The organism is Mesorhizobium sp. WSM4814, assembly GCF_055811595.1.
Genome location: NZ_JBVVQT010000014.1, coordinates 1 through 110,443, shown reverse-complemented (window position 1 = coordinate 110,443; position 110,443 = coordinate 1). Strand labels below are relative to the sequence as shown.

Here is a 110,443-nt window from a genome sequence, read left to right as displayed (position 1 = left end):
CCCGGCATGTGCTCGACCTTGACCGGCAGGCGGCCGCCCCGCCATTCGAAGCCGGCACGCCTGAAGAGGCGCGCCGCGCCTATGAGGAGGGCTTTCCGGCACTCCAGGGCGAGCGCGAGCCGGTCGGCTCATTGACCGAGCGCACCATCACCGGACCCGGCGGCCCGTTGACGCTCAGAATCTATCGCGGACAGGGCGCGGTCGGGGCCGCTGCCCCGGCGCTGCTCTATCTGCATGGCGGCGGCTGGGTGATCGGCAATCTCGAGTCGCATGACGAGATCTGCCGCTGGCTTGCGAATATGGCGGCCTGCGTCGTCGTCTGTCCCGACTACCGGCTGGCGCCGGAACACAAATTTCCGGCGGCCATTGAAGATTGCCGCGCCGTACTTTCCTTCATGCAGGACGGCGCGGGCGATCTCGGCATCGACGCCGAACGGATCGCTGTCGCCGGCGACAGCGCCGGCGGCAATCTCGCTACCGTCCTTTGCCTGCTTGCGCGCGGCGACAAGAAGCCGCCGGCGGCGCAGCTGCTGTTCTATCCGAACACGGACGCCTCGCAGACGGCGGACAGCTATCGCCGCTTTGCCCACGGTTATGGCCTGACTTCGGCGACCATGGCCTGGTTCCGCGACCACTATATCAACCATGCTGGCGATATTGATGACTGGCGCGTGTCGCCGCTCAAGGCCGCAAGCCTTGCCGGCGCAGCGCCGGCTTTTGTCGCAATCGCCGGCCATGATATCCTCGCCGACGAAGCCGAGGCCTACGCGAAGCGTCTGGAAGATGACGAGGTGCCGGTCGTCCTGCGGCGCTGGCCCGGCCAGATCCACGGCTTCGTTTCGATGGGCCGCCATGGTCCGGCGGCGCGGCTAGCGGTCAGCGCGGCAGTTGCCGCATGGCGCGGCTTCGATCCTGTGTTTGGAAACGCTCAGGCCGACTGACGCATGACCAGCGTCGCGTCGAGACTGACCTTGGGGGCAACTGCCGCGTCGTCCTCGTCCAGCAAGGCCAGCAGCGTCTCGACGCTGCGTCCGGCCATCGAAGCGAAGTCCTGCGCCATGGTGGTGAGGGCAGGACAGGTGTAGCGGCTCAGCGGATGGTCGTCATGGGCTGCGATCCGCAGGTCGCAATCGCCCTTGCGGCCGACCTTGCGACCTTGCGAGTAGGCGGCAGCCATCACGCCGAACGCGAGACGGTCGTTGGCGCACAGAATGGTCTTGCCCGGCAGACCGCCACGGGCGAGCATCGCTTCCATCTGCTCATAGCCGATCCGTTCGAAATCCCAGCTGTAGTCATAAGGGGTGCCGATGAGCACCGGCTCATGCCCGAGCCGCTGCATGGCGCCGACATAGCTGTTCAGGCGCTCGCGCGAATTGTGGTTGACGTGCGGGATATCGAAATAGACCGGAGCATCGCCGGAGCGGCAGAGATAATCGACGATGGTCGAGACGCTCTGGCTGTTGTTGTTGCCGACGAATGGCGTGTCGCCCTCGAGATAAGTGTCGAAATAGACGATCGGTATGGTCTGTGTCAGCTTCTCCAGCGTGCGCTCTTCGGAGCGTAGGCCGAGCGGCGCGATCAGCGCGCCGGAAACTTTTAGCGAAAGAATGGTTCGCGTCGCTTCCACTTCGAGCTCGCGCGAGCCGTGCGAGGAGATCACGATCGGCCAGTAGCCTTCGTCGCGCAGCCTGAGTTCGATGCGGCTCACCATTTCCGAATAGAAGGGATCGGCGAGCGTCGGCACGACAATGCCGATGCTGCGGGTCCGCTTGCGGTTGAGGTTGCGTGCAAACAGATTGGGCTGGTAGTCGGACGAGCGCAGCGCCACTTCGATCCGCTGACGTGTCGCCGGCTTGACGCTGCTCGGATCGTCGAAATATTTCGACAGTGTCGGCCTGGAGACGCCGCAAGAGCGAGCAAAATCCTCCATCGTCTTGTGCGTCATCGACATCAAAGCCCTCGAATGCAAGGTGAAATTTTACAGTAAAATTGTGTAGTTTCCATGCGTAAATTTATTAATTGACGGGAAAAAGCACAAGCCGTATTCACTTGCAGTGGGCGAATTCGAGGATTCCGCGAGATGAAGAAGCTGGTCAGTGCCGGCGAGATTCTGGTCGAGATCATGGCCGAGCGGATTGGTCAGAGCTTTCTCAAGCCTGGTCCGCTGCTTGGGCCCTACCCGTCAGGCGCGCCCGCGATCTTCATCGGCCAGGCGGCGGCGCTCGGCCAGCCGGCCGGTCTCATCGGCGCCGTCGGCGACGACGATTTCGGCAGGCTGAACATCGATCGGCTGCGGGCACTTGGCGCCGACGTGTCGGCGATCGCGGTTCACCCGGGTCATGCGACGGGCACGGCCTTCGTCACCTACCGGGCCGACGCCAGCCGGCATTTCGTCTTCAACATCCGCAACAGCGCCGCCGGCCTGATCGAGACAAACGCGGCGGCGACAAAGCTGCTCGCCGGTGCCGATCATGTCCATGTTATGGGCTCGTCGCTGATTTCCGACCGCGCTATCGTGGTGGCGCTATCGGCGATCGAGACGGTCAAGGCCAGAGGTGGAACCGTGTCCTTCGATCCGAACATCCGCCGCGAGATAATGCAGGCATCCGGCATACGCGAAGCACTCGACCAAGTGCTGGCGCGAACCGACATCTTCCTGCCGAGCGGCGAGGAGCTCTTCCTGTTTTCATCCGCCAGGGACGAGAAGGGCGCAGTCGACGAACTGCTGGCCCGCGGCCTGTCCTGCATCGTCCTGAAGAAGGGCGCCGCCGGCGCCGTCTATCATGATCATCACGGTGCGGTCGCCTCGTCCGGCTTTACCGTCGACGAGGTCGATCCGACCGGCGCGGGCGATTGCTTCGGTGCTGCTTTCGTCTCGTTCTGGCTGCGCGGGACGGCTCCTGCCGAAGCCCTGCGGATCGCCAATGCCTGCGGCGCGCTTGCCGTCACCCGCAAGGGGCCGATGGAAGGCATTTTCCCGCTTGAAGCGGTCGAGGCGTTCATTGCCACGGGGAACACGCAGTGAGTGACGCGACGCGAAGGTTTGCGAACATTGCGGCCCGACGCGCCGCAGGCGAGAGAAGCGGCATCGCCTCGGTCTGCTCGGCGCATCCGCTGGTCATCGAGGCTGCCCTACGCCATGGTGCGGCGCGGCGCGCGGATGTGCTGATCGAGGCCACCTGCAACCAGGTCAACCACGACGGCGGCTACACCGGGATGACACCTGCGGGGTTCCGCAGCTTCGTCGAGGCGCAAGCGCACAAAGTCGGCTTCCCCGTCGATCGCCTGATCCTCGGCGGCGATCATCTCGGGCCCAATCCGTGGAAGCACATGGCTGCGGCCGCTGCGATGAAGAAGGCTGCGGCGATGATCGATGCCTATGCGAGCGCCGGCTTCACCAAAATGCATCTGGATACGAGCATGGCCTGCGCCGACGATCCAGCCGTGCTTGCCGAGGAAACGATCGCCGCGCGCGCGGCTGAACTTGCTGAAATCGCCGAGGCGGCGGTCGAGCGGGCAGGCGGCGAAAAACCGGTCTACGTCATTGGCACCGAAGTGCCGGTGCCGGGCGGGGCGCTGGAGGCGCTGGACCACCTGCATGTGACGGCGCCCGGGGATGCCTTGCGCACCGTAGAAATCCACGCCCGAGCGTTTTCCCGCGTCGGCCTCGAAGCCGCTTTTGGCCGTGCGGTCGGTGTCGTCGTCCAGCCCGGCGTCGAGTTCGGCAACACCGAGATCGTGCCCTATGCACCGGCCAAGGCGACTGAACTGGTGGCTGTGCTCGACCGTATGCCGCAATTGGTTTTTGAGGCGCATTCGACCGACTACCAGCCGGCCGAAGCGCTCAATGCTCTCGTCCGCGACGGTTTTGCCATCCTCAAGGTCGGCCCCTGGCTGACCTTCGCGCTTCGCGAAGCGCTGTATGGGCTCAGCCATATCGCCGATATCCTGGCGCCGGACTTTTCGCGCGAAAGCCTGCCTGCCGCGATGGAACGCATCATGCTGGCGTCGCCGGACAATTGGCAGCAATACTATCCGGGCACGCCGGACGAGCAGCGCATGCAGCGGCATTTCTCGTTCAGCGACCGCATCCGCTATTATTGGCCGACGCCGGAGGCGCAGCGCGCAACACGGACGCTGCTGGACGTATTGGGCGAGAAGGATATACCCCGACCGCTGATCAGCCAGTATCTGGGGCAGCTCGACGCCGAGGTTGCCGCACGCCGGGTCAAGCCCCTCGCTCACGAGCTTCTGATCGGCAGCATCACCCGTGTCCTCGATATCTACGCGGACGCGACGGGACAGTAGGGATCGCGCTGCCGGAAAGACGGCAGCCGCCCAAATCCGCATCATATATTCGTCCGATGTCGACGCCGTTTCGAAAAGGTGGGCGCCGGAATTTACAACTAACATGTTAGTGTGTTAGTACTGATTGCACATCGACATCTGGAGAAAATAGTGGTCTCGCGCTTTGGTCTTTCGGTTGCTCTCGCCACGCCTTTCGATGCGTCCGGGCAAATCGCCATCCTTCCCATGGTCACGCAGGCCCGGGCTTGCCTTGGCGCCGGCTGCAGCAGCGCCACGCTCTTCGGCACCACCGGGGAAGGCGCTTCCGTGGGCACGGCAGAGCGGCGGATTGTTACCGAGGCCATGCTGGCCGCCGGCATTCCGGCACATCGGCTCGTTGCCGGCGTGCTGGTCGATGCGGCCGAAGACGCCGCCGAACAGGCGCGGCATGCCTTGCAGTGCGGCGTCCGCAACATCCTGCTGGCTCCGCCGAGCTACTTCAAGAATGTTGGCGAGGACGGGCTGTTCGGATGGTTTTCTGCCGTCTTCGCTGCGCTCGGGCCGCTGGCTCGCGGCATCCTCCTCTACAACATCCCCTCTGTCACCATGGTGCCGCTCCCGCTTGCCCTGATCGGTCGGCTGTGTGCGGCCTTCCCCGGCGTGATCGCCGGTGTCAAGGATTCGGGTGGCGACTGGAGTTACAGCGAGGCGCTGCTAAGAGCCCATGGCGACATGGTGATCCTGATCGGCGACGAGCGGCACCTGGCCAGAAGCGTGCGCCAGGGCGGGCAGGGCGCCATTTCCGGCATGGCCAATTTCGTCACCGGCGAAATCCGCGCCATGGCCGAGGATGGGCGCGACGATGCCCGTGTCGAGAGCTTCGTGCTCGAATTGCTTAGATATCCGGTCATCCCGGCGGTGAAGGTCATGGTGGCGCGCAAAACCGGCGACGAGCGCTGGCTGGCGGTCCGTCCGCCGCTGGAGCCCATCGGTTCGCAGGGGCGGCAACAGCTTGCTGCCGCCTATGACAGGCTGTTTGCGACAGAGCCGGCCTGACCGGCAAAGGGAAGCGCGCTGAAATGGACGACAGCAGCGAACCGGCAACCCTCAGGGAAAGAGCTTATGCCAGCTTCACGCGGCATTTGCTGGCCCGCGATCTCAAGCCGGGACAGTTCGTGTCGCAGCGCGAACTGGTTGCCTTTACCGGGCTGCCGCTTGGCGCCATCCGTGAGATCGTGCCGCGCCTCGAGGCCGAGGGGCTTTTGACGACCATCCCGCAGCGCGGCATGCAGATCGCCCATATCGACATCAACCTGATCCGCGAGGCCTTCCAGTTTCGCCTGTTCATGGAGCGCGAGGCGGTGGCGCTGTTCACCGTCAACGCCTCAGACGCCGTGCTCGCCGGCCTGCGGCGCGAACATGAGGACATGCTGGCTCAAGCCTTGTCGCAGGCGCCGACGCCGGAAATGGAAGCCAGGGCCCAGAACATCGATTGGGCCATGCACGACACCTTCATCGATGCGCTGGGCAACGAGATCATCGCCAAGGCGTATCTGGTCAATTCGGTAAAGATCAGGCTGATCCACCAGGAGCGTTTCCGCATCGATGGGCGCGTCGTGCCGGTGATGCAGGAGCACCTGACGGTGATCGAAGCGCTCGAGAGCCGCGATCCGCAAAAGGCGGTCGAGGCGATCAGCCGGCATATCGACAATGCGCGCCGGTTGGCGCTCCAGATCTGAGGACGTATGGTTCGCGGCTGCCGCGACACTATCCACAACGACAGCAACCCAAGGGAGGAAGAAATGTCGTCCAATCCGTTCAAGCCAACAAGAAGGCAAGTCCTTGCAGGAACCACGGCGCTCGCAGCCGCGGGCCTGGCCGGCCTTCGCCCGAGCTTTTCCGCCGGCGTCGACTGGAAGCGCTTTGCCGGCACCACGCTCGACGTCAATCTGGTGAAAAGCCCGCGCAGCGACACCATCCTGAAATACATCGCCGAATTCGAGGAACTGACCGGCATCAAGGTCAATGCCGAGGCGACGCCGGAACAGCAGCAGCGGCAGAAGACGGTGATCGAGCTGAGCTCCGGCAAGCCGAGCTTCGATGTCGTGCATCTGAGCTATCACGTGCAGAAGCGCCAGTTCGAAAAGGGTGGCTGGCTGGCCGACATCGCCGGCTATCTCGCCGATCCGACGCTGACCGATCCCGGCCTGGTCGAAAGCGATTTCGCCGAGGCCGGCATGCTTTTCGCCAAGGACAACCAGGGCGTGCTGCGTTCGCTGCCGTTCTCGGTGGACTACTGGATCGTCTACTGGAACAAGGAGCTGTTCGAGGCCAAGGGCGTAAAGTACCCTGAATCATTCGAGCAGCTGGTGGCCGCCGCCGAAGCGCTGACCGATCCATCGACCAACACGTTCGGCTTCGTCGCCCGCGGCCTCAAGAATGCCAACACGCCGGTGTGGACGTCGCTGATGCTCGGCTACGACATGACGCCGCTCGACGACAAGGGAAAGCTGCGCACCGAAACGCCCGAGGCGATTGAGGCCGCTGCCCTCTACCAGAGGCTGATGACCAAGTCCGCCCCTCCGGGCGTCACCGGCTTCAATTGGGCGGAAGCGCAGTCCGCCTTCCTGCAAGGCAAGATCGGCATGTGGTTCGATGGCGTCGGTTTTGCCCCGCCGATGGAAAATCCCGAAAAGTCGCGCGTGGTCGGCAAGGTCGGCTACGGCGTCATGCCCAAGGGGCCCAAGGCGCATGCCTCCGGGACGTTTGGCGACGGCCTCGGCGTGACCGCCTCCAGTGAAAAGAAGGAGGCCGCCTATCTGTTCTGTCAGTGGGCGGTTTCCCCGGCGATGGGCGCACGCCTGCTCCAGGCCGGCGCCGGCGTGCCGTTCCGCAAGTCGGTGCTGGAAGATCCCAAGGTGCGCGAAGGCGTCACCATGCCGGCAAGCTGGCTCGATGCAGTGGTTCAGTCCGGCAATATCAGCAGGCTGGCGCTGCCGGTGATCATCCCGGTCACCGAGTTCCGCGACATCTACGGCGTGGCGTTGACCAACATGATTGCCGGTGCCGATCCTGCCGAAGAACTGAAGAAGGCCACCGCGCAGTTCCAGCCGGTTCTAGACAGGAGCGAGCAGGGCTGATGTCCGCCATCGCCCCTGAACGCACCCGGGTGACGACAGGTCGCACCGAGGTGACGACTGAACAAGCCATCGAAGGGAGCCAGACGATCCGGCTGGCTCCCAACTACTGGCCCTTCGTCGTTCCGGCGCTCGTCGTCGTTAGCGCCGTGATCGTCTTTCCCTGGGCGTTCACGCTCTGGATGAGCGTCAACCGCTGGACGCTCGGCCAGTCGCGGAGCTTTGCCGGGATGGAAAACTATCTCCGTCTGGCCAGCGACCCGCGATTCTGGGAATCGCTTGTTCACACATTGACCTACACCTCGCTGTCGGTGGCAGCGCCGATGTTGTTGGGGACCGTCGCCGCCCTGATCTTCGACGCCAGGTTTCCGCTGCGCGGCCTGCTGCGCGGCGTCTTCGTCATGCCGATGATGGCAACGCCGGTTGCCGTGGCGCTGGTCTGGACCATGATGTTCCATCCCCAGCTCGGTGTGCTCAACTACCTTCTGTCGCTGGTCGGCATCCCGGCGCAGGAATGGATATTCAACGCCAACACGGTCATTCCTTCGCTGGTCGCGGTCGAGACCTGGCAGTGGACGCCGCTGGTGATGCTGATCGTGCTGGGCGGGCTGGCCTCGGTGCCGCGCGAGCCGTTCGAGAGCGCCGAGATCGACGGCGCCAATGCCTGGCAGCAATTCCGCTACCTCACCTTGCCGATGATTGCGCCGTTCCTGATGATTGCGTTGATCATCCGCACCATCGATGCGCTGAAGAGTTTTGACATCATCTATGCGATGACCCAGGGCGGACCGGGCACGGCGTCCGAAACCATCAACATCTATCTCTACAACACCGCCTTCTCCTATTACGACATCGGCTATGGCTCTGCCATGGCCGTGGTGTTCTTCATTGTCATCGTGGCGCTGTCCTTCATCCTCCTGATGCTGCGCCAGCGCTCGCAGTGGAACGACGCGGAGGGCAAATAGATGAGCTCACGATTGCTCAACCAGGTCGGCCTGTTTTTCGCGGCACTGGTCATCGTCTCGCCGGCGATTCTTTTCTTTCTCTGGATGATCTCGCTTTCGCTGAAATTCGAGATCGACAACGGCGCCTATCCGCCGATCCTGATCCCCGAACGCTTCGCCTGGTCGAACTATGTAAAAGTGTTCGAGGAGAACAATTTCCTGCTCTATCTCTGGAATTCGGTTCTGGTCACCGGCACGGCGACACTGCTGGCGCTGCTGATCGGCGTACCGGCCGGCTATGGCATAGCGCGGCTCAAGGCCGAAAAATCGGCGGTCGTCATCATGATCGCCCGCATGACGCCGGGGCTGTCCTATCTCATCCCGCTGTTTCTGCTGTTCCAATGGATCGGGATACTCGGCACGCTCTGGCCGCAGATCATCATCCACCTGGTGGTGACGGTGCCGATCGTGGTCTGGGTGATGATCGGCTATTTCGAGACCACGCCGATGGAACTGGAAGAGGCGGCCAACATCGACGGGGCCAGCTCCTGGCAGGTGTTCCGGCTGGTCGCCCTGCCCATCGCCAAGCCGGGCATCGTTGTCGCCTTCATCCTGTCGGTTATCTTTTCGTGGAACAATTTCGTCTTCGGCGTGGTGCTCGCCAGCCGCGAGACGCGGACGCTGCCGGTCGCCGTCTACAACATGCTTTCCTATGAGCAGGTGAGCTGGGGGCCGCTCGCCGCCGCCGCACTGGTGGTGACGCTGCCGGTGCTGGTGCTGACCATGTTCGCGCAAAAGCAGATCGTCGCCGGGCTGACCGCCGGCGCGGTCAAGGGCGGCTGAAGACGCATTCCAGCTCGACATCACTCTTCTCCCGGAGAAATCCAATGGCATCGGTAACCATCAACAACGTGCAGAAGGCTTTCGGAGCCACCAAGATCATTCACGACGTCAGCGTCGACATCGCCGACGGCGAGTTCGTCATCCTGGTCGGCCCGTCGGGATGCGGAAAGTCGACGCTGCTGCGCATGATCGCCGGACTTGAAACGATCTCGGGCGGGAAGATCACCATTGGCGAACGCATGGTCAACAATCTGCGGGCGCGGGACCGCAACATCGCCATGGTGTTCCAGAATTACGCGCTCTATCCGCATATGACCGTGGCCGACAACATGGGCTTTGCGCTCAAGATCAAGAAAGCCGATCCTGCCGATACCGCCGGCCGCGTCAGGAATGCCGCCAGCATCCTCGGCCTGGAAAAACTGCTTGAGCGCTACCCGCGTCAGCTCTCCGGCGGCCAGCGCCAGCGCGTCGCCATGGGCCGCGCCATCGTGCGCGACCCGCAGGTTTTCCTGTTCGACGAGCCGCTCTCCAATCTCGACGCCAAGCTGCGCGTCCAGATGCGCGGCGAGATCAAGGCGCTGCACCAGCGGCTCGGCACCACAACCATCTACGTCACGCATGACCAGATCGAAGCCATGACGATGGCCGACAAGATCGTCGTGCTGCATGACGGCCTGGTCGAGCAGATCGGCGCGCCGCTCGACCTCTACGACCAGCCGGCCAACCTCTTCGTTGCCGGCTTTATCGGCTCGCCCGCCATGAATTTTATTGCCGGCCGCATCGAGGAAGGCGTGTTCCGCAGCGCTGGTGGGCTGATCCTGCCGCTGCCGGAAGGCGCCCGTCCGACCGACGCTGCAGGACGCGAACTTGTCTACGGCATCCGTCCCGAGCACATCCGCGCAACTGCCCAGGGCATGCCGGGCACGGTCACGCTTCTGGAAGCCACGGGTTCGGAAATCTTCGCCAAGGTCGACTGCGCCGGCGAGGAAATTGCCTGCCTGTTCCGCGAGCGGCTGCCGCTCAAGCAGGGCGCGGCGATAGGGATCGAAGTCGATCGCGCCTGCGCCCACCTGTTCGACGCGAAAACAGGTCGACGTATGTGATGGCGTGGCCTGCGCGGCGGGTGCGCCGACGCCAAGACGATATTCACGCAAAAGCGCCGTAGTACCAATTGCGGCGCCTGTCGCCAAACGCGTTTCCACCGACAATAACGTGCCCGATGGCACCGGACAGAACGGTGTTGCGCGAACTATCGGCCGCTCGAGAGCCTTGTGAGAAGCGCGACCAGCTCCGACTGCCGATGCGTCTGCGTCTTCGCGAAGACCGATTTCAGCTGGTTGCGCCCGGTCTCATAGGAAACGCCAAGTTCGTCGGCTGCCGCTTCAACGCCGTGTCCCGAGCAAATCTTTCTCGCCAGCCTCGCTTCGGACGCTGTCAGCCTGAAGCAGGACTGCAGCACGGCTTCGGCAGGAGGAGGTCTCGCGTCAGGATCAATGAGGATGACGATTGCCTGGCACGGCGCCAGCGCGTTGTAGGAGACTGTCGGCAGTCGCAACGGATAGGCAAGGAGCGGCCGCCCTTGCAGTCTGGGCAGTGGCACGGGTGGCATCGATGCGGCCGTGTCCGGCGAACACAGCAGCGCTTTCAGCGATCGGTCGAGAGCATCGGTCGCGGTTCGGTCAAAGGAGACCAAACGTCGGCGCGTAATCTGCAGACCCCGCCCCAGAAGCCTTTCCGCCGGAGCGTTGGACCGGAGGACATTGCCGCTCCTGTCCAACATGACCGCAGGCGTTTCGGTGGCGCTAAACGCATCCAGTGCCGCTTCGGCCCTCCCGAAACCTATTGCCCGCGCAACTGCGGCCACAGAGCCCAGCTGTTTCGAAAGGTCCGCCAGCTGTCTCATCTCGTCTGGCGTGAACGGACCCTGCTGGATCGACCGTTGCAGCGACAGCGCCCAGAAGTCGTCTCCGGCGGCGATCTTGACGGCCGCGCACCATCGCAGGCCGAAAGATGCGAGGAATTCCTGGTAGTATGGATGCTTGGCGATATCGTCTGACGTCAGGAGGTCGAACTCCGAGGTGACCCCTTTCCGATCGAGGAAGTTGATGAGGCGATACCGCTCGTCCCGGTTTATCCAGCCGTCGCGGACGTAGGATTCGAGAGCAGGGGCCATGGTGCGGCTGCAAGGCACGAGTGGCAGATGCCCTTTTATGTCGAAGAGCAGCGCTCCGGCGCTCCCGGTGGCCTTTTCTGCCACCTCCATCGCGGAATCCCAGCGTGATGGATCGAGGGCTGCCTCGACAAAGGCAACACCAATCGCGTCAAAATCGAAAGCAGCGCCCACCGCCAGCCCCTTGGTAGGCACCTATCTAAACATACCGAATCTTGGATAGCGAGTCGGACCGTCTCGGGGCCGCCCGCGATCGTGATGCAGCTTGCCGGCGCTTGCCGCCAGGGAATTAGTGTTTTTTGGGCGATGTTGAAGAGCGATGCCTGAACCGGAACGGCGACCTCATCTGCTTTGGCGACCTTATCGCCGCAGCCCGCTGCATTTCTGGCCCTCGCCACTGCTCCTCCGCCGCCGCGGTGAACTGCGGGGCCTGCATCCGTCCAATGCACCCAGTCTTCAGCTTGTGTCTGGGGTTGGCCAGGAAATCGGCGACAACCTCAGATCCGCAAGGGTCGGAATCGATCACATCGTGCCCAATCCCGCGAAGCACGACGACCTGCCCAAAAGGAAGGCTTTTGGCCGCACGATATGCCCAGTGAGTTGGTGTTGCCGGATCATACTCTCCCGACAACAGCAGGGTCGGGATATCCAGGCGGCGGGGATGCTTTTGCGAAACCGTCATTCCCCGGGGAAACCAAAGCGGGCAAACCCAGGTATAGTCGGCCTCTCCGATCCACTTCGTCCAGTATTCGAGGCGCTTGTCAGGCAGCTCGGATCTGTTGGTCTCGGAGCAAGTGACCGAAAAATCCATACCCTGGGCAATCTCGGTAGCGTCACCTTCAAAGATCATATCCGCAAGCGGTCTGAAATCGTTTTCGTATGTTTTCTCGACGAGCTTTGGAATATCTTCGATAGCGTAACGATCATATAGCAACCCGAATACAAGTTCGAGAAAATCCGCTCCGGAGACATATCTGTACTGAGCGGGAGCGTTTTCTCCGTCATCGCTCCGCAAAAGCACCGGCTGTTTGTCCAATTGCTTTACGATCGCTCGCACCGCGTCTCCCAGTTCGCGCATGCAATTTTTTGATTTTTGGCAATCTCGTTCCAGCAGTCGCAAAGAACGATCCAGATTTTTTCCGTCTTCCTTGAGGTAGTCGATATCAAGGGGAAGAACGGAATCCAGAATGCTCGCCGAGATGCCCTCTGGATGCTCGTTCATCACTTCCAAGGCAACTCTTGTGCCGTAAGAGACGCCGTAGAGTACCCACTTCTTTATGCCAAGAGCCTTCCGAACGTCGTTGATATCTGCTGCATTTTCGGTGGTGTTGTAGGCGGAAAGATCAATGCCCTTTGCTATCAGCGCGCTTCGGCACGCGGCCACCTCATCTCTCATGAGCTTGTCAAAGCTGATTTCAGCATCGACGCTTAACGAAATGGAGTTCCAATGATCGGCCTTGAAGTATCGCGAACAGCTCAGCCTGGGAATTGACTTTCCTATCCCTCGTTGGTCGACCACGACCACTCGGCGCCCGATCATCCAATTTTGATCACTTATGAACTGCCACCATGCCTCGATGTCTTCCCTGTCGCCAATATCGGTGGGCTGGCCCGGCCCGCCCGTGAGAAACACAATGGGCTCATGCCGCTCGCGGTCGGGTTCGAAGACCACCACCGATAGAGTGATTTCAGTCCCAGAAGCTTTTTTGCGGTTTTCAGGGACACTGAGAGTCCCGCACGTCATTCCACGGTCGCGCGGAACCTCGAACCAGCAATTCGTTTTCTTGAACTCTCCTGCCTTGAGCTCTCTGGCATGGATATCCCCGCTCCACGCGCAAAAGAGAAGTACAGCTGACGCGAGCTTAAGGAGTACTCGATCCAGATTGATGAACATACGTCGAAAAGAGGCGCGCATGTTGCCCTCCAGCATGAAGCAAGGCCTGAGGCATTCGCTCGCCACCACTGAGCTTTGACATCAGCGCGGTCGTAGGAATGATCGTAGTTTCCCCCTGCCCCACCAATTGCCAAGTGCGATTTTGCTCGCAGCAAGCTACCCCTCATCGATAATAGAGTGGTTCCATGGGCCGCGCATGACCCATTTGGGTATAGGATCATGGCGACCGTGGCGTCAGGGCAGTTGTCACCGTTGCAGTACCCCTGAGCCTGTGGAGCGCGCCGACTTACTCCGTCGGGCCGCGGCAGCAATCCAGTTCTATCGTGATGAGATCGCCGTCGCGTTCGGGCTGGCGTCATGCCGACGAGATCGTCGGCATGCGCGCGATTGCCGAATCCCACAATGCGCTTTGCCTGGAACGCTATCGCGACGGGCGTAAGAAGAAGATATGCCGCAGCGATGGAACGACCAACAATTATCGTGATCACAACCGTTTCACGTTAACCGTTAGGAAACGACGGGCTTGTTAAATGAGTTTCCCCACGGGGCATAAATATGGCACTTCACCTTTCGGCGGATGCAGTTCCTGTGGCGGCGGCCCCACAGAAGTATCTTTTTGGTCCGGTCGCTGACTTTCTCATGCTTGGCGGGAGCGCGTTGCTCATCCTTCCGGTCTTGTTTTTTGTCCCTCTTAAGTACGAAGGTTTCGTGGGCGCAACGATGTTGTTGCTGGCTCATCTGATAAACCATCCGCACTTTGCCCACTCGTATCAACTTTTCTATCGCAATTTCGGGCGGAAGGTGCGCGGAGACGGATATGACAAGAACCTTCAGGTCCGTTACATCTTCGCGGGCATTGTCGTCCCGCTGATCATGGGCGGTTTTTTTGCTTACGGTTCAATAGCGGGGAATGCGCGCCTGCTGGGGTATGCTGGCAATGCGATGGCCTTTTTTGTGGGCTGGCACTATGTCAAGCAAGGCTACGGCATGCTGATGGTGGACGCCGTATTGAAGCGCAGGTTCTTCAACGAGCAAGACAAGAAAGTGCTGCTGTTCAACGGCTATGCCGTATGGCTGTTCGCCTGGCTTCAGACAAACGCGGTGATCACCGAAAGGCAATTCTGGGGCTTGGACTACTACACATTTGCCGCCCCCTCATGGGTCACCAATATTGCCGTATTTGCCGCCGCTGCTTCCACGGCAGCCACGGTCGTGATGCTGATCAATCGCTGGCGCAAGCATGGTGGCATGCTACCGTACAACGGCGTCGTCGCTTACGTCGTGTCCCTATACGCCTGGATTCTATTTGTGAGGATAAACCCGCTCTGGCTGCTTGTGGTGCCGGCGCTCCATTCGTTGCAGTACCTGGCGGTGGTCTGGCGTTATCAGACCAATGTAGAGCTCGACCGTTCAGATGCTGTTATAGAACCCGAATTCAAGGTCCTGTCCATTATTGGCCCGATGTATAGGTTGCGAGTGCTGGGCTTTATCATCATTGGCAGTATTCTCGGGATTCTCGGTTTCTGGCTGGTCCCGATCGCGTTGTCTGCTTTGATTCCTTATAATAAAGAGGTGCTCGGCTCGTCGCTGTTCCTCTTCATAGCGTGGATATTCATCAACGTGCACCACTACTTTCTGGATAACGTTATGTGGCGACGAGGCAATCCAGAGGTATCAAAATATCTGTTCCGCTAGTCACTTGCCGCGGCAATCTTGTGATGGCCACAGATAGCCGGCCGGACCGCTCGCCACGCGGAGGCCAGCGTCGGAAAACGGTTCGGCCATACCTGCGTCAGCCGCTTGGTGGGCTTCAATAATGTTTGAAATAATCGATCTGAAAGCGATTCTGATCGTTTTTATGATCTTCGTTCCGCTGGAGCATCTGGTGCCGCTGCATGAGGGGCGACGGTACCTGCGACGGGCGTTCGTAACCGACCTCCTTCACCTGCTGGTGACCGGACTGCTGTTCAAGATCGGATTTCTGATCTTTGTCGGCGCCTGTATAATGGCCATCAATTCAGCCGTTCCGAGTATCATCGGCGAAACGGTGCGGGCGCAGCCCATATGGCTCCAGACGATCGAGGTGATCGTTATCTCGGACGTTGGTTTCTACGTCGCCCACAGGACGCTCCACTCTGTGCCGTTCCTTTGGCGTTTTCACGCGATCCACCACAGCATCGGAGAACTGGACGCCCTGGCTGCCCACCGTGTTCATCCCCTCGACCAACTCTTCGTCAAGGCGACGTCGCTCCTACCGATCTACGCCCTCGGCTTTTCGGTCTGGCCAATCATCATCGCTGGGCTGATCTACCAATGGCAGGCGCTACTAATTCACTCGAACATCAGGATCGGGCTTGGGCCGTTCAAGTGGGTGGTCGCCTCACCGCTCTTTCATCATTGGCACCATGCTAACGAGCCAGCGGCCATCGACAAGAACTTCGCCGGCCAGCTTTCTATCATCGATGCGATATTCGGCACGATGTACATGCCCAAAGCGATGCCGACGAAATACGGGACCGACGAGCCGGTGCCAGATGCCTATTTGGGACAACTCGCCTATCCGTTCACCACGCCTAAAAGGCCCATCGCATCAGACTTGCAAATGGCGGAGCTGAATCATGACCAGTCGAATTGAAGACTTCGCCGGCCAGGCCGCGATCCTGGCTATTTTCTCGGCGCTGGTAGTGCTGGAAACAGGTACAATTGGCGGCATATTCAATGCGCGCGAGAGTCTCGAAGGATGGTCGCTAGTATTGATCTCTCGGATCGCTGCCTTGATCTTCATGGCTATGTCGCTCTTTTTCACGCTGGTGAGGCTGCCGGCCAAGGCCAGCGCGTCGGGCCTTGCACCGCGCATAGTCTCGATCGCGGGAACCTTTGTGATGTTCTTGCTGGTCGTACTCCCGGTCGGAACCGTTCCAACAGAAGTTCGACTGTTTGGAACCGCGATGATCGTGGTGGGCACGATCCTTTCAGCCTACTGCCTGCTTTGGCTTGGACGGTCATTTTCTATAATGGCGACAGCTCGAAAGCTCGTGATCGCCGGCCCCTATAGCATCGTCAGACACCCGCTTTATGTTGCGGAGGCGATCACAATCAGCGGTGTTATCATCGCCAACTGGTCGATCTCGTCGGTTGCGGTCGGTGCGTGCTGGTTTATGCTTCAGTTCCGGCGGGCAGTGAACGAAGAGCGCGTGCTGCGCGCCGCGTTCCCCGAATACCAGGAATACGAACGGCGAGTGCCAATGCTGCTACCATTTCGAGTGGTCAAGGGAGCCCGCTGATCGTTTCCGGCGCCACCTGGTTAGGATCGAGATAGAGTATCTTGTCGGGCAACGGCGTCAGACCATATTGCCGTGCGGAATTTCCCGTTGTGGCGCTTCTTTCGACGCTCGCCTGAGGACATGAGCTACAAGGCGTTCCCTTCTAGTTCTTCTGACGAATTGAAGCGCTGCGACCGGAACGGAAACAGGCGTGATGACGTAGCGTGTCTCGAAGCAGGGCGTGGTCCAGGAGCCAGGGGTTTGGCAAACTATTTGGTCTCGTCATCTGCTGAGTGCACTGCACGTTGTGTATGAAAACGGTGTCTGGCTGGCACCAAGCGCACACAAAGCGCGCTACGACCACAACGTGTACAAAGTTCGCCATACAAAATCGCAGAAAAAAGTACGGCGATGGCTCCCTAAGTAATTGAAAACTATGGTGATCCCGACAGGAATCGAACCTGTGACCTACAGATTAGGAATCTGCCGCTCTATCCTACTGAGCTACGGGACCACGCGGCCCGACACATAGCCGCTTCGGACCGTTTCGCCAAGAGGCAAGCTTGACGCAATCGGCCGGTCACGAGTGGACCGCAAAGATGAGCCGGAAATAGCGGAACTTCGGACCACCGCCGCGCTTTAGTGTGCCGAAGGAGAGACCCGCATGAGTGCCACGAAAGAGTTCTTCGAAACCTGGCTCCAGGAGAACGTCGGTAACCTGCCCGCGGAAAGCGAAGTGAGCGTGGCCGTCCTGGTTCAGCAATTCGAGCAGGATGCCGATGCGGCCGGCTATGGTCACGAGGTGCGCCAAGACGAGATCGGCGACATCGAAGAGGCCATTGAGAAAGCTCTGAACAGGGCCCGGACAGGCGAACAGCCGCAGGCTGACGATCCGGCCGAAGAGAGTGATCTGGCGCCCGTCATGGAGGCGCTGGAGGTCGACGACCCGAAGAGCGGGCCGTAGCGATCCCAGACAACATCGGATGGCAGCCTACCAGCGGTTGCAGCTCTCCCCTTCCACCCTAGATGACCCGGCATGATGGATGCCAAACACATCACACTCGGCGTTGTGATCGGCGTGGCTATCGGCGTCGCGTCGGACAATATTATTGCGGGTATCGGAATCGGTATCGCCCTGGGCATTGCCTTGGGTCTTGCGCGGAGGCGGTCCGGTCGGAAGTGACGATCGGAGCATCGCCACGTCCCGCGCCCGACCGCCTTGCAGCCATCCCAAATCGCGGCGCACCCCTCGGATCAAGCCGCAGGGCGGTTTATGGCCGATGCATCAAGCGGCCAGCGCCGTCTCCGCGAGCTTCACCCAATAGCTCATGCCGTGCGGGATGACCTCGTCGTTGAAGTCGTAGGCAGGGTTGTGGAGACCGGCGGTGTCGCCATTGCCGATGAAGATGAAGGCGCCCGGTCGCGCTTCCAGCATGTAGGAGAAATCCTCGCCGCCCATCACCGGCTGGATGGCGCGTTGCACCTGTGCCTCGCCGGCGATTTCAGCGGCGACATCGCTGGCAAAGACCGTCTCCTCCGGATGGTTGAAGGTGACGGGATAATTGGCTTTGTAATCGACCTCGATCGTTGCGCCGAAGGCCGCGCCCACGCCCTCGCAGATGGCGCGCACACGCTGCTCAGCCTTCCTGGCGACCTCCTTCTTCAGCGTGCGCACGGTGCCTGCGATCTCGGCGCTCTCGGGAATGACATTGTAGGCGTCGCCGGCGTGGAATTTCGTCACCGACACCACGACAGCCTCGACCGGATCGGTGCTGCGCGAGGCGATCGTCTGCAGAGCACCGACGAGCTGGCTGGTGATGACGATCGGGTCGATCGTGCCGTGCGGCATCGCCGCATGCCCGCCCTTGCCCTTGACGGTGATGGTGAATTCGGCTGTCGCCGCCATGATCGGGCCAGGCTTGATGGCGAATTGTCCGACCGGCAGGCCCGGCATGTTGTGCATGCCGAACACCTTGGAGATGCCGAAGCGCTCCATCATGCCGTCCTTGACCATCTCGTTGCCGCCGCCGCCGCCTTCTTCGGCCGGCTGGAAGATCACTGCGACGGAGCCGGCGAAATTGCGCGTCTCGGCAAGATATTTGGCGGCACCAAGCAGCATCGCGGTGTGGCCGTCATGGCCGCAGGCGTGCATCTTGCCCGGAATGGTCGAGGCGTAGGGTTTGCCGGTGATCTCGTTGAGCGGCAGCGCATCCATGTCGGCGCGCAGGCCGATGCTCGTGCCTTCGCCCAGGCGGCCGCGGATGATGCCGACGACACCGGTCTTGCCGAGCCCGGTCACCACGTCGTCGCAACCGAAGGCCTGCAGCTTCTCGGTGACGAAGGCGGCGGTCTCGAAGACGTCGAAATTCAGCTCTGGCGTCTGGTGCAGATGGCGGCGCCAGCCGGCGACCTCGTCTTGCATTTCGGCGGCGCGGTTCAGGATCGGCATGATGTTCCATCTCGCTGTTGGAGCAGACGGATTCAGCCTGCTGCTTTGCAATTGTGCCTGCTGTATTAGAATTGTCATTCAGGCACTTTGCCATCTTGACGTCACATAGGCTAAATAGCACCGCAAGATAGTGATCCGGATAGAGGGACCGGATCACCATGCTGGCGATCGCGTAACAAATCTTACGGAGCCAGAGGCGACTGCGGCAAGAGGCGATTTCGGATTCCACCATGCGGTACAGGCGTTTCCTCAAATTGTTGCTCGCGGGCGCCGTGGCGCTTGCGGCGCTGGCCGGCCCGACTCTCGCCAATCCGACGATCGTGTTCGACCTGGAGAATGGCAAGATCCTCCAACACCAGGAGGCATTCAAGCGCTGGTATCCTGCCTCGCTGACCAAGCTGATGACCGCCTATGTGGCGTTTCGTGCGATTGCCGCCGGCGAGGTCCAGGTCGATTCGCCGATCAAGGTGACGAAGCGTTCCGCCAGCGAGCCGCCGAGCAAGATGGGCTTCAAACCCGGCTCGGTCATGCGGCTCGATAACGCGCTGAAGATGATACTGGTAAAATCGGCCAACGACGTCGCCATGGCCATCGGCGAGAACATCGGCGGTTCGCAGGCCGCTTTCGCCGAGCGCATGAACGCCGAGGCGCGCCGGCTCGGCATGACCGGAACGCATTTCGTCAACCCGAACGGGCTGTTTTCGCCGGACCAGTATACGACGGCGCGCGATCTCGGCTTGCTGGTGATGGCGATCCGCACGGAATTTCCACAATATGCCCCATGGTTCTCGATCGAGGGCCTGGCCGTCGGCAAGAAGAAGATCTCGAATTACAATCTTCTGATCGGCCGCTATCCCGGCGCCGACGGCATGAAGACCGGCTTCGTCTGTCCGTCGGGCTTCAACATGATCGGCTCGGCAACACGCGACGGGCGCACGCTGGTGGCGGTGGTGCTTGGCGAGAAGTCGGCCATCACCCGCGCCGAGACCGTCGCCAGGCTGCTCGACCACGGCTTTGCCACGCCGACACCGGGCTGGCTGACGGTGGCCGCGCTGCCTTCCTATGGCGACACCACATCGATCAACAACCTGAATGACGAGATTTGCAGGAAGAAGCCGGCTAAGGAGCAGTCGGAAGCTCCCCCGGTCGGCGATAAGAATGCGGCAAAATCTCTCTATCGAAAAAAACTCGATCACGCGCCGACATTGGTCGCAGTCGGCCTTGGCGGCGCCACCGGGCCGATACCGAAAGCCATGCTCGATGCATCGGGCCAGGAATATGCCGACGTGCCGCTGCCGAGTTGGCGGCCCGACCTGCCGCCGCCGCCCGGCGCCGAGCCGGCAGTGATCGGTTCCGCCACTGCGGCCCAGGAGCCCGCCAAGGCGGTGAACTAGCTGATGAGCAGCGGCTTTCCCATCGCCGTCTCGGTGCTGACCGGTTTTCTCGGCGCCGGCAAGACGACGCTGCTCAACCGGCTGCTCAGGGATCCCGCGCTCGCCGACACCGCGGTCATCATCAACGAGTTCGGTGAGGTGGCGATCGACCATCTCCTGGTCGAACAGGCCTCCGACGGGATCATCCAGCTTTCCGACGGCTGTCTCTGCTGCACGGTGCGCGGCGAACTGGTCGACACGTTGGCCGATCTCGTCGACCGGCTGCAGACCGGCCGCATCGCCCGGCTTGCCCGCGTCGTCATCGAAACCACCGGCCTCGCCGATCCGGCGCCGGTGCTGCAGTCGATCATGGCCCATCCGGCGCTGGTCGAGGCCTTCCGGCTCGACGGCGTCATCACGCTGGTCGACGCGGTCAACGGCGATGCGACGCTTGACGCCCATGTCGAGGCAGTGAAGCAGGCGGCGGTCGCCGACCGCATCGTGCTGACGAAAGCCGATCTCGCCACCGATCCGCGCGACGTCGAGGCCTTGCAGGCGCGGCTGCTGCAGATCAATCCGGGTGCCGAGCTGCTCGATGCGGCTGACAGAAGGACCGATGCAGCGGCGCTGTTCGATTGCGGCCTCTACAACCCAGCCACCAAGTCCGCCGACGTGCGGCGCTGGCTGGGCGAGGAAGCCGCCCATAGTCACCACCACCACCGTGGTGACCACGGCGACCATGACCACGATCATGACCATCGGCACGATTCCCGGGTGCGCTCCTACTCGCTCGTTCATGACGGGCCGGTGCCGTTTTCGGCGATCGAGATGTTCCTCGACCTGTTGCGATCAGCACATGGCGAGCGCCTGTTGCGCATGAAGGGCGTCATCGAATTGCTGGAAGACCCGTCGCGGCCACTGGTCGTCCACGGCGTCCAGAAGATCCTGCATCCGCCGGCGCGGCTGCCGTCCTGGCCGGACGGCCAACGCGGCACAAGGCTGGTGCTGATCACGCTCGACATGCCGGAAGATTACGTCCGCCGGCTGTTTGCCGCCTTCACCAACCGGCCGTCGATCGACTCACCGGACCGCGCAGCGCTGGAAAACAACCCGCTGGCCATCGCCGGGCGGTAGGCTTCTCGTCTTGCAGACGTAGCGCTGCCCCTCACCTGCCTGCCGGCACCCTCTCCCCGTATAGTGACGGGGAGAGGGGGCGCTCTCACCGACGCTTTCGCCAATCAGCAACTTTGCAGAAAGAGCGCCAAGGTTGCGGCCAGCTTCTTTCTCCCCGTTTACGGGGAGAAATGTCCGGCAGGACAATGAGGGGCAGCGCAGACAGAGCGAAATTGCTCTCAGCCGCCGCCGCGCTCGACCAGAAAGCGATGGCCGCCGGAAACCGCTGCCGTTTCGATCAACCGATGGCCGCTCTCGGTGCAGAAGGCGGGAATGTCGATGGCGGCGAGGGGGTCAGTGGTTTCGAGCCATAGCCAGCTGCCCGGCTGCATTGTGGCCAACCGCTTTTTTGCCTTGAGCACGGGCAACGGGCAGTTCAGGCCTTTGAGGTCGTAGACGGGGGCGGGGGCGGGGCTGGTTGAGGGCCTGTCTTCCTGGCCCCCATCTTCTTGTTCAGGCATGAAGCTCAGCCGCCGAACATGCCGAGCAGCTTCTTCTTCAGCCTTGTCGTCCTGCTTTCACCGGCATTCGCCGCCTGCGTTGCGGCCGGGGCGGCATCGGGGGACGACGCGATTGTCGCGGTAGCGACAGGCGCTTCGGCAGCGGCCCTGGCCTCCTCCTCTTCGGCCAGCGAATTGATCCTGGCGGTTTGCTTTTCGGCCAGAGCCTGAGTCTTGGCTGCCAGAGCCTTGGCCGCCGCTTTCTCGGCCTTGGCCGCTTCTATAGCGGCAAGCCTTTGCTCCTCGGCCTTCTGCTTGGCGGCCTTCTCGGCGTCGAGCGCGGCCATCTTGCGGCCCGCCGGCGAATCGATGCGGCCCATGCGCGCCGTCGCCGTCACCGAGCCGTCGGCGTTGAACGACGGCGGATCGATCGGCACGCGTTCGCCACGGGCGCGTTTCTTCGACCACTCGGAGACGATGCTGGCTTCCTTGATCCCGCCGATGGTCGGCTTGGGAGCCGGCACGCTGGCCTTGACCGCGCCATTGAAAGCCGCCTCGTAGGTGCTCTGGTAGGCATTGAAGGCGCTCTTCAGCGAATCCGGCTGTGTCGTCGCGGGGCAGGCGCCGGTCGGATCGAAGGTCTCGCCGTCAGGCGCGACCTGGTTGAAGACATAGCGCTTCTCGCAGACATCGACCTTCGGCGGCACTTTCGTGATCTCGAAATTGTCGTAGCCGACCTTCAGCATCTTCCAGAATTCGTAGTTCGGATCTTTGTGATAGCGCGCCATGTTGGCGGCGGTCATGCGGAACGGAAAGGCCTGGATCTGGAACTCGGTCTGCCCGCCCTGGAAAGCGTCGCGGCCGAAGGCGTAGATCTGCTCGATCTGCGCGTCGGTCATCGAATAACAGCCCGACGACGAGCAGGCGCCATGGACCATCAGATGGGAACCGGTGCGGCCATTGGCGCGGTCGTAGACGTTGGGATAGCCGATGTTGAAGGCAAGGTGGTAGCTCGACCGCGGATTCATCTGCGCCGGACGGACCGTATAGAAGCCCTCCGGCGCCTGGCGGTCGCCTTCGGTGTATTTGGGCCCTAGCTTGCCCGACCATTTGCAGATGTCGTAGCTGGCGACCAAGTCATAGCGACCGTTGGTCTTGGCCTTCCAGATTTCGAGCTTGCCCTCTTCCTTGAAGATGCGGGCCATCACCGGCGAGGTGCGGGTCATGCCCTTGGCCTTCATGCTGGCCAGGATTTTTTCGGGCAACGGCTTGTTGGCGTGGGGGGCAAAATCCTTCATCGAAGAATCGTTGCAGCCAGCGACGCCTATCGCGGCAATCACAAGTGCGGTGCGGGCAAGCTTGGCAAACATGGCTATGTCTTTTCTTTCGGACCGCAGGCATCAGGGCCGACAGGCCCAACCCTAAGCCCGTTAACCTTGAAAATTCCTTACCGCAGCACCGGGCCTTACGGCAATCCGATTGAAACGAGCGCAGCGGCATTTTTGTGGCGAAGGTGCTTAATCTCGCCACATTGCGGCGTCGAAACCGTCCGGCGGTCCGTCCGACTGAAATCGGCCGGCCTGAATCCTCTTGTTCGACCACGCCTTTTGCGAAAACCGGTACCCACTTTTTGCTGCGCTGAGCCTCGGTTCGGGATCATAGTCTAGAGGTTTCGCCCCATAGCCAGATATTTCTCGCGGCGCTGCTCACGAAAATCGGTGTTGGCGCCGGAGAATTCCTTCATCGTTTTGGCAATGAGATCGCCGGTGGCGGCAATCACCGTATCCGGGCCACGATGGGCGCCGCCGAGCGGTTCGGGAACGATGGCGTCGATGATCTTCAGCTCCAGCAGATCCTGAGCGGTGATCTTCATGTTGGTCGCCGCATCCTTCGAGCGGGTGGTGTCGCGCCACAGGATCGAGGCGGCGCCCTCCGGCGAGATCACCGAATAGATGGCGTGCTCGAGCATATAGACGCGGTTGGCGGTGGCGATCGCGATGGCACCGCCGGAGCCGCCTTCGCCGATGACCACCGAGATCGACGGCACCTTCAGGCGAAGACAGGCCGAGGTCGAGCGGGCGATGGCTTCGGCCTGGCCGCGCTCCTCGGCATTGACGCCCGGATAGGCGCCGGCCGTGTCGACCAGCGTCAGCAACGGGATATTGAAGCGGTCGGCGAGTTCCATCAGCCGCACCGCCTTGCGATAGCCCTCCGGCCGCACCGAGCCGAAATTATGCCTCAGCCGGCTGGCCGTGTCCGAGCCCTTTTCCTGGCCGATGATCGCCACCGGCTCGCCGCGGAAGCGGGCGAAGCCGCCGACGATCGCCTGGTCCTCGCCAAAATTGCGATCGCCGGCAAGCGGCGTGAAATCGTTGAACAGCCCCTTGATGTAGTCGACACAATGCGGCCTGTCCGGATGGCGCGCCACCTGCACCTTCTGCCACGGGGTCAGTGCCTTGTAAGTGTCGCGCAATGCGTCGCGCACGCGTTTCTCGAGCCGGCTGATCTCATCGCCGACATCGACCGCCTCGCCATTCTCGGCGAGCTTCTTCAACTCGATGATCTTGCCTTCGAGATCGGCGACCGGCTTTTCGAAATCGAGGTAATTGTACATTCTTGAGCGGACCGATAAGCCGGGAGGCAATGACAAGCCGGGAGGCAATGACTGGCGGAACCTGGGAAATAGAGGCTCCGGGCGGTGGAACGTCGTCCTCACATAGCGATATGACGCCTAGTCGGCAAGCGGATGATGATCGTTGACCAGCCGCACCAGCCGCTCCTCCAGAACATGTGTGTAAATCTGCGTCGTTGAAATATCGGCATGGCCAAGCAACTGCTGCACCGCCCTGAGATCGGCGCCGTTCTGCAGGAGATGGCTGGCAAAAGCATGGCGCAGCACATGCGGCGATATTTTCGCCGAGGCGATGCCGGCCCGCGCGGCAAGGCCCTTCAGGTCGCGGGCGAAGACCTGCCTGGAGAGATAGCCGCTGTCGCTTGCCGCCGGAAACAGGAACGGGCTGTCTGCCAAAGCCGGCACCGTTGCCCGGGCAGCGAGCCAGGCCCGCATGGCCACGCGCGCCTTTGCCGATAGCGGCACCATGCGTTCCTTGTCACCCTTGCCGCGCACCATGAAGAAACGATCGTCGCGCAGCGCCACCGTCACCGGCAGGCCGACCAGTTCGGAAACCCGCAGGCCGGTGGCGTAGAGCACCTCGACCAGCGCATGCAGGCGCAGCGCCGCCAGGCCGTCGCCATCGTTCAGCGAGGCGCCAGCTGCCTCCTGCGCCGCACGGTCGATCAGCCGGCCGGTATCGGCCTCGCTCATCGTCTTCGGCAGCGGCCGGCCCTTCTTCGGACTGTCCAGGGTTCCGGTCGGGTCGTCGCCGCGCAGACCCTCGGCGTAGAGGAACTTGAAGAACTGGCGCATAGCCGACAGCTTGCGTGCCTGCGAGGTGGCGGCAAAACCGCGTGCGGCTATATCGTCGAGATAGTTGCGGATATCGGTGGCGGCGGCACCAGCGAGCCCGCCGTCGATCTCCGCTGATGCGTCTTCGAGGTCGCGGCGATAGCTGGAAAGCGTGTTTTCGGCAGCGCCGCGCTCGGCGCTCATCATTTCCAGAAAGGCTTCGATGCGGGCCGCGCTGTTCATGTCTCTCAGTTTTTCTTGGGAATGAGCTTTTCGGGAGGGATGCGCACGCTCATTTCGGCCTTTCTCGGCTCGACGAACATCGCCAGAGCGAACATCGCGCCATAGACAATGCCGGCCAGAATCGTGAGCGTCACGACAAAGCGGAACAGTGTCGGCATCAATTCTCGCCCGTCTTGTTGTTCTGCGTTTCCAAACCCAGTGCCCTTATGAGACGCCAATCCGGCCAATTCAAGGGCGAAGCGCGGACGACGTGCGGCGGCGCCACGCTTGACGCAATCAGGCTTTTGATGTCGATACGCCGGCAAAGAGGGGTCTAAGCAGGCATTCGTGGGCTAGCCCGAAAATGCCTGCCTGGATTCTTTGGCTTGTCGCAGGTTCTGTCGCAAATCCTGGGATAGATTTGCGGAACCTGCTTAGAAACATCATGGTGTCATGAACGCGTTGCCAGCCAATCCTCCCGATGAGAGCCATGCCGCGCTGCTCGGCCGGCTGGGCAGCCGTTCCATTGTCTTTGTCGGCCTGATGGGCGCCGGCAAGACGGCGATCGGCCGCAAGGTGGCGGGGATGCTGGGACTGCCTTTCATGGACAGTGATCAGGAAATCGAAAGCGTGTCGCGGATGAGCGTCCCGGAACTGTTCGAACGCTATGGCGAGCCCGAGTTCCGGGCGCTGGAGCAGCGCGTCATCCTGCGCATATTGGAACACGGCCCGCAGGTGCTGTCGACGGGCGGGGGCGCCTTCATGAGCGCGCCGACGCGGGAGGCCATTGCCGGCCATGGCGTGTCGGTATGGCTGAAGGCCGAGATCGACCTGTTGATGGACCGCGTTTCCAAGAAGCAGAACCGGCCGCTCCTGAAAAGCGCCGATCCCCGTGCCGTGATCGAGCGGTTGATGGCCGAGCGCTATCCGGTCTACGCAACCGCCGATGTTACCGTGCCGACCCGCGACGATCGCAAGGAGGTCATCGCCGCCGAGGTGGTGAACGCGCTTTGCGGGTATTTCGGCGTGGCAGCCGCGACAGGCGAGGTGGGCTCGTGAAAAGCAACGCGACAGTCACCGTCGAAGTCGGGCTCGGCGATCGCGCCTATGACATATTGATCGGCTCCGGCCTGCTGTTGCGCGCCGGCACCGAGATTTCGCGCCGCCTGCCCGGCACGCGCGCCGCGGTGGTCACCGACGTCAATGTCGCCGCCGCCCACCTCGAGACGTTGAGGGCCGGCCTTGAAAAGGGCGGCATCCGGCCCGCCGTCATCACGCTGCCGGCGGGGGAAAAGACCAAGAGTTTCGCGCATCTCGAAGAGGTGGTGGACGGCGTGCTCGCCGCAAGACTGGAACGCGGCGATGTCGTCGTCGCGCTCGGTGGCGGTGTCATCGGCGATCTGGCCGGATTTGCCGCCGGCATCGTGCGCCGCGGCATGAATTTCGTGCAGATCCCGACCTCGCTGCTGGCGCAGGTCGACTCTTCCGTCGGCGGCAAGACCGGCATCAACAGTGCGCGTGGCAAGAACCTCGTCGGCGTCTTCCATCAGCCGAAACTGGTGCTGGCCGACACCGAAGTGCTCGACACGCTGCCGATACGGGAATTCCGCGCGGGTTATGCCGAACTCGCCAAATACGGGCTCATCGATCGCCCCGACTTCTTCGCCTGGCTGGAGGAAAACTGGGGCAAGGTGTTCGCCGGCGGCCCGCAGCGGGCCGAGGCCATCGCCGAGGCCTGCCGCGCTAAGGCCGATGTCGTCGGCCGCGACGAGTTCGAGACCGGCGACCGCGCGCTGCTCAATCTCGGCCACACGTTCGGCCACGCGCTCGAGGGCGCCACCCAATATGACAGCGCCCGTCTCGTCCACGGCGAGGGCGTCGCCATCGGCATGGCGCTGGCTTATCGCTTTTCGTCACGCCTCAACCTGGCAAGTCCCGACGATGCGGCGCGCGTCGAGGCGCATCTTCGCGCCGTTGGCCTGCCCTGGCGCATGGCCGATATTCCGGGTGAATTGCCTGACGCCGAAGCGCTGCTTGCCTTCATCACCCAGGACAAGAAGGTGTCGCGCGGCGCGCTGACCTTCATCCTGACGCGCGGCATCGGCCAGGCCTTCATCGCCAAGGACGTGCCGGCGTCGGAAGTGCTGTCGTTTCTGAGGGAGAACCATCCGGGTCAGCCGAGAGGCCGACCGGGTCAGCCGAGAGGCCGACCGGGTCAGCAGAACAGCCGACCGGGATGAGCGAGGCCGGCTGGATTGTCGCTGCTGTCCTTGCCGGGCTCGGCCTGCTCGCCTGTGTCTTTCGCGCGCGCCTGCTCGCTGCATTCGGCTATGAACTGCAGCGCATCGAGCCGCAGCATTCGAACCATGACGAATCGCGCAGCGCCGTCGACGATTTTCGACGCGACGGCCAGGTGGTGCGCGAGGGTCGCGCCCGCATCGGCCGCCTGTCCGATCTCGACGAGCTCGAAGTGTCCGATGTCATGGTCCACCGCACCAACATGCGCTCGGTCAATGCCGACAATGGGCCGGAGGCAGTGGTGCGCGAGATCCTGCAGAGCCCGCATACCCGCATGCCCTTGTGGAAGGGCTCGCTCGACAACATCGTCGGCGTGCTGCACGCCAAGGACCTGCTGCGTGCGCTGAACGATGTCGGCAACGACTTTTCCAAGATCGACGTGATGAAGATCGCTTCAAAACCGTGGTTCGTGCCCGATACCACGACGCTGCAGGAACAGCTCAACGCCTTCCTGCGGCGCAAGGCGCATTTCGCTATCGTCGTCGACGAGTATGGCGAGGTCGAGGGGCTGGTGACGCTGGAGGACATCATCGAGGAGATCGTCGGCGAGATCGCCGACGAGCACGATATCGACATGCAGGGCGTCAAGCAGGAAGCCGACGGCTCCGTCGTCGTCGACGGCACTGTGTCGATCCGCGACCTGAACCGGGCGCTCGACTGGGACCTGCCGGACGAAGAAGCCACCACCATTGCCGGTCTCGTCATTCACGAGACGCAATTGATCCCGGACGAGAAGCAGGCTTTCACCTTTCACGGCAAGCGCTTCGTCGTCATGAAGCGCGACAAGAACCGGATTGCAAGGCTGAGGATCAGGCCGGCCGGCGAGATTTAGTTCTGATAGGTTCTTTCGCGGCTAATCAATCCTGGACGCTCGCCGCGCCGGCGTGCACTTTCGACCGGGCTGTCTGGAGGTGACGGTGATCGATCGGCGAACCCTGCTTTTGATGTCGATGGCTTTGTTGACGGCCAGCGCTTCGGCGGCGTCGCGCCGGCTTTCGCCATCTCCGCAAACTATCGACTACGGTCCGGCCAGGCTCGATATCTACGCGCGCGCCGGCGCCAACTCCCTGCCTGTGATCGTTTTCATCCATGGCGGTGCCTGGCGAGCCGGCAATCGCACCAACGTCGACGTCAAGCCGGACTTCCTGCTCGACAATGGCTTCTGCTTCGTCTCGATCGACTACCGGATGCTGCCTGAGGCTGATGTCGCCACCCAGGCCAACGATGTCGAGCAGGCCTATCGCTACGTGCGCGCCAACATCGCCGGATACGGCGGCGATCCGAACCGGATTGCGGTGATGGGCCATTCGGCCGGCAGCCATCTCGCCGCACTGACCGGGCTGCGCGGCGGTCTGCCCGGCGTCGCGGCGCTGGTTCTGAACGATACCAGGGCTTATGACCTGGAGGCGCTTGCGAGGAGCGGCGGCATGACACGGGCCTATGCAAAGGCCTTTCCCGACCCGGCGCAGTGGCGAATGCTGTCGCCTGCCACCCATGTCGGGAGCCGCAAACATCCGGCGACCTTCATCGCCTATTCGCGCGCAGCGGGTCGTGCGGCAGCCTCATGGGCCTTCGCCGAGCGCCTGCGGGCGACTGGAACGGAGGTGACACTGTTCGATGGCAGCGCCTATTCGCACATGTCGATCAACCGCGATTTCGGCGACGAAGGCGACGCGTTGACCCGTGCGGTGATGATTTTCCTGAAGGCAGCGCTCGGATAGAGCGGTTCATCGTTTCACGGAAACGCCGAACCGCTCTATCTCTTTGTTTTTGCGCAATTCCCTAGGGAAAGCGCTATGCGCTTTTCCCGGGAAAACCGTTTCACACTTTTCCTGGAATTGCTCTGAGGTCTACCACCTGGTCTTTTCGTCCGGCGCGGCCGGCTCGATCGCCAGCGCATGGACACCAGCCTTCAATTCGTCGGCCAGCAATGCGTTGACCGCGCGGTGGCGCTCGATGCGACTCATGCCGGCAAAGGCTGAGGAGACGATGCGGACGCGGAAATGCGTCTCACCGGTGCCGTCATAGGTGCCGTGATGATCGGAGTCCTGATGGTGATGGCCGGCATGGAGATGGCTTTCGTTGATGATGACCAGCCGCTCCGGCAAAAACGCCTTCTTCAACTTGCCTTCCATCGTCGACTGTATGGACATTCGTACTTCCCTTCACCACATATGGCTGGCGCATGACCCCCGAAAATCGGTGCCGTTTGCGCGTCCGGAAGGACGCGCGGCGCCGCCGTCGCGACAAAATTCGCCGATCGCCCGCTTTATGCCGCGATTCAGCGGTTAGGGCGATCATCGCGAAAATGTCAATTCTTGTTTCGCACCGGCGAACAGCCCATAAATGGGTGAGATGAAACCGTACCCCAAATATTTCGAGAAAATCCGCATCCGCCCGGAGAAGGATGCGGAGCTGAAGTCTCGTTCGCCGATCTGCCAGTGGGACGGTTGCAAGGAGGCCGGCACCCATCGGGCGCCGGTCGGGCGCATGAAGGAGGGCGAGTATTTTCAGTTCTGCTTCGATCATGTGCGCGAGTACAACAAGGGCTTCAATTATTTCTCCGGTGTCCCCGATACCGAGATCGCCCGCTTCCAGAAGGAAGCGATGACCGGCCACCGGCCGACATGGAAGATGGGCGTCAACGGCGCCTCGACGCGCTCCTCGCCCGATTTCGCCCAGCAGCGTTCCGGCCGCGCCGGCTACTACAACCGCATGCGCGATCCGTTCGACCTGTTCAAAGGCCCAAAAGATCCGCGCGAGGCGCGTGAGCGCAAGGCCAAGCCGCTTGAGGCCAAGGCGCTGGAAACGCTTGGCCTTGATACAAAGGCGACTGGCAAGGACATAAAGGCGCGTTATAAGGAACTGGTGAAACGCCACCATCCGGATGCGAATGGCGGCGACAGAGGTTCGGAAGACCGGTTCCGCGATGTGCTCCAGGCCTATCGCGTGCTCAAGCAGGCAGGATTGTGCTGAGCGACCTCCGTGTCGTTTTCCAACTTTCATAAGGTTGGAAAAGGCTCTAAGACCGCCCCCGGACAAAATCGATTGCCGGCGAAATCAGGCGCTTCGCCCGTGGAGACGTTGATAAAGATGAACAAGGTCGATCGCGACATCGCCAACCTGCCCGACACCACCGTGCCGGTGAAGGAGAAATTCGGCTTCGAGTCCAAGATGGTGGTGCCGGCCTATTCCGTGACGAGCGAGCATGTGCCCGACATCGATCCGGACTATCTGTTCGACAAGAACACAACGATGGCGATCCTCGCAGGCTTTGCCTACAACCGCCGCGTCATGGTGTCGGGCTATCACGGCACCGGCAAGTCGACGCATATCGAGCAGGTCGCCGCCCGCCTCAACTGGCCTATGGTGCGTGTCAATCTCGACAGTCATGTCAGCCGCATCGACCTCGTCGGCAAGGACGCCATCGTCGTCAAGGAAGGGCTGCAGATCACCGAATTCCGCGACGGCATCCTGCCCTGGGCCTACCAGCACAATGTCGCGCTGTGCTTCGACGAGTACGATGCCGGCCGTCCGGACGTGATGTTCGTCATCCAGCGCGTGCTGGAATCGTCGGGACGGCTGACGCTGCTCGACCAGAGCCGGGTCATCCGCCCGCATCCGGCGTTCCGGCTGTTCTCGACCGCCAACACCGTCGGTCTCGGCGATACCACCGGCCTCTATCACGGCACCCAGCAGATCAATCAGGCGCAGATGGACCGCTGGTCGATCGTCACCACGCTGAACTATCTGCCGCACGACAATGAGGTGAACATCGTGCTGGCCAAGGCCAAGCACTATCGCGATGCCAAGGGCAAGGAGATCGTCAGCAAGATGGTGCGTGTCGCCGATATGACGCGTTCGGCCTTCATCAATGGCGACCTGTCGACCGTCATGAGCCCGCGCACGGTCATCACCTGGGCCGAGAATGCCGAGATCTTCGGCGATATCGGCATGGCGTTCAGGCTGACCTTCCTCAACAAGTGCGACGAGCTGGAACGCTCGCTGGTCGCCGAGTTCTACCAGCGCGCCTTCGGCCAGGACCTGCCGGAGAGCGCCGCCAACGTGGTCCTGGGCTAAGCATGGCTCGATTCCGATTTTCGGGGTCATGCTCCAAGGAATGATCGATGGCGGGTCCAGGCGACAACACGCGCAACAAGTCGAAGACGGGGTCTGAAGCCGACAGCTTCAAGCGCGCCGTCACCGTCTGCATGCGCGCGATTGCCGGCGACAAGGACCTCGAAGTCGGTTTCGCCAAGGATCGGCCGGCGCTCGCCGGCAGCCGCGCCCGGCTGCCTGAACTGCCGAAGAAAGCCTCGAAGGCCGACATCGCCATCACCCGCGGGCTCGGCGATTCCATGGCGCTGAAGCGCGCCTGCCACGACACGCGCATCCACACCAGGCTGGCGCCGGAGGGCAAACAGGCCCGCGCCATCTACGATGCGGTCGAGCAGGCCCGCGTCGAGGCGATCGGCTCCCGCGCCATGCAGGGTGTCGCCGACAATATCGGCTCGATGCTCGAGGACAAATACGCCAGGGCCAACCTCATCGATGTCAAGGACAAGGCCGATGCGCCGATCGAGGAGGCGCTGGCCCTGATGGTGCGCGAAAAGCTGACCGGCCGCACTGTCCCGAAGAGCGGCGAGCGGCTGGTCGACCTCTGGCGCCCTTGGGTCGAGGAGAAGGCAAGTGCCGATCTCGACGGACTGTCGGCAAAGCTCGACGACCAGCAGGCCTTCGCCCGCGTCGTGCGCGAGATGCTGGCTTCCATGGAAATGGCCGAGGAACTCGGTGACGACCAGGAGACCGAAGACTCCGAAGACAACGACGAAAACCAGCCGCAAGGCGAGGACCAGAGCGAAGAGGGCGGCGAGGACGATTCCGGCTCCGAGCAGTCGCAGTCGGACGACACCGAGGCGTCGTCCGACGACGAGCAATCGGCCGAGACGGAGGCATCCGATGCTACCGCCGACGACCTGTCCGACGATGACGACGCCGATGCCGAGACACCCGGCGAGGCGCGCCGCAACGACAATCCCTTCACCAATCTGTCGAAGGAGATCGACTACAAGGTCTTCACCACCGCCTTCGACGAGACAGTGGGTGCGGAGGATTTGTGCGAAGAGGAAGAGCTGGATCGGCTGCGCGCCTTCCTCGACAAGCAGCTTGCCAACCTGTCCGGCGTCGTCGGCCGGCTGGCCAACCGGCTGCAGCGCCGCCTGATGGCGCAGCAGAACCGGTCCTGGGATTTCGATCTCGAGGAGGGTTATCTCGATCCGGCGCGGCTGGTGCGCGTCGTCATCGACCCGATGCAGCCGCTGTCCTTCAAGCAGGAGCGCGACACCAAATTCCGCGACACGGTGGTGACGCTGGTGCTCGACAATTCGGGCTCGATGCGCGGCCGGCCGATCACCGTCGCCGCCACCTGCGCCGACATTCTGGCGCGCACGCTGGAACGCTGCGGCGTCTCGGTCGAGATCCTCGGCTTCACCACCCGCGCCTGGAAGGGCGGGCAGGCACGCGAGAAATGGCTGAAGGAAGGCAAGCCGCCCAATCCTGGGCGGCTCAACGATCTGCGCCACATCATCTACAAATCCGCCGACCATCCATGGCGGCGGGCGCGGCGCAATCTCGGCCTGATGATGCGCGAGGGCCTGCTCAAGGAAAACATCGACGGCGAGGCACTGCTGTGGGCCCACAACCGCCTGATCGCCCGGCCGGAGCAGCGCAAGATCCTGATGATGATCTCGGACGGCGCGCCGGTCGACGATTCGACGCTGTCGGTCAATCCGGGCAACTATCTCGAACGGCATCTGCGCGCGGTGATCGAATTGATAGAGACGCGCTCGCCGGTCGAGCTCCTGGCCATCGGCATCGGCCACGACGTGACCCGCTACTATCGCCGCGCCGTCACCATCGTCGATGCCGAGGAACTGGCCGGCGCCATGACCGAGCAACTGGCCTCGCTGTTTGGCGAGGAAAGCATGCGCGACACGCGACGCGGCGGCATGCGGCGCGCCGGATGATTTTTTCGCGGGGCGGCTTTCGGCAGACGCTTTTCGCCGCCACAGCCCTGTTCGTTGCCGGCATCGCCTTGTCGCCTCCCATCGCTGCCGGCACCGTTGCGGTCGAGCCGATCGAAATCTCGGCACGGCTGATAGACCGGTTTCATATCGGCGGTGACGAAAAGCGGTTCGGCCCGCTCGAATTCGTCGGCGGGCTGGAAATGACCTCGCCGTCACGCGATTTCGGCGCGCTGTCGGCGTTTCGTTTCCGCAAGCCCGGCAGTGATTTCATCGGCGTCGCGGACACCGGTTTCTGGTTCTTCGGCACCGTCACCCATGATGCCGACAAGCGCCCATCCGGCATCCGGAATTTCCGTATGCAGCAGATGGCCGACGAGGGGGGCCAGCTGATCGCCGAGAAATGGGAGGTCGACGCCGAAGGCCTTGCGCTCAAGGACGGCATTGCCACAGTCGGCTTCGAGCGCGATCACCGCATTGCACAGTTCAAGATCGAACCGGGCGACATGAAGCCGCCGTTCAGGCAACTCGACTTCCTGATTCCAGCCTGGGAGCTTCGCCGCAATCGCGGCTTTGAGACCGTCACCCACGCCAATCCTGACGGCCAGCACCAAGGCGGGCTGGTCGTGGTCTCGGAAAAGAGCCTCGACAAGGCAGGCAACATCTATGCGGCCGTTATCGAAGGGCCGCACAAGGGCGTCTTCACCGTCAAGCGCAACGGCAATTTCGACATTGCCGACGGCGCCTTCCTGCCGGACGGCGACCTCTTGCTTTTGGAGCGCAGCTTTTCGATGGCCGGCGGCGTCAAGATGCGGCTGCGGCGCATCTATGGCGAAAGCGTCGAGAAGGGCGCGGTTGCCGACGGGCCGATGCTGATGGAAGCCGACATGGGCTACCAGATCGACAATATGGAAGGGCTCGACGTCTGGACCCGCGACGACGGCGCGCTGATGGTGTCGCTGGTCTCGGACGACAACCACTCGATGCTACAGCGTAATCTGTATCTGGAATTTGTGCTGCACGAGGATTGAGAGGCGGTCGGCAAAGGACGGCCGATAACAAGCTACAGCTTGGCGCCGGTTGCGGCAGGCCGGGCCCCGTTGGTCGCGATCCAGATGATTTGGCGTGCGCCGCGCTTGCCATTGGCTCGCACCTTGGCCTCCTCGACCGCGAAGCCCGCCTGCTTGAGCCGGCGGGTAAAGCCGCTGTCGGGTCCCTGCGACCAGACCGCCAGCACGCCGCCGGGCTTGAGCGCTGCTCTCGCGCTGATCAGCCCGGCTACACTGTAAAGGGCATCGTTGGCCCTGTGGACGATCCCTTCCGGCCCATTGTCGACGTCGAGCAGGATGGCATCCCAGGCCGAGGGTTCCGATCGTATGATCTGCCCGACATCCGCCTCGCGAATGGTCACGCGCGGATCGTCGAGACAGCCGCCGAACAGCGAGGCCATCGGGCCGCGCGCCCACGCCACCACGGCGGGCACCAACTCGGCGACAACGATGCCGGCATCGGCGCCAAGCTCGGCAATCGCGGCGCGCAGCGTGAAACCCATGCCCAGCCCGCCGATCAGGATTTTCGGCTGCCTGCGGCCGGCAATCCTGTGGCAGGACAGCCTCGCCAGCGCTTCCTCAGAACCGCTGAGGCGGCTGTTCATCAGCTCGTTCGAGCCGAGCATGATCGAGAATTCGGCGCCGCGTTGTTTCAGGCGCAGCGCATGGTCGCCGCCAGGCGTTTTCGCGGTATCGAGTTGGACCCACGGGATCATGCTCGAGAACCTGTGGGCATGATCTTTTCTCTATGCCGCCAGTGCCGGCTGGCTCCAGCGGGCGGCAAGCAGTCGGTAGGGGATCAGCGCCACCACGGCGATGATCAGCTTCACGCCGAGGTCGCCGAGCGCCCATGACACCCAGCGCATGGCCTCGACCGGCAGCACGCCGATCAGCGGCGCGGTTTCGAGCGCAAAGCCATCGTTCGGGCCAGCGAAGGCAAAAGCCGCCGAAAAGGCGATCGTGAAGAACACCGCGGTGTCGAACACCGAGCCGACCAGCGTGCCGACGATCGGCGCCCGCCACCAGCTCTGCCGGCGCAACCGGTTGAACACGGTCACGTCGAGCAGCTGCGCGATCAGGAACGCGGTGCCGGAAGCCGCCGCAATGCGCACCAGCCGGTCGGCAGCCGTCTCGAATTCGATCAGGCCGTAGCGGAACAGCAAGGGCGGGATGACGACCGAGCAGATCACTGCCGCCGTGAAGCCGACAAACACGATCCGGCGCGCCACAGCCGGGCCGTAGCGGCGATTGGCAAGGTCGGTGACCAGGAAGGAGAACGGGTAGGTGAAGGCGCCCCAGGTCAGAATGTCGGCCAGCGACAGGCCGCCGATTGCACCCTGCAGCGGGAACTGCACGAGGACGTTCGACGCCACCACGACAAGCGCCATGGCCGCAACAAAGGGCAGATATCGGGAGAAAAAGCTCATTTTTTTATCCTGGGTAATGGAACCAGCGGGGTGTCATGCCGAGTTCGGACGACACTCCATTGCTGTTTGGCCATCGGATTTCTCCGAAAACCGCTTCGCACTTTTCGGTCCGATGCCGAAGGCGGCTGCCTGAAAAATTAAGCGGCCGGCTGTTCGGCGAGCTTCTTGGCGATCTGCTTCTTCAGCAGCCGCGCGCGCTGCGACAGCTCCTTGGCGTCGGCCTTGGCCAGGAACGCATCAAGGCCGCCGCGATGCTCGACCGAACGCAGCGCGTTGGCCGAAATGCGCAGGCGCACATTCTGGTTCAACGCTTCCGAGATCAGCGTCACATTGACGAGATTGGGCAGGAAGCGACGCTTGCTCTTGTTGTTGGCGTGGCTCACATTGTTGCCGGACATGACTGCCTTGGCAGTGAGTTCGCAGGTGCGGGACATGGTTCTAAACCTTCAGTTCTCGGTCTGGCCAAACATTCAACCCGCGCCGGGTGGCGCGCGGTTTCGGTCAGGCGGCCTTATGGAAAAAGTTGGCGTTCCATAGTTGCATTTCGGCGATGCGTCAAGCTCCGGCTTGCGCCCGGGTGTGACGACGTCTTTCACATAAAGGCCGAAATTCAGTCTATAAGCGGTCGCACAAGGAGATGCCAGGCTGGAGTTGCGCGCTTCTGCTGAAATCGAGGATCGATCCCGCCATGCTTCGTTCGTCTCATGCTCTCCTTGCATCGCTCGCCGTGGCGCTGCCGACGGCAATTTCTGCCGCCACGCAACAATCCTTCAAGGGCGAGTATACGGTTTCGGTCCACGGCTTCTCGGTGGCCAAGGCAAGCTTTTCCAGCAGTTACGAAGGCGATACCTATTCGATCGAAGGCAGCGTCTCCAGCGCCGGCCTCGCCACAATATTCGACGACACGCGTGGCACGGTCTCGTCGAAGGGCAAGATTTTGGGCAAGCAATTGCAGCCGCAGGCGTTCCGCGCCGACTACAAATCGGGCGACAAGGCATCGATGATCGACATCCAGTTCGCCAACGGCACTGTTACCGCGACCAAGGTCGTGCCTGCGCCGAAGAAGCGCAATTCCAAGAAATGGATACCGCTGGCCGCCAGCCATCTCGCCTCGGTGCTCGATCCGATGGCCGCCACCGTCATCCATGCCGATAGCCTCGACAAGGTCTGCGGGCGCACGGTGAAGCTCTATGACGGCGAGATGCGCGCCGATCTCAGGCTGACCTACGAGTCGAAAGGCTCGACCTCGGTGCGCGGCTACGAGGGCGATACCGTCACTTGCCGGCTGGATTTTGAGCCGGTGGCGGGTTATCGCAAGAACCGCAAATCCCTGGATTACCTGAGAAAGCGCAGCCGCATCATGGTGACGTTTGCACCGGTCGGCCAAACCGGCGTATATGCGCCGATCCACGCCACGGTCGGCACGAAAATCGGCACCCTCACCGTCAGCGCGGAGCGGTTCGAAGCGACAGAATAGGCGCGATCGCGCGCCGCCGGAGACGGACATGGGGCGCGCAACACTGATCGGCTTCTCGGCGGTCGCCATGTGGGCGCTGCTGGCGCTGCTTACGGACGCTTCCGGCAAGGTGCCGCCATTCCTGCTCTCGGCGATCACCTTCACGATCGGCACTGGCGTCGGGCTCGTCGCGCGGCTGTTCATGCCGGCCACCGCCGGGAGCGAGAAGAAGATACCGCCGCAAGTGTGGCTGATCGGTATTGCCGGCCTGTTCGGCTATCACTTCTTCTATTTCACTGCGCTGCGCAACGCACCGGCGGTGGAGGCGAGCCTCATCGCCTATCTGTGGCCGCTGCTGATCGTGCTCGGATCGGCGCTGATGCCGGGCGAGCGCCTGGCCTGGAACCATGTCGTCGGCGCACTGCTCGGCCTTGCCGGCACTTTTCTGATCGTCACCAAGGGCGGCGGGATTGCCTTCGACGCGCGCTATGCCTTCGGCTATGCGATGGCCGGCGTCTGCGCCGTGCTGTGGTCGTCCTATTCGCTGTTGTCGCGCCGCTTTCCGTCGGTGCCGACCAGCATCGTCACCTGGTTCTGTGCGGCCACGGCAGCGCTTTCGCTTGTCTGCCATCTGATGCTGGAAGAAACGGTGCTGCCTGTCGGCGCCGGCCAGTGGCTGGCCGTGCTCGGCCTCGGCCTGATGCCGGTGGGCGCGGCCTTCTACGCCTGGGATATCGGCGTCAAGCGCGGCAACATCCAGGTGCTGGGCGCGGCAAGCTATGCCGCGCCGCTGCTGTCGACGCTGGTGCTGATATCAGCCGGTTTCGCCGAACCGTCCCTGCGCATCCTCGCCGCCTGCGTGCTGATCACCGGCGGCGCAGCGCTTGCGGCGAAATCGCTGTTCTTGCGCAAGAGGGCTGCGAGCGAGGCAGGGGCGTGATGCCGTTTCCCGGCGGCATCGACGCCGACGCCAATGCGACGCTGCTGTTTTCGCTGGCCGCCGCGGTGATCTACGCCTTCACCATCGACATGCCACAGACGCTTGCGCGTTCCGCGGTCAAGACGCTGGCCGTGGCGATGCTTGCTGTGCTGGCATCGCTGCAGGGCGGTCCGTGGCTGCTGATCGCGGCGCTGGCGCTCAGCGCCATCGGCGACGCATTGCTGTCGCGCGACGGTGAAAAGGCTTTTGTCGGCGGGCTGGCCAGTTTTCTCGTGGCGCATGGGCTTTACATCGCGCTGTTCCTGCGCTCCGGCGAGGGGGTCGGGCTGCTCTCGGCCGAGCCGTGGCGCGCGGCGATTGCCGTGGCAATGGCCGTGTTGGCGCTCGCCATGCTTTTTGCGCTCTGGCGCCGTGTCGGCCCCGCCCTGCGCCTTCCCATCAGCGTCTATATCGCGACAATTTTTGCCATGGGCATTTCGGCGCTGACCCTGAGCAATTTCTGGGTCGTCGGCGGCGCCGTGCTGTTCATGGCGTCCGACGGGCTGCTCGCCTCGGAAAAGTTCCTGCTGAGCGCCATCTCGCCGCACCGCGACTGGACGCGCCGCGCGGTCTGGGTGCTGTATTATGCCGCCCAGCTGGCGATCACGATGGGTTTCCTGCTGGGCTAGGACTCCAGCCCGGCTCGGCCAGCTCGAAGGTGGCGAAATCGAAGCCCGGCGCCACGGTGCAGCCGGCCAGCGTCCACTCGCCCAGGCTGCGCGCCGACTGCCACCAGCCTGCCGGCACAACGATCTGAGGCCGCTCGCCCGCCGCCAATGCCGTGCCGAGCACCTGCTCGATCAGCGGCCCGTTTTCCCGATGCATCGACAGTGCCAGCGGGGCGCCGGCATAGAAATGCCAGACCTCGGCGGCGTCCTTGACGCGGTGCCAGGCCGACACTTGCTCCTGCTGCAAAAGGAAATAGATCGCGGTCGAATGGCCGCGAGCGCCTTCCGCGCCATCGCGAAAGGTCTCGGCATACCAGCCGCCTTCCGGATGCGGTTTCAGGCCGAGCGCCGCGATGATTTCGGCGGAACTGGTCATTTTCCTCAGACCTTCATGGATGCCAGACCATCAACGGTGCTCAGAAATTATCCTTGCGCTTGCGTATCTCGGCGAACACTTCGGCGTCGGAGGCGTTCTCCATGCCGAGATGCTTGCGGATTGCCGGATCGTGCCAGCGCAGGAACGGATTGGTCGACAGTTCCTCACCGATCGTGGTCGGCAGCGTCGGCTTGCCGTCGGCGCGCAGCGCTTCGATTTTCGCGGCGCGCTCCTTCAATGCCGAATTGGTCGGGTCGACGGTCAGCGCGAAGCGGGCGTTGGAAAGCGTGTATTCATGGCCGCAATAGACGACCGTCTCGGCCGGAAGCGCCGCGAGCTTCTTCAACGAATCGTACATCACCGGCGGCTTGCATTCGAACAGCCGGCCGCAGCCGAGCGCGAACAGCGTGTCGGCGGTGAACGCCACTTTCGACGCCGGCAGATGATAGGAGACATGGCCCGCCGTGTGGCCGGGCGTGGCGATCACGTCGATCCTCTCCTCGCCGAGGTGGATGACCGAACCCTGCTCGACGGTTTCGTCGATGCCGGGAATCTTGGCCTGTTCCGCCTCCGGTCCGACGATGCGCAGCTTGTACCGTTGCTTCAACGCCAGATTGGCCTCGACATGGTCGACATGGTGGTGGGTGGTCAGGATCATCGTCGGCGTCCAGCCGGTGCGCTCGATCGCAGCCAGGATCGGCGCCTCCTCGGGCGCGTCGATGATCGCGGTCTGGCTGCTTTTCGGGTCATGCACCAGCACACCGAAATTGTCGCTGCGGCACATGAATTGTTCGATTTCAACCGGCATCGCATCTCTCCACTGGAGCGGTTCATCGTTTCACGGAAGCGCCGAACCGCTCTATCTCTTTGTTTTGCGCAATTCCGGACGGAAAACCGTTTCACACTTTTCCTGGAATTGCTCTAGAGCGCCGCGCGTCCAGTTGGACGCACAAAGGACGCTTCTGACACTTTTTACCTGCTGCATCGTGTCTTCCGAAATCGAAACCGATTTCTGGCCGATGCAGCAGTCGCCGCAGACATAGGGCGCTTGCCCGCGGATGTCATCGTCTTTGTAGAACTTGGCGCCTTTGTTGAACTTGGACAGCATCGAAGATAGCGTGCCGCGCATGCATTCCGATATCGTCGACCTTCGCTCCTTTTATTCGACCACGCTCGGGCGATTGGCCGAACGCTCGATCACCATGGCGTTGTCCTCGATATGGGCTGTCGTGCCCAATGAGCGGCTGGTCGGCCTCGGCTACACCTTGCCGTGGCTGGAGCGGTTCGGCACCGATGCCGAACGTGTCTTTGCCTTCATGCCGGCGACGCAAGGCGCGGTGGTCTGGCCGGCCACCGGGCCGACCGCGACCGCGCTGGTCTTCGATGAGGAATTGCCGCTGGTCGATGCCTCCATCGACCGCATGCTGCTCGTCCATTCACTCGAACATGCCGAGAACCCGCGCGAGACGCTGAACGAAATCTGGCGGGTGCTGTCGCCCGCAGGCCGCGTCGTCATCGTCGTGCCCAACCGGCGCGGTGTCTGGGCCCGTTTCGAGCATACGCCGTTCGGCAGCGGCCGGCCTTTCTCGCGCGGCCAGCTCACCGAATTGCTGCGCGAAGCGAATTTCACGCCCGCGGCCTGGTCCGACGCCCTGTTCTTCCCGCCATCGCGGCGACGCTTCATGATGCGGTTCCACAATGTGCTGGAGCGCGCCGGCCGCAGGTTCTGGCCGATCTTTTCCGGCGTCATCGTCGTCGAGGCGCAGAAGCGGCTCTATCAGGGTGTGCCGGTCGTCCAGCGCGCCTCTCGCCGCGTCTTCGTGCCGGTTTTCTCGCCGCATGGCGCCACAAGGCTCGGCCGGATATCGCCGAGCGGGAAGGCGCCGTCGCCGGGCCGCCGATGACGTTTTCGTGATCGGAATCACGCTTTTTCCCACCTATCTGTCGTGGGCGGGTTTGCTACCCGATTGAGTTTTCAGCACCGCTTGCGAATTCAAGGATCTTCATCAATGGCTGATCATCCGGATTTCGAGGTCGGCGCCAAGCCGATTGCCGCGTCGGTCGAGGCCAGCAGCCTGCGCGACCAGCTGGCGACAATCAGGCTGGCGCTGGCGAAGTCGCCGATCCGCAAACAACTGCTCTGGGCCTGCCTCGGCATCGTCGCCGTCATTGTGGCAACCTCGATCGGGCAGGTTCTGCTCAATCGCTGGAACGAGCCCTTTTACGACGCGCTGGCTCGGCGCGATATGCAGGGTTTCCTGCACCAGCTTCTGGTGTTTTCCGCCATCGCGGGCGGGCTTGTGGTGCTCAATGTCGGCCAGACCTGGCTCGACCAGACGATCCGGCTGAAGCTGCGTGAGGCGTTGACCGTCGATCTGATTGGTGAATGGATGCGGCCGGCGCGGGCTTTCCGGCTCGCCAACGCCGGCGCCATCGGCGTCAACCCCGACCAGCGCCTGCAGCAGGATGCCGGGCATCTCTCCGATCTTTCGACAGGTCTCGGCATAGGGCTATTGCAGTCGTTCATTCTGCTTGTTTCGTTCGTCGGCGTCCTTTGGTCGCTGTCTTCCGGCTTCGTCTTCCATGTCGGCGGCTATTCGCTGGCGATTCCGGGCTACATGGTGTGGGCCGCGATCCTCTATGCCGGCACCGCCTCCTGGCTGAGCTGGCTGGTCGGACGGCCGCTCATCCGCTTCAACAGCGACCGCTATACGCGCGAGGCGGAGCTGCGCTCCTCGGTGGTCCGCGTCAACGAGAATGTCGATGCCATCGCGCTTGCGCACGGCGAGGCCGACGCGCGACGGCGGCTTGAGCTCGACCTCGGCACGGTGCTGGGCGCGATGCGGCGCATCTACAGCGCCCAGATCAATCTTTCCTGGGTGACCGACACGTATGGCTGGATCACTGTCGTCGCGCCGATCCTCGTCGCCGCGCCGGTCTATTTCGCCGGTGACATCAGCTTCGGCGGGCTGATGATGGCTGTCGGCGCCTTCAACCAGGTGCATTCCTCGTTGCGCTGGTTCATCAACAATATCGGCGGCATCGCCGATTGGCGCGCCACGCTGATGCGCGTCGCCGATTTCCGCATCGCGCTTGCTGAAACGGATGTGCTCCACCACAGCGAGAGGCGCATCGAGTTCGGCAAAAATCCGGACGGCAGGCTGACATTCGACAAGCTCGAAATTGCGTCGCGGGATGGATGCACCAAGCTCGCCGAGCCCCATGTCGAGATCCGCGCCGGCGAGCGCGTCATGATCACCGGAGATCCGCGCGCCGGCAAGACGCTGTTCTTCCGCGCCATTGCCGGTCTGTGGCCGTGGGGAAGCGGGCGGATCGGCATGCCGGCCGGAGAGGTGCCGGCCTTCGTTCCCCGAAAACCCTATTTCCCGCCCGGCACGCTGCGCGAGGTGCTCGACCACGCCGATGCCGCGGTCAGCGACGCCGAGATCTCGGCGGTGCTTGCCGAGGTCGGTCTCGGGCGGCTGTCATCCTCGCTCGACCGGTCGGCGCGCTGGGAGCGCGAATTGAGCGATGACGAGCAGCGCCTGCTTGCCTTTGCCCGGCTGGTCTTGCGGCAGCCGAAATGGGTGATCATCGATGAGGCTTTGGACACGTTCGACGGCGCGACGCTGCGACGGGTGCTGTCGATGCTGGAGGCGCGTCTTGCCGACGCCGCGATCCTCAATATCGGCCGTGGCCAGCAGAATATTGAATTCTTCCCGCGCTCATTGGCGATCGTGAAAGATTTCGAGCGACCGGCTCTCAAGCCAGTCCGCGTCAGGGCCGGCGCGATCGAGCCACCCCCGGCCGTCGCCAAAGCCCACCAACAGGCATAGCCGGCCGTAAGCTTTATTTTGCCGTGATCGCGGCGAAAGATTGCCGGCATCGTTCGGAAGCCTGCGGCGTTGGATTCATGCGACACGCTTTGAGTCTTTGCTTCGATGCTTGTCGTTACCCCAAAACCGCTGCGCGCTTTTGGGGTACCTGCGTCAGCCTGCTTGCCTGCCTTGCCCGTGCCCAGGCAGCACCTTTGGCCGCGCCTGCCGACACCATTGCCGTGGACGTCGAACTGGTGCTGGCGGTCGACATCTCGCACTCGATGGACGAAAAGGAATTCGCCCTGCAGCGCGCCGGCTACGTCAAGGCGCTGCGCCACCCCGACTTCATCAATGCGGTGCGTTCGGGCGTGAACGGCCGCATTGCGCTGGCCTATTTCGAATGGGCAGGCACCGTCCGCGACGACGCCGTCATTGCCTGGCAGGTCATCGACGATGCCGAGAGCGCCGAGGTATTCGCCGGCAAGATCGAGGCGCGCCCGTTCAGGAGTTTTCGCGGCACCTCGATTTCCAGTGCGCTCGCCTTCGGCGCCAAGCTTTTGGATGGAGCCGCCTTCGACGCGACGCGCAGCGTCATCGACATCTCAGGCGATGGCCCCAACAATATCGGGATGCCCGTCGCCACGACACGCGACGCCGCGATAGCAAAGGGCATCGTCATCAATGGCCTGCCGATCCTGATCAGCCCGTCGCCCAGCTTCAGCCATCTCGACCAATACTATGCGGAGTGCGTCACAGGCGGGCCAGGCTCCTTCGTGCTGCCGGTCTATGCCGCTTCGGAATTCGTGACCGCCATACGCCGTAAGCTGGTCCTCGAGGTCAGCGGTGTTACCGATCCTAATGCCGGTCCCGGGGCCGATCCCGGGTCCGTCCCGGTCGACGCGGCAGCACCGGTCGACTGTTTGCAAGGCGAGCGCGGTCGGCGGTTTTTCTCCGATCCGTATTTTCCGGAACTTGATCGTTAGACCTCGACGAATGGCGATCAGTCCCAGATGTCTCCGGACTCGGGCCGGCTGGCCGAAGCGACGGGTCGCCGTTATCGCTTCAGCAGGAACACCGCCTGCTGGCCAAAGAAATTCCAGAACCACCATGGCATCGACAGGCCGATTTTCTGGCCATTGGCGTCGAGCGCGGTTGCCTTTTCCACCGTTGCGCCGAGCTCTTCGCAGAGATTGACGAAGTCGCGGATGGTGCAGAAATGGATGTTGGGCGTGTCGTACCAGGAATAGGGCAGGTCCTTGGTCACCGGCATCCGCCCTTCGACGAACAGCGAAAGGCGTACCCGCCAGTGGCCGAAATTGGGGAAGGAGACGATGGCGTGCTTGCCGATCCTGAGCAACTCGTCGAGCACCAGCTTCGGGTTGCGGGTCGCCTGCAAGGTCTGCGACAGGACGACGAAATCAAAACCCTTGTCGGGATAGAATTTGAGGTCCTTGTCGGCGTCGCCCTGGATGACGGACAGGCCGCGTGCCACGCATTCGTTGACGCCGCGCTGCGACAGTTCCATCCCACGGCCGTCGACCTGCTTCGTTGCCTGCAGCAATTCGAGCAGCAGGCCATCACCGGAGCCGACGTCCAGCACCCGCGACTGCGGCGGGATGAGATCGGCGACGACTTCGAGGTCGACGCGCTGGGCGTGGTTGACACTCATGCGCTGAGCCCCCTGGCGCGGGCCGCCGAGGCGATGAAGCCGTTGATGGCGGCGAATAGCTCCGGTTCGTCGAGCAGGAAGGCGTCGTGGCCGCGATCGGTCTCGATCTCGACGAAGGACACCGAGGCGCCGGCGGCGTTCAGCGCATGAACGACCGAGCGGCTCTCCTCAGTCGGGAACAGCCAGTCGCTGGTGAAAGAGACCAGGCAAAAACGGGTCTTGGTGCCGGCAAAGGCGTCGGCGAGCCGGCCGCCATGGTCGGCGGCGAGGTCGAAATAGTCCATCGCCCGGGTCATGTAGAGATAGGAGTTGGCGTCGAAGCGGTCGACGAATGTCATGCCCTGATGGCGCAGATAGCTCTCGATCTGGAAGTCGGCGTCGAAACCGAAGGTGAGCGCTTCACGGTCCTGCAGGTTGCGGCCAAATTTCCGGTGCAGCGCCGCCTCCGACAGATAGGTGATGTGAGCGGCCATCCGCGCCACGGCCAGTCCTTTTTCCGGGCGCTTGCCCTGCTCGAAATATTTGCCGCCATGCCAGTCGGGATCGGCCATCACCGCTTGCCGGCCGACCTCATGGAAGGCGATGTTCTGCGAGGAATGGCGCGCGCCGGTGGCGATCGGCAGCGCCGAGAAAACGCGCTCCGGATAGCTCGACGCCCATTGTAGCACCTGCATGCCGCCCATCGAGCCGCCGAGCACCGAGAACAGTTTTTCGATGCCGAAATGGTCGACCAGCATCAACTGCGCCCGCACCATGTCGCGGATGGTGATGATCGGCAGGTCGAGCCCGTAGGGCTTGCCGGTGGCGGGATTGGTCGAGGCGGGGCCGGTCGAGCCGAGGCAGCCGCCGATGACGTTCGAGCAGATGACGAAGAAGCGGCTGGTGTCGATGATCTTGCCGGGGCCGATCAGCACTTCCCACCAGCCCGGCTTGCCGGTCACTGGATTGGTGCTGGCGACATGCTGGTCGCCGGTCAGTGCATGGCAGACGAGGATGGCGTTGGAGCGGGCGTCGTTGAGCGTGCCGTAAGTCTTGTAGGCGATCTGGAACGATGACAGCAGCGTGCCGGCATCGAGCTTGAGCGGCTTGTCGGCACCGAAACGCAACACCGGGCTCGACGGCTCGTCGGCCTCGTTGTTGGTTCTTTTCGTGCGCAGCGCGACCATCGCATCCTCTTACATTAACCCATCGTGTTTTCCGAAAGTCGATTGCGATTTTCGGCTCGATGCGACTGTCCGGCCGGCTGCGGACAACAAAAAAACCGGCATTGCCTTCGCAAAGCCGGTTACAGGATGCAAACGGCCCTTTAGCGAGTTGTTTAACGTGGCTGCAAGCCGACCGGCCAAATCACCACGGGATTTCGCCTTTCTTTAGGACCGGCGCGCCTCGGCGTCAACGGCCAGTCACGCACCGATCATTGCCGCCTCTCGACATTCCAGGCCACGGCTTGTATTTCCGCGGCGGCTTCCAGTGTGGCGGATCCGAAATTCGCATCGCGTTGGAGCAACGGAAGCGTTCTCGACGGATTTTTGCAATATGAACCAGGCATCGGATCAGGCACGTCCAACGCCCCGCCCGGGGATCATGGAGATCGAAGCCTATGTGCCGGGCAAAAGCACGGCGCCGGCCGGCATTGCCAAGGTCCATAAATTGTCGTCGAACGAGAACCCGCTCGGCCCCTCGCCGAAGGCGATAGAAGCCGCGCGCGACGTTGCGGCCAAGCTCGACATATATCCCGACGGCACCGCCAGGCGCCTGCGGGAGGCGATCGCCGAGGTGCATGGCCTCAACCCGGCGAACATCGTCTGTTCCAACGGTTCCGACGAGATTCTGGGCCTGCTTGCGCAGACCTATCTCGCACCCGGCGATGAAGCTGTGATCACCGAACACGGCTTCATGGTCTACAAGATCTACATCCAGTCGGCAGGTGCTGTCCCGGTGTCGGTCAAGGAAACCAATGAGCGTGCCGACGTCGATGCGATCCTTGCCACCGTAACGCCGCGTACGCGGATCATCTTCCTTGCCAATCCCAACAACCCGACCGGCACCTATTTGCCGTTCCAGGAGGTGCGCCGCCTGCATGCCGGCCTGCCTCGAAACGTGCTTCTGGTGCTGGATGCAGCCTATGCCGAATATGTCCGCCGCAACGACTATGAAGCCGGCGTCGAACTGGTGGCTGGCGCGGAAAACGTGGTCATGACCCGCACCTTCTCCAAGCTCGGCCTCGGCGGCGCGCGGATCGGCTGGATGTACGCGCCGATGCATGTCATCGATGCGATCAACCGGGTGCGGGGTCCCTTCAACGTCAACGCGACGGCGATCGAGGCCGGCATTGCCGCGATCCGCGACCGTGCCCATGTCGAGCGAAGCGTGGCGCATAACGAGACCTGGCTGACCTGGGTGAGCGAGGAGTTGACCAGGCTCGGACTGCGGGTGACGCCGAGCGTCGGCAATTTCGTCCTCATCCACTTTCCCGAAGACAAAAAACATTCGGCGGCAGCTGCGGACGATTACCTCTGTGCGCGCGGCTACATATTGCGGCGCGTTTCCGGCTACGGCTTCCCGAATGCGCTGCGCATGAGCATCGGCACCGAAGAGGCCAATCGCGGCGTTGTCGCCGCCCTCGCGACATTTCTGAAAAGCTAGAACACCATGACATCACCGATGTTCGAAAAGATCGCGCTGGTCGGCATCGGCCTGATCGGCTCGTCGCTGGCCCGAGTAATCCATCGCGAAGGCCTTGCCGGTCATGTCGCCATCTCGACGCGCAGCGAAACGACGCTGGCGCGGGCGAAACAACTCGGCCTCGGCTCCTTCTACACGTCGGATGCGAAAGAGGCGGTCGGCGATGCCGACCTGGTCATCGTTTCGGTGCCGGTCGGTTCTTCGGGCGAGGTCGCCGAGGAAATCGCACCGGCGCTGAAGCAGGGCGCAATCCTCACCGATGTCGGCTCGACCAAGGCGTCGGTCATCGCGCAGATGCAGCCGCATGTGCCTGCCGGCGTGCATTTCATTCCCGGCCATCCACTGGCCGGCACTGAAAAATCGGGCCCGGACGCCGGCTTTGCCGAATTGTTCGAAAACCGCTGGTGCATCTTCACGCCGCTACCCGGCACCGATCCCGAGGCGCTGGAAAGGCTCTCGGAATTCTGGCGCCGCTGCGGCTCCAACATCGACACGATGGATCCCCAGCATCACGACATGACATTGGCCATCGTCTCGCACCTGCCGCACATCATCGCCTATAACATCGTCGGCACCGCCGACGATCTGGAGTCGGTGACCAAGTCCGAGGTCATAAAATATTCGGCCTCCGGCTTTCGCGACTTCACGCGCCTTGCCGCGTCCGACCCGACGATGTGGCGGGACGTCTGCCTGCACAACAAGGATGCCATCCTCGAAATGCTGGCGCGGTTCTCGGAGGATCTGGCCTCGCTGCAGCGGGCGATCCGCTGGGGCGACGGCGAAAAGCTGTTCGACCTGTTCACCCGCACCCGCGCCGTGCGCCGCTCGATCATCGAGGCTGGCCAGGACATCGACGTGCCGGACTTTGGCCGGCAGGCAGTCGAGCATCCGGCCAAGGGATAGAGCATCGGACCCGTACCGGTTTTAGGTGAAATCCGATGCTCAAGCAAAAGATAGAGCGGCGGTACCATCCGATTTGAAGGCCGCCTCGCGCTCAATCCGGCCAGTGAGCCGCCATCATCGCCAGTGTCTCGGCCCTGTCCGGCGCGCCCAGCCTGCCGCCGAAGCGCAGGCATTTGAGCGCGGCGGCGGCGCTGGCAAAGCGCAATGTCCGTTCGATCGGCATGGCCTCGGCCAGCCCGACGGCAAAGGCGCCGTGAAACACGTCGCCGGCGGCAAGCGTATCCACTGCCTTGATCCTTGGCGCCGCGACGTGGCGCACCGACGCCAACGAGCGGTCGAACCACCAGCTTCCCGCTGCGCCGCCGGTCACCGCCACGAATGCATCGGTGCGTCTGGCCAGCGCTTCACAGGCCGCCGGCGGGCCTTGCTCCTCACCGCAGAGGATGAACGCCGCCGGCTCCGACGCGACGATGTGCGAGGCGAGCGGAAACAGCCGTTCCAGCACGGCCCGTGGCGCGGTGTCGGCGTCGAGTATGGCTGGACGGCCGATTGCGCGCGCCGCCGTCAGGGCCAGAGCTGCCGCGCCCGGCCAGCGCACGTCGACCAGGACGGCGTCGAATGCGGTGAGATCCTGAATGGGGAGCGCTTCGGGGTCGGCCTGCGCGAGCTTGTCATAGAACGGAACGATAATGCGCTCGCCATTGGTGTCGACCAGGATGGCCGACAGTGCCGACCGCGCGCCGGCGACGCGCCGGACAAAGCTGCATTCGACGCCTTCGGCCTCAATGCCGGCGACCAGCTGATCGCCGACGAGGTCGTCTCCCGCGCTCGCCCACAGCGATACCTCCGTGCCGAGGCGGCGTGCGGCGCAGGCCGCGCTCGAAGCCATGCCCGAGGCGATCTGGACGCCGTCGGACGCGATGAACTTGCCCTGACGCGCCGGAAGCGTGTCGACGCGAAGGATCGTATCGAGCGTCAGCGCGCCAACACACAGGAGCTTCACCGGGCGGTTCATCCATCTTCCTGTTTGACCATGGTCTTTCCGAACTGGAGGTTCGCAATCGTCGCCTAATAGACCGGCTTGATCCTGCCCAGCGGTATAAAACCGAGCGAGGCCTTGCCCTTGACGATCTTGAGCGGCATCGACGGTTCGTTGCCAAGCAGCGCCAGCCCGGCAAAGCCGGTTTTGATCTGGCTCTTCTGCTCGGGAATGGCCTTGCCGAGGATTTCCGCCACCGCCTTCGGATCGCTGAGCTTGATCATCAAATCGGCGTCGATCAGCCCGTCGGCATCGACCGAAACCGGTCCGGAAACGGTGACGCGCGCGCTCCCCGACGACAGATCGAGCTTGCCGATATCCACCGCCTGGCCGCGCAGGCTCTCTGTTTGTGTCTTGATCAGCGCGACGCCGTTCTTCAGCGTCACGTCGCCGCCGCCGTCGAGCGGCGGCAGAACGCGGCCATCGATTGCGCCCGGATCGATTTCGAGATCGGTAAAACTCCCGGTATAGTCGATGTCCTGGCCGTTCGGACGCAATTCTCCGGCCGCTGTCCCAGCGCTGAACAGATCGACCGGGTCTGTGCCATCGGCCGGATCGGTCTGGGCTGACAGAGCCTCTGCCTCCAGTGAAACGCGCCGGGGCAGGGGCCAGGACAGTTTGACGTTCGCTCGCAAATTATCCCAGTCGATCCACAGCGGCGCCATCCCCGGCACGGAGGTCCTGAGCGGCCCCCGCAGGTCGGCGCCAGGGGACAGGATCTGGGTAATGTGCGTGACTGCTTTGAGGCTGCCGAGCGAGGCGGCGACGTTCCTGCTGTCGTCCTGATAAGCCAAACTGTCGCAGGAAACGGCGAAGCTTGAGGGGTAGCCGCTGACCGTGAGATTGGCGCAGTCCGCCTCGATGCCACTGCCGTTGAGTTCGGCCACCGCTATGTCGGCTTCGCTCTTGACCTTGTCTGCCAGGTAGAACCAGCCGGCACTGTAGAGGCCGAACAGCACGACGATGAAAACGCCGAGCCAGAACAGCCGGCGGAGAAAATTCGGCGGGCGTTCGTCATTTGACGTCATGCTGCGGCTCTCGTTGGCGCGTGTTGCAGAGGTGTCGTTTCCGGCAAGATCGGGTAGACGGAGACGGATTGAAAAAAACACCGATTCCAGTGCGGTGCTGCAACCAGGCTTGGCGATATGGGCGATTTTTGGGTTTTTGGCTACGGCTCGCTGATCTGGCGGCCGGGATTTGCGCATGTCGAGACGCGGCGGGCCCGCCTCCATGGCTACCGCCGCTCGCTGTGCGTCTACTCCTTCGTGCATCGCGGCACGCGCGAACGGCCCGGCCTGGTGCTCGGCCTCGACCGTGGCGGCTCCTGCATCGGGCTGGCTTTCCGCGTCCCCGGCGATCTGCGCAACGAGGTCATCACCTATCTGCGCGAGCGCGAGTTGGTCACCAATGTCTATCGCGAGCGCATGCTTAGCATTCGCCTCGACAAGGGGGACACGCGTGGGGCCGACAAAGGTGGGGGCGAGAATGGCGGCGAGACGGGCGGAGGCGAGACGGTCGAGGCTGTCGCCTATGTCGTCGACCGTAGCCACGAGCAATATGCCGGTGCGCTCGATGCGGCCGATGCGGCGAGCGTCGTTCGCGGCGCCGTCGGCCAGTCGGGAAAGAATGAGGACTACGTGTCCAGCACGCTGGAGCACCTCGAGGCGCTGGGGATCCGCGACCATTGGCTGGAAGAGGTGGCGAAACGGATCGCGCCTTTGTGAAGCGCTGGTCGGTGGAAAAGTCGGCCGGCCCTTTGACGTTGGTGCGGCCCGCCATAGGTTAAGCCGGTCACGGGGCTTTTCGCCCGCTTCTTTCCATTCCCCACGGAGATCAGTCTTGCAGAAACGTCGTCTCGGTCAAACCGACCTGTCCATCGCGCCGCTGGTTCTGGGTGGCAACGTCTTCGGCTGGACCGCCGACGAGAAAACCTCTTTCGACCTGCTCGACCGGTTCGTCGGCGCCGGCCTCAACGCCATCGACACCGCCGATGCCTATTCGCGCTGGGTTCCCGGCAACAAGGGCGGTGAATCCGAAACGATCATCGGCAAATGGATGAAAAGCCGCGGCAATCGCGACAAGGTTGTGGTGATCACCAAGGTCGGGTCGGACATGGGGCAGGGCAGGAAAGACCTCTCCGCGGCCTATATCGAAAAGGCCATCGATGCGTCGCTGAAGCGGCTGCAGGCCGATGTCGTCGATCTCTATCTGTCGCACTGGCCGGACCCGGCCACCCCTTACGAGGAAACGCTTGGCGCCTATCAGAAGCTGCTCGACAAGGGCAAGATCCGCCACGTCGGCGCGTCCAATCTCGATGCTGGCCAGTTGCGCGCCGCGCTGGACGTGGCAAGCCTGCGGGGCCTGCCGCGCTATGCGGTGCTGCAGCCGGAGTATAATCTCTACGATCGCGCCTCTTTCGATGGGCCGCTGCGCGATCTGTGCATGGCCGAGGAGATCGGCGTCATCACCTATTTCAGCCTCGCCAAGGGGTTTTTGAGCGGCAAGTACCGCAGCCAGGCCGATCTCGGCAAAAGCGCGCGTGGCGACGACGTGAAGAACTATCTCAACGCGCGCGGCATGCGCATCCTGGCGGCACTCGACGCCGTATCGGGACGTCACGCGGCCAAGCCGGCGGAAGTGGCGCTCGCCTGGGTGATTGCGCGGCCCGGCGTCACCGCGCCGATCGCCAGCGCCACGACATTGGATCAGGTAGACAGCCTCGTCCGCGCCGCATCATTGGAGTTCGGTCCGGACGATATCGTCGAGCTCGACAGCGCGAGTGCTTAGACGCCGGCGCGAAGCGATGGCTTGATCAAACAGCAGCCAAGAACCGGGCGCGGCCTGCGCCGGGACGCTCCCTGCACGATCGTTCAAGACGCCTGCTGTGCCCTGCCATACCATTGCCGGCATCGCGCCTGGATACTGGTATACAGATGTCCGAACAGGTCTTTTCCCATCCGGAACTATGGCAGAAATTGCTCGCGCTTGTGCTGGCATCGGCGGTCGTGATGGGCAGTCCGGGGCCGGCGACGATAAGCGTCACCGCCGTTGGCGCCGCCTTCGGCCCGCGCGATTCGCTCCGCTACGCCTCGGGCATCATTCTTGGTACGGTCGCCGTGCTTTTGGTCGTGGCGACGGGCATTACGGCCACGCTCGCCTCTGTGCCGACGCTCACACCCCTCCTAGCGGTGGCATCCGCAGCCTACATCCTCTACCTCGCCTTCAAGATAGCAACGGCCCCGCCTCTGGCAGCGCGTACCGGCGGCGCGGCGCGTCCCACATTCCTCGGCGGGTTTCTTCTGGCCGTTGCCAACCCAAAAGCCTATGTGGCGATTGCCGCCGTATTTGCCGGCACGTCGTCCGCTGGTGAGCTCGATGCAGGTCTCAAGCTGGCGGTCCTCGCTTCGATGATCATCGCCATCCATGTCCTGTGGCTTCTCGCTGGGGCAGCGTTTGCGCGCTTCCTGCGCAATCCGCTGGCGTCGCGGATCATCAATCTGATGTTCGCGGCAACACTGGTTTTGACCACGGCGCTGGCTGTGATTCCCTAGGGGATACTGCCGACCAAGCAAGATGGTTCAGGTCGGGATATCGGAGCCAAGTTCCCTCAGCCGCTTTACCGCCGTTGGCGGCATTGGCGGCGGGTTTGGCGCCTGGGACGCCTCGATGAGCAGCTGGTCGCAGGCGGCTTCCGTCTCGCCGATCAGCCGTTCCATGAATTCATCCTTGCCCAACCCCGCCGGGATCGGCGGCAGGAAGCGCGCCTTGATCGTGCCGGGATAGCGCAGGAATTTCCGCCGCGGCCAGTAGAGACCGGCGACATGGGCGACCGGCACCACCGGAATGCCAAGCTGGGTATAGAGCTCGACGATGCCGTATTTATAGGCCGGCTCGTCACCCGGCGCCCGGCGCGTGCCCTCGGGATAGATGATCAGCTGGCGGGGATTGCGCGCCAGCTCCTGCCTGGTCGCGGCGACCACCGCTTTCAGCGCCTTCGAGCGGCTGCCGCGGTCGACCGGGATCATCCGCATTTTCAGGATGTACCAGCCAAAGAACGGGATCCAGGTCAGTTCCCGCTTGAGGATGTAGATCGGATCCTGCAGGAACGGGAAGAAGGCGATCGCATCCCAGAAGGACTGGTGCTTCGGCGCCAGGATGAAGGAACCCTCGGGCAGGTTTTCCTGGCCGGTGATCTCGCTTTTGGTGCCGGCGATCTTGTCATAGAGCCACATGCTGGTGTGTGACCAGAATTTCGGCACGAACCAGGCGCGGTGGCGTGGCGACAGGAAATAGTATGGGGTCCAGAGGATCATCTGGACGATCAGATTGACGTAGAAGACGAAGTTGAACGCCAGCGAGCGGACATAAAGCATGCAGGAAGAGCCCGGTGAGGAGGTGTGCGTTGGTTACACCAAGCGCGGGCAAAAAGGAAACCGTGCGATGGCCGGAGATCGATCCGCCTTGATGAAGCCGCGGCCCGTTCGTCAGGCCTGCCACGTCTCTTGCACCAGCCGTTTCTTCAGGCGTGGGGCGGCGAAATCGAGAAACGCACGCAGTTTCACCGGCAGCAGGCCATTGCCGGCATGCACCAGGCTGACCGGCCATGGCTGCGGCTCGAATGCCTCCAGCACGGTGCGGAGGGTGCCCGACCGCACTGCAGCTGCGATCTGGTAGGAAAGCACCCTTGTTAACCCGATGCCGGCAATCACGGCATCGATCGCCGCTTCCGCGGTGTTGACCCGAAGTCGTGAGCGGATCGGAACGGTGAGGTCGGTCTTGCCCGTGGCAAAAGTCCATGCGGCGGGAGCGGTGAGCCCCTCGAAGGTGACGCAGTTGTGTGCCGCGAGGTCTTTCGGCGCCTCCGGCGTGCCGTGCTCGGCCAGATAGGCCGGGCTCGCGCAAACAACGCGCCGGATCGAGCCGATGCGGGTGGCCACAAGGCTGGAGTCGGGAAGCTGGCCGATGCGGACGGCGAGATCGATGTGCTCCTCGGTCAACTGGGTTATCCGGTCCGCAAGCATCAGCCGAATAGTCACGTCGGGGTAGGCAGCGAGGAAGCCGGTGACGACCGGCAGCACATGCAGGCGGCCAAAGACGATCGGTGCGGTGATGATCAGTTCGCCTGTCGGGGCGCTGTATTCGCCGGCGGCAGTCCGCTCGGCCTCGCCGACCTCGTCGAGAATGCGACGGCAGGCAGCAAGGTAGGCGTGACCTGTGTCGGTCAGCGTCAGCTGCCGCGTCGAGCGATTCAGAAGACGCGTCTTCAGATGCCGCTCCAGGTCGGAGACCTTGCGGCTGACCGTTGCAAGCGGGATGCCGAAACGGCGTCCGGCGGCCGAAAGGCTGCCGGCCTCCGCCGCGGCGACAAAAAGCGACATGGCCTCGAGGCGATCCATATTTCTCCCGGAAAATGGAAGGATAGGTTGCAAATATGGCATCTACATCCGAGCGATGGAAGGGGCCATGTTTTGGCGGCGAGCTGATCAACGAGAAGGAATGCCGATGCCCCGTATCCCTACACCAGCGTCCATAGAGGCCGCGCCTGCTGCGTCGCAGCCGATGTTACATGCCGTCGAGAAACAACTCGGCGTCGTGCCTAACCTCTTCAGGCTTGTTTCCAATAGCCCGGCTGCGCTTGAAGGCTATCTCAGCCTGTCTGGAGCGCTTGCCAAAGGCCGACTGCCCGCGCCGACGCGCGAGCGCATTGCTCTGGCGGTTGCCGAGGTCAATGGCTGCAACTACTGCCTTTCCGCTCACACCTATCTCGGCAAGAATCTCGCCAAGCTTGATGATGCCGAAATGGTCGCCAATCGCGCGGGCAGTTCCAACGATCCCAAGGCCGCCGCAGCCGTGCGTTTCGCCACCAAGATTGCGCGCGACCGCGGCCATATCGGTGACGAGGATCTCAGCGCCGTCAGGCTCGCAGGCTACGACGATGCGCAGATCATCGAGATCGTCCAGCATGTCGCTCTCAATGTCTGGACCAACTATGTCAATGAGGTCGCCAGGACGGAAATCGACTTTCCGGTCGTTTCTGCCCGCAGGGCAGCCTGAGTCAGTCGCAAGGAGTTCCCATGTCTGAAAGCCGCCCGCCGCTCCCGCCATTCACCGCCGAGACCGCCGCACAGAAGGCACGCATGGCTGAGGATGCCTGGAACTCCCGTGATCCGGCACGGGTCGCGCTTGCCTACACAATCGACAGCCGCTGGCGCAACCGGGCCGAGTTCCTGCAAGGGCGCGAGGCTATCCAGACATTCCTCACACGCAAATGGGGTCGCGAACGCGACTACCGGCTCATCAAGGAGGTCTGGGCCTTCCGCGACAACCGTATCGCCGTGCGTTTCGCTTATGAATGGCACGACCACAGCGGCTCGTGGTTTCGCAGCTACGGCAATGAGAACTGGGAGTTCGATGAGCTTGGATTGATGCGCCTGCGCATCGCCAGCATCAACGACCTGCCGATCCTCGAGGCCGACCGCAAATATCATTGGCCGCTTGGCCGCCGGCCGGACGGTCATCCCTCTCTATCGGAACTCGGCCTTTGAAGGAGGCTTTCCATGAATGCTCACCTCTTCACCAGCGATGTCGCCTTTACGCCAACCGTCAAGGCGATCCAGGCCCGCAAAGGCTCACGCGAGGCCTATGCCCGCGTCGAGGAGCGCGGCAGCTGGCAAGCTGATATCACGCCCGATCTCGCCGCCTTCATCGAGGCGCAGACCAGCGTCTTCCTGTCGACGGCCAATGGTGAGGGCCAGCCCTACATCCAGCATCGCGGCGGGCCGGCCGGCTTCCTCAAGGTGCTCGACGAGCGGACGATCGGCTTCGCCGATTTTTCCGGCAACAAGCAATTCATCACCCAAGGCAATCTGGACGACAACCCGCGGGCTTTCCTGTTCCTGATCGACTATGCGCATCGGCAGCGCATCAAGATCTGGGGCAGCGCACGGGTCGTCGAACAGGACGCCGAACTGATGGCGAAGCTGATGCCGGAAGGCTACAAGGCGCGCCCGGAGCAGATCATCCTGTTCACGGTTTCGGCCTGGGATTCCAATTGTCCGCAGCACATTCCACAGCGTTTCGAAGCGGCCGATGTGGCGGCGGCGCTGGCCGAGCGGGACAAGCGTATCGAACGTCTCGAACACGAGATCGCGCGGCTGCGCAGCGTCTCAAGCGCCACGCTCAAGGAATGATAGCGCTGCCGGTTCCAGATCGGCTCAGTTCGGCGCAACAGCCTCGGCCAGCGCGATGCCGGTTGGCGTTGGCTTGACCGGCACGATGCCGCGCGCCAGCGCCAGTAGATATTTGTTGTATTCGGTGAACAGCACGCGCAAGGCTCTCGGCTTGGTCAGCCAGCCGCCATTGCCAAGATTGCTGTTGACCACAGGATAGGGCTCGAGCCTGGCCTTGTGCAGCAGCCGGCCCATTTCCAGCAGGCTGCGCGGCATGTGATAGTTGTTGGTGACGAGGATCACGGTGCCATAGGCGTGGTCTTCCACCCACTTGGCGCTTTCCTCGGCATTGCCGATCGTGTCGAGCGCGGCACGGTCGATGTCGACGCAGCAGGAAAACAATTCCTTGTCGCCGCGGGTCGCGACCTGAAGCTGGCGGCGGCTGGCGGAAGGATGCACGCCACTGATCAGCAGCCGCTCGCCCTTGCCGGACGCCAGCAGGCCCATGGCCGCGTCGAGACGCGAATGGCCGCCGGTCAGCACGATGATGGCATCGGCCCTTGCCGGATTGGCGGGCGTCGCGAGACGGCTGACGGTGCTGGCGAACCAGCCAAAGCCGCCGGCAAACAACGTTGCCAGCACGAGCAGAAAGAAAGCGGAGATGCGCAGCGCGCTCCCCAATCGACCGGGCTTGACGCGCTCGCTTGAACGCGTGATCACCAAGGGCAACTGTCCAGCCATTCCGGTCGAGTCGCGCGCGTCCATCGTCCTTATCGTTAACTCCGAAATACGGCGTTTAGTAGGTCGGAAAGCACAAATTTCGTTACGCTAATTCTCTATTCGTGATCACCCTGCGTCCGGCTGGCGGACATCGATGTCGCTGAGATAGGTGACGACGGTGACATGGGAGGTTGCCGCCGTCAGCGCACCGATGACCAGCACCATGAGAACAACGCCGAGATAGCCCGCCGAACCAATGGCGAAATTGCCGAACAGGGCGGTCGCCTGATCGGCCTGCGGCGTCGCCATGTTTCGCGACGACCACCACGAGAAGACGATGAAGACGAACACCGCCGCCGCACCCCCGGCGGCGGCGCCCTTCATGCCGGTGACGAGAAAGTGGTGGCGGAATTCGCGCGCGATAAAGCGCGCTTCGGCGCCGACGAAATGCAGCACCTCGATGATGTGGCCGTTGCCGGCCATGGCGCCGCGCGTCGCGAACACCACGGTCAGCACGGTTGCCGCCAGCATCAGCGCCAACACGGCGATGCCGATGGTCACCGTGGTGCGGGCCATGGCGACCAGCCGGTCGACCCAGGTGCGATGGTCGTCAAGCGAGGCACTGGGCAGTTTCGGCGTGATCGCGGCGCGCATTGCGGCGAAATCGGGCGGGTTGGTCTCGTCTATGGTGACGATGATCAGACGCGGCACCGGCAGTTCGTCGATGTTGAGACCCGAACCCAGCCAGGGCTCCAAAAGCCGCGCCGTGGCATCGCGGTCGACGATCCTGGCGCTCTTCACGCCAGGGAATTCGCCGGCGATCTGCGAGGCCTGGGCAAGTGCTGCCTCGATGTCGAGACCGTCCATCGGCTTGATCTGGATCGTCGCCTCGCGTGAGATCTGGTTCTCCCAGACCGAGGCGGTGTCGCGCACCAGCGTCACCGCGCCGAAGGTCAGGCAGGAGAGGAACGTCATGATGGCGATCACCAGGACCAGCGCCCGGCCGGCGATGTTCTGGGCGGGCACGATCGGCGCCATCTTGCGCTGAACGCGCTGCGTCCCAGCCCTGTCAGCGTGTTGGTCTTCGACATGGCGAGCGGACAGGTCAGTCATAGATATCCAGCCTTCCGCCGGACAGGATCATGCGGCGTGCGTCGACCTGTTCCATCAGGCCGAGGTCGTGCGTTGCGATCACCACGGCGGTGCCCAGCCGATTGAGTTCGATGAACAGCCGCAACAGGCGTCGCGCCAGCGGCGGATCGACATTGCCGGTCGGCTCATCGGCGAGCAGGATTTCGGGCTGCTCGATCAGTGCCCTGGCGATTGCGGCGCGCTGCTTCTCGCCACCCGACAGCACCGGCGGCAGCACATGCATGCGCTCGCCAAGGCCGACCCATTTCAAGAGCTCGGTCACATCGGTGCGGTAGCTGGCCTCCTCGCGCCCGCGCACGCGCAGCGGCAAGGCCACATTCTCATAGGTCGTCATGTGGTCGAGCAGGCGAAAGTCCTGGAACACCACGCCGATGCGCCGCCGCAGATGCGGCAGCTCGGCGCGCGAGATGCGCGAGCGGTCTTTGCCGAAGATGGTGATCAGCCCACGCGTCGGCTTGAGCGACATGAACAAAAGCCGCAGCAGCGTCGTCTTGCCGGCGCCCGAAGGGCCGCTCAGGAACTGGAAGGAGCGCTCCGGTATGTGCAAGGAAATGTCGCGGAGGATTTCCGGACCCATGCCATAGCGGAGGCCGACATTTTCGAAGCGGATCACGTTCGACGACCTGAAACTTGCGGCGGCGACGAGGCAGCCTTCTCTGAGAAAAGACCATCGGCCGGCATGGTTAACCGGCGGTTAATTTTGGGGTTTTTTGGGCGCGTCACAAGGGGTTTCCGGGGGAAACGTTAACCATTTCCATTTACGCATAAGAAACGAAGAGCGAACAAGTGCGAAGTGCTGGGGCCGCGATGGCTGACGATCGAACCGCGCGCCCGGTTTCCGGCGAAATCATGACCGATACGGCCGCAAATCCTGCGCCGGCACGCATCATGCGTGATCCGCCTGGTGACATCGTCGACGCCGACTACGAGGTGCTGCCGCGTTTGACCGTCAGCACGGGCGTTTCACCGCCGCTTTTGCGCGTGATCACCACGCCATCGATCAAAGGCATGGACATGCTGCGCAAGCCGGTAGCGGCGATGGAACGGCTGCGGGCGTCGCGCGGCGGGCCGATCTTCTGGATCGCCGGCCTCAGTGCCGCGTTTGCAGCCTTCTGGATCTCGGGCGGGCACGCACTGGTGCGCCAGACGCCGCTTCTTCTGGCGGCGCGACAAGCGGGCGCTGCCCTGACCATTTCAGGCGTTACGTCGCGTATCGATGCGTCCGGGCCGCAACCTGTCCTGTTCGTCGGTGGCGAGGCCGCGAATGACGGCGCCAGCCCGTCGCCATTGCCACCGCTGGAAGTCCGGGTCACCGGCAATGACAGGCGCACAACCCGTTACAGGCTGGCGACATTTAACCGTTCGCTGGCGCCCGGCGAAAGATTTGGCTTTTCCAGCCGGCTCGACGTGCCTAGAAACGGGGTCAAGACCGTCTCGGTCAGCTTCGCCAATTAGCGGCGATCATTTCTGGAAGGGCAGCCAATGCCAATCGTGCGCGGCAAGGATATCGAGGTCCTGTTTTCGGCGTCGGCGATCGCCCGCCGCAATCTGGAGCTCGCCAAGGAGATCGCCGGGCACGATTATCACGACCTTCTGGTGATTTCGGTGCTGAAGGGATCGTTCATCTTCGCCGCCGACCTTATCCGCGCAATGCACGATGTCGGCCTGTCGCCCGAGGTCGAGTTCATCTTCATCTCCAGCTACGGCGCCGGCACCACCAGCGGCGAGGTGAGGGTGCTGCGCGACATCGACAATGAGGTCGCCGGCCGAGACGTGCTGTTGATCGACGACATCCTCGAATCCGGCAAGACGCTGTCCTTCACCCGCGACCTGATGCTGTCGCGCGGCGCCAAAAGCTGCGCCATCGCCGTGCTGCTCGACAAGCGCATGCGCCGCCAGACCACGCTCAACGCCGACTATGTCGGCTTCGACTGCCCCGACTATTTCGTCGTCGGCTATGGCATGGATGTGGCCCACGCCTTTCGCGAACTGCCGTTTGTCGGCGTCGTCAAGGGCGACGCCTAGATTTATCTTCGATGCGGTTGCGGTTCAGGAAAAGTCAACTTTTCCACGCCAACATTCGGCTATGGCAAAGCTCCTGATCGTTGAGGACGATGAGTCCGTCCGCACCCTCGCTGCTCGCGCGCTCGAACGCGCCGGGCATATGATCGACATCGCCGCCGACGGCGCGCAAGGGCTTGCCCTGATCCGCGCTGCACGTGGCGGCTACGACCTTGTCGTCTCGGATATCCGGATGCCGGAGATGGACGGCATCCAAATGGCCAAGGCGGCTGCATCGCTTTTCCCGGCGATGAAGATCTTGCTGATGACCGGCTATGCCGACCAGCGCGAGCGCGCCGAGGAATTGAACGGCGTCATTGTGGACGTCGTGCAGAAGCCGTTCACGCTGGCCGAAATCCGCGCGCGCGTCGAACAGGCGCTCGCCTGTTTCGCTTAAGATTCCGCGCAGTCATGCCGGATCGCAGGTCGCTGCGATTGCCGGCGCGCTGTTCCGGCGCCGGCTGGCGTTGAGCGCGAACAGACCGGCGCCGATGATGAGAGCGGCGCCGATGACGGTGGTCGATCGCGGCACTTCGGCAAAGAACAGGAAGCCCCACAGCGGCGACCAGATGATGCCGGTGTATTCGAAGGTGGCGACGCCGTTGGCCGGCGCCAGCCGGTAGGCCTGCGACAACAAGATCATCCCAGCCGAAGCCACGACGCCGCAGGCGGCCATCGTCAGGAAGTCGATTGACGTCGGCCAGATCCATGGCCTGACCAGGAATTCGAGGCTCGGATGCGTGGCATGAGCTATTCCTGCCAACCAGAACAGCCCGGCGACCGCCGCAGCGCCCAGGAGATAGACGCCGTTTTGATAGAACGCCATGACTGTGGATGATTCGGTGTCGCCGATCTTGCGGGCCATCAACTGCGAAAAACCGTACAGCACCGCCGAGGCCAGCGACAGCAGCGCCGCCCAGTCGAACAGCCCGGCGCCGGGTCGCAGCATCACCAGCACGCCGAGCATGCCGACCATGACGGTGACCAGCGTCTGCCCCGCTACCCGTTCGCCGAGATAGGGGCCGGCAAGCGCCATGATGAACAGCGGTGCCATGAAATAGAGCGCCACCGCGTCGGCAAGCGGCAGGGCGGCGATCGCCAGGTAGTAGAGCGTGTAGGAGGTGAACAGGATCAAGGCGCGCATCGTCAGCATGCGAAACCGCTTCGAAAAGATCGCCCTGAGCCCGACATCGGCATGAACCAGCACGAGAAGAATGGGCAGGGCGACGATCGAGCGGATCGCCATCACCTCGGTCACCGGATAGGTGCCCGATACGGCCTTGATCAGCGGATCCTGGAGCGAGAACACCAGAACGCCGAGGCAAAGGCTTGCCATGCCGAGGACGATCCGGTTCTGCATGTCGTTCGACGGCTCCTTGCGTGCGCGGCCCGAGAGCCGGGCCCGCGCAACTTTGTTTATGCATATCGCCCAAAACCGCTTCGCACCCTCGGGTCAGGGCCAAGGTCAGGCCCGAGGACATGCTTTTGGGCGACCTGCATCAAAAAGAACCCGCCACCATTTCGGGCAGCGGGTACGAGTGAGGACTTTTTTGGTCCGCAGCCGATTTCGCAGCCGCATATCCAATGGGTGAAGCGACTATTATCCGCCGTTTGACATGTTGCAAACGAATTGGAATGATGCCAGCGATCAGATTTTCTTATGGCGGACAAATGAAGCCCACGCTCGACAGCGATCTGCTGCGCACCTTCGTCGCGGTCGCCGACGCCGGCAATTTCACCAAGGCTGCGGTGCAGGCCGGCCGTACCCAGTCGGCGGTTTCGATGCAGATGAAGAAGCTCGAAGATATGGTCGGCGACAGCCTGTTCGAGCGCGGCTCGCGGGGTGTGGCGCTGACGCGCCGCGGCGGCGAGCTCATCGTCAACGCCCGCCGCATCGTGTCGCTGCTGGACGAGACGGCGGCATCGATGGTCGCGGCGCCGCTTGGCGGACCGGTGCGCATCGGCATTCCGGAGGAATATGGCCACGCGATCCTGTCGCGCGCGCTCGGCGCCTTTGCCAAGCGCCATCCTCAGGTCGACATCACCGTCCGTTACGCGCATTCCGGTGCGCAGATCGCGGCGCTCGCCGCCGGCGAGCTCGATCTGGCGGTGGTGTTCGAATGGCAGGACCTCTCCGGCGGTGAAGTGCTGATGCATGATCCGACCGTGTGGGTGACGTCGGAGCTGCACCATATGCATGAGGAGCGGCCGGTGCCGATCGCGCTCTACAATCGCGCCGGCTGGTGCAAGGATTTTGCGATAAAGTCGCTGGAACAGCGTGGTCTCGCCTATCGTGTCGCCTATACAAGCGATACCAATGGCGGCCTGCGGCTTGCCGTCACCTCCGGGCTGGCGATTGCTCCGATCTCGCGCAGCAACATCCCGGCCGGCTGCCGCGAGCTTACCGCCGCCGATGGATTCGGCGACATCGATTCCTCGAATGTGGTGCTGCGGCGCAATCCGAACGCTTCCGGCGAGGCCATCGTCAGCATGGAAGAGGCGATCCGCGAGGCGTTCACCAACCGTTAGAGCAGGCCGGCTTTACTTCAACTCCAGCAGCCGCTCCAGATAGCTGCGCTCGATATCGGGGCTTAGCGCGTTGCCGAGCCGCTTGCGGATCGCGTCGAGGATCTGGCGGGCGCGCTGCACGTCGATCTCGTCCGGCACCTTCACCGAATCGCCGAAATCTGGACCCTCGGTGGCGCGTGGCCGGCCGAGCGGATCGCGGTCGGCGTTCTGCTGGCGGCCGCCGCGCTGGCCGTCGCCCTCGTCGCCCTGCATGGCCTGCAATTGCTTCATCATGTCCTTGGCGCCCTTGCGCAACGCCTCCAGGGCGCGGCCCTGGTGACCGACGGCCTGATCGCCATCGCTGTCGCCAAGCGCCTGTTCGGCATCGCCCATGGATTTGCCGGCTTCGCCAAATCCCTCATTGGGCTCGAGCCCCATACCTTCGAGACCCTTTCTCAACTGGTCGAGCTCGCTTTGCAGTTTGCCCTGGCCTTCCTGCAACTGCTTCAGCGCGTCGGCGAATTCCTCCGGCGTCATCGGCTTCGGCCGGCCGAGCGGATCGCGGTCTTCGCCTGGGCCGGGCTGCTCGCCCTGTTCGCCCATTTGGCCCTGCTCGCCGTTCTCGCCGAGCTGCTCGTCTCGGTTCTGCCCACGCTGTTGCTGGCCGCGCTGCATCTGGTCCATGCGGAAGGTTTCGTTCATCATCTCCTGCTGGCGCCGCATGATCTCGCCGAGCTTGTCCATCTGCTGGCGCATTTCGCTGTTCTGCTGGCCGCCCTGCTGCTGACGTCCGGCCTGCAGGTTGTTCATCATGTCCTGCAGTTGCGAAAGCAATTCCTGCGCGCTGTCGCGATCGCCGGACTTCGCCAGATTCTCGATCTGGTCCATCATCCGTTCGATATCACTCTGGCGCAGCTCCTGGCCGTTCTGCTGCATCTGCGGCGCGTTCGGATTCTGCTGCGCACGCTGGGCGAATTCCTGCAGGAATTGGTTCATCGCCTCGCGCAGTTCCTTCATCGCCTTGTCGATTTCCTCGTCGCTGGCGCCGTTCTTGATCGCGTCCTGCAACGCCTGCTGCGCCTGGCGCAGCCGCCGCTCGGCGTCCGAAAGATTGCCTTCCTCGATGCCGAGCGCGATCTCCCAGAGATAGGCGACTTCGTCGCGCAATTTGTCGTCGTTGTCGGCCATCTTCAGCCGGGTGCGGGCGCTCATGATGGCGAGGTAGTGCGCCATATTGTCGAACGTGTCTTCGGGCCTGAGCGTGATCGCATCCATCAGGTCGAGCACGCGGCTCTTGGCGTTGGCGTCGAGCGCCAGCGCGCGGCGCTGCTCGATCACGGCCCTGGCCAGCGGATTGGAGAATGGCCGCTCCGGCATCACCAGGGTCCTGGTTTCGCTGGTTGCCGTATGGCCGGCATCGTCGGTGGCGACAAGCCTGAGCTTGACGTCGCCGCCGGCCCAGACATGCTCGGTCAGGTCCTTCGTGGTCTTGGCGGCATTCCCCTTGACGCCGCGGCGCGGCAGCGTCAGCGGCATTTCGGGCGGGCCATAGAGCGGATGCGCATTCGGCGCCGGTGGGTCGGCCAATACGAAATCCACCTTGGCGGAGGCCGCGCCATAGTCGTCGTCGATCTGGTAGTTGAGCTCGAAGGAGCCGTTGACGGCACGTTTCGGCTCGCCGACGAAGCGGATTTGTGGCGGCTTGTCCGGGATCACCGCGAAGGCCCAACTGCCGAGTTCGTCGCCGCCCGAGTTCAGTGTCAGTGTGCCGTTGGCGGTTAGCTTGCCGGTGAACTGGCGCACCGTGGAGGGCGTTGCCGTGGAGGGCGTTGCCGCCGCCGGCTTGGCCGCGTCGGCCTGCTGCCCGGCCGGCTCGATGGTGCGGGCGTTGCCGTCGGCGTCGGCATAGCTCAGCGTTTCCTCGCCCGAGCCGCCGGTGACGCGCAGCGACACATCGCTGCCTTCCGGAACGGTGAAGGTGGATGGCGCCTGATTGGCATTGCTGGCGAGGGCCGGGTTGGCGAGGGCTGGGGAAGTGAGGAAGACCGGTGCCCTGCCGGTGTAGGCCGGCGGCGTCACCCAGGCGTCGATGCGCGGCGGCACGGCGTCGCGCGCCGCGTGGGCACTGAACCCGTCCGCGATGCGGCCGCCCGACGGGCCGAACGAGAAGGCGAAAGCCGTGACCAACACAAGCGCCGCCACGGCGCGCAGCCCCCATGGGTCGCGCTCCGGCACCCGGGTGCGTGGCAGGTCGCCACCGAGGTTGCCGAGTTTTTCGGCCATGCGTTTCTGGTGCTCGCGCCACAGCGCTTGCGAAAAAATGCTCTCCCTGCCGCTCGGCCGGTCGGTCTGCACCAGCACCGGGCTGTGCAGCAATAGGTTGGCCGCCTCGATTCGCCGATCGATCTCGGCACTGGACGGCACCCGGAAGAAACGCAGGGGATAGAGCGCGACAAGGGCTGCGATGGCGAACACAGCCACAAGACCGATGCGCGCCATGTCGGGCAGTAAAAGGAAGAGGCCGAGCCACGAGACGCTGAGGAACAGGCTGGCGACGATGACGAGCGGCAGCAGCAACGGCCAGCCACGCTCGACCGTCATCGAGACCCGCGTCGCCAGCCGGCTCACGGCAAGGCGCCCGGCCAGGCTGCGATCGCTGGTGAAGGTGGGTCGTTCCGTCATCGGCCCTTCCTGTTCGGGCGGGATAACCCGAACTCACACATCTATCGCACCGGCCCGAAAATCGGATGCGCCCCGAAAATCGGATGCGAAGGACTCAAAGTCTTAGATGCACGTCGCTCCAAACATACCAAGAAACACGGCGAAGGCGAGGCAGTTCCCTAAAACGTGAACAGGACTGCCCCCGCTATCGTCAGAATTTAGCCGGATTGGCGTTTGCACCGCAGACCAGCACGGCGACACGCTCGCCCGCAGCCGCCGCGTAGCGGCCGGACAGGAGCGCCGCGAAGGCCGCGGCGCCGCCCGGCTCGGAGATGATTCGCACCCGGTCCCAAAGCGCCGCCTGCGCGGCGATGATTTCGTCGTCGCTGACCAGTATGGAACGCTCGACGAAGGCCTCGGCGATCGGAAACATCATCTCGCCGACGCGCTTCGGTGCCAGCGAATCGGCGGCGATGCCCTCAGTCGGCGCATCGACGGGCCGGCCGGCCTCGAAGGCGCGATGAAGCGTCGGCGCGCCCTCCGGCTCGACGGCGATGATCCTGATGCGGCCGGCAAACCAGGCGGCGATGCCGCCGATCAGGCCGCCGCCGCCGACGGCGACCAGCAGCGTGTCGAGTTCAGGCAGGTCGGTCTCGATCTCAAGGCCGAGCGTGCCTTGCCCGATCAGCGTTTCCTCCTGGTTGAACGCATGGATCCGCAGCGCGCCGGACCTTTCGGCAAAGTCTTCGCTGGCGGCCAGCGCTTCGGCATAGCGTGCGCCACCGACGACCAGCTCGGCGCCATAGCCGCGGATGCGTTCCAGCTTGGCCGGCGGGCTGACTTCGGGAACGAAGATGGTTGCCTTGTGGCCAAGCCGCATGGCGGCGTAGGCGACCGCGGCACCATGATTGCCGCCCGATGCCGCGACGACGCCAGCCTCGGGAACCGGCCGCTCGAGAAGATTGGTGAAGGCGCCGCGCGCCTTGAACGAGCCGGAATGCTGCAGGCATTCGAGCTTCAGGTCGACGCCAAGAGGCGGACGGCCGAAATCGGCCATATCGACGCGCAGCACCGGTGTGTGGCGCACGAAGGGCCGGATGCGCGGCTCCATTGCGGCGATGCGTTCGCGGGTGATGCTATTGCCGTTCAGCATGGTCTGCTCCCAAGGGTTGACATCACTTAGTAACTTAGCAAAATGGCTAAATGCAAGAGATTGATGTCTTCAAGGCGATCGCCAACGAGCGCAGGCTGCAAATCCTCGATTGGCTGAAGGATCCGCGCGCGCATTTTCCGCCGCAGACCGATGGCGATCTGGTCGAGGACGGCGTCTGCGCGCTGCTGATCGCGGAAAAGCTGGGGATTACCCAGGCGACGCTCAGCGAGCATATGCGGGTGCTGACCCAGGCCGGCCTTCTGCGCAGCAAGCGTATCAAGCAGTGGACGTTCTATCGCCGCGACGAGGGCAGGATCGCCGAGACCAGGGCGCTGATTCAGCACCGGCTGTAGCACTGCAGACGATCCATTCTTGTTGACCATGATCTTTTCCGAAACCGCCGTTTTTCGGGATCATGGGTCTATTCCAGCCAATCAGGTAGCGAATCCAGGCCGATCAGCTCGTCATAGGTCTGGCGCCGGCGCACGACATGGAAACGGTCGCCGTCGACCAGCACTTCAGGCACCAGCGGCCTGGTGTTGTAGGTGCCGGCCTGCACCGCGCCATAGGCGCCGGCAGTGGCGACGGCGATCAGGTCGCCGGCCTTCAGCCGCGGCAGATCGCGGTCGAGGCCGAGATAATCGCCGGTCTCGCAGACCGGGCCGACCACGTCGACCGTCATGCGCGGCGCCGCGGCCGGCTGCTGCACCACCGGCTTGATGTCATGGAAGGCGTCATAGAGCGTCGGCCGGATCAGATCGTTCATCGCGGCGTCGACGACCAGGAAATTCCTGGCGTCGCCCTCCTTCACGAAGATCACCTGGGAGACCAGGATGCCGGCATTGCCTGATATCAGCCGGCCCGGCTCGAACATCACCTTCAGCCCGAGCTTGGCGACGTGCTTCTTGACGATCTGGGCATAAGCGTCCGGCAGGGGGGGCGGGCTGTTGTCGACGCGGTAGGGAATGCCGAGGCCGCCGCCGAGGTCGATATGCTCGATGGCGTGCCCGTCGGCGCGCAGCACGCCGACCAGTTCCACCAGCAGCGCAAAGGCGTCGTCGAAGGGCTGCAATTCGGTGATCTGGCTGCCGATATGAGTGTCGATGCCGGTGACCTTGATGCCAGGCAGCTCAGCTGCGCGGGCATAGACCTTTCGCGCCTTCTGCCAGGGAATGCCGAACTTGTTCTCGGCCCTGCCGGTGGAGATCTTCTTGTGGGTCTTGGCGTCGACATCCGGATTGATGCGCAGCGAGATCGGCGCCACCTTGCCCAGCGCCGCGGCGCGGGCTGACAGCAATTCCAGTTCCGGCTCGGATTCGACGTTGAAGCACAAAATGCCGGCCGAGAGTGCAAGATCCATTTCGCGCGCGGTCTTGCCGACGCCGGAAAACAGGATCTTGTTGGCCGAAATGCCGGCGGCCAGCGCGCGGCGCAGTTCGCCTTCCGAGACCACGTCGGCGCCGGCGCCGAGTTTTGCCAGGATTTTTAGCACAGCCTGGTTGGAATTCGCCTTCATGGCGTAGCAGACCAGCGCGTCGAGCCCGGCAAAGGCCTGCGCAAACACGCGGAAATGTCTGGTCAGCGTCGCCGTCGAATAGCAATAGAACGGCGTGCCGATGCTTGCGGCGATTTCTGATATCGCCACGTCCTCGGCATGCAGCACGCCGTCGCGGTAGTCGAAATGGTTCACGAGAATGGTTCCGGAAGTTGGAGCACGACGAGATCGGCCGATCTCATCGGCTCTAGATCAACGGGTCGAGAATGAACTTCTTGTCCTCGACGGGTTTTTCCGGCTCCGGCGGCACGGGCTGCTCGGCCTTTTGTGCGTCCTTGCGCGCCTGCACGGCCGCCTCATAGGGCGTATCGAGCCCGGCTTTCCTGCCGCAGGCCGTTACGGTTGCCAGCGCCGCCAGCAGCGTCAGCGTCACCCAAATCCTGCTTGCGGTCATCGATCCATCCGTCCGAAACTTTTGCCCGCCGCTTTTAGCCGAGTTTTTCCGGCATTGCACCTAGTGTGGTGGATTTGAAGTTCCTGGCATTGATGGCATTCGCGTTGAGGAACTTCAAATCCAAAAACCACACTAGAATTCATTGAATTACTCGTGCGGCTTTTGACGAAATTCGCTCGCCGCGCTGCTCCAACGTGATGCGAATTTCGGATTCACCGCACGAGCATCACGCCCTCGCAATGTGCTTTTTCCAGTAGCGGATCTGCTTCCTCACTTCCGACGGCGCGGTGCCGCCGAAGCTCGTGCGGCTCTTCACCGAGTTTTGTACGGCAAGCACCGAAAACACGTCCGTCGTGATGCCGGGGTGAATGGACTGCAAGTCTTCCAGCGGCAGCTTGTCGAGCCCGATCTTCCTCTCTTCGGCCAGCGCCACGGCTCGGCCGGTGACGTGGTGCGCCTCGCGGAACGGCAAGCCAAGGCTGCGCACCAGCCAGTCGGCAAGATCGGTCGCAGTCGCATAGCCTGACCCGGCGGCCTTCTTCATGGCGGCGGCATTCACCGTCATGTCGCGCACCATGCCGGTCATTGCCGCCAGCATCAGGTCGAGTGTCTCGGCGGCGTCGAACACGGATTCCTTGTCTTCCTGCATGTCCTTGCCGTAGGTCAGCGGCATGCCCTTCATCACAGTCAGCAGGCCGACCAGATGGCCGGTGACGCGGCCGGTCTTGCCGCGCACCAGTTCGGCGGCGTCGGGGTTCTTCTTCTGCGGCATGATCGAGGAGCCGGTGGAGAATGAGTCCGACAGCCTGACGAAGCCGAATTGCGGCGTCGACCAGATGATGATTTCTTCGGCCAGCCGCGACAGATGCGTCGCGCAGATCGCCGCCAGCCCCAAAAACTCGAGCGCGAAATCGCGGTCCGAAACGCTGTCGAGGGAATTGCGCATCGGCTCACGGAAGCCGAGCGCCCTGGCCGTCTGGTGCCGGTCGATCGGAAAGCTGGTGCCGGCAAGCGCGGCCGCACCGAGCGGGCTTTCGTCCATCCGTTCGATCCCGTCGCGAACACGCGACAGGTCGCGCGAAAACATCTCGACATAGGCCATGCAGTGATGGCCGAAGGTCACCGGCTGCGCCGCCTGCATGTGGGTGAAGCCCGGCATTACCGTTGCCGCATGCTCCTCGGCCCGCTCCAGGAACGCCGTAATCAGGCCCTTCAGCGCCTCGGCGACGCGAAAGCACTCGTCCTTGACCCATAGCCTGAGATCGACCGCCACCTGGTCGTTGCGCGAACGGGCGGTATGCAGGCGGCCGGCTGCCGGGCCGATCAGCTCGGCAAGGCGGGCCTCGACATTCATGTGGATGTCTTCCAGCCTGGTCGAGAACTCGAACGTGCCGGCTTCGATCTCTGCCAGGATCGTGTTCAGCCCGTGAGCGATTTCTTCTTGATCGGCCGCCGAAATAATGCCGGTTTGCGCCAGCATCTCGCTGTGGGCGATCGAGCCTCGGATATCCTGCGCGTAGAGTTTGCGGTCGAACGAGATCGACGCGTTGATCGCTTCCATGATCGCGGCCGGACCCGAGGCAAAACGTCCGCCCCACATCTGGTTGCTGGCCTTCTTGTCGCTCATCGCTATAACCCGTGCTTCCGGAGCAGTTTTAAAAATGGCAGACGGCAATCGATTTTTCCCGGCCCCGCGCCTCATCCTCGCCGCTTTGGTGGCAGGCGTGCTTGCCGGCGCGGTCGCGGTATATGTCAGCGAAAGCGGTTCTGGCAACAACGCCCCCGCTCAAGTCGCCGTTGGCGACAGCAAGGACGATGTTGCCTGCGCCGCCAAGGCCGAGCGCGCCAAGACAGTCGCGGCGGCCGCCACCGGCCAGGTTGCAGCACTTTTGCCGGCCGATCCGCCGCAATCGCTGAAGGGCCTTGCCTTCAACAGCCCCGACGGCAAGCCGATGACGCTCGCCGACCATGCCGGCAAGACGGTGCTGCTCAATCTGTGGGCGACATGGTGCGCGCCCTGCCGCGCCGAAATGCCGGCGCTCGACGCGCTGCAGAACGAAATGGGCAGCGATGCTTTCGAGGTCGTCGCGGTCAATGTCGATGCCGGCGACGACAGCAAGCCGAAGAAGTTCCTCGAGGAGACCGGCGTCAAGGCGCTCGACTACTACCGCGATTCGACGATGGCGCTGTTCAACGATCTCAAGACACGCGGTCTGGCGCTCGGCCTGCCGGTCACCATGCTGATCGACGGTGAAGGCTGCCTGATTGCCCACATGAACGGCCCGGCAGAATGGTCGAGCCCGGACGCCAAGCGGCTGGTCGAGACGGCGCTCGGCAAGTCGGACTAATGCATGTCGCGCAAAGTGCGACGCGCTTTTAGGCGCCGGCGATTATTGCCGTTTTGTTCGTAAGCCGGCTTGGCAATTCCTTTCCACCGGCTCCTGTTCGGAAGCGTGCGCTACTTTAAGTGGAAATCAAGTTCATCGGTCCGCAACAAAACCGTTGTCCAATTGTCACGGGCGGCACATATTGGCTTTGCGAGAGTGCCCCTTTCGCCAATGACAAACGGGAGATGAAACATGAAGTTCTTCGGCTTCGCGGCCGGTGTCGCCGCCACCTTGACCCTGCTTTCCACCACCTCCGCCTTCGCCGTCACGCAGATCAGCTGGTGGCACGCCATGACCGGCGCCAACGCCGAGGTCGTCGGCAAGATCTCCAAGGATTTCAACGCCAGCCAGAGCGACTATGAACTGGTTCCGGTGTTCAAGGGCACCTATCCGGAGACGCTGAACGCCGGCATCGCCGCTTTCCGCGCCGGACAGGCGCCCGACATCCTCCAGGTGTTCGACGTCGGCACCGGCGTGATGATGGCGGCCGAGGGTGCGATCAAGCCGGTTGCCGAGGTGATGACCGGTGCCGGTATGACCTTCGACAAGAGCCAGTATCTGCCCGGTATCGTCGGCTATTATTCGAAGCCGGACGGCACCATGCTGTCCTTCCCCTACAACTCCTCCTCGCCGATCCTCTATTACAACAAGGATATCTTCCAGAAGGCCGGCCTCGACGTGAACAACCCGCCGAAGACCTGGAACGAGGTGTGGGAAGCCGCCAAGAAGATCAAGACGAGCGGCGCCGCCCCTTGTGGCTATACCTCGACCTGGCTGACCTGGATCCATCTGGAGAATTTTGCGGCGTGGAATGATGTGTCGTGGGCGACCCAGCAGAACGGTCTGGCCGGCGGTGATGTCGAACTCAAGATCAACGCGCCGATTTTCGTCAACCACTTCCAGGCGCTCGCAGACCTCGCCAAGGACGGCACCTTCAAATATGGCGGGCGTACCTCCGAAGCCAAGCAGATCTTCCTCGCCGGCGAATGCGGCATCTTCACCGAATCGTCGGGCGGCCTCGGCGACATCGTCAAGTCCGGCATGAACTATGGCATCGGCCAGCTTCCCTACGACAGCGACGCCAAGGGCGCACCGCAGAACACCACGCCGGGCGGCGCCAGCCTGTGGGTGTTCGGCGCCAAGTCGGACGAGCAATACAAGGGCGTTGCGGCATTCTTCGCCTACCTGTCCAAGACCGATGTGCAGGAATATCTGCACCAGAAGTCGGGATACCTGCCGGTGACGCTCGCTGCCTACGAGGCGACCAAGAAATCGGGCTTCTATGACAAGAACCCCGGCCGTGAGACACCCATCCTGCAGATGACGGGCAAGGCGCCGACCGACAACTCGAAGGGCGTACGCCTGCCGAACCTGCCGCAGGTGCGCGATATCCAGAACGAGGAGTTCGAGAAGATGCTGGCCGGCCAGCAAACCGCTCAGCAGGCGCTTGATAACGCGGTCACGCGCGGCAACGCCGCAATCAAGGAAGCGCTGGAGAACTGACGGGATTATCTCGGTTGGTGTCTGTTTGAATATCGCCCACGCGAGCTCGCGTGGGCGTCCCCGAGATAGCGAAGGAAATCAGCCTGTCTCCCCGCGTCGTCTTTCCCAATAAGATCCTGCCCTACCTGCTGGTGGCGCCGCAACTCGCCATAACACTGGTTTTCTTCTACTGGCCGGCTGGTCAGGCGCTTTACCAGTCGATGCTCAGGCAGGATCCGTTCGGGCTGAGGACCAGGTTCGTCTGGTTTGCCAATTTCCGCAAGGTGCTGGCCGATCCGGCCTACCTCAATTCGATCAAGGTCACCGTGGTGTTCTCGCTTGCGACCGCGATCGTCGCGATGTGCGTGGCGCTTTTGCTTGCGGTCATGGCCGAGAAGGCGGTGCGCGGCAAAGGCCTCTACCGCACGCTGTTGATATGGCCTTATGCCGTGGCGCCGGCGATTGCCGGCATGCTGTGGCTGTTTCTGTTCAATCCTTCGATCGGCTCGTTGGCGTATTTGCTGAGAAGCCTCGGCATCGCATGGGATCCGCTGCTCAACGGAACCCACGCCATGATCCTGCTTGTGTCGGCGGCTGCCTGGAAGCAGATCAGCTACAATTTCCTGTTCTTCGTAGCCGGTCTGCAGGCAGTGCCGAAAACGCTGATCGAGGCGGCGGCCATGGACGGCGCCGGCGAGACCAAGCGCTTCTGGACCATCGTCTTCCCGCTGCTCGCGCCGACCACCTTTTTCCTGCTGGTCGTCAACACCGTCTATGCCCTGTTCGACACGTTCGGCATCGTTCATGCCGTCACCGGCGGCGGGCCGGGCAAGGCGACCGAGACGCTGGTCTACAAGGTCTACAATGACGGCTTCGTCAATCTGATCCTGGGCGACTCGGCGGCGCAGTCGGTCATCCTGATGGCGATCGTCATTGCGCTCACCGCCATCCAGTTCCGCTACGTGGAACGCAAAGTCCACTACGGTTGAGGGCAGCGATGATCGGCCAGTCCCCGCTCCGCACTTTCATCGCCCATGCCGTGCTGATCCTCGGCATATTGATCGTGGCTTTCCCGATCTACTACACGTTCGTTGCCTCGACGCACACGCTGCAAACCATCCTCAGGCCGCCGCTGCCGCTCTTGCCCGGCGGCCAGCTCTGGAACAACTACAGCGAGGCGCTGTTCGGCGGCATTGGCCGCATCGGCGGTGTCAGCGTCGGCCAACTGCTCCTCAACACCACGATCATGGCGCTCGGCGTTGCGGTGGGAAAGATCTGCATCTCGATCCTGTCGGCCTATGCGATCGTGTTCTTCCGCTTTCCCCTGCGCATGACCTTCTTCTGGCTGATCTTCATCACCTTGATGCTTCCGGTGGAAGTGCGCATCCTTCCGACCTACAAGGTGATGGTCGATCTCGGCATGATCGACACCTATGCCGGCCTGATCATCCCGCTGATCGCCTCGGCCACCGCGACGCTGCTGTTCCGCCAGTTCTTCATGACCATACCGGGCGAATTGGTCGAGGCGGCGCGCGTCGACGGCGCCGGGCCATGGCGCTTCTTCTTCGATATCCTGTTGCCATTGTCGCGCACCAACATCGCGGCGCTGTTCGTGATCCTCTTCATCTACGGCTGGACGCAGTATCTTTGGCCGCTGCTGGTCACCAACAGCAACGACATGAACACCATCGTCATCGCGTTGAGAAAGATGGTTTCCTTCGCCGATGCCGATACCGAATGGCACCTGGTCATGGTCACCGCGATGCTGGCCATCGTGCCGCCGATCCTGGTGGTGGTGCTGATGCAACGCTGGTTCGTGCGCGGCCTGGTCGAATCCGAAAAGTGAGAAGCTGATGGCGACCGTCGATCTGAAGGACGTGAAGAAGGTCTATCCCAGTGGCGTCGAAGCGGTGAAGGGGGTCTCCATCGCCATTCCCGACAAGGAGCTTTGCGTGCTGGTCGGCCCCTCCGGTTGCGGCAAGTCCACGCTGCTGAGGATGATCGCCGGGTTGGAGACCATTTCCGCCGGTACGGTCGCCATCGACGGCAAAGTGGTCAACGCCATCGGCCCGACCGAGCGCGACATCGCCATGGTGTTCCAGAACTACGCGCTTTACCCGCATATGAAAGTCTATGACAACATGGCCTATGGCCTGCGCAATCGCGGCACGCCGAAGGACGAGATCGACAGCAGGGTGCGTTCGACCGCCAAGGTGCTGGAGCTTTCGGCGCTGCTCGACCGGCGGCCGCGCGAACTTTCCGGCGGCCAGCGCCAGCGGGTCGCCATGGGCCGCGCCATCGTGCGCAATCCGAAAGTCTTCCTGTTCGACGAGCCGCTCAGCAATCTCGATGCCAAATTGCGCGGGCAGATGCGGGTCGAGATCAAGAACCTGCAGCGCACGCTCGGCGTCACCTCGGTCTATGTCACCCACGACCAGCTCGAGGCGATGACGCTGGCCGACATCCTTGTTGTCATGAACGCCGGGTTGGTCGAGCAAACGGGCGCGCCGCTCGACATCTACGAAAAGCCGGCGTCGATCTTCGTCGCTTCCTTCATCGGCGCGCCGCCGATGAACCTCCTGGCGCTGACCGGAAGTTCCTCAGGCCCGATACTGGCTGACGGCACCGCGATCGGCTTTGCGGCTCCCGGAACGCAAGCCGTGACGCTGGGGTTTCGCCCTGAAGATGCCGACGTCACCTTCAATGCGGAGGCGCTGCCCGGTGCGCTCGTCCTGCCGGCGACAGTCGAAGCGGTCGAGCCGGTCGGGGCCGAAAGCTTTCTTCACTGCGCCGCAGCCGGCAGCCGTATCATCGTGCGCGTCTCAGGGCGCGCCACCGCAAAGCCCGGCGACCAGTTGCGTGTCGTGGCCATTGCCGAAAAGCTGCACTGGTTCGATCAGGCCGGCAAGCGGGTCGACTGAAGCCGGCCTCTCGGCCTGACTGGCGAACTGCGCGAGACGCAAGACCGTTCAGGCGAACACATGCGCCTTGCCCGACACCGTCAGTCGGACGATCTCGCCAACCACCGGTGTGTCCATGCCTGGCTTGCGCAGGACCAGTGGCGTGTTGCCGATCGCGGCTGCGTCCGGCGGATCGGGACTGTTCAAGAGCCGCACCGCGATGGTGCACATCGAGCCGGCGAATTCGGACTCCGTGACTTCGCCGAACAGCATGTCCGGCGTGCCCGACATGCCTTCGCGCGATGTTCGTTTCAACAGCACCTGTTCCGGCCGCAGCATGATGCGGACGAGATCGCGCCGCTCGGTGCTGTCGACGGCGATGCGGCCGAGCGGCGAGCTGGCGAAGCCGTCCGCGATCCTGGCCGGCAGGATGATGGCGTCGCCGAGGAATTCGGCGACCATCCGGTCCTTCGGCTTGAGATAAAGCTCGCGCGGCGTGCCGACCTGCGAGAATTTGCCGTCGCGCATCACCGCGACCTGGCTGGCAAAGGACAGCGCCTCGGCCTGGTCGTGCGTGACCAGGATCGTGGTGATGCCGGCGGCCTCCAGAAGCTCGGCCACCGCCTTGCGCATCGAGGCGCGCAGGCCGGTGTCGAGCGCCGAGAAAGGTTCGTCGAGCAGCATCAGCCGCGGCTTCATGGCCATGGCGCGGGCCAGCGCCACACGCTGCTGCTGGCCGCCTGAGAGCTCGTGCGGCCGCCGTTTCAGGATCGCCTTGTCGAGCCCGACGATATAGGCGAGCTCGGCGATACGCTCGCTGCGCTTGTCCTGGTGATGCCGCATGCCGAAACCGATATTGGCGGCGATGCTCAGATGCGGGAACAGGGCGCCGTCCTGCGCCACCACGCCGATGCCGCGCCGATATGCCGGCACGGCAGCGCCGCCATTGGCCAGCACCTCGCCGTCGAGCACGATGCGACCCTGGTCCGGCGCCTCAAAACCGGCGATCAACCGCAGCAGGGTCGTCTTGCCGCAGCCGGACGGCCCGACGATCGCCGTGCGGCTGCCGCTGGCCACGCTGAGGTCGACGCCGGCCAGTGCGGCCACCGGGCCGTAGTGCTTGTGCACATCGGTGAGTTCGAGGAAGCTCATCGCCCGGCCATCCGCTTCGACTGGACGTAGAGCAGCCAGGTCAGCGGCAGCGACATCGCCACCATGATGAGCGCGTAAGGTGCGGCGGACGCATAGTCGATCTCGCCGCTGTGGGCCCAGAACGCCATCGCCAGCGTGCGGGTGCCGTTGGGCGCCAGCATCTGGGTGGCGGTCAATTCGTTCATGATGCCGAGCGCCACCAGCGCCATGCCCGCCGCGGCACCCGGCGCCGACAGGCGGATCGTCGTCGACCACAGCGCCCTGAGCGGTGGCCGGCCGAGACTGGCGGCGGCGCGTTCGAGCTCGACCGGCGCCTGCGCGATCGACGCCCGCAGGCTGATCAGGGCGCGCGGCAGGAACATCAGCGCATAGGCTACGAGGATCGTGAACAGGGTCTGATAGAGCGGCAGCGCGATGCGCACCGTGATGGTGACCAGCGCCAGCGCCACGACGACGCCGGGCAGCGAGCCGACGATGTAGTTGCAGCCCTCCAGAAGGCGCTGCAGCGGCCCCGGCGCGCGGATCGAGATCCAGGCCATCGGCATGGCGGCGATAGTGGCGAGCAGGGCGCCGGCGAGCGCCAGGAACAGGGTCTGGCCGAGCGCCAGGCCGATCTCATCGAGGCGCCAGACATCGGCGCCGCCGGCCACAAGCCAGCGGCCGATGGTGACGAACGGCACGCCAAGCGCCAGCAGCGCGGTGACGACGGGCAGAGCCAAGCACGGGATGGTGGCGCGGCCGAGCCTTGTGCGTTGCTGCTGCCGCGCGGCGCCCGAGCCGACGCGGGCATAGCGCTCCTCGCCGCGCACCAGCACTTCCATCCCGAGCAGCACGAAACAGCATGTCACCAGCACCGCAGCCAGCATGTTGGCGGCGGGGCCGTTGAAGGTCGACTGGAACTGGTCGACGATCGCCGTGGTGAAGGTATCGAAGCGGATGAACACGTAGAGGCCGTACTCGGCCAGGAGATGCAGGCCAACCAGCAGCGAGCCGCCGCAGATGGCGAGCCTGAGTTGCGGCAGCACGACCCGCCGGAACACGCGCCATGGCCCGAGGCCGACGGCTGCCGCGGCATCTTCGAGAGCAGGATCGAGCCGGCGCAAGGCTGCCGCCACCGGCAGATAGAGGAACGGGAAATAGGCGACGACGGAAACCAGGACGCCGGCCCACAGCCCGTGCAGTCCGGGCACCAGGGTAATCCAGGCGTAGCTGTGGACGAAGGCGGGGATGGCGAGCGGCGCCACCGACAGCCAGGCCCACAGCCGGGCACCGGGAAGGCTGCTGCGTTCGGTCAGCCAGGCCAGCGCCACCGAGAGCACGATGCAGATCGGCACCGCCAGCACCACCAAAAGCAGGGTGTTGACCAGGAGCTCGCCAACACGTGGCCGGAAGACCAGTGCCGATACGGTGTCCCAGCCAGTCTGCACGGCAATCCAGATGATGAAGGCGAGCGGCAGCAGCGAGAACAGTGAGACCAGGATGGCGGCGAGCGAAATCCAGGATATCGGCCGCCGGCGCCTCCAATGCACAGCCACCATGCCGGTCGGCAAGTCTGAACGTGCAAGGTCGGCCGCAGGCAGCATCAGCTCAGACGCCGAGCCGTTGCCGCCCGGTGGCGGAAACGATCGCAGAGCCGCAAACACGGCCAAAAACGCAGCTTGTCGTCATGGACGAATGCCACCTCGAAAACAGAGCGCTCCTGCGGAAGCGAATTCCCGCAGGAGCGCAGTCGGCTGCCGTTTTAGGACGAACGCGAACTAAAGCAAGCCGGCTGCCGTCATCAGGTCGGTCACCTCTTTGGAGTTCAGCGTCGTCGCGTCGACCTTCGGCGCCTGCAGATCGGCCAGCGGCACCAGCGCCGGATTGGACTGCGCGCCCTTGCCGACCGCGTATTCGAAGGAATTGCCGGTCTTCAGCACGTCCTGACCACCCTTGCCGGTCACCCATTTCAGGAAGGCCTGGGCTTCCTTCGGGTGCTTGCTGGAGGCCAGGACGCCCCCGCCGGAAACCGAGACGAAGGCGCCCGGATCTTGGTTCTTGAAATAATGCAGCCCGACATTCTTGCTGTTCTCGCCGGTCTTGGCCTGGTCGCCGTAGTAATAATAGTGATAGATCACGCCGCCATCGACCTCGCCGGCATTGACCGCCTTCATCACCGTGCTGTTGCCTTTGTAGGCGGTGAAGTTCGCCTTCATCGCCTTCAGCCAGTCGGCCGTTGCGGCCTTACCCCTAAGCTGCAAAAGCGCGCTGACGATCGCCTGGAAATCGGCGCCGGACGGCGAAGCGGCCCAGCGTCCCTTCCAGCTCGGATCGGCGAGTTCAAGCAGCGACTTGGGTAACTGCTCGGCGGTCAGTTTGGTCTTGTTGTAAGCAAAGACGGTGCTGCGCGCGGCGATGCCCACCCACTTGCCGCTGGCCGGCTGGTACTCCTTGGGAATCTGCGCCAGTGTGTCGGCGTCGACCGGCGCGAACAGGCCTGATGACTCGACCAGCACCATGGCCGGTGAGTTTTCCGTCAGGAACACGTCGGCCGGCGAGGCGGCGCCTTCGGCAACGATCTGGTTGGAAAAATCGCTGTCGCCGCCGTGGCGAACGGTGACCTTGATGCCGGTTTCCTTGGTGAAACCTTCCACCCAGGCATTGGTCAGGCTCTCATGCTGGGCATTGTAGACGACGATGCCGCTGTCCTGGGCCATAACCGGGCTGGCGACCAGGCTGATTGCAAGTGCTGTGGCTCCGGCAAGGACGGAAAGAGCATGTTTCATGGACGTCATCCCGCTCGATCGCGATGGTTTTGGCTTAGCATGGCTGCACTATCAATTCCTGATCGGTGTAGTCAAGATTGGTGAGCTGCGTAATCGGCGCCGGAGGTGAAACCTTCGTGATATTCCTTACTTTGGCTTGGACATTATTTCGCCGGCCACGTAACAAAACAGCGCCGAGGCGCGAATTATCGGGGAGTGAACTCTTGTGACCGGCAAGGACGAGGCCGAGCTTTCCCGGCTGATGCGGGCCGCGATCGCGGGAGATGAAAGGGCTTACGCCGACTTTCTGCGCCGGACGGCTGCTCTGGTTCGCGGCTTCATCAGGCGCAAGATCGTTCAGGGCGGGGTCGATCCCGAGGATGTCGTGCAGGAAACCTTGCTGGCCATTCATGTGAAGCGGCATACCTGGCGCCAGGATCTGCCTGTGCTGCCCTGGGTCTACGCCATAGCGCGCTTCAAGCTGATCGACGCCTTTCGACGGCGCGGGCGGCGCATCGAGATCGAGATCGACGAGATCGCCGAGACCTTCGCCGAACCGGAGGCCGAAACGGTCAGCGGGCGTGACATCAACCGGGCGTTGGACGGCCTGCCGCCGGCGCAGCGTTCGGTGGTTTCGTCGGTGACGGTCGAAGGCCGTTCCATCGGCGAGACGGCAGCGAAGTTCGGCATCAGCGAGACGGCGGTGCGCGTGTCGCTGCATCGCGGTCTCGCCGCCATTGCCAAACGGTTCGGGGCCAAACAATTCGGGCGGAAATGACATGAGGACCGACGATCTCATCAAGGCGCTCGACGCCGATGTCCGCAGCACGGCGATGCCGCTCGGCTCGGCCTGGTGGATAGGCGCAGGTGCGGCTACGCTGATCGCGGCGGTGGTTTTCTGGCTGGCAATCGGCCCACGCACCGACATCGCCACCGCCATGTATACGACGCGTTTCGTTGCCAAGTTTGTGTTCACGATGGCTCTGGCGGTCAGCGCCTTCGCCTTGATCCGCGCCCTGTCGACACCCGGTGCAGCAACGAGCAGGGCGGCGACCTGGATGATTGCCGCACCGCTGCTGGTGGCCGTAGCGGTGGGTCTGGAACTCCTTTCGGTGCCTGCGGCCGACTGGGGCAGGCGGCTGGTCGGCAGCAACATGGTTATCTGCCTGACGTTCATTCCGCTGATCGGCATCGGTCCGCTTGCCGTCTTCCTGGCGGTGCTGCGCTATGGCGCGCCGACGCGGCCGGTGCTTGCCGGAACGGTGGCGGGCCTGCTCGCCGGCGGGCTGGCGGCAACTTTTTATGCCGCGCACTGCTTCGACGACTCGCCGCTCTTCGTCGCCACCTGGTACACGATCGCGATTGCCATCCTCGCCGCGTTCGGCGCGCTCGGCGGGCGGCTTTTCGTGCGCTGGTAGCGACGGCGCGCGATCGGCGACCGTGATGGTCTACTTCGTCAAAACTCATGAACGACCTGGCATTCTGAAGGACCTGGTTCGACCGGTTGCGGAAGTTCGATCGCCCGTGCCGGATTCGAAGGCGCTCCTGTTAGGCTAAAGGCAACCCATTCCTGTCGTTGCAGTGAACTGAAAGCCGCCTTGATGATCACGGCTGAGTTGCGAACGGATAGCGGACGGGTAGGCCAGGAACATATTATGCCGTTGCCAATGGGACTATTCTAAGCCTTAGTGCTCGCGATAGAGCTTCGATAACATCCGAGAAAGCCGCGTGGCGCTCTCAGGCGTGTTGCAGGACGTCCTATGACCACCAGGGAACGAGTTCAGACCGGGTCGCTTGCAGGTGAGCGCAGGCATGTGACCGCGCTGTACTATGACATTGTTGGTTCGACCGCTCTGCTAAATCAGCTGGACCCCGAAGAATTCGGCGCTATGCAACGTTCGCTCCACAATGGAGCGGCTGCATTGATCAGCGACTACAATGGCTACCTTGAGCGGGTTCAGGGCGACGGCGGCTGCGCCTATTTCGGCTTTCCCGAGTCCAGGGAAGATGCCGCCGAATGTGCGGTTGCGTCGGCAATCGAGATTGTCGAGTGGTGCGAGAAACTGGCGAGACAGTCCGAATCCAGCCTCAAGGTAAGGGTCGGCATCACCACAGGTGTGGTCGTCATCGCTGACGCTTCGAAAACGAACCTTCCGGGCGCCACCGAGATTATTGGCGTCGCGCCGGCACTGGCTGCGCGGATCCAGTCCGAAGCAGCGCCGAACAGTGTTGCTGTCGCAGAATCCACCTATCGGCTTACCATGGGCGCGTTCGAATTCGAGGAGATCGGTCCAAGGCACCTGAAAGGATTTGACGAACCGGTGCTTTTGTGGCGGCCAATAACTCGCCGTCAGCAGTTCGACCGCTTCACAGCGTACCGGCGCGTTTCCGCGCCGCTAATCGGTCGCGAAGACGAGCTTGAATTGTGTGGCCGGCGTTGGGTTAGAGCTGCAAGCGGCAATGGCCAGTTCATTCTTCTCCATGGCGACCCCGGAATCGGAAAATCCCGGCTGATCGCCGAGTTCCGCCGTGAACTTGCCGCTAAGGGTGTGCGCACCCTAGTGTTTCAATGTCAGCCGCGCGGCAATTCGGAACCGCTGCACCCGTTTCTGGAACCTCTCAGAAAGGCAATCGCAGAAACGACCGGCAACGCCGACCTGGATCGGGATGCAGTCACGCGCTACCTGCGGTCACATGGCTCGGAACTTAGCCCGTTGAATGCCGAGATCATCACATTCCTTGTCGCGGGCGAGACGGAAGGGGGTGCTGGCGAAGCCTGGCAGGTCGATCTCTCGGACGAGGAGATCAGGGCGCGTGTTGTCGAGGCCATGCTGTCACTTCTGACGTCGCCGTCCGCTCTCGGACCGCTCCTCCTGATAATCGAGGACGTTCACTGGGCAGACACGCTCACCAAAGCACTTGTCGTCAAGCTGAGTGGGTGGATCAAAACACGGCCGATCCTTGCCGCAGTAACGTCGCGCGAGGCAAACGCGCCGGACGGTTTCGGCGATCCAAACGTGATTGCCGTCGCCTTGTCTGGCTTAACTGCTCAAGCTACCGCGGAACTGATCAGCACGATCTGGGAGGATTCGCCACCAGATGAACTGGTCGCCTTTATCTACGAGAAGAGCGATGGCGTGCCCCTGTTTGCCGAACAGCTGGCGCTTTGGATCCGCGAACGAGCGAACGCTGGCTTGCCCGATCGGGCCAGATTGGAGGCGTTGCTTCGTGCGGATAGCATTCTGGATCTCCGGGATCTTATCGCAGCCCGCCTCGCCAGCCTGGGGCCATTGAGACGTGTCGCACAAATCGCAAGCGTCCTGGGGCGACAGTTCCGACGGAAACTGCTGGCTTGTTTGCTTGAACTTGGGCATCTTGCCACACCCCTGGACGAAGCAATCGAAGGTCTTGTCCAAGCCGGGATTGTCCGTCGGAAGTCTGGCGGTATGGAAATTCGCTTCCGCCACGTGCTGATCCAGGAAGCGGCCTACGAGAGCCTCCTGAAATCCGAGCGGCAGGAAATCCACACAAGCGTTGTAAATCTCATTCAATCTGGCGCTGCTCCGCCGCTCTCCGACGAGACGATGGCGTGGCATTTCGGGCAGGCCGGACAGCCTTTGCAGGCGGCGCGCCACGCTATTCAGGCGGCAGAGGCTTGCGATGTTCGGTCAGCAATGCAGGAAGCGGAAAACCTGCTGGATTTCGCTGAGAAACAACTCGCTCAGGCCGGCAGGAATGCCGAGTCGAATGAGCAACTGCTTCGCCTCCTCACAGTTCGCGGGCCGGTCGTTGCGGCTCTTTTCGGTAGAGGCAGCAAGCAAGCGCGTGCGATCTATGAGCGCGGCGTATCACTGTGCGCCGCGATTAAGGATCGGGATCGTGCAGAATGGTTCCCGCTTTACTGGGGGTGGTGGTTCACCGCTCCCGATTACGAGACGCAGCGCGTGAGATCGGACATCCTCCTGCGCGACCTCAAGGACTCGGCCGATCCGGAGGTCCGGCTCCAGTCGCTCCATTGCGCGTGGGCGACGAACGAAGATGCCGGGCTCCACTCGCACTGCTTGAAATGCGTCGAGGACGGACTCAAACTTTACGACGAGAACCGCGCACGATTCAGCCGCGGTCGCTACGGCGGCCACGACGCGAAGGTCTGCGGCTTGGGCGAACGGGCCTTCTCTCTCTGGTTCATGGGCGACGACGCCGGATCGTCGGAAAGCATTGATGCGGCGAAGCAGTGGGCCAAGCACATCAACCATCTGAACAGCGTACTTCATGCGCTGGAATTCGAGATCGAGCTGAAACGCTATCGGAATGATTATGCAGGGGTGATCGCGGTGGCCGACAGGATTTCTGAACTCGCGCAGGCCATGCCGGGCGTGCTCACCAAGGCGGCGCTCTTTCGCGCCTGGGCCCATGGCCTGAACGGGAACGTGGCAGCCGGGTTGGCGCAATTCGAAGCCGGGCTGGCACGCCAGCGCGAGATAGCCACCTACGAGGGGGCACCCATCTATGAAGGTATGCGCGCAGAGCTGTTCGTTCGCGCCGGACGCAACGATGAGGCCCTGTCGATCCTGGACGGCGCAATCGCGGCCTCGACCCGCAACGGCCAGGTATTCTGGCTGGCGGAGCTGCTTCGCCAGCGGGCCCTTCTTCGCCATGCCCGCCATGAGTCGGAAGAGGCAATCGCAATGGATCTTCGTCGCGCGCTCGAGGTCGGCGCCGAGCAGCACGCCGTGGCGCTTGTTTCCCGTGTCCGCCAGGATCTGGAGCGGCTTGGACTTCAAGCCCAGGCCTCCGACGCATGAACGGGACGCATGCAGCAACTGCAGCTGAACTGGGCATACAACTCGACCGTGAACTTTCCGCTTGCCACGATTTCCGGGGCCGGGCGTCGCAAGCCACCGAAGAACTCGTCCGGGCGCTTTTTTCCGCGCGGCGGCGTTTCGGAATAACGCGGGTCGGGTCGCTGACCCGGCTCGACCGCGCCGGCGTCGCTGTCGCCCAGGCGGTGCGGCCGCTATCCCTTTCCAACGCCGTCTCCCAGGGCAAGGGTGTAAACGTCGTCGAAGCGGCGGCCTCGGCCCTGATGGAAACGCTCGAATGCTGGGCGGCGGAACGAATTGCACCGGAGCGCATCAAGGTCGCAAGCGCGCGCGACCTGGGGGGCGAGATACGCAATCTCTACGCCGGCTGCCGTGTGCACGGCTTCGACGCTGGTTGGGATCAACTGCGGCTCGGCTGGACGGACGGCTACGACCTCCTCACGGCGCGCGTGCTGCCCGTTCCCGTCGCCCTGGTCGATACGGTCTACACGCTTCCCTCGCCGCATCCCATCGCGTTTCCACGCTCGACGCGGGGACTCGCTGCCAGCCCCACAATGCTTGCCGCCATCCTCCATGCGGCGCTCGAAATCCTGGAACGGGATAGCGTCGCGGGGGCGCGGCGATATCCGCGCTCCTATCCGGAGCTTCGGATCGATCCGGCTCGCGTCGGCGGCCCGCTCTCGTCGAGGATTTTGGCCAGTCTCAAGGCCGCGGATCTGGCCGCGGGCATCTGGCTGGTCCCGGGCGATCACCATCTGCCCGTCTTCCGCTGCCAGGTCATCGAGACGGAAGCCCATCGGGAAATCGCGCCGATGCCGGGTGAGGGGTTTGCCTGCGATTTCACTTATGACGGCGCTTTGGCAAGAGCCCTCATGGAGGCGGCGCAGGCGCGGGTCACTGCGCTTGCGGGGGCTCGCGAGGATATTACCCGCGCGGCCTACCCCGAGCACTACGACCGCAAGGATCTGGATGCGCGCCGGCATGCCTTCCTGTCGCAAAGCGGAACCGTCGCGCTTCCAGTCGATCGCGACGCACCAGCCTCGGGGGACGCCGCACTGGGAACCGTCCTCGATGCGCTCAAGAGCGCCGGTGGGCAGGCGGTCCTGGTCGTGCCGCTCTACAGCGGCGAAGATCCGAACCTCGAAATTGTCCGCCTCGTAGTCCCGCCGCTCCGGGATCTCGTCGGAGAATAAGCGATGCCAGGCGAAGTGGTCGTCTTCCTCGGACCTACGCTATCGCATACTGAAGCTTCCGGGTTTCTCGATGCCACCTATCTGCCACCCGCAGAGCAGGGCTCGGTCGTGCGTGCGGTTCGGACATATCTGCCGCGAGCGATCGTCCTTATCGACGGCTCGTTCGGAAAGGTGCCGGCGGTGCGTCACAAGGAGATCCTCTGGGCGCTTGCGAAAGGCATTCGCGTATTCGGCGCCGCAAGCATGGGTGCGCTCCGGGCGGCCGAGCTGGCGGCCGTCGGCATGCGAGGCCACGGATATATCTATCGGTGGTACGCGCTGACGCCGCTCGCGGACGACGACGAGGTTGCGGTGGCGATGTGTCCTCCGGAACTCGGCGCAGCGCCGCTGAGCGAGGCGCTCATCAACATCCGCCTCACCCTGCGCCGCGCGATGCGCGCCGGAATTGTGACCGCCGAGGAGAGGCACGTGCTGGAAGGCCTGGCGCGAGACACGCACTTCGTCGATCGCAGCTATCCCCGCCTGCTGGCCGATGCGCGATCCACCCTGCCTCACAAATCGGGACCCGCTCTGGACCGCCTGGCGCAATGGCTTCCGTCGGGCGCGCTCGACCGCAAGCGAGGAGACGCTATCGGCCTGTTGACGAAACTCGCGCGCTGCCCGCACCTTGTTGGTAAAGGCCAAGACAACGCACCCTTCCGACTGACGGAAGCTTGGGCCTACGACCTCGACGCGGCAGGACTGTGGGATGACGATATTACTTCAATTCTTGCAGATAACGGCAAAATGACTTAAGAAAGACTTCGTGCCATCCCTGTAACGGGGAGGTTGGGGGCGCCAGCATGGATGCTACCGGGCAATGGCAGTCTGGCGCGCGGACCGCGGTTTCGCGGCTTGGAACCCGCTTTCTCGTTTTCCCGCAACCCCCTTTTATCCCAGGCTATGAGCGGCCGGAGACGATTTGGATCTCCACCCCGCCCAACCGGATCGGTCCCGGACCGGCCGACCGCCGGATGTACGTGATCGTTCCGCTGGTCGATAAACAGCCCTACCAATTCCCCTACCTGCCTCCCTACGCCGGCGCCCTGAGGCCGCCTGCCGAGGCGGGCCCGGACGGTCACTTCGACAACATTCCGATCGGCACGCCGGAATTCGAGGCGGCGCACGCCTACGCGTGCGTCCGGCGCGTGCTCGACATCTGCGAGAGCTATCTCGGGCGCGAGATCCCCTGGTTCTTCGGACCGACCTACGACCGCCTCGAGATCGTGCCGCGGCTCCGCTGGGACAACGCGCAGTCGGGCTACGGTTTTCTGGAGATGGGCGAGGACGAGGCGCGCGGCGAGCCGCAACCCTTTGCGCTCAACTTCGACGCCCTCGCGCACGAGATCGGGCACCTGATCATCTTCGGTGTGATGGGCGCGCCCCGGATCGACCCGCCGCGCGAATATTTCGCGTATCACGAGGCCGTTGCCGACTTCATCGCACTGATCGGCCTGCTGCACTTCGATACGGCGCTCGACCTGCTTCTGCGGCGCACGCGCGGCAACCTCCTGATCGCCAACGAACTCGACCGCTTCGCCGAGCTTTCCGACGAGAAACAGGTGCGGCTGTTCAGCCATTCGCTGCGGGTGAGCGACGTCAGCGCCGAGGTGCACGATCTCTCCAGACCCTTCGCAGGAGCGCTGTTCGACATCCTGGTCGAGATCTACCAGGTGCTGCTTTTCGAGCGCGGACTTTCCGATCTCGATCCGCGCGACTTCCGCGACCTCAGGAGCGAGCTTTCGGAAGAGGAACTGGAAGAGCAGCTTTCGGCTTCGCTCGGCGCGAACGACAACCGGCACTTTGCCTTGAAATCGGCGCTGGAAGAGGCGCGCGATCTCGTCGGCGAAATCCTGGTTCGCTCTTGGGAAGAGCTTGAGCCGGAAACCCTCGATTATCACGCGGCGGCAGAGGCGATGATCCTTGCCGCCGAGAGTGGCCGCGCCAGTCGCTTTGCCGGCAGCGTCATCGACAACTTCGCCTGGCGCGAGATCTTGTGAGGAGAAGCGCGTGCCGGATAATGGATTAAGGCCGCCACGGCCAATCAGAGGGAGAAACGCCATGACGTCAGACGATATTCCTGCAGCACCGGGTTCGACTGAGTATATCCCTGATGAGATCGTGCTATACGGGGTCAAGCTGAATGAGGATCGAGACCTTGCCAGCCTTCCGTTTGGGACTAAGCGTATCCGACTAGAGGTACGCGATGAGAGCGGTCAAGTCATGGGTAGGGAAATACTCACGATAGCTGCTATTTACAGTTATTCCTTTGAGGGTGGATGCTATCGCTTTGATCGCCCTAAACTTATGATATTCGAAGCACCAGAAGAAAAAGAAGTAAAGGGATGTGGATACGAAGAAGGTTCAGGTTACAAGATGTGGCGAATAGATGCCAAGTTTGGCCTTATGGAGCTAAACACGAGCGTTGATCTTGCCGAGACGCTTGTGCTTGAGGCAAATCTACCGGGTAACCGGGCTCCAAACACCTACGGAAACAGTATGCAACTCGCTCATCGAGGCAATCGATTGAGCAAATATGGTGGAGGAACGCCGTAGCCGTAGCGGAACGCTCTTTCAGTGGTCGGGAAGATGGTCGTCGTTGATCGGGTAGCACTGCCCTATTTCCGGGGACATTTCGTCGTCGTGGTTACCCCAATGCTCGCTAGGGCGATCCTCCTTACCGTGCTCACTCACGTTCCGAGCAACCTCCACCTGAATGTAGCCCTTTTGCGGTTTGCTTCCGGTTGTAGGGTTTACACTAAAGGTAACTTCATCTCCGTCGCCATGCCTGTCGACCACGGAAAGCTTTGGGCCGTGAAGCTTTGCCTTGTCGTTCCAATCTTTAACTTTCAGCCATTTGGTTGTCCCGGTGGCCTTTAATTTGAACTCCATTATTTCCTCCTCTGAAACGGCGGCTTCTCTACATCGCGCCTCATATCGGAGAGTGCCGCCATCTAGGAAGGATGTAAAGTAAAGGTTGAAGCTGGACCGGCGGAGCAAGCGCATCAACAATCCGACTGCCGAAATGGCAAGGCCGCTGGCCAGACCGTCGGCATGGCCGGCCAGCTTCATCGTCCGCCGTCTCCCAAGGGGACTATGCAGCTGAAGCGCGGGTTCTTGGCGCGAGCGGCTGCGGGCATAACCAGAAGTGCGGGCCTTTTATCGTGCGGCGCCTTGTGTGCTGCGCGAACCACCCAAACGCTCCGATGTTGCAGGAGTGTCGTTTGACAGGCTCTGCCTGGAAGCGATGATCACGATCGCCCGCTAAGGAAGAACCACGCGTCTCCGCCCGCAGCGGGCAATTGCAATGACCGTGCCGTTCGTTGTAGCCCTTCCAACCGCTTGATTTTGGAGGAGACGCGGCATGGACCGGTTCACCGGCGGTTGCCTGTGCGGCAACGTGCGAATTGTGGCGTCGGGCACTCCATACCGGGTCGGCCTTTGTCACTGTCTCGACTGCCGCAAGCATCACGGCGCCCTTTTTCACGCGTCCGCGATATTCCCTCAGGATGCGGTGACGATCGAGGGCGAAACACGCGACTACGCCGGGCGGTTTTTCTGTCCCCGCTGCGGCTCGACCGTTTTCGGACGCAGCGCCGACGAAATCGAAGTGAACCTGGGTTCCCTGGACGCCCCTGACCAACTGATGCCGACCTACGAAAGCTGGACCGTCCGTCGCGAGTCTTGGCTGCCGCCGTTTCCGCTCAAGAGACGATACGACCGCGATCGTGACGCCACGGGTCGCTTCGAGGAGTAGGCCGCGCGAACAGTGAGGCGGCCGCCTCAGCCGGTCGATGCCGCTGTGAAAACCGCCAGTTGGGCGGCGAACGCACGCTTGTAGGCGGGCCACGCCTGGCCGCGGGCGACATAGGCGGAAAGACTCGGATATTCCTCCAATATCCCTGTTCCCTCCAACCTGCGCAGCACCATCACCATCATCAGGCCCCCGGCGCTGAACGCGCCATCGAGCCAGTCGGTATCGCCAAGCCGACTGGAAAGTTCATCCAGCCGGCCACGGACGCGATCCTCGATCATGGGCAGGCGGTCCTTGTACCAGGGCTTGTCGCCTTCCGCATACGGGGCCTGTTCGCGCTCGACGATCGGCGGCTCCACCGTGCTGACCGCGGCAAACATCCACGTGATCGCCCGCGCCCGGGCATTCGCATCGTCTGGCAGCAGGCCCGCATGGTGCTCCGCGATATGGAACACGATCGACCCGGACTCGAACAAAGCGAGATCACCTTCCTCATAGGTCGGAATCTGACCGAAAGGATGCAGCGCACGATGCGCGGGCTCCTTCATCTCCCTGAACGAAACAAGCCGAACCTCGTAAGGCTGGCCCACTTCCTCGAGCGCCCAGAGAACGCGCATGTCGCGCGCCAGCCCCTGGCCGCGATCGGGCGAGCTTTCAAAGGCGGTGATGGTGGGGATCATCGGAAGGCTCCGGGTGATTGCATGACGCTGTCGGGGTGCGTGATGGCGACGATCTTTCTCATGGTCAGGTGTCTGGTTCATGCGCTTTGCTTCCAGAGGACGAACGATCGGCGGGAATTCCGACACCTTGCCGCGTTTGTCGCCCATCAGACAGCCGTACGCGAGGAGTTGGCAGTCCAAGATGTCTCCTCGGCTGTTTTTGCCACACTTTGCAAACGACTACTTTGCGCGTCAGATCACGACGATGCCTACCGTGACCTGAATGTCCGTACTAGAAGATCCGTAGCCAGGAGCTGACCGTCTCCTGTCGGCCCCGGCCCGGCCATCGATCCGCGGCCACGAAGCTGTCGACGGAACAGCCACCTGGTCTTCACTCAGCGCGACCGCGCGCGTTGGCTCGTATCGCCGGTCAGCGCGTCGGAACGGGATGCTCGCCGCGATAGTCGTAGAAGCCGCGCCCGGTCTTGCGGCCGAGCCAGCCGGCCTCGACATATTTCACCAGCAACGGGCAGGGCCGGTATTTCGAATCCGACAGGCCGTCATGCAGCACCTGCATGATCGACAGGCAGGTGTCGAGGCCGATGAAATCGGCAAGCTGCAGCGGTCCCATGGGATGGTTGGCGCCGAGCCGCATGGCGGTGTCGATCGCGTCGACCGAGCCGACTCCTTCATAGAGCGTGTAGATCGCCTCGTTGATCATCGGCAGCAGGATGCGGTTGACGATGAAGGCTGGAAAATCCTCCGAGACGGTGATCGTCTTCTCGAGATGGTTCACATAGGCCTTTGCCGCTTCGAAGGTCTGGTCCTCGGTGGCAATGCCGCGCACCAGTTCGACCAGCTTCATCACTGGAACCGGATTCATGAAATGGATGCCGATGAAACGCTCCGGCCTGTCGGTCTGCGCGGCGAGACGCGTGATCGAGATCGACGAGGTGTTCGTCGCCAGGATGGCTTCCGGATTGAGCTGCGGGCAGAGCTGGGCGTAGATCTTGCGCTTGACCGTCTCGTCCTCGGTCGCTGCCTCGATCACCAGATCGGCACCGGCAAGGTCGGCCATGGTCGGTGCTGACGAAATGCGCGCCATCGCCTCGTTGCGCAGCTTTTCCTCGAGCTTGCCGGAGCCGACCTGGCGGGCCATGTTGCCGCTGATCGTGGCGATGCCCTTTTCGATGCGCTCGGGCGAGATGTCGTAAACCAGCACCTTGTAGCCCGCCAGCGCGGACACATGGGCGATGCCGCCGCCCATCTGGCCCGCCCCGATGATGCCGATCGTCTCGATCTTGTTCATTACACCGATCCCGTCAAATGGCCTTTGCGGCCTGCTTTTTGTGCGGTGCAAACTAAAAGGGCGGGGCGACTTCGTCTACCCCGCCCTTCACAATTTAATACGCTTTGGCAGAAGGCGTCAAAGCGCCTTTTGCAGTTCCGGCAGAATGACGAAAAGGTCGCCGACGAGGCCGTAGTCGGCGACCTGGAAGATCGGCGCCTCCTCATCCTTGTTGATGGCGACGATGACCTTCGAATCCTTCATGCCGGCAAGATGCTGGATGGCGCCGGAGATGCCGACGGCGATGTAGAGATCGGGTGCGACCACCTTGCCGGTCTGGCCGACCTGCCAGTCGTTCGGCGCATAGCCGGCATCGACTGCGGCACGAGAGGCGCCGACGGCGGCGCCGAGCTTGTCGGCGATCGGCAGGATGACTTCCTGGAACTTCTCCGAGGAGCCCAGCGCGCGGCCGCCCGAGATGATGATCCTGGCCGAAGTCAGCTCTGGACGGTCGGTCTCGGAAAGCTTGTTCTCGACGAAGCTCGACAGGCCGGGATTGACTGCTGCCTGAACCGTCTCGACCGGGGCTGAACCGTCCTCGGGTGCAGCCTGGAAGGAGGCGGTGCGCACGGTGATCACCTTCCTGGCGTCGCTCGACTGCACCGTCTGGATGGCGTTGCCGGCATAGATCGGCCGCTTGAAGGTGTCGGGCGAGACAATCTCGATGATCTCCGACACCTGCGCGACATCGAGCAGGGCTGCCACGCGCGGCGCGACATTCTTGCCCGAGGAGGTCGCCGGCGCGACGATCGTGTCATAGGCATCGGCCATGCCGACGACGAGCGCCGCCAGCGGTTCGGCGAGACGCTCGGTGAGCTCGTCGGCTTCGGCAAGCAGCACCTTGCTCACGCCCTTGAGCTTGGCGGCGGCGTCCGCTGCCGGTTTGGCGCCGTTGCCGGCGACCAGCACATGCACGTCGGAGCCGATCTGCAGTGCCGCCGAAAGCGCCTTGGCGGTCTGGTCGGAAAGCGTCGCATTGTCGTGTTCGGCAATCAGAAGAATTGTCATCTTTTTGTCCCTTCCCAGCCCTACAGCACGCCGGCTTCGTTCTTAAGCTTGTCGACCAGTTCGGCGACGCTCTTGACCTTGACGCCCGCCTTGCGGCCGCCCGGCTCCTCGGTCTTGATCACCTTCAGCCGCGGCTTGACGTCGGCGCCGTAATCGGCGGGAGATTTCTCGTCGAGCGGCTTCTTCTTGGCCTTCATGATGTTGGGCAGCGAGGCATAGCGCGGCTGGTTGAGGCGAAGATCCGCGGTGACAATCGCCGGCATCTTCAGCGCCACCGTCTGCAGGCCGCCATCGACCTCGCGCGTCACCTTGGCCTTGTCGCCATCGATAACGACCTTGGAGGCAAAAGTGCCTTGCGCCCAGCCCAGAAGTGCGGCCAGCATCTGGCCGGTCTGGTTCGAATCGTCGTCGATCGCCTGCTTGCCGAGAATGACGAGACCGGGCTTTTCCGCCTCGACCACGCCCTTCAGCACCTTGGCGACACCCAGCGGCTCGGTCTGCTCGTCGGTCTTGACCAGGATGGCGCGGTCGGCGCCCATGGCGAGCGCGGTGCGCAAGGTCTCCTGCGCCTGCTGCGGCCCGATCGAGACAACGATGATCTCCTCCGCCTTGCCGGCCTCCTTCAGCCGGATCGCCTCTTCGACCGCGATCTCGTCGAACGGGTTCATCGCCATCTTGACGTTGGCGAGTTCCACCGCCGAACCGTCAGCCTTCACACGAACCTTCACATTCGCATCCACAACCCGCTTCACGGGCACAAGGATCTTCATTTGCCTGTCACCTCTTTCACGATAGCCACCTCTTTCAAGATAGTCGGGCGCGCTATAGCAGTGTGCGCCTCTTCAGAGTTGTCGAAAGCCGACATTCCGGACGGAATTCTGGTCTCCGACCGTCTAAAGCGCGTCGCATTTGGCCGACCTCACGCGACGCGCTTCAGGTTGTGTGTTCCATGCATGCCGTTATCGCAAAACCGCTGCACAGTTTTGCGCGACATGCATTGGTGTGGGAACGCTTCCGTAGTTGCGGCGACCCCGCACGTCAATATCCGGGGCGCGCCCAAATCATCCGCGCCGCACTCAAATCGGTTCAGTCCGGAAAATCGGGTCAGTCCGGACTGGAGGCGCTTGCCCGTCCCCAGCGCGGCGCCGGCTGCGCCGGCAGCGGCTCGCCTGGCGCCGGCTCTGCTGCAACAGGCATTTGGCCAGCGACCACCACTGCCTCTTCGTCCGCACCGGCAAGCAGCGGTACGGCGCGGTTGCGCAAGATGAGCACCAGCACGGCCCCGGCGATGATGCCGCCGACATGGCAGGCCCAGGAAATCTGATCCTCGCCACCGGCGGCGAACATCACGATCTGGAACAGGATCCACAGGATGAGCGGGATGAAGGCCGGGATGCGCAGCGGAATGCGGGCGAAGGCCAGCACCCATACCTTTACCCTGGGATAGAGGATCAGATAGGCGGCGACCACGCCGGCAATGGCGCCTGAGGCGCCGATCAGCGGAACCTGCGAGTCCCACGCGATCAGGCCCTGGAAGAAGGCGCCGGCGATGGCGCACAGCAGGTAGAAGGCGAGAAAGCGGATATGACCGAGCGCGTCCTCGACATTGTCGCCGAACACCCACAGGAACAGCATGTTGCCGCCGAGGTGGAAAATATCGGCATGCAGGAAGGAATAGGTGACGTAGCTCAGGCTCTCCGGGATCACGACAAACTGCGGAGCCAGTTCGGCGCTGTCGTGGACGACCGACGGGATGAAGCCGAGGCCCAGAACAGCGGCATTGGTGAACTGCTCGCCGCCAAGCGCGGTGGCGAAGTAGATGAGGGTATTGAACGCGATCAGGCCGATCGTGACATATTGCTGCTTGATGTGGCGCAGCCGGTTGGTGTCATAAAGCGGGATGAACATCGGACCCCCTCCCGCCTTGGCAGATTCAGCGGTTCTTGCCGGGAATCCATAGCACGTCGGCGTTTCCATTGTCATTGACCGCGCGTGCGGCGACGAACAGAAAGTCCGATACGCGGTTGATGTATCTTATCGCCTCGCGGTTGAGATGCTCGCCTGGGTTTTGCGTCAAAGCCACCATGATGCGCTCGGCCCGCCGCGCCACCGTGCGGGCAAGGTGAAGGGCCGCCGCCGCCGGCGTGCCGCCGTTGAGCACGAAGGATTTGAGCGGCTGCAGATCCTTGTTGAGCAGGTCGATATCCTTTTCGACACGGTCGGTCTGCACAGCGGTGATGCGCAGCGGCTCATAGCCGAGCGGCTTGCCGTCATCCGGCACCGCCAGATCGGCGCCGAGGTCGAAAAGGTCGTTCTGGAGGCGGCCGAGCATAGCGTCGATCGCCGGGTGTGTTGCCGCGGTGTGGATGCGGGCCATGCCGATGCAGGCATTGGCTTCGTCGATCGTGCCATAGGCGTCGATGCGCAGATCGGATTTCAGCCGCCGTTCACCGGTGCCGAGGCCGGTGGTGCCGTCGTCGCCGGTACGGGTGTAAATCTTGTTGAGCTTGACCACGCTCTGCCTCCCGAAATCGCCACCCTCGTCACTTGCGGGTGAAATACACCGCCAGCATGATCAGCACCAATGCCACGAACTGCAGCAGCACGCGCGTCTGCATCAGCTTGTTGGAGGTCATGCCGGAGCCGCCGCGCATCATGTTGACGAGGCCGCGGATCAGCACGATGACCACGGCGACCATGACGAGAACAGCGAGGATGTTGAAGACGGTTGCCATAGTGTGTTTTCCAGTCGATTGCGTTCAGGCGCGTTTGGCAAGCAGGCGGTAGAGCATTGATGCCGGCAGGATGCGTTTGAGGACGACGCCGATCCTGGCCGGCACCGTTACCACATAATGCGGACGCGGGCGCCGCGACAGAAGCGCATGGCGCAAGGCCGCATGAACCACCGCCGGCCCGGGCTTCAGCCGTGACGTGCTGCCGCCGGCCTGCAGCCGTTGCAGCTGCGCCTCGTAAGCGAGGCGGTGCACGGAATTCTCACGGTCGATATTCCTGAGAAACCACACAAGGCCGTTGCTGGCGATCTTCGATGTCACCGGCCCCGGCTCGATCAGCGAGACATGGATGCCGCTGCCCTGGAGTTCCTGATGCATGCACAGCATCAGCCCTTCGATCGCGTGCTTCGACGCCGAATAGGCGCCGCGAAAGGGCAGCGGCGCCAGGCCGAGGATCGAGGAGCAGTGGACAAGACGGCCATGGCCCTGGCGCCGCATCACCGGCACGACACGGCGGGTGAGGTCATGCCAGCCGAAGACATTCGCCTCAAATTGCTCCCTGAGCGCCGCGACCGGCAGGTCCTCGACGGCGCCGGGCTGGGCGTAGGCGCCGTTGTTGAACAGGGCATCGAGCCGTCCGCCGGTCCGCTCCAGCACCGACGCCACCAGCGTCTCGATGGATCCCGGTTCGCAATAATCCAGATAGAAAGCCTCGATGCCGTCGGCCTCGAGGGCGGCGATGTCCTCCGGCTTGCGTGCCGTCGCGAACACCCGCCAGCCTTCCGCCTTCAGCGCCCGGGTGCAATAGGCGCCTATCCCGGAAGAAGTTCCGGTGACGATGATGGTGCGCAACTCTTCTCCAGGAGGAAGCGTGCTTTGACCTAGGCTTGCCATTTGCCGCAATCCCTTCCCATATTCGCGGCGTCGAGACAATCGAAGGGAACGCGGTTCTTGTTGCGGAAGATCGTAGCCCTCAAGCGCGTGCTCTATGACGCGTTCGGCCATTTCGATGCAGACGATGGCTGGGCGATGGCCAGTCATCTGGCGATCACGGCGCTGATGGCGCTGTTCCCTTTTCTGATTTTCGCCACGACGCTGGCCAGCTTTCTCGGCGCACAGGCTTTTGCTGACACCGCCGTGCATATCGTCTTCGACACCTGGCCCGAGCAGATCGCCGAGCCGATCGCGCGCGAGGTGCTCAACGTGCTCACCGTGCAGCGCACCGACCTGTTGACCTATGGCGTGCTGCTTGCCGCCTTCTTCGCCTCGAACGGCATCGAGGCGCTGCGCACCTCGCTCAACCGCGCCTACCGCGTTTCCGAAACGCGCGGCATCATCTACCGCCGGGTACAGAGCATCGCCTTCGTGCTGATCGCCACGGCAGGTTTTCTGGCGATCAGCGTGCTTCTGGTGTTTGCGCCGTTGCTGGCGCGGCTGGCCGAGGCCAATTTCGAATGGGTAAAACCCTATATGGGAACGATCACGCTGTGGCGTTACATCATCGCCTCGGTCGTCATCGTCGGCGGGCTGTTCGCGGTGCATTACTGGCTGCCTGCGGGCAAGCGCCGCTTCGTCTCGATCATACCGGGCATCATCTTCACGCTGATTGCCTGGCTAATCGGGTCGACCATCTTCGCCGCCTATCTCGACCGTTTCTCGTCCTATGTGACGACCTATGCCGGCCTTGCCTCGATCATGGTCGCGGTCGTCTTCCTCTATATGGTCTCGGCGATCTTCATTCTCGGCGGTGAACTCAATGCCGCGATCAGCCGCTATCTGGAGGCACGCGCGCGCGTTGGCTGATTCTTGTTTTGAGCATGATCTTTTCCGAACCGGTACCCACTTTTTGGGATCATGCTTTGGTTGGCTGAGCGGTTGCCAGCCCGACGCCGAACGTCGCGATCGCCATACCGACGATCTGGACCAGGTTCAACTGTTCGCCGAACAACAGCCAGGCGATGACCGCGGTGACGGCCGGGACCAGATAGAACAGCGAAGCGACTTTCGACATCTCGCCGTCGCGGATCATCACCATCAACAGGAAGATGGCGCCGATCGACAGCACCAGCACCAGCCATGCCATGGCGAAGATCAACTCGCCATTGATGACGACGGTTCGCGTCTCGAAAGCGAGCGAGGCCAAAGCCATCACCGATGCACCGCCGACATATTGCCAAGTGGTGGCCGCCACGAGATCGCCGCCGGAGGCGAAGCGCTTCTGCCAGATCGTGCCGGCGCTCATGCCAAGCACCGAGACAAGCGAGGCGGCCAGCGTCTCGGCCGTCACGCCGCCGCCAAGCGTCCCGAGCTTCGGCCAAAGCACGATGACCACGCCGGCAAGTCCGACAGTGAGGCCGGCCCAATGGCGCGGCAGGATCGCCTCGCCGAGAAACCGGCCGGCCATCACCGCGGTGATCAGCGGCTGCAGCCCGACGATCAAGGCCGATAACCCGGCCGGCATGCCCCTGTGGATGGCCCAGAACACGCCGCCGAGATAGACGCCATGCATCAGGATGCCGGCGCCGGTCGCGTGAAACGCCTCCTTGCGCGTCGCTCGCCTGGAGCCGAGTGCTGCCATCAAGGCGGCCAACAGCACGGCGGCCAGCACGAAACGAGCGGCCAGGAAGGTGAAAGGCTCGGCCCACGGCATGGCATAACGCGCGCCAATGAAGCCGGTCGCCCACAGGACGACGAAAGAGGCGGGGATGAACCGCTTGATGCTGTGCATTTTTGAAAGGCTGCCGCGTGCTCGGTGAGGGGTTTTGTACGGGACCGCTGTAATGCGGTTCAACCCGGCTAGCAAAACCAAACGGTTGATCCATAGGCTCATCCGAGCTGAAGGATGCGCTCTGGGTCAGGGAGGATCAAAAACGCTGCTGCGGTGCAGAACCTTTGATAGCGGAGGGACAGCGCCCCCCTCTGTCCTGCCGGACATCTCCCCCACAAGGGGGGAGATCGGCAGCTTCGCGGACAGCGTCCTTTTTTGCACGGTTGGTGGTTGGCGAAATCAGTGATGAAGTCCGATCTCCCCCCAAGTGGGGGAGATGTCCGGCAGGACAGAGGGGGGCGCGAAGGATCGCTACAGAGCGCTTTTATTTTGAGCCGTTCGCTGCCGGTCGCTGCCCTGTCAAAAACGACCGTGTCTGGGACTAAATCCCAACCAGCCGCCGGACGTCTTCCGGTGATGCGCCGGCCTCGCGCAAGGCGGCAAGGCCGGTATCGGCAAAACTCTTCGACAGCTTTCGTCCGTCCGGGCCCAGGACCAGACGATGGTGGAAGTAGCCTGATTGCGGCAGGCCGAGGAGTTCCTGGAGCAGGCGCTGCACGCCGGTGGCGGAATAGAGGTCCTGGCCGCGCACCACATGGCTGACGCCTTGCAGCGCGTCGTCGACGACGACGGCGAGATGATAGCTTGTCGGGATTTCACGGCGCGCCACGATCACGTCGCCCCAGTCCTGCGGCCGGGCTTCTGTCGTGCGTGTCGCGGAAAGGCTTTCATCGGAAAATTCCAGCCATGACAGACCCGTGCCGACGCGTGCCACCGCAGCATCGACGTCGAGCCGCCAGGCGAAGGGCACGTTCTCGGCCATCCGTTGCTGGCGTTCCTTCATAGTCAGCGCCTTGTCGACGGCGGGATAGAGCGGCACCCCGTCCGGGTCGCGCGGCCAGTCGCGGCCGCGCCTTTCGCGGTCGGCAATGAAGGCGCGGATTTCGCCACGGCTCATGAAGGCCGGGTAGACGAGTTCCTCGCTGATCAGCCGATCGAGCACCGCCTGATAGTCCGAAAAATGCTCGGACTGACGGCGCACCGGTTGTTCCCAGCCAAGCCCGAGCCATTCCAGGTCGCGAAAAATACCGGCCTCGAATTCCGGTGTGCAGCGCGTCGTATCGATGTCCTCGATGCGCAGCAACAGCCGCCCGCCGGTTGCGCTGGCCAACTTTTGATTGAGCAGCGCCGAATAGGCATGGCCGAGATGCAGTTCGCCATTCGGGCTCGGTGCGAAGCGGAATGTCAGGAGTGTCATCGTTCGGCGGCAATCGGGTTGTGCGGCGCTTTCGCCAGTTGCTACTTTGCGCCTGATTACATCTGCCACTTTGCGACGGGAACAAGCAGACATGCAACGCATCGCCACGCTCGACGACGTCTCGCAAGGGCTCGACGCGCTCTGCCTGCTCGACCCGCGCCTGGAAAAGGTGCGCGGCATGGCCGGCGAGGTGCCGCTTCGGCTGTCCGAGCCGGGGTTCAGAAGCCTTGCCTCGATCATCGTCTCGCAGCAGGTATCCCGCGCCAGCGCCGACGCCATCTTCGGGCGGCTGACAAAACTCGTCGATCCGCTGACGCCGCAAGCCATCCTTGCCGCTGACGAAGCCATCTTTCGCGAAGCCGGACTGTCGCGGCCGAAACAGCGCGGGCTGATCGCCGTCGCCCAGGCCGTGGTCGATGGGCTCGACCTCGATCATCTCTGTTTGCTCGACGCCGCGGAGGCGATCGCGGCGATGACCAAGGTGTCAGGCATCGGTCCGTGGACGGCGGAAGTCTATCTTCTGTTCGCCGCCGGCCACCCCGACGTCTTCCCGGCACGCGACGTTGCCCTGCAGAGCGCGGTCGGCCACGCGCTCGGCATCGACCCGCGCCCGCCCGAGAAAACGCTGATCAAGCTCGCCGAATCATGGAGCCCGTGGCGCGGTGTCGCATCACGGCTTTTTTGGGCGTATTATCGTGAAACCCGGGGCAGGGACGCCGCGCCGCCTGGCTGAATCCGTAAAAAAGCATGAAAATCATGCATTTTTAGCGCTGCGATTGATCGACAAGCCGCTTCACATCCCTGTCATGTCAGGCTTACAGTATCCGCGCCGACAGGCTACAGCGCCGCGCATCCAGTTGGATGCGCAAAGGACGCTGTAGGACTTTTTGAAGCTGCGCATGATCCCTTCCGAAAATCGAACCGATTTCGGGGTCATGCGCTGAACCAAGGAGGTCAATGACGTGACGGTTGCCGTATCTCCGGATGGGCTTCCAGCACTGGTGCTGAACGCGGATTACCGTCCGCTCAGCTATTACCCCCTGTCGCTCTGGTCGTGGCAGGACGCCATCAAGGCGGTGTTCCTCGAGCGGGTCAACATCGTCGCCGAATACGAGCACGCGGTGTCGTCGCCGACCTTCTCGATGAAGCTGCCGAGCGTCGTCAGCCTGAAAGCTTATGTGAAGCCATCGCGGCATCCGGCCTTCACCCGCTTCAACGTCTTCCTGCGCGACCGTTTCCAGTGCCAGTATTGCGGCACGCCGGAGGACCTGACCTTCGACCATGTCGTTCCCCGCCATCGCGGCGGCGCGACGACGTGGGAGAATGTCGTCGCCGCCTGCTCGCCCTGCAATCTGAGAAAGGGCGGCATGATGCCGGCGCACGCCAAGATGTGGCCGCTGCAGAAACCTTTTCAGCCGACGGTGCACGACCTGCACAACAATGGCCGCTTGTTCCCGCCCAACCATCTGCATGAAAGCTGGATGGATTATCTCTACTGGGATGTCGAGTTGGAGCCGTAGGGTCGGCGTCAAACATTGAGGCTGCTTGGCCGCCGCATGTACAAGATCACGATCGAGTGCCTTGACGTGGCGCCGGGTTCAGGTCCGCAAGCTGCCATCGACATAGAGCAAGAGTTTCGCATCCATCGGACTTGGCACGAGCGGCCTAGCTGCACTTACGCCAATGGGAAACTTCTACTAATCGCACGAAATGACTTCGACGCCGACGGCATGGCCCTGCTCGACGAATTCTGGGACTGTCTGGCCGCATATCTGGGAGTGCACGGACCGATGCACATCCTTAGTGTCGAGCAGGTCTGAGGCAGCCCGAACCTGTTTGCTCAGTCGCGGGCAAAGGCGCCGCGGAAGGCGATGACGGCCAGGACAAAACTGGCGATGGCGTTCCAGCCGGCCAGCGACAGGCCAAGGATGCGCACGGCCGCCTTGTCGCAGGAGGGCGGGACGAATTGGTCGAGCGCATCGAGCACGCCCTTGCCGCCGGTATCGACCGGACCGGCAGCCGCTGCACAGTCGGTCGGCCCCGGCCACCACGCCCATTCGACACCGGAGTGATAGACGCCGAGATAGACGCCGTAGACCATCAGCAGGCCGCCGACGGCCAGCAGGCCGCGTGTCAGCCACGCGGGGGCGCGCAATGTCGACGCAGCCGCCGCCAGCAGCATCAGCGGCACGCCGATGTAATAGGGGGTGCGTTGCTCCAGGCAGAGCTTGCAGGGGATGTAGCCGCCGAGATGCTGGAAGGCCAGCGCCGAGCCGACGGTGGCGGCCATGGTGGCGGCGAGGAACAACGCCGTCCGCATGCGCTGGCGTCCAGGGTCGGCATTCACGGTCGCTGTCATCGATCTGCCGTTCGCCTTGTTGTTGAGCATGATCTTTTCCGAAAGCCGGCGCCCACTTTTTGCTACGCTGACCTTCGGTTCGGGATCATGCTCTAAAACGCGTATTTGACGACGATATAGAGCGAAATCAGGGCAGCGGCGCCGGCGCCGGCGATCATGCCGAGGCGCTTTTCGATGAACTCACGGATCGGCTCGCCGTAGCGGCGCAGCAGCCAGGCGAGGAACAGGAAGCGGGCGCCGCGCGCCACGATCGCCAGCACGATGAACAGCAGCAAAGGCGTGCCGATGACGCCGGACAGGATCGTCACCACCTTGATCGGCGGCAGATGGGCGAGGCCGGAGGTGATCAGCATCAGGACGATGAATCCGGTGCCCGCCGAGACGCGCAGTGTCTCGAAGTCGTCATACTTGCCGTAGAATTCAAGGATCGGCCGCGCCACCGAGTCATAGGCGTAGTGGCCGATGTACCAGCCGGCTATGCCACCCAGAACGGAGGCCAGCGTGGCGACCAGCGCGTAGCGATAGGCGCGATCCGGCCGTGACAGCGCCATCGGCAGATAGAGCACGTCGGCCGGCACGAGAAATACCGAGCTTTCGACGAAAGCGATGAAGGCCAGCCACCATTCGGCGGATTTCTTCGCCGCCAGCGACAAGGTCCAGTCGTAAAGTCCGCGAAGCATCGGCACTCCTGATGCACGTCGCCCAAAATGCGCAGCGCCTTTGGGACAACAATGCATAAAAACCAAGACCAAAAGCGCGCCAGATGAATCTCTCCAGACGCGACGCGCTTCAATGCGCTGCCTGTCTAGAAAGATTTTTCGCGCCGCACAATGGCCGTAGCTTCACGAAATCGAAAGGCCGCGGCCGAGCGAAGGCCACATGCCCGGAATTGGCCACCCCGAATTGGCCAGTTGACGAACAGGCCTCCAACCGTATAGTCCGCGCCCATCCAGGCCGCCCGGCCTGAGCCCCTATGGCGGAATTGGTAGACGCGCTCGACTCAAAATCGAGTTCCGCAAGGAGTGCTGGTTCGATCCCGGCTAGGGGCACCATTTTCTACCCGAGACACTTTGAAAGCTCGGTGGGAGGGTTATCCCAGGCGCACCTGGGATAACCCCAATTGAGGCCGGGCCATTGCGTAGACTAAGTCGCCATTACATCGGCCCCGGCACCATCTTGGTCGGCTGCTCCGGCATCGGAAATGCGTAATTGTCGCATTTCACGTCGGGGTTCGTCGGGCTGAACATTCCAAGTGGGTTGTCTTTGAACAGCCAGACGTGAAGATCGTAATGGTAGAACTCCACCGGAATAAGCGGATAATGCCCCTCCATCGGCCCCTGGAACGTCTGTCCAAACAGTTTCGGCGGCTCCTTGGTGTCGGGCGTCAGCGGAACAAGCCATTCCACTGCCACCAGGCGCAAGCCGCCGTCGACCGGCTCATAGATAAGGACATTGGGGCGCGTCGGATCTGGTGTCGGGCTGACGCTCGCGACGTTGACGAAATGAATGCCCATCGCGCCCTTCGGGTAATCCATGGCTCCAGCCACTTTTTCGCCGCTGTAATAAACGCATCCGACCGTCGACAGGTATAGGTCGCGAATGGCGGCCTTGTAGTCTTCGTACTTCGAAAGCGATTGTTTCAGGGCATCGATCTCGACCTTGCCGGGCTCGGCGGCCTGACCCGCGGCCGCAGTCAGGCAGGCGCCGATGAGGCCGGTCAAAGCGAGAATACTGCGACGCCTGAAGTGAATTGTTTTCGTCATGCATTCCTCCCAGATTTTTGTTCTGGCCGTGCAGGACCGAGGCGGCAATGATGCTGGTTGCGCGGCCGAGATTGTCGCCGATGCTAATCCTTTCCGCTGGTTGGGAGAATTAAACCTGATGACCTAGGCCTTCGACACAGTTCTTCGACCGAGTCTGAAAGGGACTGTGGACGGTCGCTGCCGTCCGGTCTGCAGCTGCCAATTTCCAGCGCTGGTGATTAGCGTAAGCCCCTGCGCCTTCGTCATTCCCAGGCCGGAGCAAGGAGCGAAGCGACGCGGTGGCGCGGTAGACCAGGCGATGGTCCTGGATGATGCGCCGCGACCACCAGCCGTCGCTGCCCCTCTCTGCCTTCTCCCCATGTCGGGCCCGAAGGGCGGGCGAGGCCGGTGACTCGCCCCGGGCGGTGGATTGGCGCGCAGCGCCAAGACGGTTACTGGACGGAGCGCTTTTGGGTGCCACTGGAGCACCCCCTCATCCGACCTCGCTTCGCGAGGCCACTTTCTCCCACAACAAGGGGAGAAGGAGAGCCGCACTTTGCCCTACCGCCGTCCCAGCAAGCTCTTCACCCGGTTGCGCAGCAGGCGCGCCATGTTGCGGGTTTCGCGGTAGAGGTGGATCTGCGACGCCGCCTGGCGGGCGAGGCGGTCGGCGTCCGGCGTCAGGCCGAGGACCAGCGTGCCGATCGGCCGGCGCTCCGTCCATAGCCGGCTCATCACCGGATGGTCGGGCACGGCGCAGGAATCGGTCATCATGATGTTGGGATCGTCGAGATGCTGCCTGGTCACCTCGATCATCAGCAGCGTGCCCGGCGAATAGGCGGCGAGCGTCTCGTCATAGGCCGTCTTCCAGGTGTAGGCGACGCCGGCCTCGACGAAGACGACCAGGCAAGCGATGGTGCGGTCATCGAGCGTCAGTGAATGGATGCGGCACAGGTCGCGTTCGGCCAGCCGGTGCACGGCCTCGCGGGCAAAGGCGGCGCGGTAGCGGTCGATGGCCATGGCGGTGCGCTCGCGGCCTTTCCAGCCGGCGGCCTCGAGCGTCAAAAAACGCTCGATGGCGTGGCGGATGTTTTCCGGTCCGCGCGCCACCTGATGCTCCAGCCTGCCCAGGTCGGCGAGGCGGCGTTTTAGGCGGCGGAACTCGCGATAATGGTGCGAGCGCAGCGAGGCCTTCAGATACTCATCGCCGTCGATCTCGCTTTCGAGCATCGGGCGTTCGGCCTTGCCGGTGGTGACCAGCGTCAGGCCACGCGTCTCGGCGACGGTGGCCAGCAGGCTGGCCACCGGGCCGTCGAGCCGGATGTCGGGCAGCACGAAGACTTTTGGCAGCTTGAGATGCGGCCGCGACAGCATCGCGAAGAAATCCTCGATGACGCCGACGGGATCGTCACGGTCGACCAGCGGCGTGCCGATCGGCCCAAACGGGCTCGACCATGTGCGCATCACCCGCACGCCGAGCGGCGTCGCCGGCCGCTCCACCGAGAACGGCACCAGCAAGCGCAGCCGGTTGCGGTATTCGTCGCCGTCGCGGATGACCGCCAGCCGCACCTCGCGGTCTTCCAGTCGCGGCATGGCGGGTGCCAGGAAGCGCGGGTTGAAGAACACGTTGGGCTCGATGGTGCGGGCGCAGAGATAGTCGAGTTCCTCGACTAGGTCGAAGCCGGCGGAGGCGGCGTAAATTGCCAGTTTGCGCTGGGGCCGGCCGTTGGCCAACAATTCGATATGGGCGGGATCGGCTTCGCGGGCGAGCCCGGCGAGGCCCGACACCAGGGCGCCGGCCGGGCCGCCGCTGGTTTCCTCGAGCAACGGGATGGCAGCCATCACGCGGCTCCTTTGGCGGCTACGAAAATGACCATGACGATGCCGAGCCTGCGCCAGACCGTGAAGGACAGCGCGCCGGCTTCGAAGATCATCGCGAAGGCGGTGGCCATCGCCGCGCCCCACAGGCCGAAAAGCGGGATCAGCACCAGATTGAGGCCGATGTTGAAGGCCAGCGTCATGGCGTAGACGGCGGCGCAGATATTCTGGTTGCCGCTCATGGTGAGCAGGCTTTCGCAGGGGCCGACGGCGGCGCGGGCGACGACGCCGAAGACCAGCAGGAACAACAGGGGATAGCCGGCAACGAATTCAGGCCCGAACAAGCTCAGCATCGGCTCACCCAGCACCAGCACCAGCAGCGCCATCAACAGCGATGGCCAGAAGGTCCACGACACGGTTTCGCGGGCGAAGGCGGCGAGCTTTTCCGGCTCGCCATGGGTGAATTGCGCGTAGCGCTGGGCAACGCCCGCCTTGACCGCGAAATAGACGAAATGCACCAGCGCCAGCGTCTTGACCGTGGCGAAATAGACGGCGACGTCGTTGGGATTCATATAGGCGCCGACCATCAGCACGTCGGCATTGGTGAGCAGGAAGAAGAAGCCTTCGACCAGGAAGATCGGCAGCGACACGAGGAACCATTGCGCGAAATGCAGCTTCATCGGCCCGGCCGGGATTGTTTTGCCGATGCGCGCAGTGATGCCGATGAGCTGGCCGAGCGTGGTGGCATAGGCAGCGGCGATCGATGCGAAAATCGCCGTCCTGGCATCGGGCGCAAAGCCGACCAGAAGCATCAGCACCATCAGCGCCAGGATCAGCACCGGCCGCACCAGATAGGTCGGCGCCAGCGCAAACAGCGCCCACGAGTTGGCCCGCGCCAGCCCCTGCAACAGGTCGGACATGGCGATCATCGGCATGCAGATGAGGCCGAGAATGAATGGCACGACATAGTAGTTCTCGATAAAGGGCGAGAGCAGCCAGACGCCGAGCGCGCCCAGCCCGGCGATCGCCGTCGAGGCGACCAGCACGAACAGGCGGCTGGTCAGCACGATCCCGCGCAGTTCGGCCAGCATGTTGCGCTCGCGATATTCGGGAATGAAGCGGATGATCGAGGTGTGGAAGCCGAGGCAGGCGAGATTGCCGACGATGACCATCGTCACCCAGACAAGGACAAAAATGCCATACTCGAACGAGCCCATCCAGCGCGCCATCAGCACCTGGCTGACGAAAGCGATGACGGCGCTGACGATGCGGATGGAAAAGGCGATCAGCGACATGCGGCTGGCTTCGCCGCGCTCGTCGGCGGTGAACAGCACGGCATCGATGCGGCCAAGCAGCGGCTTTGCGCGCAGCGCAAGGCGCTGCGGCAGGAGCCGCCCGGCTGTCGTCGCCGCGGAAAAGCGCACCTTGATCACACTCCGTTTTCGGCTTCTTTTCGGGTCTGGGTGTAGTCAAAACACATTAAGAAACGGTTGGGTGGGTCACCGTTCGCGGCAGAACACGACGAAACGACAGGCCAGCTGATGGAAAGAAATAAGAGCTGAAGGCCCATTTCCGGTGTCGACGGGACAGCGCCCCCCTCTCGCCAGCCGGCCATCCCCCCACGGGTGGGGAGATTGGCTAATCGTGGGCGTTGGCGTCGCCCCTCATCCGCCCTTCGGGCACCCAGGCCCTTCGCTGTCGCTACGGGCGTTCGTCGTTCGGAAAGCCAAGCAATTGGCTTTCCGTCCGCTTCGCGGACCACTTCTCACCCCCGTGAACGGGGAGAAGGGAAGTGGGTGCTTACGCGAACGCCCCGTGGCAATGCTTGTACTTTTTCCCTGACCCGCACGGGCAGGCCTCGTTGCGGCCGACCTTGCCCCAGGTGGCGGGGTTTTGCGGGTCGCGGTTCTCGGGGGCGACGGTGGCGTGGGTCTCCTGGCGAATCAGAAGGCCGGTCTCGCCGCCATCAAAATCGTCCTCGCCGGTGGTGCCGTCGAGATGACTGCCGAACATGTCGGGCGCCTCGGGCGGCGGCGCTTCGGCGGCCTGGCGGACCAGCTCGACGCGCATCAATTGCGCCGTGACGGCCTGGCGCAGATTGCCCAGCATCGCCTGGAACAGCTCGAACGCCTCGCCCTTGTATTCCTGCAGCGGATCGCGCTGGGCGTAGCCGCGGAAGCCGACGACCGAGCGCAGGTGGTCGAGGTTGACGATGTGCTCGCGCCACAGATGGTCGAGCGTCTGCAGCACCACGGAGCGCTCGACATAGGCCATCACGTCGGGGCCGAAGCGCTCTGCACGCTCCTTGGCAGCGGTCTCGGCGGCCTGGCTGATGCGCTCGCGGATGTCGTCCTCGGCAATGCCCTCTTCCTTGACCCAGTCCTCGATGGGCAGGTCGAGATTGAGGAATTCGGCGACCTCGGCCTTGAGGCCGGCGACGTTCCACTGCTCGGCATAGGCGTTTTCGGGAATAGCCTTGGCGACGACCTCCTCGATGACGCCCTCGCGCATTTCGGCGATGGTCTCGGACAGGCCTTCACCGTCCATCAGCTCGAGGCGCTGCTCGAACACCACCTTGCGCTGGTCGTTCGAGACGTCGTCATATTTCAGCAGGTTCTTGCGGATGTCGAAGTTGCGCGCCTCGACCTTCTTCTGCGCCTTTTCCAGCGCCTTGTTGATCCAGGGGTGGATGATCGCCTCGTCTTCCTTGAGGCCGAGCTTCTGCAGCATGCCGTCCATGCGCTCGGAGCCGAAGATGCGCATCAGATCGTCCTGCAGCGACAGGAAGAATTTTGAGCGCCCGGGATCGCCCTGGCGGCCTGAGCGGCCGCGCAACTGGTTGTCGATGCGGCGCGATTCATGGCGTTCGGTGGCGAGCACGTAGAGGCCGCCGGCGGCGAGCGCCTTCTCCTTCAGCCGGGCGACGTCGTCGCGGATTGCCTTTTCCCTGGCGTCGCGCTCGGGGCCGGCCGGCATGTCGCCAAGCTCCTCGGCGATGCGCATGTCGGCATTGCCGCCGAGCTGGATGTCGGTGCCGCGGCCGGCCATGTTGGTGGCAATGGTAATGGCGCCGGGTTTACCCGCCTGGGCGACGATCGCCGCCTCACGCTCATGGTGGCGGGCGTTCAGCACCTCGAAATCGGCAAAACCTTCCTTGCGCAGGCGTGCGGCCAGCAGCTCGGATTTCTCGATCGAGGTGGTGCCGACCAAGGTAGGCTGGCCTTTTTCGCGGGCTTCCTTGATCTCCCTGACGATCGCCTTGTACTTCTCCTCGACGGTCCGGTAGACCTCGTCGTCCTCGTCAATACGGATGACCGGCAGATTGGTCGGGATCTCGGTGACGTCGAGATTGTAGATGTTGGCGAATTCCTCGGCCTCGGTCAGCGCCGTGCCGGTCATGCCGGCGAGCTTCTTGTAGAGGCGGAAATAGTTCTGGAAGGTGACGGAGGCGAGCGTCTGGTTCTCCGGCTGGATCGCCACATGCTCCTTGGCCTCGAGCGCCTGGTGCAGGCCTTCCGAATAGCGGCGGCCCGGCATCATGCGGCCGGTGAATTCGTCGATGATGACGATCTCGCCGTTGCGCACGATGTAGTCCTTGTCCTTCTGGAACAGCTGGTGCGCCTTGAGCGCATTGTTGACGTGGTGGACGATGGCGACGTTCTCGACGTCGTAGAGCGACTCACCCTTGAGCAGGCCGGCGTCGCGCAAAAGGTTTTCCAGCTTCTCGGTGCCATCCTCGGTAAAGATCGAGGTCTTCTGCTTCTCGTCGATCTCATAGTCGGCCGGCTCGAGCTTCAGCATGAAGGCGTCGATGGTATTGTACATTTCCGAGCGGTCCTCGAGCGGACCGGAAATGATCAGCGGCGTGCGCGCCTCGTCGACGAGGATGGAATCGACCTCGTCGACGATCGCGTAGCTGTGGCCGCGCTGCACCATCTGGGCGCGCTCGTATTTCATGTTGTCGCGCAGATAGTCGAAGCCGAGCTCGTTGTTGGTGGCGTAGGTGACGTCGGCGGCATAGGCGGCGTGGCGTTCCTCGTCGGACAGGCCATGGACGATGACGCCGACGGTAAGGCCGAGGAATTTGTAGACGCGGCCCATCCATTCGGAGTCGCGTGTGGCAAGATAGTCGTTGACGGTGACGACATGGACGCCTTTGCCGGCGAGCGCGTTGAGATAGACGGGCAGGGTGGCGACCAGCGTCTTGCCCTCGCCGGTGCGCATCTCGGCGATGCCGCCATTATGCAGCACCATGCCGCCGATCAGCTGCACGTCGAACGGGCGCATGCCGAGCACGCGGCGCGCCGCCTCGCGCACGGTGGCGAAGGCCGGCACCAAGAGATCGTCGAGACTGGCGCCGTTGGCGACGTCCTGGCGGAATTTTTCCGTGCGGGCCGTCAGTTCGGCGTCGGAGAGCGCCCGCATCTCGTTTTCCATGGCGTTGATCGCTTCGACGCGCGGTCGGGTCGACTTGACCCGGCGATCGTTGGAGGAGCCGAAAACCTTACGGGCGAGACCGCCAAAACTGACCATTCAATGGTCCTTTCGATAGCATTCCAAGTCGTTGCGACGGGTGCCGGCCGGCCCCATCAAATCCACGTGAAACGCGGACAAACGCAAAAAGCGCCCGGAAAACGGTTCTGGACGCAAAGTCGTTGGACAGATAAGAGGGGGTTCAATCGATGTCAACGGCGCGCTGGCCCTGTCGACCGTGCCAAATTCCGCCACAATCCGGCTGGTCTGGAAGCCATCCCGCCCTAGCTATCCCCCATTGGAGTTAATTGTATGTCCTTATTGTTCCGCCGCGCGTCGCTCGCCAGCCTTGGCCTGGCATTCGGGCTGTCGGCGCTGTCGCTGTCGCCAGCGATGGCGCAGGACACCGCGCCCGCCCAACCAGCCCCGGCCCAACCAGCC

The 110,443-nt window shown here is 63.0% G+C and carries 111 protein-coding genes, 2 tRNA genes and 1 riboswitch (1 of these 114 cut by a window edge); of the genes, 61 read left to right on the top strand and 52 right to left on the bottom strand.

Translation table 11 applies throughout. The features are described 5' to 3' along the window. Positions 1-941 carry the 3' portion of an alpha/beta hydrolase gene (locus AC0L2V_RS20795; protein WP_473521048.1) on the top strand. Its footprint begins 37 nt before the window's first position, so only the last 941 of its 978 coding nucleotides appear in the window; its start codon lies off the left edge, out of view; the stop codon is at positions 939-941. Here AC0L2V_RS20795 and AC0L2V_RS20790 read toward each other — a convergent pair. Continuing rightward, positions 929-1,951, bottom strand: coding sequence for a LacI family DNA-binding transcriptional regulator (locus tag AC0L2V_RS20790; RefSeq protein ID WP_473521047.1), 1,023 nt, complete (start codon positions 1,949-1,951; stop codon positions 929-931). The two genes, AC0L2V_RS20795 and AC0L2V_RS20790, sit on opposite strands and share 13 nt — an antisense overlap. Before the next feature lie 129 nt (positions 1,952-2,080). Here AC0L2V_RS20790 and AC0L2V_RS20785 point away from each other — a divergent pair, with 129 nt between their 5' ends. From AC0L2V_RS20785 to AC0L2V_RS20750, 8 genes are all read left to right on the top strand, one after another. Next, complete coding sequence (locus AC0L2V_RS20785; protein WP_473521046.1) at positions 2,081-3,025, top strand: sugar kinase; 945 nt, start codon at positions 2,081-2,083, stop codon at positions 3,023-3,025. Further along, positions 3,022-4,308: a D-tagatose-bisphosphate aldolase, class II, non-catalytic subunit gene (locus AC0L2V_RS20780; RefSeq protein WP_473521045.1), complete on the top strand. Its 1,287-nt coding sequence runs from the start codon at positions 3,022-3,024 to the stop codon at positions 4,306-4,308. The genes AC0L2V_RS20785 and AC0L2V_RS20780 overlap by 4 nt, the downstream gene beginning before the upstream one ends. A 150-nt stretch (positions 4,309-4,458) precedes the next feature. Further along, positions 4,459-5,343, top strand: coding sequence for a dihydrodipicolinate synthase family protein (locus tag AC0L2V_RS20775; RefSeq protein WP_473521044.1), 885 nt, complete (start codon positions 4,459-4,461; stop codon positions 5,341-5,343). Between the two features lie 23 nt (positions 5,344-5,366). Next, positions 5,367-6,026 carry a GntR family transcriptional regulator gene (locus tag AC0L2V_RS20770; RefSeq protein WP_473521043.1) on the top strand — a complete coding sequence of 220 codons (660 nt, stop codon included), beginning with the start codon at positions 5,367-5,369 and terminating at the stop codon, positions 6,024-6,026. Positions 6,027-6,089: 63 nt separating this feature from the next. Then, the gene (locus AC0L2V_RS20765) at positions 6,090-7,427 is read left to right on the top strand and encodes an ABC transporter substrate-binding protein (RefSeq protein WP_473521042.1); all 1,338 of its coding nucleotides are present in this window, start codon (positions 6,090-6,092) and stop codon (positions 7,425-7,427) included. Continuing rightward, positions 7,427-8,389, top strand: coding sequence for a carbohydrate ABC transporter permease (locus tag AC0L2V_RS20760; RefSeq protein WP_473521041.1), 963 nt, complete (start codon positions 7,427-7,429; stop codon positions 8,387-8,389). Before AC0L2V_RS20765 ends, AC0L2V_RS20760 begins: the two co-directional genes overlap by 1 nt. After that, positions 8,390-9,211 carry a carbohydrate ABC transporter permease gene (locus tag AC0L2V_RS20755; RefSeq protein ID WP_473521040.1) on the top strand — a complete coding sequence of 274 codons (822 nt, stop codon included), beginning with the start codon at positions 8,390-8,392 and terminating at the stop codon, positions 9,209-9,211. A gap of 44 nt (positions 9,212-9,255) precedes the next feature. Next, positions 9,256-10,314 (top strand): ABC transporter ATP-binding protein, encoded by a 1,059-nt coding sequence (locus tag AC0L2V_RS20750; protein WP_287235656.1) that lies wholly within the window; start codon positions 9,256-9,258, stop codon positions 10,312-10,314. Positions 10,315-10,460: 146 nt separating this feature from the next. On the opposite strand, the gene AC0L2V_RS20745 is transcribed toward AC0L2V_RS20750, so the two are convergent. Continuing rightward, complete coding sequence (locus AC0L2V_RS20745; RefSeq protein WP_473521039.1) at positions 10,461-11,555, bottom strand: helix-turn-helix transcriptional regulator; 1,095 nt, start codon at positions 11,553-11,555, stop codon at positions 10,461-10,463. A gap of 115 nt (positions 11,556-11,670) precedes the next feature. Beyond that, the gene (locus AC0L2V_RS20740; protein WP_473521038.1) at positions 11,671-13,311 is read right to left on the bottom strand and encodes an alpha/beta hydrolase; all 1,641 of its coding nucleotides are present in this window, start codon (positions 13,309-13,311) and stop codon (positions 11,671-11,673) included. Between the two features lie 519 nt (positions 13,312-13,830). Here AC0L2V_RS20740 and AC0L2V_RS20735 point away from each other — a divergent pair. The 3 genes from AC0L2V_RS20735 (at position 13,831) to AC0L2V_RS20725 (ending at position 16,559) form a co-directional block, all read left to right on the top strand. Then, on the top strand, positions 13,831-14,970 hold the full coding sequence (locus AC0L2V_RS20735) for a hypothetical protein (protein ID WP_473521037.1): 1,140 nt from the start codon (positions 13,831-13,833) through the stop codon (positions 14,968-14,970). Positions 14,971-15,091: 121 nt separating this feature from the next. Beyond that, positions 15,092-15,910, top strand: a complete 819-nt coding sequence (locus AC0L2V_RS20730) for a sterol desaturase family protein (RefSeq protein WP_473521036.1) — start codon at positions 15,092-15,094, stop codon at positions 15,908-15,910. Next, on the top strand, positions 15,894-16,559 hold the full coding sequence (locus AC0L2V_RS20725; protein ID WP_473521035.1) for a methyltransferase family protein: 666 nt from the start codon (positions 15,894-15,896) through the stop codon (positions 16,557-16,559). Before AC0L2V_RS20730 ends, AC0L2V_RS20725 begins: the two co-directional genes overlap by 17 nt. A gap of 416 nt (positions 16,560-16,975) precedes the next feature. Here the strand turns inward: AC0L2V_RS20725 and AC0L2V_RS20720 are convergent. After that, positions 16,976-17,052: transfer RNA gene (locus AC0L2V_RS20720), tRNA-Arg, on the bottom strand. A gap of 150 nt (positions 17,053-17,202) precedes the next feature. Here AC0L2V_RS20720 and AC0L2V_RS20715 point away from each other — a divergent pair. Both AC0L2V_RS20715 and AC0L2V_RS20710 read left to right on the top strand, forming a co-directional pair. Beyond that, positions 17,203-17,502, top strand: a complete 300-nt coding sequence (locus AC0L2V_RS20715) for a DUF768 domain-containing protein (protein ID WP_027153425.1) — start codon at positions 17,203-17,205, stop codon at positions 17,500-17,502. A gap of 72 nt (positions 17,503-17,574) precedes the next feature. Further along, positions 17,575-17,721, top strand: a complete 147-nt coding sequence (locus AC0L2V_RS20710) for a glycine zipper domain-containing protein (protein ID WP_236368745.1) — start codon at positions 17,575-17,577, stop codon at positions 17,719-17,721. 102 nt (positions 17,722-17,823) lie between these two features. Here AC0L2V_RS20710 and AC0L2V_RS20705 read toward each other — a convergent pair whose 3' ends face one another. Next, positions 17,824-18,987, bottom strand: coding sequence for a M20 aminoacylase family protein (locus tag AC0L2V_RS20705; protein WP_128176127.1), 1,164 nt, complete (start codon positions 18,985-18,987; stop codon positions 17,824-17,826). 230 nt (positions 18,988-19,217) lie between these two features. Between AC0L2V_RS20705 and AC0L2V_RS20700 the strand changes: the two genes are divergently transcribed. Then, positions 19,218-20,381, top strand: a complete 1,164-nt coding sequence (locus tag AC0L2V_RS20700) for a D-alanyl-D-alanine carboxypeptidase family protein (protein WP_473521034.1) — start codon at positions 19,218-19,220, stop codon at positions 20,379-20,381. 3 nt (positions 20,382-20,384) lie between these two features. Beyond that, positions 20,385-21,494, top strand: a complete 1,110-nt coding sequence (locus tag AC0L2V_RS20695) for a CobW family GTP-binding protein (RefSeq protein ID WP_473521033.1) — start codon at positions 20,385-20,387, stop codon at positions 21,492-21,494. Between the two features lie 218 nt (positions 21,495-21,712). Here the strand turns inward: AC0L2V_RS20695 and AC0L2V_RS20690 are convergent, their stop codons facing one another. From AC0L2V_RS20690 to AC0L2V_RS20670, 5 genes are all read right to left on the bottom strand, one after another. Next, positions 21,713-21,994 (bottom strand): sulfurtransferase TusA family protein, encoded by a 282-nt coding sequence (locus AC0L2V_RS20690; RefSeq protein WP_473521032.1) that lies wholly within the window; start codon positions 21,992-21,994, stop codon positions 21,713-21,715. Between the two features lie 5 nt (positions 21,995-21,999). Next, positions 22,000-23,343 carry a L,D-transpeptidase family protein gene (locus tag AC0L2V_RS20685; protein ID WP_473521031.1) on the bottom strand — a complete coding sequence of 448 codons (1,344 nt, stop codon included), beginning with the start codon at positions 23,341-23,343 and terminating at the stop codon, positions 22,000-22,002. Between the two features lie 293 nt (positions 23,344-23,636). Beyond that, positions 23,637-24,587, bottom strand: coding sequence for an acetyl-CoA carboxylase carboxyltransferase subunit alpha (locus AC0L2V_RS20680; protein ID WP_023797175.1), 951 nt, complete (start codon positions 24,585-24,587; stop codon positions 23,637-23,639). 117 nt (positions 24,588-24,704) lie between these two features. Continuing rightward, positions 24,705-25,622, bottom strand: a complete 918-nt coding sequence (locus AC0L2V_RS20675) for a site-specific tyrosine recombinase XerD (protein ID WP_473521030.1) — start codon at positions 25,620-25,622, stop codon at positions 24,705-24,707. A 5-nt stretch (positions 25,623-25,627) separates the two neighbouring features. Beyond that, positions 25,628-25,780, bottom strand: a complete 153-nt coding sequence (locus AC0L2V_RS20670) for a histidine kinase (RefSeq protein WP_091593135.1) — start codon at positions 25,778-25,780, stop codon at positions 25,628-25,630. Positions 25,781-26,054: 274 nt separating this feature from the next. On the opposite strand from AC0L2V_RS20670, the gene AC0L2V_RS20665 reads away from it, so the two are divergent. The 4 genes from AC0L2V_RS20665 to AC0L2V_RS20650 all read left to right on the top strand — a co-directional run bounded on the left by AC0L2V_RS20665 (position 26,055) and on the right by AC0L2V_RS20650 (position 29,620). Beyond that, on the top strand, positions 26,055-26,660 hold the full coding sequence (locus tag AC0L2V_RS20665) for a shikimate kinase (protein WP_027153418.1): 606 nt from the start codon (positions 26,055-26,057) through the stop codon (positions 26,658-26,660). After that, on the top strand, positions 26,657-27,841 hold the full coding sequence (gene aroB / locus AC0L2V_RS20660) for a 3-dehydroquinate synthase (protein WP_473521029.1): 1,185 nt from the start codon (positions 26,657-26,659) through the stop codon (positions 27,839-27,841). Before AC0L2V_RS20665 ends, aroB begins: the two co-directional genes overlap by 4 nt. Continuing rightward, entirely contained in the window at positions 27,838-28,731 is an 894-nt protein-coding gene (locus AC0L2V_RS20655) for an HlyC/CorC family transporter (RefSeq protein ID WP_091593130.1), read from the top strand. Before aroB ends, AC0L2V_RS20655 begins: the two co-directional genes overlap by 4 nt. An 85-nt stretch (positions 28,732-28,816) precedes the next feature. After that, positions 28,817-29,620 carry an alpha/beta hydrolase gene (locus AC0L2V_RS20650; protein ID WP_473521028.1) on the top strand — a complete coding sequence of 268 codons (804 nt, stop codon included), beginning with the start codon at positions 28,817-28,819 and terminating at the stop codon, positions 29,618-29,620. 129 nt (positions 29,621-29,749) lie between these two features. Here AC0L2V_RS20650 and AC0L2V_RS20645 read toward each other — a convergent pair whose 3' ends face one another. Next, entirely contained in the window at positions 29,750-30,052 is a 303-nt protein-coding gene (locus AC0L2V_RS20645) for a BolA family protein (protein WP_091593128.1), read from the bottom strand. A gap of 193 nt (positions 30,053-30,245) precedes the next feature. Between AC0L2V_RS20645 and AC0L2V_RS20640 the strand changes: the two genes are divergently transcribed. The 4 genes from AC0L2V_RS20640 to AC0L2V_RS20625 all read left to right on the top strand — a co-directional run bounded on the left by AC0L2V_RS20640 (position 30,246) and on the right by AC0L2V_RS20625 (position 34,953). Next, complete coding sequence (locus AC0L2V_RS20640; RefSeq protein WP_036262308.1) at positions 30,246-30,875, top strand: J domain-containing protein; 630 nt, start codon at positions 30,246-30,248, stop codon at positions 30,873-30,875. A 117-nt stretch (positions 30,876-30,992) separates the two neighbouring features. Then, a complete protein-coding gene (cobS, locus tag AC0L2V_RS20635; RefSeq protein WP_128246076.1) occupies positions 30,993-31,979 on the top strand; it encodes a cobaltochelatase subunit CobS in 987 nt (328 codons plus the stop codon). 47 nt (positions 31,980-32,026) lie between these two features. Continuing rightward, positions 32,027-33,925, top strand: coding sequence for a cobaltochelatase subunit CobT (gene cobT / locus AC0L2V_RS20630; protein ID WP_473493823.1), 1,899 nt, complete (start codon positions 32,027-32,029; stop codon positions 33,923-33,925). After that, positions 33,922-34,953: an esterase-like activity of phytase family protein gene (locus AC0L2V_RS20625; RefSeq protein ID WP_473521027.1), complete on the top strand. Its 1,032-nt coding sequence runs from the start codon at positions 33,922-33,924 to the stop codon at positions 34,951-34,953. Before cobT ends, AC0L2V_RS20625 begins: the two co-directional genes overlap by 4 nt. A gap of 32 nt (positions 34,954-34,985) precedes the next feature. On the opposite strand, the gene AC0L2V_RS20620 is transcribed toward AC0L2V_RS20625, so the two are convergent. The 3 genes from AC0L2V_RS20620 to rpmB form a co-directional block, all read right to left on the bottom strand. Beyond that, on the bottom strand, positions 34,986-35,687 hold the full coding sequence (locus tag AC0L2V_RS20620) for a spermidine synthase (protein WP_473521026.1): 702 nt from the start codon (positions 35,685-35,687) through the stop codon (positions 34,986-34,988). Positions 35,688-35,717: 30 nt separating this feature from the next. Further along, positions 35,718-36,398: a queuosine precursor transporter gene (locus AC0L2V_RS20615; protein WP_236368731.1), complete on the bottom strand. Its 681-nt coding sequence runs from the start codon at positions 36,396-36,398 to the stop codon at positions 35,718-35,720. 137 nt (positions 36,399-36,535) lie between these two features. Further along, entirely contained in the window at positions 36,536-36,832 is a 297-nt protein-coding gene (rpmB, locus tag AC0L2V_RS20610) for a 50S ribosomal protein L28 (RefSeq protein WP_023797188.1), read from the bottom strand. 254 nt (positions 36,833-37,086) lie between these two features. On the opposite strand from rpmB, the gene AC0L2V_RS20605 reads away from it, so the two are divergent. Genes AC0L2V_RS20605 through AC0L2V_RS20595 form a run of 3 tightly spaced genes read left to right on the top strand, consistent with a single transcriptional unit; the run spans position 37,087 to position 39,462 of the window. Further along, positions 37,087-37,875, top strand: a complete 789-nt coding sequence (locus AC0L2V_RS20605) for a DUF3108 domain-containing protein (protein WP_027153410.1) — start codon at positions 37,087-37,089, stop codon at positions 37,873-37,875. 28 nt (positions 37,876-37,903) lie between these two features. After that, a complete protein-coding gene (yddG, locus tag AC0L2V_RS20600; protein WP_473521025.1) occupies positions 37,904-38,794 on the top strand; it encodes an aromatic amino acid exporter YddG in 891 nt (296 codons plus the stop codon). Beyond that, a complete protein-coding gene (locus tag AC0L2V_RS20595) occupies positions 38,794-39,462 on the top strand; it encodes a lysoplasmalogenase family protein (RefSeq protein WP_473521024.1) in 669 nt (222 codons plus the stop codon). The genes yddG and AC0L2V_RS20595 overlap by 1 nt, the downstream gene beginning before the upstream one ends. Here the strand turns inward: AC0L2V_RS20595 and AC0L2V_RS20590 are convergent. From AC0L2V_RS20590 to AC0L2V_RS20580, 3 genes are read right to left on the bottom strand one after another with little or no spacing between them, the layout of a single operon-like run. Further along, a complete protein-coding gene (locus AC0L2V_RS20590) occupies positions 39,437-39,877 on the bottom strand; it encodes a cupin domain-containing protein (RefSeq protein WP_473521023.1) in 441 nt (146 codons plus the stop codon). The genes AC0L2V_RS20595 and AC0L2V_RS20590 overlap by 26 nt on opposite strands. Positions 39,878-39,917: 40 nt before the next feature. Next, positions 39,918-40,685, bottom strand: a complete 768-nt coding sequence (gloB, locus tag AC0L2V_RS20585; RefSeq protein ID WP_473512126.1) for a hydroxyacylglutathione hydrolase — start codon at positions 40,683-40,685, stop codon at positions 39,918-39,920. A 51-nt stretch (positions 40,686-40,736) separates the two neighbouring features. Further along, positions 40,737-40,985, bottom strand: a complete 249-nt coding sequence (locus AC0L2V_RS20580) for a hypothetical protein (RefSeq protein ID WP_473521022.1) — start codon at positions 40,983-40,985, stop codon at positions 40,737-40,739. 19 nt (positions 40,986-41,004) lie between these two features. Here AC0L2V_RS20580 and AC0L2V_RS20575 point away from each other — a divergent pair, with 19 nt between their 5' ends. The 3 genes from AC0L2V_RS20575 to AC0L2V_RS20565 all read left to right on the top strand — a co-directional run bounded on the left by AC0L2V_RS20575 (position 41,005) and on the right by AC0L2V_RS20565 (position 44,678). Then, positions 41,005-41,781 (top strand): class I SAM-dependent methyltransferase, encoded by a 777-nt coding sequence (locus tag AC0L2V_RS20575; RefSeq protein ID WP_091593108.1) that lies wholly within the window; start codon positions 41,005-41,007, stop codon positions 41,779-41,781. A gap of 105 nt (positions 41,782-41,886) precedes the next feature. Beyond that, positions 41,887-43,713 carry an ABC transporter ATP-binding protein/permease gene (locus AC0L2V_RS20570; protein WP_473521021.1) on the top strand — a complete coding sequence of 609 codons (1,827 nt, stop codon included), beginning with the start codon at positions 41,887-41,889 and terminating at the stop codon, positions 43,711-43,713. A 194-nt stretch (positions 43,714-43,907) separates the two neighbouring features. Continuing rightward, positions 43,908-44,678: a DUF1194 domain-containing protein gene (locus tag AC0L2V_RS20565; RefSeq protein WP_245277581.1), complete on the top strand. Its 771-nt coding sequence runs from the start codon at positions 43,908-43,910 to the stop codon at positions 44,676-44,678. Positions 44,679-44,749: 71 nt separating this feature from the next. On the opposite strand, the gene metW is transcribed toward AC0L2V_RS20565, so the two are convergent. Together metW and metX are read right to left on the bottom strand one after the other, a co-directional pair. Further along, on the bottom strand, positions 44,750-45,364 hold the full coding sequence (gene metW / locus AC0L2V_RS20560) for a methionine biosynthesis protein MetW (RefSeq protein WP_023797197.1): 615 nt from the start codon (positions 45,362-45,364) through the stop codon (positions 44,750-44,752). Next, positions 45,361-46,530, bottom strand: a complete 1,170-nt coding sequence (gene metX, locus AC0L2V_RS20555) for a homoserine O-acetyltransferase MetX (protein WP_473521020.1) — start codon at positions 46,528-46,530, stop codon at positions 45,361-45,363. The genes metW and metX overlap by 4 nt, the downstream gene beginning before the upstream one ends. Before the next feature lie 120 nt (positions 46,531-46,650). Further along, positions 46,651-46,728: riboswitch (SAM riboswitch) on the bottom strand. A gap of 172 nt (positions 46,729-46,900) precedes the next feature. On the opposite strand from metX, the gene hisC reads away from it, so the two are divergent. Both hisC and AC0L2V_RS20545 read left to right on the top strand, forming a co-directional pair. Continuing rightward, on the top strand, positions 46,901-48,010 hold the full coding sequence (gene hisC / locus AC0L2V_RS20550) for a histidinol-phosphate transaminase (RefSeq protein WP_473521019.1): 1,110 nt from the start codon (positions 46,901-46,903) through the stop codon (positions 48,008-48,010). A 6-nt stretch (positions 48,011-48,016) separates the two neighbouring features. Next, complete coding sequence (locus AC0L2V_RS20545) at positions 48,017-48,952, top strand: prephenate/arogenate dehydrogenase family protein (protein ID WP_419694883.1); 936 nt, start codon at positions 48,017-48,019, stop codon at positions 48,950-48,952. A 91-nt stretch (positions 48,953-49,043) separates the two neighbouring features. Here AC0L2V_RS20545 and AC0L2V_RS20540 read toward each other — a convergent pair whose 3' ends face one another. Both AC0L2V_RS20540 and AC0L2V_RS20535 read right to left on the bottom strand, forming a co-directional pair. Further along, the gene (locus tag AC0L2V_RS20540) at positions 49,044-49,967 is read right to left on the bottom strand and encodes a sugar kinase (RefSeq protein WP_473521018.1); all 924 of its coding nucleotides are present in this window, start codon (positions 49,965-49,967) and stop codon (positions 49,044-49,046) included. 53 nt (positions 49,968-50,020) lie between these two features. Beyond that, positions 50,021-51,019, bottom strand: a complete 999-nt coding sequence (locus AC0L2V_RS20535; protein WP_473521017.1) for a DUF2125 domain-containing protein — start codon at positions 51,017-51,019, stop codon at positions 50,021-50,023. 117 nt (positions 51,020-51,136) lie between these two features. Between AC0L2V_RS20535 and AC0L2V_RS20530 the strand changes: the two genes are divergently transcribed. The 3 genes from AC0L2V_RS20530 (at position 51,137) to AC0L2V_RS20520 (ending at position 53,542) form a co-directional block, all read left to right on the top strand. Then, a complete protein-coding gene (locus AC0L2V_RS20530; RefSeq protein ID WP_473521016.1) occupies positions 51,137-51,715 on the top strand; it encodes a gamma-glutamylcyclotransferase in 579 nt (192 codons plus the stop codon). A 115-nt stretch (positions 51,716-51,830) separates the two neighbouring features. Further along, complete coding sequence (locus AC0L2V_RS20525; protein WP_473521015.1) at positions 51,831-52,778, top strand: aldo/keto reductase; 948 nt, start codon at positions 51,831-51,833, stop codon at positions 52,776-52,778. A 146-nt stretch (positions 52,779-52,924) separates the two neighbouring features. Next, positions 52,925-53,542, top strand: a complete 618-nt coding sequence (locus AC0L2V_RS20520; RefSeq protein ID WP_473521014.1) for a LysE family translocator — start codon at positions 52,925-52,927, stop codon at positions 53,540-53,542. Positions 53,543-53,569: 27 nt separating this feature from the next. On the opposite strand, the gene AC0L2V_RS20515 is transcribed toward AC0L2V_RS20520, so the two are convergent. Both AC0L2V_RS20515 and AC0L2V_RS20510 read right to left on the bottom strand, forming a co-directional pair. Next, positions 53,570-54,364: a lysophospholipid acyltransferase family protein gene (locus AC0L2V_RS20515; RefSeq protein WP_473521013.1), complete on the bottom strand. Its 795-nt coding sequence runs from the start codon at positions 54,362-54,364 to the stop codon at positions 53,570-53,572. Positions 54,365-54,475: 111 nt separating this feature from the next. Next, positions 54,476-55,387 (bottom strand): LysR family transcriptional regulator, encoded by a 912-nt coding sequence (locus AC0L2V_RS20510; RefSeq protein WP_473521012.1) that lies wholly within the window; start codon positions 55,385-55,387, stop codon positions 54,476-54,478. Between the two features lie 106 nt (positions 55,388-55,493). On the opposite strand from AC0L2V_RS20510, the gene AC0L2V_RS20505 reads away from it, so the two are divergent. The 3 genes from AC0L2V_RS20505 to AC0L2V_RS20495 are packed head-to-tail and all read left to right on the top strand — an operon-like array spanning position 55,494 to position 57,181. After that, on the top strand, positions 55,494-56,045 hold the full coding sequence (locus tag AC0L2V_RS20505; protein WP_023797207.1) for a carboxymuconolactone decarboxylase family protein: 552 nt from the start codon (positions 55,494-55,496) through the stop codon (positions 56,043-56,045). Positions 56,046-56,065: 20 nt separating this feature from the next. Then, the gene (locus AC0L2V_RS20500; RefSeq protein ID WP_023797208.1) at positions 56,066-56,536 is read left to right on the top strand and encodes a nuclear transport factor 2 family protein; all 471 of its coding nucleotides are present in this window, start codon (positions 56,066-56,068) and stop codon (positions 56,534-56,536) included. A gap of 12 nt (positions 56,537-56,548) precedes the next feature. After that, a complete protein-coding gene (locus tag AC0L2V_RS20495) occupies positions 56,549-57,181 on the top strand; it encodes a pyridoxamine 5'-phosphate oxidase family protein (protein ID WP_091593088.1) in 633 nt (210 codons plus the stop codon). A 24-nt stretch (positions 57,182-57,205) separates the two neighbouring features. On the opposite strand, the gene AC0L2V_RS20490 is transcribed toward AC0L2V_RS20495, so the two are convergent. The 3 genes from AC0L2V_RS20490 to ftsE form a co-directional block, all read right to left on the bottom strand. Beyond that, entirely contained in the window at positions 57,206-57,925 is a 720-nt protein-coding gene (locus tag AC0L2V_RS20490; protein WP_473521011.1) for a YdcF family protein, read from the bottom strand. Between the two features lie 81 nt (positions 57,926-58,006). Beyond that, positions 58,007-58,993, bottom strand: a complete 987-nt coding sequence (locus AC0L2V_RS20485) for a cell division protein FtsX (RefSeq protein WP_128168726.1) — start codon at positions 58,991-58,993, stop codon at positions 58,007-58,009. Continuing rightward, the gene (gene ftsE, locus AC0L2V_RS20480; RefSeq protein WP_023797212.1) at positions 58,986-59,645 is read right to left on the bottom strand and encodes a cell division ATP-binding protein FtsE; all 660 of its coding nucleotides are present in this window, start codon (positions 59,643-59,645) and stop codon (positions 58,986-58,988) included. Before ftsE ends, AC0L2V_RS20485 begins: the two co-directional genes overlap by 8 nt. Before the next feature lie 194 nt (positions 59,646-59,839). Between ftsE and AC0L2V_RS20475 the strand changes: the two genes are divergently transcribed. From AC0L2V_RS20475 to AC0L2V_RS20465, 3 genes are all read left to right on the top strand, one after another. Next, positions 59,840-60,487 carry a hypothetical protein gene (locus AC0L2V_RS20475; RefSeq protein WP_473521010.1) on the top strand — a complete coding sequence of 216 codons (648 nt, stop codon included), beginning with the start codon at positions 59,840-59,842 and terminating at the stop codon, positions 60,485-60,487. A gap of 27 nt (positions 60,488-60,514) precedes the next feature. After that, the gene (gene hpt / locus AC0L2V_RS20470; protein WP_023797214.1) at positions 60,515-61,057 is read left to right on the top strand and encodes a hypoxanthine phosphoribosyltransferase; all 543 of its coding nucleotides are present in this window, start codon (positions 60,515-60,517) and stop codon (positions 61,055-61,057) included. Between the two features lie 61 nt (positions 61,058-61,118). Next, positions 61,119-61,490 carry a response regulator gene (locus tag AC0L2V_RS20465; RefSeq protein WP_027153386.1) on the top strand — a complete coding sequence of 124 codons (372 nt, stop codon included), beginning with the start codon at positions 61,119-61,121 and terminating at the stop codon, positions 61,488-61,490. Between the two features lie 12 nt (positions 61,491-61,502). Here the strand turns inward: AC0L2V_RS20465 and AC0L2V_RS20460 are convergent, their stop codons facing one another. After that, the gene (locus AC0L2V_RS20460; RefSeq protein WP_473512144.1) at positions 61,503-62,453 is read right to left on the bottom strand and encodes a DMT family transporter; all 951 of its coding nucleotides are present in this window, start codon (positions 62,451-62,453) and stop codon (positions 61,503-61,505) included. Between the two features lie 311 nt (positions 62,454-62,764). Here AC0L2V_RS20460 and AC0L2V_RS20455 point away from each other — a divergent pair, with 311 nt between their 5' ends. Then, positions 62,765-63,622 (top strand): LysR family transcriptional regulator, encoded by an 858-nt coding sequence (locus AC0L2V_RS20455; RefSeq protein ID WP_027153384.1) that lies wholly within the window; start codon positions 62,765-62,767, stop codon positions 63,620-63,622. A 12-nt stretch (positions 63,623-63,634) separates the two neighbouring features. Here the strand turns inward: AC0L2V_RS20455 and AC0L2V_RS20450 are convergent, their stop codons facing one another. Together AC0L2V_RS20450 and AC0L2V_RS20445 are read right to left on the bottom strand one after the other, a co-directional pair. Further along, positions 63,635-66,283, bottom strand: a complete 2,649-nt coding sequence (locus tag AC0L2V_RS20450) for a TIGR02302 family protein (RefSeq protein WP_473521009.1) — start codon at positions 66,281-66,283, stop codon at positions 63,635-63,637. A gap of 190 nt (positions 66,284-66,473) precedes the next feature. Further along, a complete protein-coding gene (locus AC0L2V_RS20445) occupies positions 66,474-67,415 on the bottom strand; it encodes a threonine/serine dehydratase (protein WP_473521008.1) in 942 nt (313 codons plus the stop codon). Between the two features lie 50 nt (positions 67,416-67,465). Between AC0L2V_RS20445 and AC0L2V_RS20440 the strand changes: the two genes are divergently transcribed. After that, entirely contained in the window at positions 67,466-67,768 is a 303-nt protein-coding gene (locus AC0L2V_RS20440) for an ArsR/SmtB family transcription factor (RefSeq protein ID WP_287054036.1), read from the top strand. 68 nt (positions 67,769-67,836) lie between these two features. Here AC0L2V_RS20440 and lysA read toward each other — a convergent pair whose 3' ends face one another. The 3 genes from lysA to argH form a co-directional block, all read right to left on the bottom strand. Next, positions 67,837-69,105, bottom strand: coding sequence for a diaminopimelate decarboxylase (lysA, locus tag AC0L2V_RS20435; RefSeq protein WP_473521007.1), 1,269 nt, complete (start codon positions 69,103-69,105; stop codon positions 67,837-67,839). A 52-nt stretch (positions 69,106-69,157) separates the two neighbouring features. Then, positions 69,158-69,364, bottom strand: a complete 207-nt coding sequence (locus tag AC0L2V_RS20430; RefSeq protein ID WP_473521006.1) for a hypothetical protein — start codon at positions 69,362-69,364, stop codon at positions 69,158-69,160. Between the two features lie 226 nt (positions 69,365-69,590). Next, positions 69,591-70,991: an argininosuccinate lyase gene (gene argH, locus AC0L2V_RS20425; protein ID WP_473521005.1), complete on the bottom strand. Its 1,401-nt coding sequence runs from the start codon at positions 70,989-70,991 to the stop codon at positions 69,591-69,593. A 34-nt stretch (positions 70,992-71,025) separates the two neighbouring features. Here argH and tlpA point away from each other — a divergent pair, with 34 nt between their 5' ends. From tlpA to AC0L2V_RS20400, 5 genes are all read left to right on the top strand, one after another. Next, the gene (gene tlpA / locus AC0L2V_RS20420; protein WP_473521004.1) at positions 71,026-71,712 is read left to right on the top strand and encodes a thiol:disulfide interchange protein TlpA; all 687 of its coding nucleotides are present in this window, start codon (positions 71,026-71,028) and stop codon (positions 71,710-71,712) included. 231 nt (positions 71,713-71,943) lie between these two features. Beyond that, complete coding sequence (ugpB, locus tag AC0L2V_RS20415) at positions 71,944-73,254, top strand: sn-glycerol-3-phosphate ABC transporter substrate-binding protein UgpB (protein ID WP_027153376.1); 1,311 nt, start codon at positions 71,944-71,946, stop codon at positions 73,252-73,254. Positions 73,255-73,337: 83 nt separating this feature from the next. Further along, complete coding sequence (gene ugpA / locus AC0L2V_RS20410) at positions 73,338-74,222, top strand: sn-glycerol-3-phosphate ABC transporter permease UgpA (protein ID WP_128176137.1); 885 nt, start codon at positions 73,338-73,340, stop codon at positions 74,220-74,222. Between the two features lie 8 nt (positions 74,223-74,230). Continuing rightward, positions 74,231-75,079: a sn-glycerol-3-phosphate ABC transporter permease UgpE gene (ugpE, locus tag AC0L2V_RS20405; RefSeq protein ID WP_023797226.1), complete on the top strand. Its 849-nt coding sequence runs from the start codon at positions 74,231-74,233 to the stop codon at positions 75,077-75,079. 7 nt (positions 75,080-75,086) lie between these two features. Continuing rightward, complete coding sequence (locus AC0L2V_RS20400) at positions 75,087-76,154, top strand: sn-glycerol-3-phosphate import ATP-binding protein UgpC (RefSeq protein ID WP_473521003.1); 1,068 nt, start codon at positions 75,087-75,089, stop codon at positions 76,152-76,154. 48 nt (positions 76,155-76,202) lie between these two features. On the opposite strand, the gene AC0L2V_RS20395 is transcribed toward AC0L2V_RS20400, so the two are convergent. The 3 genes from AC0L2V_RS20395 to AC0L2V_RS20385 all read right to left on the bottom strand — a co-directional run bounded on the left by AC0L2V_RS20395 (position 76,203) and on the right by AC0L2V_RS20385 (position 80,050). Then, the gene (locus AC0L2V_RS20395) at positions 76,203-77,285 is read right to left on the bottom strand and encodes an ABC transporter ATP-binding protein (RefSeq protein WP_473521002.1); all 1,083 of its coding nucleotides are present in this window, start codon (positions 77,283-77,285) and stop codon (positions 76,203-76,205) included. Then, positions 77,282-78,868 (bottom strand): ABC transporter permease, encoded by a 1,587-nt coding sequence (locus AC0L2V_RS20390; protein ID WP_473521001.1) that lies wholly within the window; start codon positions 78,866-78,868, stop codon positions 77,282-77,284. The genes AC0L2V_RS20395 and AC0L2V_RS20390 overlap by 4 nt, the downstream gene beginning before the upstream one ends. Before the next feature lie 174 nt (positions 78,869-79,042). After that, positions 79,043-80,050, bottom strand: coding sequence for an iron ABC transporter substrate-binding protein (locus AC0L2V_RS20385; protein WP_473521000.1), 1,008 nt, complete (start codon positions 80,048-80,050; stop codon positions 79,043-79,045). A gap of 205 nt (positions 80,051-80,255) precedes the next feature. On the opposite strand from AC0L2V_RS20385, the gene AC0L2V_RS20380 reads away from it, so the two are divergent. The 7 genes from AC0L2V_RS20380 to AC0L2V_RS20350 all read left to right on the top strand — a co-directional run bounded on the left by AC0L2V_RS20380 (position 80,256) and on the right by AC0L2V_RS20350 (position 88,640). Then, positions 80,256-80,807 carry a sigma-70 family RNA polymerase sigma factor gene (locus AC0L2V_RS20380; protein WP_473520999.1) on the top strand — a complete coding sequence of 184 codons (552 nt, stop codon included), beginning with the start codon at positions 80,256-80,258 and terminating at the stop codon, positions 80,805-80,807. Between the two features lies 1 nt (position 80,808). Then, positions 80,809-81,447, top strand: a complete 639-nt coding sequence (locus AC0L2V_RS20375; RefSeq protein WP_473520998.1) for an NrsF family protein — start codon at positions 80,809-80,811, stop codon at positions 81,445-81,447. Positions 81,448-81,789: 342 nt separating this feature from the next. Continuing rightward, entirely contained in the window at positions 81,790-84,834 is a 3,045-nt protein-coding gene (locus AC0L2V_RS20370; protein WP_473520997.1) for an ATP-binding protein, read from the top strand. Next, a complete protein-coding gene (locus AC0L2V_RS20365; RefSeq protein WP_473520996.1) occupies positions 84,831-86,045 on the top strand; it encodes a YcaO-like family protein in 1,215 nt (404 codons plus the stop codon). Before AC0L2V_RS20370 ends, AC0L2V_RS20365 begins: the two co-directional genes overlap by 4 nt. Before the next feature lie 3 nt (positions 86,046-86,048). Further along, on the top strand, positions 86,049-86,840 hold the full coding sequence (locus tag AC0L2V_RS20360) for a TfuA-like protein (RefSeq protein ID WP_473520995.1): 792 nt from the start codon (positions 86,049-86,051) through the stop codon (positions 86,838-86,840). Between the two features lie 47 nt (positions 86,841-86,887). After that, the gene (locus tag AC0L2V_RS20355) at positions 86,888-88,084 is read left to right on the top strand and encodes a hypothetical protein (RefSeq protein WP_473520994.1); all 1,197 of its coding nucleotides are present in this window, start codon (positions 86,888-86,890) and stop codon (positions 88,082-88,084) included. A 61-nt stretch (positions 88,085-88,145) separates the two neighbouring features. Continuing rightward, positions 88,146-88,640, top strand: a complete 495-nt coding sequence (locus AC0L2V_RS20350; protein ID WP_473520993.1) for a hypothetical protein — start codon at positions 88,146-88,148, stop codon at positions 88,638-88,640. A gap of 18 nt (positions 88,641-88,658) precedes the next feature. Here AC0L2V_RS20350 and AC0L2V_RS20345 read toward each other — a convergent pair whose 3' ends face one another. Continuing rightward, complete coding sequence (locus AC0L2V_RS20345; protein ID WP_473520992.1) at positions 88,659-89,156, bottom strand: hypothetical protein; 498 nt, start codon at positions 89,154-89,156, stop codon at positions 88,659-88,661. A 292-nt stretch (positions 89,157-89,448) separates the two neighbouring features. Between AC0L2V_RS20345 and AC0L2V_RS20340 the strand changes: the two genes are divergently transcribed. Then, entirely contained in the window at positions 89,449-89,841 is a 393-nt protein-coding gene (locus AC0L2V_RS20340) for a GFA family protein (RefSeq protein ID WP_473520991.1), read from the top strand. Between the two features lie 26 nt (positions 89,842-89,867). Here the strand turns inward: AC0L2V_RS20340 and AC0L2V_RS20335 are convergent, their stop codons facing one another. From AC0L2V_RS20335 to AC0L2V_RS20300, 8 genes are all read right to left on the bottom strand, one after another. Next, positions 89,868-90,518 (bottom strand): glutathione S-transferase family protein, encoded by a 651-nt coding sequence (locus tag AC0L2V_RS20335; protein WP_473521086.1) that lies wholly within the window; start codon positions 90,516-90,518, stop codon positions 89,868-89,870. Between the two features lie 409 nt (positions 90,519-90,927). Continuing rightward, positions 90,928-91,806 carry a 3-hydroxybutyryl-CoA dehydrogenase gene (locus AC0L2V_RS20330; RefSeq protein ID WP_023797239.1) on the bottom strand — a complete coding sequence of 293 codons (879 nt, stop codon included), beginning with the start codon at positions 91,804-91,806 and terminating at the stop codon, positions 90,928-90,930. A 117-nt stretch (positions 91,807-91,923) separates the two neighbouring features. After that, a complete protein-coding gene (locus AC0L2V_RS20325) occupies positions 91,924-92,853 on the bottom strand; it encodes an electron transfer flavoprotein subunit alpha/FixB family protein (protein WP_473520990.1) in 930 nt (309 codons plus the stop codon). A gap of 20 nt (positions 92,854-92,873) precedes the next feature. Next, complete coding sequence (locus AC0L2V_RS20320) at positions 92,874-93,623, bottom strand: electron transfer flavoprotein subunit beta/FixA family protein (protein ID WP_473520989.1); 750 nt, start codon at positions 93,621-93,623, stop codon at positions 92,874-92,876. Positions 93,624-93,957: 334 nt separating this feature from the next. Beyond that, positions 93,958-94,761, bottom strand: a complete 804-nt coding sequence (locus AC0L2V_RS20315; protein WP_077372837.1) for a rhomboid family intramembrane serine protease — start codon at positions 94,759-94,761, stop codon at positions 93,958-93,960. A 25-nt stretch (positions 94,762-94,786) separates the two neighbouring features. Then, positions 94,787-95,368: a cob(I)yrinic acid a,c-diamide adenosyltransferase gene (locus tag AC0L2V_RS20310; RefSeq protein ID WP_473520988.1), complete on the bottom strand. Its 582-nt coding sequence runs from the start codon at positions 95,366-95,368 to the stop codon at positions 94,787-94,789. 28 nt (positions 95,369-95,396) lie between these two features. Then, a complete protein-coding gene (locus tag AC0L2V_RS20305; protein WP_123149186.1) occupies positions 95,397-95,588 on the bottom strand; it encodes a twin transmembrane helix small protein in 192 nt (63 codons plus the stop codon). Positions 95,589-95,612: 24 nt separating this feature from the next. Further along, on the bottom strand, positions 95,613-96,479 hold the full coding sequence (locus AC0L2V_RS20300; RefSeq protein WP_473520987.1) for an SDR family oxidoreductase: 867 nt from the start codon (positions 96,477-96,479) through the stop codon (positions 95,613-95,615). A 57-nt stretch (positions 96,480-96,536) separates the two neighbouring features. Between AC0L2V_RS20300 and AC0L2V_RS20295 the strand changes: the two genes are divergently transcribed. After that, positions 96,537-97,388 carry a YihY/virulence factor BrkB family protein gene (locus AC0L2V_RS20295; RefSeq protein WP_031254136.1) on the top strand — a complete coding sequence of 284 codons (852 nt, stop codon included), beginning with the start codon at positions 96,537-96,539 and terminating at the stop codon, positions 97,386-97,388. Positions 97,389-97,437: 49 nt separating this feature from the next. Here AC0L2V_RS20295 and AC0L2V_RS20290 read toward each other — a convergent pair whose 3' ends face one another. Further along, positions 97,438-98,313, bottom strand: coding sequence for a DMT family transporter (locus AC0L2V_RS20290; RefSeq protein ID WP_473520986.1), 876 nt, complete (start codon positions 98,311-98,313; stop codon positions 97,438-97,440). Positions 98,314-98,734: 421 nt separating this feature from the next. Next, entirely contained in the window at positions 98,735-99,610 is an 876-nt protein-coding gene (gluQRS, locus tag AC0L2V_RS20285) for a tRNA glutamyl-Q(34) synthetase GluQRS (RefSeq protein WP_473520985.1), read from the bottom strand. Positions 99,611-99,701: 91 nt separating this feature from the next. Between gluQRS and AC0L2V_RS20280 the strand changes: the two genes are divergently transcribed. The 3 genes from AC0L2V_RS20280 to AC0L2V_RS20270 all read left to right on the top strand — a co-directional run bounded on the left by AC0L2V_RS20280 (position 99,702) and on the right by AC0L2V_RS20270 (position 101,430). Continuing rightward, complete coding sequence (locus tag AC0L2V_RS20280) at positions 99,702-100,343, top strand: DNA-3-methyladenine glycosylase family protein (protein ID WP_023797249.1); 642 nt, start codon at positions 99,702-99,704, stop codon at positions 100,341-100,343. Positions 100,344-100,572: 229 nt separating this feature from the next. Then, positions 100,573-101,130, top strand: coding sequence for an HNH endonuclease (locus AC0L2V_RS20275; protein ID WP_023797250.1), 558 nt, complete (start codon positions 100,573-100,575; stop codon positions 101,128-101,130). Between the two features lie 36 nt (positions 101,131-101,166). Beyond that, the gene (locus tag AC0L2V_RS20270) at positions 101,167-101,430 is read left to right on the top strand and encodes a hypothetical protein (protein ID WP_473520984.1); all 264 of its coding nucleotides are present in this window, start codon (positions 101,167-101,169) and stop codon (positions 101,428-101,430) included. Positions 101,431-101,450: 20 nt separating this feature from the next. Here the strand turns inward: AC0L2V_RS20270 and AC0L2V_RS20265 are convergent, their stop codons facing one another. Then, on the bottom strand, positions 101,451-101,969 hold the full coding sequence (locus AC0L2V_RS20265) for a disulfide bond formation protein B (protein WP_473521085.1): 519 nt from the start codon (positions 101,967-101,969) through the stop codon (positions 101,451-101,453). A 92-nt stretch (positions 101,970-102,061) separates the two neighbouring features. Continuing rightward, on the bottom strand, positions 102,062-102,649 hold the full coding sequence (locus tag AC0L2V_RS20260; RefSeq protein ID WP_091600122.1) for a YqaA family protein: 588 nt from the start codon (positions 102,647-102,649) through the stop codon (positions 102,062-102,064). A gap of 287 nt (positions 102,650-102,936) precedes the next feature. Here AC0L2V_RS20260 and AC0L2V_RS20255 point away from each other — a divergent pair. Then, positions 102,937-103,021, top strand: a tRNA-Leu gene (locus tag AC0L2V_RS20255). A gap of 102 nt (positions 103,022-103,123) precedes the next feature. On the opposite strand, the gene AC0L2V_RS20250 is transcribed toward AC0L2V_RS20255, so the two are convergent. The 4 genes from AC0L2V_RS20250 to secA all read right to left on the bottom strand — a co-directional run bounded on the left by AC0L2V_RS20250 (position 103,124) and on the right by secA (position 110,062). Then, a complete protein-coding gene (locus AC0L2V_RS20250) occupies positions 103,124-103,732 on the bottom strand; it encodes a hypothetical protein (RefSeq protein WP_027153358.1) in 609 nt (202 codons plus the stop codon). 540 nt (positions 103,733-104,272) lie between these two features. After that, positions 104,273-105,553 (bottom strand): GNAT family N-acetyltransferase, encoded by a 1,281-nt coding sequence (locus AC0L2V_RS20245; protein ID WP_023797281.1) that lies wholly within the window; start codon positions 105,551-105,553, stop codon positions 104,273-104,275. Then, positions 105,553-106,953: a lipopolysaccharide biosynthesis protein gene (locus AC0L2V_RS20240; protein ID WP_473521084.1), complete on the bottom strand. Its 1,401-nt coding sequence runs from the start codon at positions 106,951-106,953 to the stop codon at positions 105,553-105,555. The genes AC0L2V_RS20245 and AC0L2V_RS20240 overlap by 1 nt, the downstream gene beginning before the upstream one ends. Positions 106,954-107,329: 376 nt before the next feature. Continuing rightward, positions 107,330-110,062: a preprotein translocase subunit SecA gene (secA, locus tag AC0L2V_RS20235; protein WP_473520983.1), complete on the bottom strand. Its 2,733-nt coding sequence runs from the start codon at positions 110,060-110,062 to the stop codon at positions 107,330-107,332. Positions 110,063-110,443: the final 381 nt, after the last annotated feature.

Coding starts and splice junctions, on each gene's coding strand:
- AC0L2V_RS20790 (WP_473521047.1), bottom strand. CDS start 1,951: ATGTCGATGACGCACAAGACGATGGAGGATTTTGCTCGCTCTTGCGGC.
- AC0L2V_RS20785 (WP_473521046.1), top strand. CDS start 2,081: ATGAAGAAGCTGGTCAGTGCCGGCGAGATTCTGGTCGAGATCATGGCC.
- AC0L2V_RS20770 (WP_473521043.1), top strand. CDS start 5,367: ATGGACGACAGCAGCGAACCGGCAACCCTCAGGGAAAGAGCTTATGCC.
- AC0L2V_RS20765 (WP_473521042.1), top strand. CDS start 6,090: ATGTCGTCCAATCCGTTCAAGCCAACAAGAAGGCAAGTCCTTGCAGGA.
- AC0L2V_RS20760 (WP_473521041.1), top strand. CDS start 7,427: ATGTCCGCCATCGCCCCTGAACGCACCCGGGTGACGACAGGTCGCACC.
- AC0L2V_RS20755 (WP_473521040.1), top strand. CDS start 8,390: ATGAGCTCACGATTGCTCAACCAGGTCGGCCTGTTTTTCGCGGCACTG.
- AC0L2V_RS20750 (WP_287235656.1), top strand. CDS start 9,256: ATGGCATCGGTAACCATCAACAACGTGCAGAAGGCTTTCGGAGCCACC.
- AC0L2V_RS20740 (WP_473521038.1), bottom strand. CDS start 13,311: ATGCTGGAGGGCAACATGCGCGCCTCTTTTCGACGTATGTTCATCAAT.
- AC0L2V_RS20735 (WP_473521037.1), top strand. CDS start 13,831: ATGGCACTTCACCTTTCGGCGGATGCAGTTCCTGTGGCGGCGGCCCCA.
- AC0L2V_RS20730 (WP_473521036.1), top strand. CDS start 15,092: ATGTTTGAAATAATCGATCTGAAAGCGATTCTGATCGTTTTTATGATC.
- AC0L2V_RS20725 (WP_473521035.1), top strand. CDS start 15,894: ATGACCAGTCGAATTGAAGACTTCGCCGGCCAGGCCGCGATCCTGGCT.
- AC0L2V_RS20715 (WP_027153425.1), top strand. CDS start 17,203: ATGAGTGCCACGAAAGAGTTCTTCGAAACCTGGCTCCAGGAGAACGTC.
- AC0L2V_RS20710 (WP_236368745.1), top strand. CDS start 17,575: ATGATGGATGCCAAACACATCACACTCGGCGTTGTGATCGGCGTGGCT.
- AC0L2V_RS20705 (WP_128176127.1), bottom strand. CDS start 18,987: ATGCCGATCCTGAACCGCGCCGCCGAAATGCAAGACGAGGTCGCCGGC.
- AC0L2V_RS20700 (WP_473521034.1), top strand. CDS start 19,218: ATGCGGTACAGGCGTTTCCTCAAATTGTTGCTCGCGGGCGCCGTGGCG.
- AC0L2V_RS20695 (WP_473521033.1), top strand. CDS start 20,385: ATGAGCAGCGGCTTTCCCATCGCCGTCTCGGTGCTGACCGGTTTTCTC.
- AC0L2V_RS20690 (WP_473521032.1), bottom strand. CDS start 21,994: ATGCCTGAACAAGAAGATGGGGGCCAGGAAGACAGGCCCTCAACCAGC.
- AC0L2V_RS20685 (WP_473521031.1), bottom strand. CDS start 23,343: ATGTTTGCCAAGCTTGCCCGCACCGCACTTGTGATTGCCGCGATAGGC.
- AC0L2V_RS20680 (WP_023797175.1), bottom strand. CDS start 24,587: ATGTACAATTACCTCGATTTCGAAAAGCCGGTCGCCGATCTCGAAGGC.
- AC0L2V_RS20675 (WP_473521030.1), bottom strand. CDS start 25,622: ATGAACAGCGCGGCCCGCATCGAAGCCTTTCTGGAAATGATGAGCGCC.
- AC0L2V_RS20670 (WP_091593135.1), bottom strand. CDS start 25,780: ATGCCGACACTGTTCCGCTTTGTCGTGACGCTCACGATTCTGGCCGGC.
- AC0L2V_RS20665 (WP_027153418.1), top strand. CDS start 26,055: ATGAACGCGTTGCCAGCCAATCCTCCCGATGAGAGCCATGCCGCGCTG.
- AC0L2V_RS20655 (WP_091593130.1), top strand. CDS start 27,838: ATGAGCGAGGCCGGCTGGATTGTCGCTGCTGTCCTTGCCGGGCTCGGC.
- AC0L2V_RS20645 (WP_091593128.1), bottom strand. CDS start 30,052: ATGTCCATACAGTCGACGATGGAAGGCAAGTTGAAGAAGGCGTTTTTG.
- AC0L2V_RS20640 (WP_036262308.1), top strand. CDS start 30,246: ATGGGTGAGATGAAACCGTACCCCAAATATTTCGAGAAAATCCGCATC.
- cobS (WP_128246076.1), top strand. CDS start 30,993: ATGAACAAGGTCGATCGCGACATCGCCAACCTGCCCGACACCACCGTG.
- cobT (WP_473493823.1), top strand. CDS start 32,027: ATGGCGGGTCCAGGCGACAACACGCGCAACAAGTCGAAGACGGGGTCT.
- AC0L2V_RS20625 (WP_473521027.1), top strand. CDS start 33,922: ATGATTTTTTCGCGGGGCGGCTTTCGGCAGACGCTTTTCGCCGCCACA.
- AC0L2V_RS20620 (WP_473521026.1), bottom strand. CDS start 35,687: ATGATCCCGTGGGTCCAACTCGATACCGCGAAAACGCCTGGCGGCGAC.
- AC0L2V_RS20615 (WP_236368731.1), bottom strand. CDS start 36,398: ATGAGCTTTTTCTCCCGATATCTGCCCTTTGTTGCGGCCATGGCGCTT.
- rpmB (WP_023797188.1), bottom strand. CDS start 36,832: ATGTCCCGCACCTGCGAACTCACTGCCAAGGCAGTCATGTCCGGCAAC.
- AC0L2V_RS20605 (WP_027153410.1), top strand. CDS start 37,087: ATGCTTCGTTCGTCTCATGCTCTCCTTGCATCGCTCGCCGTGGCGCTG.
- yddG (WP_473521025.1), top strand. CDS start 37,904: ATGGGGCGCGCAACACTGATCGGCTTCTCGGCGGTCGCCATGTGGGCG.
- AC0L2V_RS20595 (WP_473521024.1), top strand. CDS start 38,794: ATGCCGTTTCCCGGCGGCATCGACGCCGACGCCAATGCGACGCTGCTG.
- AC0L2V_RS20590 (WP_473521023.1), bottom strand. CDS start 39,877: ATGACCAGTTCCGCCGAAATCATCGCGGCGCTCGGCCTGAAACCGCAT.
- gloB (WP_473512126.1), bottom strand. CDS start 40,685: ATGCCGGTTGAAATCGAACAATTCATGTGCCGCAGCGACAATTTCGGT.
- AC0L2V_RS20580 (WP_473521022.1), bottom strand. CDS start 40,985: ATGCTGTCCAAGTTCAACAAAGGCGCCAAGTTCTACAAAGACGATGAC.
- AC0L2V_RS20575 (WP_091593108.1), top strand. CDS start 41,005: ATGCATTCCGATATCGTCGACCTTCGCTCCTTTTATTCGACCACGCTC.
- AC0L2V_RS20570 (WP_473521021.1), top strand. CDS start 41,887: ATGGCTGATCATCCGGATTTCGAGGTCGGCGCCAAGCCGATTGCCGCG.
- metW (WP_023797197.1), bottom strand. CDS start 45,364: ATGAGTGTCAACCACGCCCAGCGCGTCGACCTCGAAGTCGTCGCCGAT.
- metX (WP_473521020.1), bottom strand. CDS start 46,530: ATGGTCGCGCTGCGCACGAAAAGAACCAACAACGAGGCCGACGAGCCG.
- hisC (WP_473521019.1), top strand. CDS start 46,901: ATGAACCAGGCATCGGATCAGGCACGTCCAACGCCCCGCCCGGGGATC.
- AC0L2V_RS20545 (WP_419694883.1), top strand. CDS start 48,017: ATGACATCACCGATGTTCGAAAAGATCGCGCTGGTCGGCATCGGCCTG.
- AC0L2V_RS20540 (WP_473521018.1), bottom strand. CDS start 49,967: ATGAACCGCCCGGTGAAGCTCCTGTGTGTTGGCGCGCTGACGCTCGAT.
- AC0L2V_RS20535 (WP_473521017.1), bottom strand. CDS start 51,019: ATGACGTCAAATGACGAACGCCCGCCGAATTTTCTCCGCCGGCTGTTC.
- AC0L2V_RS20530 (WP_473521016.1), top strand. CDS start 51,137: ATGGGCGATTTTTGGGTTTTTGGCTACGGCTCGCTGATCTGGCGGCCG.
- AC0L2V_RS20520 (WP_473521014.1), top strand. CDS start 52,925: ATGTCCGAACAGGTCTTTTCCCATCCGGAACTATGGCAGAAATTGCTC.
- AC0L2V_RS20515 (WP_473521013.1), bottom strand. CDS start 54,364: ATGCTTTATGTCCGCTCGCTGGCGTTCAACTTCGTCTTCTACGTCAAT.
- AC0L2V_RS20510 (WP_473521012.1), bottom strand. CDS start 55,387: ATGGATCGCCTCGAGGCCATGTCGCTTTTTGTCGCCGCGGCGGAGGCC.
- AC0L2V_RS20505 (WP_023797207.1), top strand. CDS start 55,494: ATGCCCCGTATCCCTACACCAGCGTCCATAGAGGCCGCGCCTGCTGCG.
- AC0L2V_RS20500 (WP_023797208.1), top strand. CDS start 56,066: ATGTCTGAAAGCCGCCCGCCGCTCCCGCCATTCACCGCCGAGACCGCC.
- AC0L2V_RS20495 (WP_091593088.1), top strand. CDS start 56,549: ATGAATGCTCACCTCTTCACCAGCGATGTCGCCTTTACGCCAACCGTC.
- AC0L2V_RS20490 (WP_473521011.1), bottom strand. CDS start 57,925: ATGGACGCGCGCGACTCGACCGGAATGGCTGGACAGTTGCCCTTGGTG.
- AC0L2V_RS20485 (WP_128168726.1), bottom strand. CDS start 58,993: ATGACTGACCTGTCCGCTCGCCATGTCGAAGACCAACACGCTGACAGG.
- AC0L2V_RS20475 (WP_473521010.1), top strand. CDS start 59,840: ATGGCTGACGATCGAACCGCGCGCCCGGTTTCCGGCGAAATCATGACC.
- hpt (WP_023797214.1), top strand. CDS start 60,515: ATGCCAATCGTGCGCGGCAAGGATATCGAGGTCCTGTTTTCGGCGTCG.
- AC0L2V_RS20465 (WP_027153386.1), top strand. CDS start 61,119: ATGGCAAAGCTCCTGATCGTTGAGGACGATGAGTCCGTCCGCACCCTC.
- AC0L2V_RS20460 (WP_473512144.1), bottom strand. CDS start 62,453: ATGCAGAACCGGATCGTCCTCGGCATGGCAAGCCTTTGCCTCGGCGTT.
- AC0L2V_RS20455 (WP_027153384.1), top strand. CDS start 62,765: ATGAAGCCCACGCTCGACAGCGATCTGCTGCGCACCTTCGTCGCGGTC.
- AC0L2V_RS20450 (WP_473521009.1), bottom strand. CDS start 66,283: ATGACGGAACGACCCACCTTCACCAGCGATCGCAGCCTGGCCGGGCGC.
- AC0L2V_RS20445 (WP_473521008.1), bottom strand. CDS start 67,415: ATGCTGAACGGCAATAGCATCACCCGCGAACGCATCGCCGCAATGGAG.
- AC0L2V_RS20440 (WP_287054036.1), top strand. CDS start 67,466: ATGCAAGAGATTGATGTCTTCAAGGCGATCGCCAACGAGCGCAGGCTG.
- AC0L2V_RS20430 (WP_473521006.1), bottom strand. CDS start 69,364: ATGACCGCAAGCAGGATTTGGGTGACGCTGACGCTGCTGGCGGCGCTG.
- argH (WP_473521005.1), bottom strand. CDS start 70,991: ATGAGCGACAAGAAGGCCAGCAACCAGATGTGGGGCGGACGTTTTGCC.
- tlpA (WP_473521004.1), top strand. CDS start 71,026: ATGGCAGACGGCAATCGATTTTTCCCGGCCCCGCGCCTCATCCTCGCC.
- ugpB (WP_027153376.1), top strand. CDS start 71,944: ATGAAGTTCTTCGGCTTCGCGGCCGGTGTCGCCGCCACCTTGACCCTG.
- ugpE (WP_023797226.1), top strand. CDS start 74,231: ATGATCGGCCAGTCCCCGCTCCGCACTTTCATCGCCCATGCCGTGCTG.
- AC0L2V_RS20400 (WP_473521003.1), top strand. CDS start 75,087: ATGGCGACCGTCGATCTGAAGGACGTGAAGAAGGTCTATCCCAGTGGC.
- AC0L2V_RS20395 (WP_473521002.1), bottom strand. CDS start 77,285: ATGAGCTTCCTCGAACTCACCGATGTGCACAAGCACTACGGCCCGGTG.
- AC0L2V_RS20390 (WP_473521001.1), bottom strand. CDS start 78,868: ATGCTGCCTGCGGCCGACCTTGCACGTTCAGACTTGCCGACCGGCATG.
- AC0L2V_RS20385 (WP_473521000.1), bottom strand. CDS start 80,050: ATGAAACATGCTCTTTCCGTCCTTGCCGGAGCCACAGCACTTGCAATC.
- AC0L2V_RS20375 (WP_473520998.1), top strand. CDS start 80,809: ATGAGGACCGACGATCTCATCAAGGCGCTCGACGCCGATGTCCGCAGC.
- AC0L2V_RS20370 (WP_473520997.1), top strand. CDS start 81,790: ATGACCACCAGGGAACGAGTTCAGACCGGGTCGCTTGCAGGTGAGCGC.
- AC0L2V_RS20365 (WP_473520996.1), top strand. CDS start 84,831: ATGAACGGGACGCATGCAGCAACTGCAGCTGAACTGGGCATACAACTC.
- AC0L2V_RS20360 (WP_473520995.1), top strand. CDS start 86,049: ATGCCAGGCGAAGTGGTCGTCTTCCTCGGACCTACGCTATCGCATACT.
- AC0L2V_RS20355 (WP_473520994.1), top strand. CDS start 86,888: ATGGATGCTACCGGGCAATGGCAGTCTGGCGCGCGGACCGCGGTTTCG.
- AC0L2V_RS20350 (WP_473520993.1), top strand. CDS start 88,146: ATGACGTCAGACGATATTCCTGCAGCACCGGGTTCGACTGAGTATATC.
- AC0L2V_RS20345 (WP_473520992.1), bottom strand. CDS start 89,156: ATGAAGCTGGCCGGCCATGCCGACGGTCTGGCCAGCGGCCTTGCCATT.
- AC0L2V_RS20340 (WP_473520991.1), top strand. CDS start 89,449: ATGGACCGGTTCACCGGCGGTTGCCTGTGCGGCAACGTGCGAATTGTG.
- AC0L2V_RS20335 (WP_473521086.1), bottom strand. CDS start 90,518: ATGATCCCCACCATCACCGCCTTTGAAAGCTCGCCCGATCGCGGCCAG.
- AC0L2V_RS20330 (WP_023797239.1), bottom strand. CDS start 91,806: ATGAACAAGATCGAGACGATCGGCATCATCGGGGCGGGCCAGATGGGC.
- AC0L2V_RS20325 (WP_473520990.1), bottom strand. CDS start 92,853: ATGACAATTCTTCTGATTGCCGAACACGACAATGCGACGCTTTCCGAC.
- AC0L2V_RS20320 (WP_473520989.1), bottom strand. CDS start 93,623: ATGAAGATCCTTGTGCCCGTGAAGCGGGTTGTGGATGCGAATGTGAAG.
- AC0L2V_RS20315 (WP_077372837.1), bottom strand. CDS start 94,761: ATGTTCATCCCGCTTTATGACACCAACCGGCTGCGCCACATCAAGCAG.
- AC0L2V_RS20305 (WP_123149186.1), bottom strand. CDS start 95,588: ATGGCAACCGTCTTCAACATCCTCGCTGTTCTCGTCATGGTCGCCGTG.
- AC0L2V_RS20300 (WP_473520987.1), bottom strand. CDS start 96,479: ATGGCAAGCCTAGGTCAAAGCACGCTTCCTCCTGGAGAAGAGTTGCGC.
- AC0L2V_RS20290 (WP_473520986.1), bottom strand. CDS start 98,313: ATGCACAGCATCAAGCGGTTCATCCCCGCCTCTTTCGTCGTCCTGTGG.
- gluQRS (WP_473520985.1), bottom strand. CDS start 99,610: ATGACACTCCTGACATTCCGCTTCGCACCGAGCCCGAATGGCGAACTG.
- AC0L2V_RS20280 (WP_023797249.1), top strand. CDS start 99,702: ATGCAACGCATCGCCACGCTCGACGACGTCTCGCAAGGGCTCGACGCG.
- AC0L2V_RS20270 (WP_473520984.1), top strand. CDS start 101,167: ATGTACAAGATCACGATCGAGTGCCTTGACGTGGCGCCGGGTTCAGGT.
- AC0L2V_RS20265 (WP_473521085.1), bottom strand. CDS start 101,969: ATGACAGCGACCGTGAATGCCGACCCTGGACGCCAGCGCATGCGGACG.
- AC0L2V_RS20260 (WP_091600122.1), bottom strand. CDS start 102,649: ATGCTTCGCGGACTTTACGACTGGACCTTGTCGCTGGCGGCGAAGAAA.
- AC0L2V_RS20250 (WP_027153358.1), bottom strand. CDS start 103,732: ATGACGAAAACAATTCACTTCAGGCGTCGCAGTATTCTCGCTTTGACC.
- AC0L2V_RS20245 (WP_023797281.1), bottom strand. CDS start 105,553: ATGGCTGCCATCCCGTTGCTCGAGGAAACCAGCGGCGGCCCGGCCGGC.
- secA (WP_473520983.1), bottom strand. CDS start 110,062: ATGGTCAGTTTTGGCGGTCTCGCCCGTAAGGTTTTCGGCTCCTCCAAC.